The organism is Syntrophomonas wolfei subsp. methylbutyratica, from assembly GCF_001570625.1.
Taxonomy (GTDB): domain Bacteria; phylum Bacillota; class Syntrophomonadia; order Syntrophomonadales; family Syntrophomonadaceae; genus Syntrophomonas; species Syntrophomonas methylbutyratica.
Genome location: NZ_BBQT01000005.1, coordinates 1 through 115,343, shown reverse-complemented (window position 1 = coordinate 115,343; position 115,343 = coordinate 1). Strand labels below are relative to the sequence as shown.

Genomic DNA, 115,343 nt, shown 5'->3' with positions numbered 1-115,343 from the left:
TTTATCCATGGGAGTAACTTGCAGCATGGCTACCGCCAGGGGCTCAATATGCTCCCGGACATAACGGGGTAGCTCCGAGTAGACTATCGAAGAATAATAAACCGCTTTGGTTTTTGCGACCTTGCGATCCGCACCGGACATATGCCAGCTATGCCAGACAAAGGAGTCACCCTCCGGATCGGCCACATTAACCTCGGTTGGATAGGGATTAACACAAGTCCATATTTTAACATCTTTCAGTTCATCTTTGCGTTTTGCTAAGGCCTTGTCCAGGGTTCTGACCTGTCCACAAAAGGAACCAAAATCGATCCAGTCTCCAGATTTCACAATTTTTACTGCCTCATCCGCTGAAACTAGCTTTTTTCTATATTCGTCCGCAAAACTCATTATTATAACTCCTCCTTATATTAATATCTGACAAACCGAACAGAAAATAAGAATGCTTCTGGCATCAACCCCTTTCATACAGATTTAATTGCTTATCTTTAGCTTTATTCGCTAAGCGGGAACAAATTAATGCGGGAAATTTCTAAATATTCAATCCTTTCTGATAATACATGCAAATAGAATGCCAAAAGTTAATAATTGCTCTAAGCTTCGGATTCATATGGCATTCTAATACTTGCATAATATATATTTAATTATTTAGATAAAAATTTTCACCAATATTAATGCATGTATGCCAATTGCATCATGCTAATTTGCATTTATTTCGCGATACAAGAGCATATCATTCACATTGAGCCTTTACCTCTCGGGTTTTGCGGCAATTTTGCTAATTTAGCATTCATGTAATTTTGCATTATAGCTTGTACGATTGCATTATATTGTCGATACGTGTTGAGATATATGTAATAGGATCACTCCCTCTTTAGTCTAAAAAGGACTGTACTAAGCCACTTATTACTCTGCGGCAAAAAACTCGATGCAACAGGATATAGAAACATGAATGCAACACCCGATGACGGCTTGAGAGTTTAAGGTGGCAAGGGAAAGATAATAAGCAGGTGGCATGGAAACCTCAGCTTGGATAATAGGGAAGCTGAAATTAGAAATCCTCTTTAACTTCATCTGTGTTATAATAGGCAAGGAATTTGGAGAATTTCTTTAGTATATTAGTTTTTAGGGGGGAGTGAATTTCTTTGGATAAAGATAAGATAAGACAAGCTTTAATAAAAATGCTGGGTAAGGAAAAGGTTTTGAGCGAAGAGCTGGATTTGATGTATTATTCCTATGACAGTTCCTTTTTGACCAAGCTGGAGCCGGTTAGCCCACTGGCTGTGGTCTTTCCCCGCTCCACGGAAGAAGTGCAGAATATAGCCAGCTTTGCCTTTGAAAATAATATTGATATTGTTCCCCGAGGTGCAGGAACCGGTGAGACGGGTGGCTGTATCGCCCTAAAGGGTGGTATAGTTCTGGATTTGTCTACCTGGGATGAAATCGTGGAAATAGACGCTCCCAACATGCAGGTTATTGTCCGTCCCGGGGTTATTCATGCCCAACTAAACCAGGAACTTTCTAAATATAATCTATTCTTCCCGCCGGATCCCGGAAGCAGTCAGATGTGTACTATAGGAGGCATGGTCGCCAACAATGCCAGTGGCTTGAGGGCGGTAAAATATGGTTGCACCGAACAATATATTTTAGGGCTGGAAGTGGTATTGCCCAACGGAGAGGTAATTACCACCGGCGGGGTCAAGGCCAGGTGCATAAAAAATGTCTCCGGTTTAAACCTTACCAAACTAATGGTAGGCTCAGAAGGGGTACTGGGGATTGTAACCAGGATTCGCCTGCGCTGCTGGCCCAAACCCAAAGCTCGCGGTATTGCCATGGCCGTATTTGATAATTTGGATGAGGCCCCGGCGGCCGTACTCGATATATACCAGGCGGGGATACTGCCTTCAGGTATTGAAATCCTTGACAGTTCTGCTATAGACGCAGTAAATCAGTTTAAACCGGAAATAAATCTCCCCCAGGCAGAAGCAATTCTTTTGTTCGAGGTTGACGGCAATCCCCCCAGCGTGGAATATGAGGGCTCGCTTATAAAAGAAGTGGTGGGAAAGAGGGCCCGCAGCGTGGAATGGGCCACAGAACCCAGGAGAATGGCTGAGTTATGGGAAGGACGCAGCATAACCGCTACTGCTGCTGCCAGAGTAAGAGCTGATGCCAGCCGGGTGTTTGCGGGTGAAGATATAAGTGTTCCCCTGTCGCGTGTAGCCGATACCCTCAGAGCCATCAGAGCCCTGGGAGAAAAATATGGGATAAAGGTAGTAAATTATGGACATATCGGGGATGGTAATGTTCATACCGCTCCGGTAATTAACCCGGAAAATCCCGAAGAAGTAAAAAAAGTTATAGATTTAGTGCATGAAATACACCTCCTGGCTATTGCCATGGAGGGTTCCACCACCGGGGAACATGGGGTGGGCGCTGTCCGCCGGCAATATGCTGAACTGGAGCACGGCCGGGCCGCCCAGCTTATGCGCGATATAAAGAGGGTTTTCGATCCCCGGGGCATAATGAATCCGGGTAAGCTGATCTAAGCAGCACAAGGGGATGGCTACTGCATCTCAGCATTCAAGTGCCGGCTAATTCCCCTTTTCATCGAGGTTTATGTCCCCTGGCCATAGGGGGTTAGTAAGTAAAGAGTTTTTGATGTTGTTTGTCAGCAACCCCGTCCCCATGACATTTGGAGGGTTAGTTTATTGGAAGGAGGAGGTTTTGGTGGAGTTTCATGAATTGCCTCCCGTAAAAGAGCAAATAATGAAATGTGTGCGTTGCGGTAAATGCAGAAGTGTATGCCCGGTTTTTGCTGAAATTAGAAATGAAACCGCCGCCCCCCGCGGACATGTTTTCATGGTGCAGATGCTAAGAGATGGCAAGGTTGAGCCGAATAACGATGTGAGTGAGCGTTTAAGCAATTGCCTTATGTGTGAGAACTGCAGTGTCAATTGTCCCTCGGGAATAGATATACATGAACTGAATGCGGCGGCCCGTTCCTATATATATGACAAGAATCCCAGTCTGAGCAAGGAACTGATATTTGACAGCCTGTGGACCAGACCGGGTTTGCTCAAAGCCTCCAGCAGGTTAATGTGGGGAGCTCAAAAAAGCGGCTTGCAGAGCCTGGCTCGCAATCTGGGATTGACCAGTATTCTACCTGGCGATTTATCTAAAGCGGAGAAAATCTTGACTTCCGTTCCCCGGCAGTCAGCGCGAAGCTTTCTTCCGGAATATAACCCGGCCCGGGGGGAAAAGAAATATCGTATAGCCTATTTCCTGGGTTGTGGTACCGACCTCTTGAATCCCCAGGTGGCACGGGCTACGGTGGATGTACTTACCCACTACGGTTGTGAAGTAATTATTCCCCGGGATATGAAGTGCTGTGGTCTGCCGCACATTGCCAATGGCAAAATGGATACGGCCAGGAAATTGGCCGTCCATAATATAAAGATATTCAACAACGCTGATTATGACTATATTGTTACTGATTGCGCCTCCTGTTCGTCAGCTTTATCCCCCAAGAACATGGAATTCCTGTTGGGAGGTTTGAAGATTGAGGATGAGGCTATGGCTTTTTCTCAAAAGGTAATGGATTTAACCCAATTCCTGATGGAAAAGCTTGAGATCATAATACCCGGCAAAGAAGTTGAGAAAAGAATAAAGGCAACTTATCATGACCCCTGTCACCTGGCCAATGCCCAGGGGATTAAAAAGGCTCCCCGAGAGCTTCTTCAGCAGATACCGGAAGTGGAATATATAGAAATGGGTGAAGCCAATCGCTGTTGTGGCGGTTCCGGAACCTATAGCCTGACCCACTATGACCTGTCAATGAGGATCTTGGACAAGAAGATGGATAGTGCCATGGAAACTGCTGCTGCGGTAATTGCTACCTGCTGTCCCAGCTGTATGATGCAACTAAGACATGGGGTGCAAAGGCACAAGTGGAATGCGCGCGTCATGCACCCGGTAGAACTGCTAAGCCAAAGTCTCAAGCGAACACCGGCCAAGAAATAAGACGGGGTATTAAGGGGAGAAAACCAGCTCCCCTTTTTCAACATTAATTCCGCTGCAAAAAGTAATAATTATGCATTTGCTTGCATAAATATTCCGCTCGCAGTCTACGCATGGGCAACACCTACGGCTTGTCTCGCGGCTCAAGGGGTACCGCGCCAATCTCCCGTCCATGGGAGGTGGCGCTCCCGCGACATCCTGTCGCTCGCCCCCTTTCGCCTGCTCGTCTTCGCCGGGTGTTGCATCCATGCTTCGCCAACGCTCGCTTTGCATATTTATGCAACCCTTATGCAACAAAAAGGGGTTTTTGCAGTAGAACCAACATTAATTAGTAAGAAAAGTGAGGGGTAAGGGGTGAGGGGTGAGGGGTTGCGGTGTCAAAAGGACCGTCCCCTTGACACCCTCTAGGGAAGCAAGTGGATGAGTAAGCGTTTGGAGAAGAAGATTTTTAGAAATATTCGCGATGCCAATCTAAAATACCGGCTGCTGGAGAATGGCGACCGGGTGGCTATAGGAATGTCGGGGGGTAAAGACAGTCTTACCCTGCTCTATTTCTTGCTGTTGCTGTATCGCTATACCCCCCTGGATTTTTTAGTATTTCCGGTTTATCTCGATCTCGGTTGGGAGAATGATATTGAAGTTATGTCGGCATTTTGCGAGGAACTGGGAGCACCCTTAACTGTAGAGAAAAGCCATATTGGTCAAATAGTTTTTGATAATCGCCAGGAGAAAAACCCTTGTTCCCTATGTGCCAACCTGCGACGGGGAGCCCTGAACCGGCTGGCCAAAGGTCTTAATTGCAATAAGGTGGCCCTGGGTCATCATCTGGATGATGCAGTCAATACCATGTTTCTCTCCATGCTTTTCGAGGGTCGATTTAAGGTATTTAAACCCAGCACCTACCTGGACCGCATGGATATCACCATAATCCGGCCTCTGGTTTATGTAGAAGAAGCTGATATAACACGCTTTATCGAAGCCAAAGGTCTCTCTCCTGCCCCCAACCGCTGCCCCGCAGATGGTGTCGGCAAACGCGCTGAAGTCGGAGAATTGCTGAACCTTATTGAATCCCACTTCCCCGGAGCGCGCCAGAAGTTTCTGGCCAGCATTGAAAATGTAGATCAAGAATCTTTCTGGATTTAAAACAAGATGCCACTGCAAAAAACCTGTTCCCGGGTATACTCAACGCTACATATGGTGTTCAAAACCTCACCATTATACTAGATATGGCAGTGTTAATTTTGAAAAATGACTTTTTGCAGTGACATCAAAATAAACATTTGTTTTTTATCCCATCTCTTTGCCGTCCCTGGGACAATCTTATTCCACATTTTAAGCGAACAGTTGTTTTTTCATCCCTAATTCATGTTATAATGTAAAATAAATCCCCGTGGAGGTCAAGAAATGAACCAAGAAATAAAATTGGGTAAAAGGCAAAAACAAATCCTGGATTTTATTAAACAAAGCTATAAAGAGAAGGGTTATCCCCCTTCAGTCAGGGAGATCGGTCAGGCCGTTGGGCTAAAATCCAGTTCCACCGTTCATTCTCACCTGGTCCGTCTTGAGGAAAAGGGTCTTTTACGCCGGGATCCCGCTAAACCAAGGGCCATTATACCATTGGATGATGAGCCTTTACCTCAAAGCGAAGCCCTATCCGTCCCTGTAATTGGCAATGTGGCCGCCGGTTCACCTATACTGGCTGAACAAAATATTGATAATTATCTTTCCATACCGGTGGATTTTCTGGGAAGCGGAAATCATTTCATATTGAAGGTAAAAGGAGATAGCATGATTGAAGCCGGAATTCTGGACGGAGATTATCTTATTGTAAGAGAGCAAGCTGATGCATCTAATGGAGAAATCGTTGTTGCCCTTCTGGATAATGAAGCTACGGTAAAGCGATTTTATAGAAGAGATGATTATGTGGAACTAAGGCCGGAGAATACTTCAATGGATACCATTACAGTTAACGATGTTCAGATTGCCGGCAAGGTCGCAGGTTTACTGCGTAGAATATAGGTATATCTTTAAAACTTCTCCAGGTATTCGGCCAGCTCCCAATCATAAACCCGGGAGCTGTAACTTTCCCACTCTTTCATCTTGGCAAGCACAAAGCGAGAATAAATATGCGCACCCAATGCCTCCTGGATTATCTCATTCCGGCGCAGCTCATCAATAGCCTCATAGAGATTCTCCGGCAAGGATTCTATTCCCTGTTGTTTTCTGGTAGCCAGATCCATTTCGTAAATGTTTTGCTCTACCGGCAGCGGCGGTGCCAGCCGCTTGCGGATTCCATCCAAACCTGCTTTTAAGATTACCGCCAGACCTAGATAAGGATTACAACTGGGGTCAGGATTGCGTATTTCTATTCTGGTTCCGATACCCCGCCGTGCCGGTATCCTGATCAAAGGGCTGCGATTGCGATGAGACCAGGCAATATATACGGGAGCCTCGTAGCCGGGCACCAGTCGCTTGTAGGAATTGACGGTGGGATTAGTTATAGCCGCAATTGCGCGGGCATGCTTCATTACTCCACCGATGAAATAGCGGCAGGTATCACTCAGGCCATCGGACGCGTTGGGATCAAAGAATACATTCTCCCCTCCTCGGAATAACGAAACATGCAGGTGCATCCCTGAACCATTTATTCCGTATATCGGTTTGGGCATAAAAGTAGCATGAAGACCATGACGCCGGGCCACAATCCTGACGGCAATACGAAAGGTCACGATATTATCCGCCGTTCTCAAGGCATCAGTATATTTAAAATCTATTTCATGTTGTCCGGGAGCTACCTCATGATGCGAAGCCTCGATTTCAAAACCCAGGCTTTGCAATACCTCGACCATATCCCGGCGGGCCTCCTCTCCTTTATCAACGGGAGGGAGATCGAAATAACCCGCTTTATCATTGGTTTGCAAGCTGGGAATTCCATTTTCATCGAGGTGAAACATAAAAAACTCGGGTTCAGGCCCAACCTGCATATTAAAGCCCATTTCTCCGGCTTCCTTAATAGCCCGGGATAGAGCAAAGCGAGGACAACCGATAAAAGGCTCTCCGTTGGAATCAAAAATATCACAGATTATCCTGGCGGTTTTCGCTTTTGAGGTGGTACTGTTCCAGGGCAGAACCAAAAATGTCGACGGGTCGGGTTTAAGGTACATATCTGATTCTTCAATACGCACAAATCCTTCAATCGACGACCCATCAAACATGAGTTCCCCATCCAAAGCCTTCTGCAGTTGATCCGCCGTTATGGAAATAGCCTTTAAAACGCCTAAGATATCGGTAAACTGCAAACGAATGAATTTGACATTATCTTCTTTAACTTTTTGGAAAATATAATTACTATCCAAAATTCAACCTCAACCTCCGCCTTATTAAAATTAAAATACCACAATAAGAAAGGATACAAACATCCCGATAGCCAGCACCAGCTTGAACACCATGCCGGAGAACAAGCCCACAACAGTACCCACACCGATTTTAACCGCTTTTTCCACATCCTGTATTTCGATGTATTCTCCTATCATTGCTCCCAGGAATGGCCCTAGCAGAAGACCCAGAGGGGGAAATAGAAATAAGCCGATGAAGGTACCCAACAGGGCTCCCCACATACCTTTCTTGCTGGACCCAAAATATTTAGCCCCCAGAACAGTGGAAAGATAGTCCACAATTAGCGAAATAACGGTCAATGCCGCCAGTATACAAACGTATTTGGGGGTAATAGTATTGAAGCCCTCATACCAGCCATAAGCGGCAATGGATACAAACATTAATGGTATGCCAGGCAATAGAGGCAGAATCGTTCCGCCAATTCCCAGCAAGAGCAGAATCATTACTATTATCAATGCCATGATACTACTTTCCACTTCTAAAACGCCTCCTTCTCATATCTGATTAACAGCTTTCGCTATAAGTATAATACTCCCAATACCCCAAGGATACAAATTAGCTTTTGATTCTTTCAAGCATTGATATACTGCAAAATAATAAACATCTGTATGCATATTTATGCAACCTTTATGCAACAAAAGTGGGTTTTGGAGTAGAATCAAGCATTTGCCAGCAGAAAGTTGTCCAGTAAACGCTGCAGCAGAAAGCGACAATGTTCATAGCTGAGTCCCCCCTGGAGAAATACACAGTGGGGTGAGCGTAAAGGCGCATCACAGGAAAGTTCAATCGAAGAACCTTGCACAAAAGTACCGGCTGCCATTACAATCTTATCCCGGTAGGCTGGCAACTCGCCATACTCCAAAGTAACATCACTATCCACCGGGGATGCGTTCTGTACCTCCTGGCAGAAGCGCAAAACCTCAGCTGCATCCCTCAGTTTTACCGCCTGTACAATATCAGAGCGTTTTTCGTTCCAACGGGGAAAAACCTCATAACCATGCTCTTCAAAAACATAGGCTAGAAGAACAGCACCCTTTAAAGCCTGCAAAACCGTGTGGGGAGCCAGGAATAAACCCTGATACATAATACGCTTGTCCAAAAGGCTGGCACCCAATTCTTTGCCCAATCCAGGCGCAGTAAGATGAAAGGCTAGCTGTTCAATCAAATCCTTGTTACCGGCTATATATCCCCCGGAAGGTATAAGGCCGCCTCCCGGGTTCTTTATTAATGACCCCGCTATAATATCTACTCCGTAGTGTCCGGGTTCTTGCACTGCGGTAAATTCACCGTAGCAATTATCCAGCATAACAATAGTGGTGGGATTTCTGGCTTTAACCAATTTAGTAATAACCGCAATAGTTTCCAAATCCACCGGCGGCCGGGTTTTATAACCACGGGAACGCTGTATTAAAACCATCCTGGTAGTATCTTTTATGGCGGCAGCAATAGCTGTCAGGTCAGGTTTGCCCCGTTCATCCAAATCAACTTCACTGTATTTTATCCCTTTATCTATCAAGGTGCCAGGAGATTTCTCTTCATGGCCGATAATCCGGCAGAGGGTGTCATAGGGGCTGCCAGTAAGAGATATCAGCTCATCGCCCGGTCTTAATAGAGCGAATAGGCAGGCTGATATGGCATGGGTCCCAGACACGACCTGGCTCCTTACCAGTGCGTCTTCAGCGCCAAAGATATCGGCAAATATATCTTCCAGAGCATCCCTGCCACGGTCTCCATAACCATAACCGGTAGAAGGATAAAAATAATACTCTCGGACCCGGTGTTTGTGAAAAGCTTCGATTACCCTAACCTGGTTGGCATAAGCTATTTCCTCCAGCTCGTTAAACAGCATTTGCAGGGAGTGTTCTGCCTCCTTTATTATTGATAAGGCTTTCACCATTTCACCACTTTCGCCAGTCTTCAACTATATCTATCTTATCTCTATAAATGATAACTTCATTCAAGATATGTCGCAACATTTTGTTCTGTACTGCAATGGGTGATTAATTTTTGAATTCGAATGATGGCAAATGGAATATTTTTCAACCGTTACGGATATAATATTGGAAAATACATAGGAGGTTAATTTATGGCAATTTCTTTATCTGATTTTGAAAGTATGTCCGAAAAAGATAAGCAAAAAATTCTTCAGGAACTCAAGAACGAAATAGGAGTAAGCGGCATAGCCAAGGCATGGGAAATGTCCAGAACAAAAGTATACAGTATGCTCCATGATTTTAATGTCCCGGTAGATTCTAAAAGAGGAAGGCAGCGAAAAGAAAACACATCACCAGAAAAAGAATTAAATAAACCTGTTCAGACAATGCGTTCGAGCAACAGCAATATCACGCCAATAGAAGACGCAGACAGGTTTAAGTCTTCACTCGAGCTGGAGGAGGAAAAAGAAGAAACAAAGTTTTCTTTCTATCTGGACACCCAGGGAAGCGGCCGATTCATTAATGAAACACTTCAACTATTGCTTGCATCTGAGAAGTTGTCCAACTCGGAACTTCGTTTAAATATAAGCATTGAACAAATATAAGGGGCGCAAGCCCCTTATTTGCTTTATAATTACTGCCACCCCATAATGTCCAGCAATAGACGGTGTTAAATGTCCAGAAGCTGACCTTTTACCTTAACTGTCAAACTCGGGAAGAATGGGCATAAAAAAAATCAGCATTACTCCGGGGTATAGCTGTTACGGCATGCCGTCAGACTATCACTCTGTCTCAATGCCCTGGAAAGCGGGCTGGTCATTGTTACAGACCCCGTTTTAGAGGCCGGTGGCTCTAATGCTCGTAAGCCCTGAATCGCTAACCCCCTCTCTTGACCCCCTCCGGAGTCAGAATAAGGAGTTTGCCGCCCCATTTTCCGAAGTGGTTTATATCCTCCATGCTTCATTAATCTCACTCAATCTCCCTCATTCTTTAAAATCGCTAACCTCCCATGGACTTTCGGCGTTTGCGGGCTATTGCTCCAAACCGCTCAATCAGTTCCATGTCCATTAAATAGTTTAGATAGTCCCTGAGATTACGTTCCTCAACAAACTCATTATGCTGACTCAAATATTCCAGCAACTCATTTTTGCTGGCTGGGCCTGCTTGCAAATGAACCAGGATCAGAGCCAGGCGAATGCTTTCAGATTCCTTCATGGCTTTGTTGCTATAAAGACAATAAAAGAAGTTTTCCCCACTTTCATAGTAATCATAACGCAAATAATTATGTATATGACGTTTACGAGTTGATACCAGGCAGCTTTCGCAATAGCCACTTTCCTCCAGCAAGGTTTTTACCTGCTGCATAGTCTTATCCAGGCCATCTATTGATATCCCCAGTCTACAGGCTAACTGGGAGCGCTTCATTCCGCCTCCGTCCAGGAATAGCAACCGGAGTAATTCCTGCTCTTTTTTAAATCCTTCCCGAGCCATAAATCAACCTTCTTTGATTTTGTATAATTCCTGCTTATTCTCTTAACGAGGGTAACCGTTGAGGAAACTGTAGTGTTTTTGAATATGATCCCTTCACATTCATATCCTTTTCCCCATCCTCCAGAAACTTACAGGTGAAGTCATAAAACGCCCGGGCTTCATGTGCTTGAACTGGATTAATTCCATGCGCTATTATAGCATTATTTCGTATCTTCAGCAGATTTTCCATCTCCTTCTCCCGCTCCTGAAACAGTCTTCCCAGGGGATGGCCGAGGTCAGCGAGCAAACCATAGGCTTTGAATAAAGGTAATTGCAAACGGCGCTCCGTATCTGCGCCCTTATTGTTAGCTTGCAAATCCAATAGTTTCTGGTACTTATCCTGCAATTTTGACGGCAGAATTTCAACCTCCACACCTGAAGTATTAATGGGCGGGTTTTGATGGAGCAGGCAGAGCTGAGCCATTAATTCGAGTGCCCGGTAAATGCGCCCTACCGCATCCACCTCCTGCTCCTTGAGCAAACAGCGTTCGGCATTGCGTAAGAGATCATATACCAGACTGAGATTTATCTTTACTCCTTGAGGCAGTGGATCACCCTGAGCGCGGGCTGCCAAACTCTGTTTCTCGTAATCCTGCTTACTTTTGATGATGTTGCTAAGAAAGGCATTGAGTTGGGGAACATCACCGGCATAAGGTTTTAAATATTCTGCGGCTTCATAATGCATAAATCGGTTCCAGGCCTGTAAGGCCTTACATAATAACTGATAGAATTGCAGGTATTTATCCTCCGATGTACCACTGCTTACCGTGGGGCTCATCTCGTCAATTATCCGTAAACAACCTTCATAATTAAACTTTCCGAATAATTGCTCCATTTGTTTTTTACTCCGCTGCCAGGATAATGGGGTTTGATCCACTTTTCTTATGTTCTCCATACCTGAAGCTACTTTAATCAAATCCCCCCGTGGCCCACTAACAATGTACATTTCGGCTACGCCGTCATCAATTCCAGCCATGGCCAACCCAACTGACATGGTTTTGGTTCCACCGGTATAATCAATAATTAACTGCGCATGAGGATATTTTTCCCGGGCTATACGAATAGCTTCCCGACCACGGTTATAGCACTCAGCCAAACTATCAGCGTTGGAAGTAATAACTTTTTCATAGCTTTCATATTCCGCACCTAATCCAACCTGTTTCACTATCGAAGGCATGGTTTGGAAATAGCGAGAACCACATTGCCGGCATACTTTTTCAAGTTTCGAGACCTCGGGTGGACGAGTTCCACCTGGTATTTTACAGGGTTCTCCGTTCCCATCTACCATAATGCTGCTTCCCGCCTGGGTGCCAATAGTTTCCGAACAGAAAAATATCACATAGTTGGGGCAATGTTTATTAATAGCAGTTACCAGGGGTTCCGCTGAACCACCCGTACTTAGAATCAATACTTTCTGCCTGGTTTTATTCATAGTGGTCACCTCCTGTTGTTGATAGGTCAACTTACACTCTCAACCTCGGCTAATCAACATTGCTAGCCTGCAATCTGTTTACTGGCTATACCTATCCGAACCGAGCCTATATCCTTCCTTATTAATGCCAGCTTCAGCGCTTGAACAGGCCTGACCGTCAACATACAGGCGATATTGCCCCATGCCAAAGACCGTCCATTTGCCTACATGTATGCTCTGTCCCAGGATAAGGTACGGCAAAAAAGCTTCAAGTTCTCCATTAAAACAAATCGTACCTATAAAGCCAACCATATTAGTCCGGGTTTTGCTGCGCATGGAATAGCGGCTCCAGGCCCGGGTATCTCCACGGCAGTACTCCACCGTAATCTTATCTGCAATCTGCAGCATCTAATAAGTCCTGAAAAGACTCCGTGGGTGTTTGGTTATGGTGGTGAACCGATAACGTCGAATAGCGCCTTAGTAGTGAACGCATCAATCCTGTAAAACTAATGTCCTCTAACCTTATTATTTTCTGCTGGTCAACTTTAAGTTGGGTAGCAGTTTTATAACTAATTTCTATTATGGCAGGCTGGTTGAACGAAGCAGCTAATTGCCTAACCTCCCTCCCGGTCCAGCTCAAGTCATGATTATATATAACCTTCTCATTACCTTCATAAACCACAGCATATTTACCATTGAGATCATTAATAGCCTCTACCCGAAGTAAGTTATAAGGTTTGCGTCCGGCTCCCAGCCCCCAGCTACTACCCCGTTCAAAAGCCAGTAGGAAATAGGGCAGGTATTCCACCGCCCGCCCAAATAATAAAAGGTCAAAGCTGCTTTGTTCCCCCGGTAAAAAGTGTTCTTTATCATCAATCGGCGGCTCAATAACATACGGTCGGGGCACCTCTTTGTACTGGCTGGCTATGCCCGCCGCCTAGTATTTTCCAGCGATAAGCATACTGGCTCTGACTGAGCACTTTAACGCATCCTAACTGTAGTGCTGAAAGGTCTAAGTGACTACTGTCGCTCACCTGCACTACACGTAAGAGGCTACGATTCTGATCTCCCAGGAGACGTTGTTCAGGCTGATTAGAAAAAAAGGCCTTTTTCCGGTTTTTACCCTTGGGGTCCATAGCTTCTACCTGCTCAATTTCTCTCTGTAAATCTGCTTCATATTTTTCCTGATGATCGTTTACCATACCGCGTAAAAGCATACTGCGCAAGGCCCACGAACTACCGGGAACATAGGGCTTACCAGCTTCCCGGATATGTTCCAGGATGCGTTGTGAATCATAACCGGCATTCTGTAATTCCGGCAGGTTACCACTCGTCTTTATACTATACAGTGGACACTTGAGAGCTGCTTGGCGGAAATCACCCTGCAGATTAAAACCAGCCTGTTTTACCTGCGCAGTATATTTCTGTACGGGAAATCCGGGAAGTCGAAAAAACCGAGGTATATCAACTCTGACTACCTGTTCCAGATTTTTATCAGTAACGTATTCAAATGGAAGCAGTGCCTGACCGCTGCCTATATGCAGAGGAGTTAATACCTGCATATGATACTGCCAGTTTCCCCGCATTCTCACATCGCTCCTTTCCCTCCTGCTGCCGCTACAGCGAAGGCCCGACCATCTCGCCAAACTCGATGAGCTGTAAAACCTGGCGGGGTTACATCTACTATCTGCCCGTTTGGGCTTAGCGGTTCATAAATCACGCTACCCTCTGCCAACATCCTTACCGTCTGCCGACGCTGGTTCTGCTCATCAGGAGAGTATATATATCCAGCCCGTTGCATGAGGTTGTAGCTGCTGTCCAGTTTAGCACTTTCCGATACAGTGGGATAATATAGACCTAATAAAACCACAGCCCCAAGCTGTGTGATTTCAGGGAATTCCATCTCCCCCGGAAATTCTACCTGAAATAATCCCTTACCACTGCTGCGGTCTCCTCCTAACCCCTCATCACCCAGTACCCGCCAGCAACCTTGTAATAGCGGCCATAACTCATCCGTACGGCGTACCAGGCAATACAGGCCACTGTTAGGAAAAAACCGCAATTGGTTGAAATAATAGACATTGGAGTTCGAGCTAACACTATCCAGTGCTACCCGTGGTATTTCTTCCTCCTGATATAGCCGGCGCTGCGCATAAGCCAGGGGTAACAAAAAACCAGCGCTGGCTTCAGTGGGATAGCCCTGCAGATCAACTTTCTCCAATTGACCGTTAAGAAGATATTTGCAAAATAGCCCATGTTCGATGTAGCGCAATCTTTTGGCTTTTTTCAGTTCCCAGCCTGGCATATCCAGATCCAGGGGGCGAGGTAGAAAATATATTTGCTCCAAAAAAGGAAAAGCCGACGAAAAAGCAGGTATTGTTTCCACCGATCCGGTTATCAATCCCTCCAAAGCGGTTTTACCATAAAGTAAACGATAAACATTACAAAAAGCAGAAAAAGCATATCAGAGGGTACGTGATTCAGCGTACTCTCCAGAATACCTTCGCGGTTTCCCAGGTGAAGCGGAGCAGTAAAATTCATACGTATAATATGATATTGCATAAAACCGCCCCGTTTCTCAAGCCAGTTGCTGCAGCTGGTCTTTAGTTAAATCTTCGATAATTCCCCCCAGGGTTTCGTTTTGCGCCAATGGGGCTTTGGTAACCTTCCGCCAACCCTGACAATTGTAAGGCGATTTCCAATTGCAGGGCCAAAGAAGCATTGGAATTGCTTGATTTATCTATCAAATCGGCTGCTTCTTCATTTTGTAGATATTTGCGGACAAAATGAGCAGAGGCCTGTCGTGTGTCATTAACGCAACTATTTTCTGCCCGCAGATATATCTTACCAAGGCCGGCAAAAAGAGTAGCATAAACCAGACTCTCCATTTCTGTTTCAATCCATGAACTATTAATAGCAAATCACCTCCTATCTGATAATAACTTGTCACTATTCAAATACTGAAGCGAAAAAGCATACCTTTGGTTTTGTTTTAATCATGTTTTTATTTTCGGATCATTTCTGTGAGCATAAGAAATAGCAGGTGTAATGATAGGTGGCAGAATAATCGGTATGTCTATTGCAAGGTATTCTTTCTTTAATATTCTCGACAAATTTTCATAATCCTGCCAGATTTTTGGAGTTTTCCTCAAAATATAAAACTAATCAGCATCTCAATGCCCTGGAAAGCGGGCTGGTTATTGTTACCCGGTGAATATCCACGGAGGCTTAAGGCTGCAACAGTTGTCTCAATACCCTGGAAAGCGGGCTGGTTTCCTGCCAGAAGCAACTGAACTCAGTTGCCTACTCTGACCCCGGATATTACGGCATTACAGGGTGTATAAATACTGCGTTTATAGTATAATAATATCTATAACAGGCAAAATAATTGGGCTTCGAAATCTGAGCAACTTAACGATATAATCCTCAATGCAAGAACAACAGATTGCTTAAACTTTAATGCCACGGTAAGAACAAAAAATAGGTCTCATTGAAAGGAGGCAGTTCTATGGCTTTAAAAGATTCCAATGTTATGGTGCGTATTCCGGAGGAATTGCTACCGCTACTTAATGACCTGGTTCATGCTAAGTCAGTGGATGAAAATGTACGAATCTCGTTAGCTATAAGTTTTTTTGTCGGTAAGACCGTTTCATTGGCCAAAGCCAGTGAAATAGCCGGCTTATCTCTAAATGATTTTATTTATATACTTAACACCAGAAATATTCCCTGGAGTGAATATACTGAGAGCGATTTCCTCCAAGATAGTGTTGCAATTCAGGAGTTAGTGAGAGAATCGGGAGATTAAAGGATGGCTAAAATAATATGCAATTCAAGCCCGATTATTGGGTTATCAATAATCGGTAAACTTAATTTGTTATGGGAAATTTTCGATGAAGTATATATTCCAGAAGCAGTTTATCAAGAAGTTGTGTCGGGTAATAGAATTAAAAACTATGGAGAAAGGGAACTAAGAGAAGCCGTTAAAAACAACAACATTAAAATTTATAAAGTAAAGAACAAGAAACTGGCAAAACAGATGAGCCCAAGATTACATAGTGGTGAACTGGAGGTAATTATTGCTGCCCAGGAGCTTAGTATTACACTGGTGGTAATTGATGATAAATTGGCAAGGGATTTTGCAGATGTAATGTTATTAAAATCAATTGGCGTAATAGGTATTTTAGAGATAGCAAAAAAGTTTGGCAAGATTGACAAGATTAAGAATTACCTGGATAAGCTCATGGCTGAAGGTTATTGGATATCCAAAAAGCTGTATGCAGAAGCAATGGTGAGAGTTGGGGAGGAATGAACCAGTTCCTTCGGGGTGGTATCAAAATAACTTTGCACATGCCGCCTGGTGATAATCAGCAGATGTCCCGGCGATTACACCAATGTTTCTGCGGGGAGCAGACGGTAGGACACCGGAACTGCGAGCTCCTTCGATAAAAGGAGCATGCGCTACTGGTGGAGAGCTGACTTGGAATCTCTCTGTTTTAAGTGGTGTCCCCGGGAAAAATACTTATCTATTACTTCATAATTAGGTAGTTTTACGCTGAGCTTTGAGAATCTCGGAAAAGAAATCGGTACTGAAACCGTAGTGGCGGGTGAAATTATTCCATCCTTTGCGCCGAACGGATTTCGTTGCTATTTTCGGGGCGTTCCTACTATAATGGCTTCTTTCTAAAAAGACCAATATTGGTCTTTCACCCACTGGTGGAACGGATACCAGGGGTTTTTGCAGTAGCGTCATACTTTAATTAATTTACTTTCATAATATAGACAATCAGGGCAAATATCCTGACCATCTGGCCATTCAACAGATAGTCCAGCAATACGCACAGTATTAAAAATGCAAGGTTGTTTTAACTTATAATACCAATCACCGGTTAAATGGGGCTTAACCTCGAAAACCCTCGTTTCTCCATTATTAAATTGCAATTCCAATAAGTAATTATCCAAAGGTTTAACCTGTACTGCTTTAGGCCTTAGTCATAAGTTTAGTTGCGCCAATATCGCGATCATCAGCTATTGGGCAACCTCTAAAGTCTAATGGGGGATAAATGTTTTTGTAGTGATATCTGATAAAGCTGACTTTTTCCTCATTAATCACAAGGTTTAATGTGCCTTTGCTCATATTTATAGCCTTAATTTCACCTAAACTCTCATTTATTAACAATATAGTTTGTTCGCAATTTAATAACTACTAACTAATTTCTCGGGCAACTTCTCCGTCCAGGTCAGCAGTTTTCAGAACCGCTTTCAAGTGCTGTTTCAACTTTTACCCCTATCCCATGCCAGGGAAGCTCCCGGTAATAAAACATTGATTTCTATTAGTTCTGAAAGAACATCGCGCCGCGGTTGATAATATAAATTTAATCAGCATCTCAATGCCCTGGAAAGCGGGCTGGTCATTGTTACAGACCCCGTTTTGGAAGCCGGTCGCTCTAAGGCCCGTGAGCCCCGAATCGCTACCCCCCCCTCTTGACCCCCTCCGGAGTCAAAATAAGGAGTTTGGAACCCTGTTTTGCGAAGCAGTTTATCTCCTTCGCGCTTCATTATGCTCATTCAATCTCCCTCATTCTCCGCAATCGCTAACCTCCCATGGACTTTCAGCGTTTGTGGGGCTTACCTTAGTGCAATAGATATTGTATTCATAGTACAATATTTTCTACTATTGTCCATGATTTCCTCCTGTTCAGGAGAAACAAGCTAATTTTAAGATTGAGCACGACAACTGTTAAGTCTCGTCTCATAATACCTATCAATCTGCCGCTCACATATATTCAATAATTCCTCCCTATCTTCGGCCGTAAGCCGTTTCCAAAGTGAGGGCACGAAGGCTACCTGGCTCAGGTCTTTGCGGTGTTCCAGAAAGAATTTGCGCTCAAATTTTTCAAAGGGCATGGTCAGCATCAGCCGGGCTATCTCAAAATCGCTCATTTCTTTGACTCGGTTAATGCTGGCATTGGATATCTCTACCTGCAGGCCGGCATCTGCCCGCTGTTCGTAGAAAGCACGGAAGAAGCTTACCAGCGCGGCCAGGTCCACCTGCCCTTTTTCATTAACCAGGGTTAACATGCCTTTGAGCATTACGGGCTTGTGGGAAGTGGTCATGTGCCCGGCTTTAACATATCTGAAGAAGTCCTGCCTGATCTCCTCGGGCTTGCGGGCCGATATATCCAGTTGCTGCCTTATATCCTCCAGGCGCTCACGATGAAAGTAACGGTGGGTAACTCTTCCCATGGGCAATTCAAAATCAGGGCCGGGGGTAATCTTGCCTTCGTCAACCCAGCGGCGGGCAGTGGCATCGTCAACATATAGCTCCAGAGCCAGTTCATGCAGGGACATCATATCTTTGATTTCTTCCTGCCAGTCGAAGAGGTCTACCAGTTCATAATCCTTGATAAATATATTATGGGGCAAAAGCGTTTCAATCTTTTCACCCAGCCGTAAGCGGCGATTTTCTTCCTCTATTTTCCCTTGCGGAGCCAGTGCCAAGGTACCTGGCCGGTATTCCCGCAAGCGTAAGAGGCGATGGAGGTTTACCGCATGATTATGCCGGGCGGTATTGTCAATGAAATCAAATACCAGCAAGGCTTCCTTGCCCGGTGCTTTTCGGGTTCCCCGTCCCAGTTGCTGCAGGTAAATAACCCGGGAGAGTGTGGGCCGTGCCATGAACAGTACTGCCGTTTCCGGGCTGTCCCAGCCTTCATTAAGGATATCGCAGGCGCATAAAACCTTTACCTTACCCTGGTGGTAATTTTCTAAAACCGCCTCTCGGTCTCTCTTTTTCATTCGCCCTTCCACTACCTCGGCCTTAACTCCGCTATCCCGGAAGAGCTCAGCAACTTCCATAGCATGTTGTATGCTGGCACAGAAGACCACAGCCTTTTCTCCGGGCACATGGGACAGATAGGTTTCCACAATTAAGCGGTTGCGTTCAGGCACATGCACACAGCTATCCAGGTCCCGATAATTATAGCGAATTCCGTTAATCCTAACCTGTCTGAAATCTATATTGGTTTTCACCCGCACACAACGAATCGGTACCAGTTCCCCGATTTCCACCGCCGTTTTTAAATCCAGACGATGGGCTTCATTCTGGAATATCTCCATAATGGATTCCTGGTCATGTCGCTCCGGGGTTGCGGTTAAACCCAAGAGGAAACGGGGGTTAAAATAGGATAGTACTTTGCGATAGGTAGTGGCAGCAGCGTGATGGGCCTCATCGATGATTATGTAGCCAAAATGGTCGGGAGCAAACTGAGTCAAGCGATTATGCAAGCCCTGGATACTGGCTACCATTACATCGGCATCAAGGGGGCCAGCATAATTATCGATAATCTTCACCTGGGCCCGGGGCCACAATTCCTTAAAGCGATTGGCTGCCTGCTGTAATAGTTCCAGGGTATGGGCCACAAACAAGGTGCGCAATCCCATACTGCAGGCATCAAGGACGGCAGTGGTGGTCTTGCCCGTACCCTGGGCATCGGCAATAAGAGCCATACTGTGGTACTCACCCCGCAATTCCTGCAAACGCTCCAGTGTTTCCTCCTGGTGAGGCCGTAATTCCAGTACTTTCCCGCGCTGGCGGGGCAAATAATCATCATAAATGCGAAAATGCGGGCTCTGCCCCAGAAACTGCAGCAGCTCCGACTTTACCTTGTCTCGCTCATTAACCAGCTGGCGATATGTCCATACATATACCCTCCAGCCCAGGTAAGTAAGGCTATTGCGCTTGAGCAGGTCATCTAAATATTTATCTTCTGAAACCAGAGCCGGGTTATGCCATTGTTCGCCATCTATCTCGATGGCGAAGGCATCCAGGTCAGTTTTCAGAGCATAATCTATATAGCAATTATCCCCATAGATATTCTGGCAGGGATATTCGTTGATCAGGTATTGTATCTTTTCCAGGCCAAAGGTTTCCTGAAACAGTTCTACAAACAAATCTTCAGCAAAACTGGCCGTATCTACCGCCTGGTAGTGATTCAGATAGTTGCTCGGTGTCATAAGCTCTCCCCCTGAGATTGCCACCCATCTCCAAGACCCCTAATATATCCGTTTATCCGGTATTACTCCCCGTACCCCACCCCGGGGATTATCAATATCCCCCTGGTAGCGCGGTATCAGGTGAATATGCAGGTGCATTATCGTTTGTCCCGCCGCATCACCGCAGTTTACCCCGATGTTGTAGCCATCTGGTCGGTATTCCTTATCCAGAAGCTTTTTAGCTTCTTCCAGTAATTGATTGAGCGCCAGTCGCTCCTTCGGGGTGCTATCAAAATAACTTTGCACATGCCGCCTGGTGATAATCAGCAGATGCCCTGGCGATACCGGGTATTTATCATAACGAGCCCAGGCCAATTCATTTTGCAATAAAGCTTCTTCCTCATGGCAAAAAATACATTTTTGCTCCATCATTTACTCCCTCTTATCTGTCTAAATACCCTTCTCTTTCGCTATGCTATAGCAATGCTATGCTTCAATAGATATGGATACTATTCCACGGCTTTTTGCAACAACATCTGGCTATTCCCGTAAAAAGGTACATCGGCTTTTTCAAAAACACTGGCTGGTAATGTGGTCAATTCATTTATATTGCCAATTGGCACCAAAACCGTTTTGGCTCCATTGTCTGACAAGAGGGTAACCTTGTCGGCAAAATGCAGGGATTGCTCAATAGCACCTCCAATAGAGAGATTACCCAGGACTGCTAATCCAGCTTTCAAGTTTTTATTATAAATAGAGGAAATAATGGCTACATATACCGCCGAGCCAATCCCCTCGCTGATATAGGCACCTAACAGGTTGCTTATCTGGATATTTAAATCATAGCCTTTCAAGGAGCGCTGCTCGGTAAGAATATTCTTTTCGTTAGCTCGCAAGTAATTGTAGGTGTTCTTAATGTTTTCCTTAACCTGGTTATTGTTGGTTCCGGTAATATTTAGCTTGCCGTTGCCTTTCACAGTCACCACTTCAATTTTAACCAGTGCGTTGGTATTCCCGTCACTGGTAGCAGTGTAGCAAACTCCTGGGGGCAAAGGATTTCTTTCAATTAGGTCGCTCCCCCGTTCTTCAGGCAAAGCGACGAAGAACTCTTCCTGAGTTTCCTTATCTATGTATGAAAAATTGGTATCCCAGAATTCCATGCCGCCGATGCGTTTCAACTGTTCCTTAACCCGTCTTCTCATTTCCAGGGCTACCACCAGATATTCCCGGATATCCTCTTTAGTATAATTGCCGTCAGGATGTAATAGTTTAATAAAACCGGAAATGGTTTTACGAACTGACTTGGAATCTCTCTGTTTTAAGTGATGTCCCAGGGAAAAATACTTATCTATTACTTCATAATAGGTAGTTTTACGCTGAGCTTTGAGAATCTCGGAAAAGAAATCGGTACTAAAACCGTAGTGGCGGGTGAAATTATCCGGGCTGAATTTGCTTATTTCCCAACCGGGCAGGTACAGGTTAATCCTGTCCAAAAACGCAGTATCGTGATTAACCTCATCCGATAACGGGCTAAATAAATGGGAAGTTTGTAAAACGGTTTCAACCGGCTGATTGATATTGCCATTATAAATAACCGATGCATGGCCAGCAATTTCACCGGTCTTACCCCCGCGGGAAAATGAGCCCGATTCCATATAATCTTTCATCAAGGGAACGGCATCTCTATCTTTAAATAATTTGTCGGTGCTTTCGTCAAAACAGATAGCATCCCACTCCCCTACTGAGCCAACTCGTCCGGTAGTGTTGTTAACAAAGAGCTGGGCTACTGTCCCCTGACCACCGGAAATCAGCAGGGCATAAGGAGTTATCTCTTTATAGATATAGGATTTACCGGAAGAACGGGGTCCCAATTCCACCATATTAAAGTTGGCTTCCACCAGTGGTATCAATCTCATCAGCAAAAGGCTCTGCTTCCTGTCATCCAGGCCTTCACTGCCCGGTTCATAGCCCGCACTTCTTAAAAGCAGGGTCTTCCATTCATCTTTGCTAAACTCTTTTCTTTTGGCGGCCAGCTTACCGGCATCATAGCTGGATAATTGGATAGGGTTAATATCTTTTACCACAAAAGGATAAACGCTTGAGCCAATGCTTATCATGGGGTCATATTCCATGTCGATAATGGCCCAAATGCCACCTAATAACATTTTTTCATGTTTCTTAACCAGTTCATCAGATATATTAGCCCTTTTTATATTGCTGTTACTGATATTGGCCCAGTAGCGATCGCGCTGCGGGTCAAGATCAACCGATACTTTATCAATAATTTTATAGCGTCCTTTTTCCCTCAGCTTGGATTGAATTAAACTGCTTTCTTCAGGGATTACATAATGGTCGCGCAGAATACTTTTAACATTCTCCATGCCCACATTTATTTTTTGCTCATCTTCCGTACTGCAGGTATTGGCCAGTAAATATTCCAGTACAAAAGTAGGCACGTTGGCACCGCCTTTTATTAAAGGAGCCAAATCTTTTCTGACTACATATCCCCGAAAATGTTCCAAAGCCTTTTTGTCCAAATTATCTATCATAAAATCCTCCCAATTATAGCAATCCGCCCAGATCACGGACGCTGGATTTTTTAATAGTTACAATATCTAATTGCTCCTGGGTTTCAGCATCTAATAAAACTGCTTTTAAGGTCTGGCGGTCATCAAAAGTAAACTCCACCGTTTCAGTTTTGCCGGGTTCCATATTAATTAGATTACTACTGCCACAATTTATATTATCATCATAGAGCAGTATCTTTACCTTGCGTTTAAAAGCAAACAAATCCGTAGCGCCGGCATCAGCCTGCAGCTTAATAACGAATATTTCACCGGCTACCTCCGCTAACTCGGTTTTATTGCTTATGGCTACGCCTAAACTGGAAGTGGCAAAGCCATCTTTACGGAAAACAAAGCGGGGTAAGATGATTTCCTGGGGAGTAAATCCACCGTGGGCAAAGCCATAGGCCCCTTTGGATTTGAATGGCCGGTGACTTTTCGCCGCACATAGATATTTGTATTCGCCATAAGGTTTCTCAAAAATAAGCCAGTCGGGATTATCGGGTTTATCCTGGGTACGGATAAACCGTTCATGGACATCTTTATTTCCATCGGCATCAGGGGCTATTTTATCAGCTTCATCCAATAAGCCGGTCAAAACAAACCCGTGATCAGTCACCAAGTGAACCTCTTTATAACCCATATTCAGGAGTTGGGCAATTTTATCTTGCAGTACCTGTTCAAATTCGGCAAAAAGTTTAAGAGCACCCTGCTGCAGTGTCTCCCCGGCATAATCAATATCTTTGTAGTTAAGTACCAGATAATTAGCTTTTTCGCCATAGCTAACTGCTTCCAGGTTCATATAAGTAATAGCTTTGCCGCTGATTTCGCTAAGCTTTTTTTCCCGGTCTTTATGCGAGGCCAGCAATTCATTATTACCCACATATAACGCGCTCATATTATGTTCCGTTTCCGATGGTAGTCCGGCTAACATAGTCTGTTTGTCTACCTTGAACTTATTTGCCAAAGCAGTTGCTACATAATCGGCAATTTCATAGCGGATACCATCACCTACAATAACGGCTGTTCCAGCTTTAGCATTCTTAAATAAATCAGGTAAATAACCCTGCTGGTCTGACTTATATTGCTGGGCATATTCAAACCACTTCTGTAGCAATTCATAATTCAGGCTCTCATAGTATTCCTGCAGCGGGCGAATAATGCTTTTGTCTGATAAAAAGGCGGTATAAAGATTGCGGATAGCCCGATCCACCTGGGCAAAATAGCTGGTATAAAAATCTACTACCTGTTCAAAACTGGAGCAGGCAGTCAAGGGCTGGTTATCAAATTCCATCAGGATGATAAAATCCTGCCACCAGCCTGGGACAAAACGCTTTATTCTGGTGTTTTTAGCCCGGGCTTTTATCGCATCCAGCTTCCCGGATACATACTCTTTATCTCTTAAATGTACTGTAAGCTGCTGCAGTGCTTTTTGATCCAACGCAGAAAAACAATGGTCGGGATGAGCTGCCCAGGGGTCAACCGAACTATCCAGATTGTAATTAGCAACGTAATTCATTAAAGAGGGACTGTAGGTTTCGCTATCAGCCCAGCGATGGTAGATTGATAAGAGGTCAGTCTTAATATCGTTATAGGCCAGGCCATCCAGCAGTTTACGGGCTACTTCTTCAGCTAATGTTTTAGTAGGCTTGGTCATATAAGGCTGATTTAATAATTGAAATACTTTGGTTTCAAACATGCGGCGGATGTCCTGCTCCAGATCGGCAATATAAGCTTCGGGATCATCCATGAAAGGTATCAACTCATCCTCCAGGTCAATCAAATCCTCCAGGTTTTGCAGAATCTTCTTCCACCAGGCCAGGTCTTTTTCTGCTCCTATTTTACCTGCGGTTAAAAGAGTGGCGTCATCCAGCTGCACCTGCAGCCCGGTATGGGAAAAAAGTTTCTTTCTAAGCCACTTCGCCGGCTCGCTAAAATCCAGACAGCCGTGGGTAAAACAGTAGTCCAGCAAAAAGCTGAGCTTATCCTGTTCCCGGCTGACATAGAATACTACCTTATCTGATTTATGCCGGGTTTCAGCTTCATAACGCAATAACAGTTCTTCCTTGACTGTTTGCCATGGCTCGGTTAAATTGCTATCAGTCCTGAGCAGGGTGTATCCCTGGAACTCCAGTAATGGCAATAAAAAGCCATACTGAGACCTGGGGTCTAATATTACTACCCGCCCCCGTTTTTTTATGAGATTTTTAATATCTTCTAAAAACCATTGATTAGTCATTACCAATCCGCCTTTAAGTATTTGTCCAATTGCCCGGCAGTCAGCACTTCACTGCGCAGTAAGCCTTTCTTTTGCAGGGGAGCAATATTTTTACCCACTCCACCATCCAACTGGGGATCGTATCCTTCAGCTATTAGCTCATCTATCTTGCTGGTAAACTCGGCGATTTCCTGCAACTGCAACCGGATTTTCTCTTTTTCATTTTGGGCCTGGGCAGTGTTGCTATCAGCCAATTGAATCTGGCGAAACTCCAGGCTTTCCACCCGTTTACCAAGGTAGCGGGTTTTGAGTTTAAACAGGCTGTCCCGATTCCATTTATAAATGATTATATAGGCTTCAAAACCCTGCTGGGGACCGCTGCTAAGGTGCCAGATAAAGGGAGTTTTGGGCAGGTACATGAACAGATTGAGGTGATTGCTCAAGTCTCTAAAAAAATGATGCTCCAGGTATTCATTGATAGGTCGACCTAAGAGTTCATCTAATTGGCTGAACTGCGCTGAAGTAAAGCCGTTATTTAGGCAATAATGCTCCAAACGATCTAACAGACCCGATTCACCCGGCAGGCCTACCAGAGGAATGATTCCGTCTTCATCTTCCATGAGAACGCTACGGCAGGTATCAGCCAGAAATTCCAAAGCTATCTCTGCGGCTCTACCCAGAGGTAATACCAAGCTTTCCCGGAACCAGTACCATACATTAATAGAATTGAGTTGGTGGCGGATACAGAATTCTTCCAGGTCATTGTTGCTCTGATAAAGGGCAGTAAACTCATCCTTTACGTTATGTATCTTTTCCTCATCAAAGGTGATAACGGGTAGCTTTGTGATAAATTCCCGGACAGTTTCACTTTCAATAGTAGTTGATGCTAAATATGCATCTCGGGCCTCTGCCAGTACCGGCAATTCTCCCACCGGTTTGCCCATTTGGGTTTCTACCTGCCGGCGGTCTTCGGGGCTGAGGTCATAAACATCGAAAACCAGATGGTTAATGATGGCTTCATTGATTAGTACCAGCGTTAGTTGGGCATTTTCGTAGTTTAAATATGACAATATCCGGTCCCGTAAGGCTGGATCGGAAACGGCAGTAAGGGCTGTTTTATCAAAATTGGTTTCAATAATATGATAAGAGCATAGGTGTTTTTTGATTTCAATGTTTTTGGTTGCAAATATAGAAATACATTCTTCCTGCTCTTTTAAAGGAATAACCACTGGAATCCTTTGCATATCACCAACCTGCGTATTAACAGTAGGATTCAAACAGTTTATTATATATCGAGATAGTGGTGAATTTAAAAACGCAATGAGATAATGCAGGTTTTTGTATTCCTTTTTTAGGAAGACACACGAACCTCCCGTATCAAAAATGCAATTGCTGGGTAAATATCTGTATGAAGCTCCTTTCGAACCACTTGCCGAATATGTTATCCCTTCTTGAAAATAATAACTACTATTTCGAAGAACAGCACCCGCATCAATCAAATCCTGGCCATTATTCTTCCAATCTAACAAAACCCACATATTCCCATACCATTTATTAAAAGGTCCACCCTTTGAATAATAAACCCACCTATGTTTATCAACTTCAAAATTAATTGAAATAGTACTCTTATTTACTTCCCACCAAAATCTTAAAAATCTATGATTGTTTGTTGTTGCAGCACCTTGAACAGGATTAAATAATTCACTGATTGTCTTCTCTTTAAATTGTTCCCTAAACCCATCAGAAATCCAATAAATAAAAGGCCAACCTTCAATGATTTTGAGTTTATACTGATCTATAAAATATATACGGCTGTTATATTTTTTATTAAGTAAATCTTCATAAGCTTCAAATAGAACATCATACCTTTTACCCTCATATAGATCGTTCAATTTAATAAAAACAGCAGAATCTTTATTTCTTTCTTTTTCCAGCACAAACATCGCACTATCTACTCTGGCCAATGGGTTAAACATTCCCAAATAACCCCATTCTACAAATATATTAATCTGCATTTTATCAATAATGAATTTTCGAACATCCTCGAAAGACTTGATATACATAAAAGTAGGTGGATGTACTAAAGCAACTTTGCCTTTTTCATCTACGAATTCACAGCATCTCTTAATAAATGTCGCATAAAGATTGGAGTGGAACTTATACGGCTTCATATAGTTGGCATTTATAAACTTTTTCAATTCCGGGCCAAAGTCGCTGCTATCAGTATAAGGCGGATTGGCTACTGCTACATCGTATTTCTGGGTCAACAATTCTAAAAATCTTATGGCATCACCAGTTTTGCTGTTTAAAAAATTAATGCCCTGCTTTGCGGTATTATGAGCCACTGCATTTTGCAAACCGGTAAAGAAGTTTTCCCGGAACTGTTCATAATTAGCCAGCGTTTGTTCTTTAAACAAGCGGCCTTCATCCCACTGCTGAACCAGTTCCTGCATACGCAGGCTGAATTTCTCTTCCAATCGTATTAAAGAACCAAATTTATAAGCCTGCTGCAGCTCATCCCACATTTCTGTAACAATGTTCTCCAATTCGAGACTGAGTTTTTCCCCATTTTCAAAGAGATGCTTTACCTCGGGATAATCGAGTAAAAAGAAATCTGAGCTGACAATATTGAAATGTTCAATTTTAACCGAGCGATTCTGACGTTTAACTTTTATGTGCAACCCTAATTGAGCCAGTTGTACAGCTCGGTCATCTATATCGATCCCATGCAGGTTGTGCCGAATAATTAGTTCTGGTATTTCGTCGTCATCATAGTCAGCACCATAGTTATTAATCTGGTCAATGTAAAGGTCATATAGTAAATCAAAAGCATAGAGCAAAAAATTGCCCGAGCCGCAAGCGGGGTCAATAAGCCGTATTTCAGTAAGCGGTTTCCTTTCCCGGTTTGGTTTGGCCGGGGCATTGGCAATTTTATATTTTTCTTTGATAGTGGAGTCAGGATACATTTCCAGATATAATTTGCCCAGGCTATTGTCCACCAGAAATTTCACAACCCAACCGGGGGTATAAACCTGACTCTGGATGCTGACTTTGTTATATTCAGTTTTAGCTTTGCTTTCTTTGTGGGCAGCTTTTTTGTAATTGTTGTAGCTTTCATATAACCAACCTAAAACATCATCACTTTTCCAGATATCTGCTTCAACCTGTTCATCCTTTTCCACCGCATTAAAAGCATCTATAATATCCCTTAATTCAATAGCAGTAGGTAGGAGATGATAAGGATACTGGGGGCTGAATAAGGGAATATCAGCCGACAAGGTATTCAGCTGTTCTTCTATAAAAGGCAGCAGACCTTCCTGCTCTTCATTGCGCCCTTCGGGATTTTGTTCCAGCCAGAGAAAATGAGCAAAAGAACGATCCCCATGCTGGCTGCTGCGAGTAAGTATCGGGCTATTCAGGCCATGGGCTTCCATTACCTTGAGCGCTGCCAGGCGATTAAAAAGGGTAAAGGTAAGTTCTTCTACCAGTTTCTCGTAGGCATCAGCAACAGAACCAGTTTCAGCAGCAAAGTTTTCAAAAACATCTTCTATCCGTATCCTGTCAAGATGAAATTGCTGCGATAAATTTTCCAGCGGTTGCAGGACAGTGGCAGTTATGCCCATGCGCCCCAGAGTATTACGAAATGCCTGATCTATTATCTGCCGAATATGTTCAACATGTTCAGCTAGTTTCATGATTATCCCTTCCTGATCTCTATTTCATCGTTATCACTTACAGCAGCCATTTTATGCATTTCCTGCTGCAGCCATTTTTTGTATCTACCTACTTTTAGCCGTAAACCGGGCAGCCTGGTAGTATGGGTTATCGTTTCCGGAACCGAACCACCCGGTTTCGGTTCCGGCGGGGCTTCTTTTATCAAACCTGCTCTAATAATTTCTAGTTCAGTTTTCTTTGTATTATACAGTTCAATAAACGAGAGCATTTCCGAATAAGTAAAATGGGAATGCTTGTCCTGCACCTCAAAATCAATCTCTACATTGGCCAGCATTCTCTGCTCGGCATAGTGTAACAGGGTCTCCGCTTTAACCAAAGCTTCATCATTCAACCCGGTCGGGAGGCGATTGATTTCTTCAATAACTGCTTCGGCGGCAGTCTTTAACTGGCTGTATTTACCGGCCATATCACCGGCGGCACTGCTTAAGAGGGCATAGTATTCATCCTTTATTTTTTGGGCAGTCTCTTGTAAAGCAGCAAAGTTTTTCACTACTTCCTGCCCGTATAAATTATGGAATTCCCATATAAGGCGGGTAAGGGTTTCATTACTGCGGGCTGATTTATTTAATTCATCCTTTACTCCATCAGCAAAAGCATACCACTGCCGAAGCTTGGGCAGTTTGCTGTGAATAAATTTTTCCGCCTTTTCGATGGCTTTAACCGCGCTGGTAAAGGTATCTTTACGGGTGAGAAAGTTCTCCGCTCTTTCGATATAGTTGGCTTCACTAACGACCCCGGTAAATTCCCCCAGGGTTTTCTTTTGCTCATTTATATCGGCAAAGAGCAAATCAAAATCCGGGTTTTGCTTGCGCATTTCATCCGCTTTGTTGCAGAACATTTTGGCCAGTTCTTTGCTAGCATTGGCTAAATCAAAATCATTAGTGTTCCAGTCAATCTTTTTATCGATTCTTTGCTCACATTTCGACTCCTGCAGAATAGTAACCACATCGTTTTTTTGCTGGGCTGATAAAGATTTTGCTATGGCTTTGAAGGAGGCTTTACGAAATTCACGGGCGGTTGTGAAAATAGTGCTTACTCCTTCATCACGCCAGGAAAACTTCTCCATCCCATTGTATTTAGCTATTATTTTACCGCCACGCATCAAGGCGGCCACCGTTGAAATAACCGTGCCAAAAGCAAAACCGGTAGGAGGTTTTCCCAATTCTTTTGCCAGGGTATCCCCATCTGCAAAAGTATTTTTAATTTTAAACAGTATCTCCTCGGCAGCTTTTAAGTTTTCACCAATGAAATTTCCCTGGGCATCAAAAAACTGAAATTCTGAACCGGCAAAGTAAGTCCTTAAACGCGTATTGTTCGCTTCTTTAATTACCCTGCCTGCTACTTCATCATTTAATTGGGCAGTCAGTCGTTTGAAATAGACGTTCTGTATGACATTGCGCTGCAGGTTTTGCAGGGTAGTCTGCCAGTTATCCTGATCCAATTGATAGGTGTTATATAGATATATGGCGGTAGCATTATGTAATGACCGCTCTATCAGTTCCTTAACCCGATTTTCTTTTTCGCCTTTGGCAGTTGAAAAATTCCTTATGATGCCGGCTTCCTCGGACTGCGGGTTATTATAGTTTTCTTCCAGATAGGTAATTCGTTGAATTTCATCAATGAGACGATCCAGTTCAGGAAATGAACTATTATCCGGTAAGAGCCAGATGAGATCTTTATCATTTTGGCTTTGTGCTTTCAATGTCTCTATGTCAGCACTGCGGTTATCACCCTGGTTATATACACTTTTTACTTTGATTTTGAGTTCTTTCAAGGCGGGATTAGTTAATTCATCATCATTGTCGGTGCTGATGTAAAAATCATAAGGCAGATTGCTGTCGGTAATGCGGGCCAATGTTTTTATAAAAGAGCTGTCTTTATAAGCAGTAACAGCATTCTTCTTCTTCACAAAGCCTTGAACGATAAAGCGGTTCATTTCCTCCAATAAACGCTGTTCCAGATCGGAAGTAATACGATAGGTGTTATTAGTTGATAAGAGTATTTTGGCTTCTACTAAATCATCCAATGCTTTGACAATATGCTCGTACACTTTATGGTAGTCTTCCGGATCATCTATGTAGGACTTAATAATATTGGATATGGTAGTCGTGGGGCCAACTTCCGCTTCATTCAAAAAATTAATAGTTTCCAATAATCTGCGACCGGAAATAGTGGAGCTGCGTTCTTTTAGTATGCGTTCAGCATTATCGTAGCGGTTAACCAGGTGTGCCGGAGGTTGGGGCTGAGCCTGTTTGTTTATTTGCCATCCGGTAGCAGTGGCAAACAGTTCTTTTTCGGCTAACTCCCGCTTTAAAATATCATAGGTAGTTATGATCATGCCCCGGGCAGCTACTTTACTTGAAGCATAGCCTTTGGTTCCAAACAAGAAATTTTGCAGCAGGTTGAATTGATATTGATAAAAAGGATAATATGTTAAATAAGAATCCAGCGTATCTGTTTTAATTATTCCTATACCGGTTAAAGCAGCATGATCGCTGATTTTTCCGGAGTTCTTATTATAATGAACCCTTAATTTATCTTCTGCGGCAGTCTTTTTGTTTAATAAGCGATTGCGGATTATTATATCTACCTCGGTAGCTTCCAGGTGGATTTTGGTCTTGAAGCGGTCGGTTACTTTGGTAAGCTGAGCTTTGTTTATGTTGGAATTATTAATGACATCATCTAATTTTTCCTGGGCAATAGCAATAGTCCATACTTTTGCCCCCAATGATGATAAGGCTTCGCTGATACCTTCCAGATCCAGCAGGTTAAATTTTTGCTGGGTAATGGCTTCACTGGCTTCATCAAAGAGAAAAATTATTTTCTCATCAGTATTTATCTGTAAATAATTACTTAATTCATCTTTTAAACGGGATGCACTAAATTGGTCCATATCGCGGCGAATGGTAGTCATTAAGTTTTCATAATCACTCCCGCTGTTTCCCGCATTGATATAGATTGATTTGGCTGCTTTGGTGTACTCCAGCATTCTGGTTTGAATCTTACTCCAGTCTTTATCCATTCTTTTATCAATGTAATCATGAATGTTAGTCTGATTATCATTTATCATTAATTGATATAAAAAAATACCATGTTCATTCTCCGGTAGATCCAATGATTTTAAAAACACTCTAAAGAGAGTAAAGGCTAAACCTTTTGATGTATCCTGCTTGGCTACATCCATAAATACTACCCGACAATTCTCCGGACCAAGCCTGGCAATAGAGTTTTTAATTAAGGCTTCATCCCTTATACCGGTAAATCTTTGCAGGATTCTATCCCGGGCAGGAGTGCCGGCAATGCTGCGATTACTGAGCAGGTAGCCCAGCAGTTTGCCGAAATACGATTTACCCGAACCATAAAATCCAGAAATCCAAACTCCGGTTTCTACAATATCAGAAGTAAATGTAGCTACAAAATCTTCGTAATCACGGGCCAGGCCATCAGTAACTATGTAATTTTCGATTTCAGCCTGAATTTCTGCTTCGGAATGATCTTCCAGGTCGATAACATTTTTTATATCCTCAGTTAAATCAATGGTCAGACTATCCTTTATCTTCATTGCTAACCCCACCAACCTCCCCTATATTCTACTTAACCACCATGCATCTGTATTTGGATGCCGGTCTTTTCCCTAAAAACATAAGCATATCCTGAACCCAGGTGGCCGGATATAAAATAATTAAAGGTGATTTGGCCCGCATTACTGAATCGTTCTCTACAATATGTATGCTCCCAATTCCGCTGCCGTACAAAGTACCGGTGTTAATCAATACCGGGATCTTATCTGCTTTTAAGCTACTATCGATAGCCTGCAGAATTAACCCTAAATAATCGCTGCCTTCTTCTCCGGCCGGGGTTTTAAATATTTGATGCAGCGACCCTTGCAGCAGGTTAAACATTTCTTCCAGGTTGGATTTGTTCTGCTCGACAAATTGACAGAGCAAATCGCTTAAATCAATGATCTGGTATTTATCCTCAGGCATTAATTTCCTTATGGCTCGGATATAATCTATTTCCCGGTCGGGCTTACATACCAGTAATATGGAATTACCGCCATTGGCACTTAAACGAATATGTGATTTTTCATCGGATTCAACCAGCCGCATGGTGTTCAAAACCATGTTTTCAGGATTAACCAAGTTCATGATACAGCTCCTTGTATGAAAAGGTCGGTTCGATTTTCAGGTTATTTACCGAATATTGAAGGTTATAAAACTTCATATACCTTTTCTGCAAAATCTGCTGAATAAATAATTCTTTTTCTAAAAAGCAGTATGGCAGCCACCCGCTTTCCAGTAAATTAGTATTGGGTTCAACGCTTAATAGCCAATAAATAAATAGTATTATTTCTTTATCACCCATACCTGGGGGAACTATGCTTTTATTAACCCTACCTTCCATCAGGTTAAATTTTTTTAGAAATGTCAGGTACTTGGAGGCAGTAGTTTCAATAGTTGAATCAGTCCACTTCTGCATAGCTGTTTCGCTCTGCTTTAATTCCTGCAAGCAAGCCACAACTTCATCTTTCTTAAGTGCCGCCCGCCCGCTGTATAAAGCCGGAAAATAGACTTTTTGATTTAGATAATCGAGTAGTTCATTATTTACGCAGGCATTCCAGAAAAGCAAAAGCAAGCAGTGAGCAGAAAGCCCCTCATGCTTAAATACGTCCCGAATTAAATATTCCATATTGGGGTCGGTAAATTTAATAAGGGTGTTCGTTATGGCGCTGGCAAATCTCTTATAGGATCTATTGGTCTTTATATTGGAATAGGCCTGGTAATTTGCATTATTTTTGCCTTCAACCAACAAAGCCGATATCAGCCTGAAATCTGACAAGCTGCCCAGGACATTTATATCCGAATTAATATTCATGTTTGTTGCATTCACCCCAGTAAATAATTCCATTCCAATTGGTTACTTAATAAACATTCTGCAAAAATTACTAATTCCAGTACTTAAAGTATACACCAATATCTGGTTGAACCCAACAGATACTACTCGTGTGCCATTATTACATCATAAAGAAAAGGCGCCAGAGCGCCTATGTTAATCAACGGTATAAAAGTATTAGATTAATCCGGTCAAGATAAACCCCCATCCCACGCCAGGGAACCTCCCGGTAATAAAACATTGATTTCTAAAAGAACATCGCTCCGCGGTTAATATAGTACACTACTGGCTCTATTGAATCGCAGCAAAAACTTATCGGATTTCACCATTTATAGGTTTATGATACAATAAATTTGAAATGAACATTACTAGCACGAAATTAGAGTATGCCTTTAAATCTGGTGAAAGGAATGACTTTTATCATGAGTATTGATACAAATGATTTAATATCTATGATTGAATCTTTGCCAATAGATGTTAAAACAACCATTATTGAAAAAATTCTTTCCAGTTTGCAACCCATACAAGAAGATATAGATAAATTGTGGGTTAAAGAAGTCGAAGATAGAATTAGTGATATCAAATCTGGTAAAGTCCAAATGATATCCGGGAAAGAGGTTTTTAAAGAAATAGAAGAGAGATTTGTCAGGTGATATTTTTTTTCATCCCAAAGCAAAGATAGAGTTTTTTGAAGCAATAGAATATTATGAAGATTGTAGTCCCGGTCTTGGTTTGGAATTCTCAGAGGAAATCCTCTCAACAATTTAACGAATAATTTATTTCCCAAACGCATGGGGCAAATTTTCAAAAGATACGAGAAGATGTTTAACAAAACGGTTTCCATCTGGTATTATCTACCAAGTTTCAGAAAATAAAAATGAGGTTTTAATAATTGCTGTTATGCAATTAAATCGAACTCCGAATTATTGGAAGGACAGAATTAAATAACTGCAATTGGAATATCTGTAATTACGAATACAGCAGTTGCTCAATTATCGAAGCCCAATTATCTTGCCGGTTATAGTATGGTATTTATTCACCCTGAAATGCCATAATATCCGGGCTTAGAGCTGTTTTGTTATTACCCCATGCGACCTTCAATTCCTTTATTTTGCCGGCTTTAAATATCCCATCTTAGTTATTCTTTTAGCAGCCAATCCACAACATTGCGCTTTTGGATACCATCATAATCTGCTGTTCCAAACGGCTCATCCAGTGTGAGCAGGTATTTGGGATAATTATCCGCTATTTTTTTAAAAGGAGCTAGTTCTCTTTTCAGCGTTTCTTCTTCCAGCGTTGTTGCTGCTACCTGATAATAGGCAAAATCGTCAGGGCTGATCGCTACAAAATCAACCTCGCCGCCGTCAGCGAGCTGACCGACATACACCTCGTAGCCGCGCCTTCTCAGCTCCAGAAAAACGATGTTCTCAAGGATGTGTCCCACATCGCTTTCCTTTCCTCTGACAAGCACATTCCGCAGTCCAACATCAACGGCATAGTACTTACTCTGGGTGGTGAGAAACTGCTTGCCTTTGATGTTGTAGCGAGTCGCTTCATATAGTATCAGACTGTCAGTCAACCCACGGATATACCGATCCACTGTCTTCTGGTCAACGCCCTTGCCTTCGGATTTCAGAGTGTTTGCAATCTTTGTCGGTGAGACCTTGTTTCCAATATTATGGAGCATGAACCTGGTTACATTCTCCAGCATGTTCACATCCTTTATTTTTAGCCGGGCGACGATATCATTCAGTAAAACAGTGTTGTAGATATCCCGCAGGTATTCCCGCGCTTCCTTTTCCCCGTGACCATATTTCAGAATGTAGGGAAAGGAACCATTTTCCACATACAGATTAAATTTCTCGTTTTTGGATAGTTCGTGCTGATTAGCGCCAAGACCAGAGCAGAATTCCCTGAAGGACAGCGGCAGCATTTTCAGTTCAACATATCTGCCGGAGAGTAGCGTAGCAAGCTCACCAGACATGAAGTAGGCATTGGAGCCAGTAATATAAATATCGCAGTTTTCTTTCAGGAACAGGCTGTCCACTGCTTTTTCAAACTGCTCTACATGCTGTATCTCATCCAAAAAGATATAGTTCATCCTGCCAGGCAGAAGCATAGGCTTGATATAATCATATAAAAGCCGATAATTACTCAGGTGCTCCAGGTCAATATCCTCAAAATTGAGCATGATGATTTGGCTTTGTTCCACTCCGTTTTCCAGCAGGTAATTGCAGAAAATATCGAACATGGTTGATTTTCCACACCTGCGGGCACCAGATACAACCTTTATGATTTGCTTTTCCTTCCAGCGAATCAGCCAGTCGAGATATTCTTTTCGTTCGATTATACTTTGCATATAAACCTCCGTTTCGCAGCACACAGCGATACAAATAGCAATGAAAAAGTATTTTTCACGCTATCACCTCTATGGTTTATTATACGTATTATACTCCGGTTATATCCGAAACTCAAATTAATTAGGAATATACTCCTATCTTATTCTGATCATGATTATTTCCACGATTGGAAAATTTTAACGACCCAGCTCTACCTTTAGCACACTATGATGCCAGTTACACACAGAATAAGTCCGGGGACATTCCCCGGGCTTATTTGCCTTCTTTTCTACACTTTCGCCCAGCTTTAAGCCTGAATACTGCGAGGATCAGGCAGATCCACTTCTTCAATTGTTACTAAATCACGGCGGACAGGGGCATCTTTATCCACTATGCGCAAGGCCTGCAGTCTTATGGATTTCTCCGCTAGGTTCCTCACATACCTGGCATTACCACTGTGAGAATGACGGTTTTTGACAAATTCATTGAGTTGTTGTTTTAGTTTCCACCGGCATCTACTGGTTAATTCATACTCTCTTTCCTGATATATCTGCAGGGCAATTTGAAATAATTCCTCCGCATTGTAGTCGCAGAAGTCAATATGAATGGGAAAACGGGATCTGAGCCCGGGGTTGGACTTTAAAAAACGGTCGATTTCCTGGGAATAACCCGCCAGGATTACCACCAGGTTATCCCGGTAGTCCTCCATAGCTTTGACTAAAGTGCTAATTGCTTCCTTCCCAAAATCTCTTTCTCCTCCCTGGGCCAGAGAATAGGCTTCATCAATGAATACTATACCACCCATGGCTCTTTTTAAAATCTCCCTGGTTTTTTGGGCGGTGTGTCCGATATACTCCCCGACCAGGTCAGCCCTTTCTACTTCCAAGAGGTGTCCCTTACTTAATATTCCAATTTCATTGAATATTCTACCGAGAATTCTCGCTACGGTGGTTTTGCCTGTACCGGGATTACCCTTGAAAACCATATGCAGAGCGGTGGGGTCTGATTTAAGCCGCAGTTCTGAGCGTCTGTTTTGGATTAAGGTAAAAGCCGCCACCTCGGCCAGGGTTCTTTTTACTTCCCGCAAGCCAATTAGTCTTTCTAGTTCCAAAAAAGAATCTTTACGGGGGAAATAACCTGGCACCGGGCATGAGAGGATTCGTTCCCGTTCCTGGTTTATATCCGTAAAGCGCATCGATATTTCCATTCCTTCACCACTTTTCCAGAAAGCTGTTTAAGCATCGGAAGAAACTACGGAGCAGTCTCAACGAGAGCGCTGCAACGAACCGGGGATTAGAACCCGCCTGCTGTTTTATCAATAGGAACCCGGCTGCTTAAAAGCGAGAAACATATTTCGTTATATTATATGAGAAACAGATAAAAGTGGTGCCATGGAGTGATTCTAAAACCATCTTTTGATTAGATTCCGCCAGTATGTGAGTCAGGATGCTCTTCGTCCTTGGGTTCACCCAGTTCTGCTCTGGACAATACCGCCCAGTTTTACATATGGCCGTAATTTTACAGCTCCTTTCATATAGTAGGCTCCAGGAAGGCTTGCGGGTTGCTGGTAAGTTCCTGGATGGATATAGTAACATCAGCCCCGCTTAACATATTCTTTAAGCTTATTATACCAGTTTCTACCTCCTGGCTCCCCAAAACGATAACAAAAGGGATTAAGCTTTTATTGGCATAATCCAAAGACTTCTTTAGCCTGCGTTCCTTCATCTCAACCAGCACCCGAACCCGCTTTTTCCGCAGGGCTTGGGCCAGTTTTAGGGCCTCTACTCCGGTATCCAATGGTATTATGAATACATCTATATTGGTCTGCCCTGCTGTTCCCTGTTCCAGCAAAGCCTGGAAAATTACATCCAGTCCGAAGGACATGCCTACTGCAGGATATTCTGCCCCATCGCCCAGGAATTTGCCGATAATGCGGTCATACCTGCCCCCACTGGCAATGCTGGAAGTTATGCTGCTGTTTTCAAGGAAAACTTCGAAAACTGTCCCAGTGTAAATATCCAATCCCCGAGCTAAACCGGGGTTAAATTGTGTTTTCTCCTCAATTCCCAGGGCCTTAAGGTAGTTTTGCAATTCCTGCAGTTCCTCACTCCCCACTATTTCTTCCTTGCTGTCTAATACAACCTGATTTAACCGGGCAAAAATATTTTCTATCAGCGGGTAAGCAAAGCCTTTCTGGTTCAGTTCTTTGGCAACTGCTATCTGTCCGATTTTATCCAGTTTATCTAAACTTAGAATAACCTCGGAATAGCGGTCTGCCCGGATACCGGCTCCTTTCAGGATATTCTCCAGTAGTTGGCGATGATTGTAGCTGATAACAACATCCAAATCCAGGCGCTGAAATATATCTACTGCCATCGCCATCAATTCCGCCTCGGCCAAAATGGAATTAACCCCTACCATATCCACATCGCATTGGGTGAATTCGCGCAACCGTCCGGTTTTAACCGGGCCATCCCGAAAAACTTTGCCGATTTCATAGCGACGGTAAAAAGAAGATAATTGCGGATTTGTCCCTACCAGGCGAGCAAAAGGCACCGTAAGATCATAGCGCAAGGCCAACTTCCTACCTCCCTGGTCACTTAGCCGGTACACTTCCTTTAGTATCTCGGCGCCGCCGGCATATTTCTGAGCCAGGGTTTCATAGTAGTTTAAGACCGGGGTTTCCGCTTCTTCGAAAACATATTCTGCGAATACTTTCTCCAGGGTTTGGCGGATATATTGGCGTAGTTGCTGCTCCTTACCGTAATAATCCCGGGTTCCCCGGGGGTTCCTTAATTGTTCTGCCATTTAAAAACACCTCCAGAAAAATAAGAAGGGCTACCAGGAAAGATACCCCGCAGCCCTATATATCCCAATACAGGGCACAAGCTATGCCTGCGCCCTGTCTAAAATCAGCCCAAGCACCGGTATTTACCTACACGAAGTCTATACTCTCCTGCTCTGCCTTCCAATGGAATTATATCCTGGCTGTCATTCTTCGGATTTATTGCCAGCAAACGCAAGGCGTTAATAATTCTTTGATCAAAGGGGCTATTGACGCGGGAAAGATATGTTGATGCTTTGCGGGACAGTTTGACTTTATAATTGTTTTTGTTGGCAGAACTCATCTAAGCTCACCCATTCCCCGCGTTCTATTTCTGTCTTACCTGCCTCAATATCTGCAATATCTTCTGGTGAAAGCTCTTCATTTTCAATATCCCTTGCTATTTCAAGCAAGATTTCAAGTTTCTCAACCGGTAGCCGCTGAATTATTTCTTCAATTTGTTTTATGGAAGTAGTCATACCACCCTCTCCTTCCATGTTGTCTTAGTCCTATTTTATGACTGCTATCATAATTTTATCTTAATTATTTTCAAAAAACAAACAATGATGAAACGGGATAATATTAAAACCAGATTGTTACAGCCAGCCTAAACCGTCCAAAAGCACGATGTCTTATACCACTGGTGGCACCGGTGGACTTGACATAGTATTCAGTTTTCTAATATCCAATTCACCATGGGTATCACCGGTGACATACAACATATTGCTATTCCTCTCTTTACCCAACATATTGCAAACTGCCTTCTTCTTTCGTTTACCGCCCCTAAACCCCTATCCCTGGCCCGCTCTGGCAGGCCTTGGGTAGTCAGATTTAGCCATAGTAGCAATTTAAAAGGCCAGTATATTGGCTGTTAGGAGGAATGGTATCCTCAAGTTTTAGCATATCCACTGTAAGACTGAACGGCGTTTTTTACAATAATAAAATAATCATAGGAGTCAGGCTCATCTCCCAACTCATCAGTTCTTCGAGTTTGAATACTTATTGATGCATGTCCTGCCTTTTTTGCTGTAAAAACCTTATTATCTTGACTAAGAATTTGACTATCACAAAACAGATCATCAATTACTCTTGATAAGTCCTCTCTGACCATAAAAACACGTTGGCCTTCAGTAAGAATTATATATTCTTCATTACCCGGGTTACCATTAATGCGTCCATGGGAATCAATTGTGTATTTAATAATTATGTCATCTTTTTTGGCTGTATTAAATTATAAATATGTTTATGGACGATTTTGCCAAATTATAGCATAGGATGAGTGATGCGGACATCGAAATAATTGTTTTGGAGTAAATAGATTGCCCTTGAAAACCATGTGCAAAACGGTGGGGTCTGATTTAAGCCGCAGTTCTGAGCGTCTGTTTTGGATTAAGGTAAAAGCCGCCACTTCGGCCAGGGTTCTTTTTACTTCCCGCAGGCCAATTAGTCTTTCTAGTTCCAAAAAAGAATCTTTGCGGGGAAAATAACCAGGCACCGGGCATGAGAGGATTCGTTCCCGTTCCTGAACACCAGGAAGGAGTGTGGGTCGCCGGTCAGTTCCTGGATGGATATAGTAACATCAGCCCCGCTTAACATGTTCTTTAAGTTTATTATACCAGTTTCTACCTCCTGGCTCCCCAAAACGATAACAAAAGGGATTAAACTTTTATTGGCATAATCCAAAGATTTCTTCAGCCTGCGTTCTTTCATCTCAACCAGCACCCGGACTTGCTTTTTCCGCAGGGCTTGAGCCAGTTTCAAGGCCTCCATCCCGGTATCCAACGGGATTATAAATACATCTATATTGGTCTGCCCTGCTGTTCCTGCAAAGCCTGGAAAATTACATCCAGTCCGAAGGACATGCCTAATGCAGGATATTCTGCCCCATCGCCCAGGAAATTGCCGATAATGCGATCATACCTGCCCCCACTGGCAATGCTGGAGGTTATGCTGCTGTTCTCAAGGAATACTTCAAAAACGGTGCCGGTATAAATATCCAATCCCCGAGCTAAACCGGGGTTAAATTGTGTTTTCTCCTTGATTCCCAGGGCCTTAAGGTAGTTTTGCAATTCCTGCAGTTCCTCACTCCCCACTATTTCTTCCTTGCTGTCTAATACAACCTGATTTAACCGGGCAAAAATATTTTCTATCAGCGGATAAGCAAAACCCTTCTGGTTCAATTCTTTGGCAACTGCTGTCTGTCCGGCTTTATCCAGTTTATCTAAACTTAAAATAACCTCGGAATAGCGGTCTGCCCGGATACCAGCTCCTTTCAGGATATTCTCCAGCAGTTGGCGATGATTGTAGCTGATAACAACATCCAAATCCAGGCGCTGAAATATATCTACTGCCATCGCCATCAATTCCGCCTCGGCCAAAATTGACTTGACCCCTACCATATCTACATCGCATTGGTTGAATTCGCGCAACCGCCCGGTTTTCACCGGGCCATCGCGAAATACTTTGCCGATTTCATAGCGGCGGTAAAAAGAAGATAGTTGCGGATTGGTCCCCACCAGGCGGGCAAAAGGCACCGTAAGGTCATAGCGCAAGGCTAACTGCCGGCCCCCCTGGTCACTTAGCCGGTACACTTCCTTTAGTATCTCGGCGCCGCCGGCATATTTCTGCGCCAGGGTTTCATAGTAGTTTAAGACCGGGGTTTCCGCTTCTTCGAAAACATATTCTGCGAATACTTTCTCCAGGGTTTGGCGGATATATTGGCGCAGCTGCTGCTCCTTACCGTAATAATCCCGGGTTCCCCGGGGGTTCCTCAATTGTTCTGCCATCAAAATACACCTCCAGAAAAATAAGAAGGGCTACCAGGAATAATACCTCGCAGCCCTATATATCCCAATACAGGGCACAAGCTATGCCTGCGCCCTGCCTATAATCAGCCCAAGCATAACTCTAAGTATGATGATGCAGATGTATAAAAATGTTAGTCATAGTGCTAAGCCTTTCGGTTTTTTTATAATTTAGCATAAGTGATGTCAGTAGTAAAGGAGTGCCAAATCAAGAATAAGTGATAGCAGTACAGAACAATCAAATCTCGTGTTCATTTCCTTTTTTGCTCGTTTCTATCAATCAATAAGCCATAACCAGGCTATGTCTTAAACCTCAATCCGGATAGCCGTATGGCGGTAATCCTTTTCCGTATCAATAATCCAACCTCTTAATTTGCTGATACGCGGATTACAAGCACAGTTGAATACGCTGGTATCATACATTCTTTTAGCTCCAAAAGATTCGTGGATATGGCCGCAGAACCATATCGGCGGGCATTTGTCTCTTAAGAATTGACGTATAGCTGTACTGCCTACCCGCATACCTCCATGTATCTGGTCCAAACATCCATGAGGCACATCATGGGCAACTATAATAGTATCTGGCTGCACCTGGATTTTACTTAGCTCATACCTCTGCTTATTAATGTTTACCTCGCGGTTAGTAGAGAAAGGGGAAACTGATACAAAATCGAACGGTATAAATACTCCTTGTTGAGAGCTTAGATAACATTTATCAGTCTTATCTCCGTCTACCCAATCATCGTTTCCCAGAATATATAAAACCTGACTGTTTAGGCTATTAACATATTCTTTGAATTCCTGGTAATTACGGTTCTGATGTTCAATGTACTCATCAAACCCCGATACATGTGGGTTTTCCAGAACATCGCCGCAGATTATCACCGCATCCAATTGATGCTTTTGTATAATCGATTCCATCTTCTGCATAATAATCTTATTGCCGTGAATGTCTGACGTAGCAAATATTTTCATAACCTTTCCCCCAATCCAGGTATCGCTAACCTCTTTTCCTATTGTGGGCCTAACAGTTTGCTTAAATGGAGCAGCTTCAAGGGTTCTACTATGCATTCTGAAAGCGGGTCTTAAAGGCATTAAAGTTCGATTTGCTACTGGACTTATCAAAAACAGCAAAGACCACGCGGGCAAAGGTATTGTAGAATAAACCTCCCGCCAAAAGGTGTCCGGCGAAGTATTCGGCTACATCATGGGGATCATTGCCAAATACTCCGCAGCCATAGGCCCCCAAAACAAGTGCATCATGTTTTTTCATCTTCCTTTAAATCAACCTGCAGGCCTCTTCTGTTCTTATAGCCCCAGGCCTGTAAAATGTTTAATGTTTCTTTGGCCATCTCCGCTCTTTTAATTCTTGGTGACTGTTTATTCATAAATATGTCCATTCCTTTCTTGAGGCACAAAACGTCATGAAAGATTTCTTTCAAACTTGCTGCCTCCTTTTTTGTACATCTGCGTTTTTACATTATTTTTTTCCCCGGGGTAAGTAGGTGACCGGGCCATCACCTATGCGGGGCCGGCAGCTCCAGGCACAATTCTTATATCTTCCCCCATTTAAATGGTGGAAATGACCAAAATACCATAGCTCGGGCTGGAATTTGTGTAAAACCTGAGAAAGCATGGCCCGGCAGGGGTCACTGGCAAATATACCGGCATATATATCAGGTACAATCTGAAACTCCAGGGGGCAGCTATGGGATATTACTATATCCACCTTCGTATCTTCGCTGGGAAGATTTGATAAATCCTCGGGAAGAATCAGTTCCTGCTGGAACCAATCATATCCTGCTGTACGTTGTCTTTTATCAACTGACTCGGCCCCGCCTATGAATAAGACCTTACGACCGTCCGGCAAAGTTAAGATACTGCCCCGCGGCATGTAAAATATATTGGGGCCTACTGCTATGGGAGCGGATGAACCGTGCTGTTTGCAAAGTTTGCGCAGGTTTTTATGGTCTTCATGATTACCGTCACAAAAATAAAGCGGTACCTGGTTCTTGCACATTTGCCGGGAGTATTTATATTCCGGCCTATCCGGCCAGTAACCGAAATCCCCCACCTGTAAAACCATATCCGGTTGGTCTTCATTGATTATCTCCATCATGGTTTTCCAGTCACCTTCTACATCGCCCATAATGCAAATTGCCTGGCCCATCGTCTTTTTTCTCCCTTCCCCCTTGTTTAAAACCGGCTGCTGCCAAAAACCTTATTCACCATTCCCATGGGAGTCCTGCTTATTAATCTCCCGAAAATACTCATTGTTTGCTACCAGTTGGTGATAGGTTACCGGGCAATAATGGTTAATGTCTACACCTGCATTTAGCATGTTTTCGTGTTTTAAGTAATAATTAAACCCGTCGCCCGCAGTCCGATTATGGATATGGCCGAACACCAGCACACTGTTATGGTGAGAACGGGGCCACTCTACCATGGGAAAATGGCATAATACTATGTGTCTGCCAGCGTCAGTTATCTCCTTAATCTGGCTCACACTTTCAAAGTATTTATCCAGTTCTACGTGTTTCGACCATTTATCATGATTACCCAGAATTAAATGCTTTTTGCCGGTTAGTCTATCCAAGTAGTGTTCCGGCGGATTTTTAGCCCGAAAGATTAAATCTCCCACTATATAAACCTCGTCATCTGGTCTGACAATGCTGCGCCAGTTGGACAGCATAGTATTATCCATTTCTTCCACCGCCTCAAACGGCCGGTTGTTTAGCCTTATAATAGCGTTGTGACCAAAGTGAGGATCTGCTATATAGTAAACAGCCATAAATAAAATCTCCTTATATACAGGAATGCCTGTTACCACGCATCCCCTGTTATTCTATTTCTCCTTCGCTTTATAGCAAAACTCCTTAACAGTTCGGGAGAAACATCCGGGAACTCTCCGGATGTTTCTCCCAAATACTGCTGAGCAGCTCTCACCGAGGAACTATCTAAAACCAATAGGGCCGTTGTCCGGGCCTCTTAGAAAGCTATTCAAGGTGATAACAATGAATTGCTAAAACGAATTGCGGGAAGATTATTCGGGGGCAGGCTTCAGATAGGTTTTAACAATAGCTGGCACTAATAATCCGGTAGCGGTTTTATGGCTGTACCGGTATCACATCAATATACAACAGCCGGTAATTGTCTTTTACCTGTTCATCTGCATGAAAATGACCAAAGTACCAGTGCCTGAATGTAAGCTCTTCCTCGATCAGGTCAAAGAAAGTGTTTAATTCCGATTCTTCTTTTTCGTAGCGCATAAACTTCATAATATTATTAGAAATGGTATGGGTAAAAACGTAATCAACCTTCCAATTATGTTGGTCCAGGTTCCTTAAGGCTTCCTCATATTCCTCATAGGTAGGCAACTCATCCGGCCACCAGCTTTTGCCGGGCTTCCTGAATTCTTTATCTATGGAAGTGCCGCCCCCCATGGTAAATATTGTTTTCCCATCTATCTCATAAACTTGACCCCTCATTAGATGAATAATACTGTCATTTATGAACTGTACCTTACCGCCGTGCCATTCCACCACCTCATGCCGTTTTAACAAATCAAAGTTTTCATGGTTGCCATCTATGAATAAGGTGGTAAAATTGCGGTCTGCGAGCCACTTTCTCCAGTACAAATCCTCTTTGCCGTCATTCCAAACCAGCCCAAAATCCCCCATTATTGCTACATAGTCTTCCTTGGTCATGCTATATTGTTCCGGGAAATTAGTAGTATTCAGTTTTCTAATATCCAATTCACCATGGGTATCACCGGTGACATACAACATATTGCCATCCCTCTCTTTACCCAGCATATTGCCAACTGCCTTCTTCTTTCGTTTACCGCCCCTAAACCCCTATCCCTGGCCCGCTCTGGCAGGCCTTGGGTAGTCGGATTTAGCCATAGTAGCTATTTAAAAGGCTAGGATATTGGCTGTTAGGAGGAATGGTATCCTCAAGTTGTAGCATATCCACTGTAAGACTGAACGGCGTTTTTTACAATAAAAAAATAATCATAGGAGTCAGGCTCATCTCCCAACTCATCAGTTCTTCGAGTTTGAATACTTATTGATGCATGTCCTGCCTTTTTTGCTGTAAAAACCTTATTATCTTGACTAAGAATTTGACTATCACAGAACAGATCATCAATTACTCTTGATAAGTCCTCTCTGACCATAAAAACACGTTGGCCTTCAGTAAGAATTATATATTCTTCATTGCCCGGGTTACCATTAATGCGTCCATGGGAATCAATTGTGTATTTAATAATTATGTCATCTTTTTTGGCTGTATTAATATCCGGATTATTTCTAAGATCTTTGTTGACGAGCTTTCTATTAAACCCTGTACTACTTAACTTTAAATAAGTTTTGTTCATTAGTGTTTCAACCACAATTTGATTACCTTCAATACTTAAAATACCGCCAGCCCAATCAACCGGATCTTCGGAGACTATATCAACTGTTCGTATTTTGCCATTGTTTTCGCCAACAATCACAAAACCAAATAATCTTCCTCGGGGTCCTCCATGACCAACCACTACACCTTGTTCACGCTTATCCCCAAGTAGTTTTGCAACTTGTTCAAGAGAAGTAAACTCCCCATCAGTTGTTTCCTGGTATAATGATTTCCAAGAATGTGTTTTCTGATCGAAAGATAAGACAATAATACCAACCTTAAATAATTCATCCGGGATACTGTGAATAATTATACGCTCGGGATTTAATGATCCTGTTAAGTATATTGAGGCATTAGAAATTACTTCACTATTCTCTGGTATAAACTGGGCTGGATTTGCTTGAGGAATATTAATTCTATGTTGATCCAATTCTTGACTATTTGCTTTAGAGGAATCATTTGTTTGGGGATCAATACTTGATTTTTTCAAGGATTCCAGTGATGTTATATAGACAATAATTAATAATATTATTAATAGCACAATAAACCCGTAATTTTTATATTTTTCTTTAATTTCTATCATCCTTTCTAGTCCTTAAACTTAATTTTTGAGGTTAAACAGGGAACTAAAACTTCTAAGATACGATTTCAAGTTTATCGAAAGGAATAACCTGTCCTAATACAAAATTGTTCTGCTGAGAAAATATTTCAAACGCCAGTTCGGAACAATACATGGCTTTCCTTAATTTATCTAATACTTCTAATACTGGCTGTCCATTTTCTCCTTCTAATAATGCTGAAATATGTAGTTGTGGAATCTTCAAGACCAGTGGGCGTGGTTCAGGTGTTTCTCGAAGAAAGTGAAACAGTGGATGGTTGTCGTTAAAAACATCATCGTTATTATTATTTGGATACTTAGTGAATAAGTCAACAAGATGAGATATGATTTCCGAACCATATAAGTTTTTTTTATATCTTTTGGCAGTATCTAGCGAAGGAGTCAGATATACCTGCCCATGACGGAAATTATAACCGGCCTCAGTTACCCTTTGATTTAATATCAATTTAATCAAGTAATCAGGTTCCGATATGTAGTTTCCACTACGGGCTAAATTGTAAGTATATTCCAAAAAATCAAGTACCTTATATTCTTCAATTATATTCCTTCCTCCCAAACCGTACTCTTTAATCGATTCCAGCATACAGGTTGAGGTGCCGTGATAGAGTGGGATACATAACCTTTCCTCATTGTCTATTAGTTTCAACTCAACATCCCCTTCAGTTTATTTTTTGAAGTACCCGGATAACTTTCGTCTTTTACTCTAAACCGCAAACCCTGCCCGGCGCATTTGCATTTGTTCCACTTCTTCCAGGTCTCTTAAGGCTTGACCAATATGATTGCTGTATATCTCAATTTGGCTGGATTTACTTTCTTTTAAGGCATATTTGATGATCAAGGTAGCCAGCTCACAGGTCATAGCGCCGGTTAAAACCAGATTTTCGGGAAGAACCTTCGATAGCCTGGAGAAATCTTTCCAATGAAAATATTTCAGTTTTCTCTCTAAAAGCTCTATGACCTTATCGCGGCACAGTTTGCCTATAAGTATCCGCTCATCAATCCGCCCCGGTCTTTCTACAATGGCTTTTTCCAGAACATCGAGGCGATTAGTCGTCATAACCACCATGATTCCATCATTTTCTTCCAAGCCATCCAATTCAGCCATCAGATTTGCCACCGCTTTGGTAGTATCATAATATCTGTCCCGGTCAGAGAGGAAGAAATCCACATCTTCGAAAATAATCACCGATGGTTTACCCAGGCGGGCCAGGCGAAATATCTGGGTAATCTGCTCGACGCAGCTGATATCCCCGGTTTTAACCCATATGATAGTCTGTTGCATGGTACTGACCATAACTTTTACCAGGCTGGTTTTACCCGTCCCTGGAGGGCCATGCAATACTATACCCCGCTTGAAGGGCAGGTTGGCCTGCCGGTACAAGGGTTCCATCGAAAAGAAGCTTAACAAATCATTCTCTATTTTATGTTCGACCTCATCATCCAGCACCAAATCATTAAGCCCCAGCGGTTTGATAAGCTTAATAACCCTTTGGTCGCCGGTAAACTTGCCTCCCTTCAGATTAGCTGTCTCTTGTAAAAGTTCTTCAAAAGGCTTGCCAAACAAGCTATTAATCTGATCCGAGGGGATTTCCCCGGTGAAGACCACCAGGGTATAAGACTTTCCCCAGTGATGCTGTTCCATACTTATGCCAACCGCAAGCAGCCGCTTATCCTTTTCATAAACCCGGTAGCTATTGACTTCGATATATGTGACGCTTCCGTCAACATTATCAGTTTTTATCTTCTCTGCCCGTTCTTCACGATTGTTAAGAAAACTTATCGTGCCCCGGTTAGGACAGGATTCAAATACCTGATCTATCACAGCCATAGCTGGCTTGAGCAGGATGAGCGATAGCTCGTACAATGAAATCCTGGAGTAGCCGCCTATATAGTTCAAAAAATGCTCCATAGAGAGGAAGCGGGTCGGCAACATTTGCTTCAACAATGTCTCCAGATCAGTGATTAAGGATTTGACCATAGCCCAGTCCCTTGATGCACAGGAAAACACCAAGCGGTGTGAGGCATTGTAAACTCGGGCCTCATCCGCCCGGCATTGCTTCAGGCACAGTCCTATCCGGTGCTCAACCTGATCCGGTGTTTCCCACAGGAATTCCATATCCATCTCATTGGGTATGGTGAACTCCTGCTGCAAGCGGTAAGCCCAGCTTGCCTTATCTCCGGAGACCAGGAGTCTGGCCTGGTATTGCTCAGCCAGGCTGCCAAGCACCTGTTCCAGGTTGATCAGGTCAAAAAGCGAGAGCCTTACCAGAAGTTTGTCAAATTCCATCTCTATCATAGCAACCCCTTCCCAGTGATGAATTTGGTATACTATTATGAAACCACCGGGCTCGGACAACTGTATGTCCGGTCGCTGGAAATCGCAGAAAATATTTCGTCAATTAGAGAATAGTAAGAGGTATTACCGGTATTTTAGTTCCTGTTCTGCCATCATGCAAAATTTTACTACAAATAATACCAATCTTGTTCAATAAGTGCTAAAATGGTAGTATGTAATGCATAATTCTCAAATTGAACAATCAAATGAAAATAGATAGAGCTTTTGATGGAGGGCGCAAATGGGCAAGAAAAGAAACCAAGCGGAAAAGAGCAGCAATTCATCACAACATCTCAAGGAAAACTCCAAGGAAAACTCCCATGATAAAAAATCCAATCCCAGGGTAGAGCGAGTGATCTTTCTATATAAGCAATTGCACCGCCGCATATTTGTAGGCGGTTTAACCATGCAGGAGATAATAGATATATATAAAAATACAACGGATATTGACATTGGTTTGCAGGTTGATAATCTGGAGAGCCTAAAAAAGTCCATTCGCAGAGATTTAAACACTCTCAGTTTTTCAGGCATACAGATTAATAAAAACGGAAAATATTATTCCCTGAACGAAGAACCTTTTCCCAAGATTAACAAGGACAATGCCGCACTTCTATATTCTACCCTGCTGCTTTATAAGAATACGGTTCTGGACAATGCAGCAGAAAAGACCAAAGATGATATGGGCAACATATTTAAAAATAAACCCCAACTGCCAGATATTATTCGGAAGCGGGTTTATGTAACCGGAAACACCTTGATGTCGCCAGGCGATTTCCATTTATCAATGGAAAACCTGTTAAGAGCAGTTATCGAATCCTATCAAATCAAGGCAGTATATGTTAATAACCGCAACCAGACCAATGAGCATCTTTTGAACCCGCTGGGCCTGGTTTTCAAGCGCAATGTATGGTATTTGGTCGCCGCTCTAAATACTGATGCTGATGACAAGCCGATTAGGGTCTTGCGGGTGGAGCAAATCCAATCGCTGCGCGTTGAAGCAAATAAATTTGCTTACCCGAAAGATTTCTCGCTGGACAGCTATATGGATGGCAAGTGGGGCATACTTACGGATGCAAACGAACAACCCGGCAGGGTGCGCCTGAAGTTCTCCCCGGATGTGGCGGCGCGGGTAAGCCGGCTTTGCTATCACCCCTCCCAGAAATTGATCGATACTCTGGAAAACGGAGCGCTTATCCTGGAATTCGAGGTCAGCGGCATGCTCGAACTCCAGAGCTGGATTCTGCAATGGGGAACAAGGGTCGAAGTCCTGGAACCGGACCATCTGCGGCAGATGCTGAAGGATACGATTCAAGGCATGGCGGCGGTTTACGAGGAATAGAACGAGTTAATAACGGAGGACACAGATGGGTTTAAATGATTGGCAGAAGAAGATAGATGAATACATGAGAGAAACAGCGGGTTATTACCAGCCCCTGGTTTGCCTGGCCGCATTAAGCGAGGAAGTTGGCGAACTGGCCCGCGAGATCAACCATAAACACGGCATCAAGAAAAAGCGTACTGAAGAGCAGGACTATATCGCTGAGGAAATGGGCGATGTCCTGTTCACCCTCATTTGCCTGGCCAATCAACTGGATGTTGATCTCAACAGCCAATTGGAAACCACCGTCACAAAGTGGTGGAGCCGGCAGCAGCATGGCAAGTGAGACAGGAATACCGCGACACAGGATATTTATGCACAAGGATTGACCCTGTATCCTTAGAGCACATGGGCTGTTTATTTAGGGAAAGTGCCGGAGAAGCTTGTAAATGTTTAAGAGTTAGCAACAATGTTTGAGACAAGGAGCATTTATTTTTATGAGTTATCTTAGAAAAGATAGTATTAATGAAAGTGAAATCCAAAAGGAATTAATTAATAAGGAATTAATTAATAATGAAGCTGATATTAAATATAAAAACGGTAATGTTTTGTTTAAATTAAAAGCTAGGCAAAAGAGAAGTAAAAACTCCAAAGGGGATAGTTTTCATATATACAACAATAGTGAAGGCACAGATGCACTTCATCGGCTTTGCCATATTAAAGTAAATAAAAATGCACTCGAAGTCAAAGAACATAATGATAAAATAACGAAATACAGCAGCCTTTATGATGCGTTATTGAACGAAGTTAAAAAAAAAGGATTCGCAATAAACCCCAATAACAATACATATATATTTAATATAGATTCTAATAAGCTTAATGATTTTAAAGATGCGGCTCAAACGGTACTGGATAATATGGCTGCCGGCAAATATGTCCTGTACAAAGGGAAAAAAGAAAACTCATATTACTGGGGCGAACCCCCGAGAAATGTTTTAAAGGATGCGTTTAAGGCATTGCTTTCATCCAGAACCCTTATCCTTTCAGGTCCTCCTGGTACGGGAAAAACCCGTCTGGCAAAGCGGCTTGCAGCCAAATTGATGGGGATGGATATAGAAGAGAATACCCCCGATAACGACGAAGTAAAAAAATATCTTGCAGGTAAACGATTCTCTTATGATAACGGCAGTGCAAAGGGTAACTGGGACATCATCCAGTTCCACCCCGCCTACCAGAACGAAGACCTGGTGCGGGGGATAATGGTGGATACTTCAGGCGGCAACGCGCAATACCAGACTCAGGAAAAAATCCTGGCATCCATGGCCAAGGCAGCGATGGCGGAGACATTATCATTGTTCAGAATTAGCAGATTGCTTTATGATTATCTGCAGCAGTTTATGTATATAGATATAGATTTCGATGTATATGTAGAGGATTGCTTTGCATGGTTGAAATGTACTGACAATAATTCGAAAGAAATATATAACTGCAAGCTGAGTGAATTGATAAAAGAATATCAGAAAATACCGAAAAATATCCGCAAACAGGCTCCGCCCTATATCCTCATCATCGACGAGATTAACCGCGCCCCCCTGGCTGCCGTCCTGGGAGAACTTATCTACGGCCTGGAGTACCGGGGGGAAAGCATAAAAAGCCCCTATGCCATTGACGGGGATTATGATTTCATGATACCTGACAACCTCTATATCATCGGCACCATGAACACTGCCGACCGCACCATCGGTTCCATCGACTACGCCGTACGCCGCCGCTTTGCTTTCTTCCCCTGTCCTTCGCGGGCAGACGACCTGCCTATGCCTACAGATAACAAAGGTAAAAAAGATAAAAACGGTAGAGATCTTTATAATTTAATCGAAGATCATTTTTTTACGGATAAAACCCTGCCTGCTTGGGTGAAGAAGGATGATATCATGCCCGGTCCTGCCTATTTCAGGGCTGATAGCGAAGAACTGTATTTTAAGATGAAGTACCAGTTGCTGCCGCTGTTGTTGGAATATATGAAGGACGGCCTCCTGCGCCGTAGTAATAAGGTGGAGGAGAAGCTGAACCTGATGCGGGTAACAGATCCTTCAAAATGGGAAGATAAACTTAAGGAAATAAAATAAAATAATTAAGGGAGAGAAGAAGAGATGGCAAATACTCTGCTGGCAAAAGAACTGGAAGCAGCCGAAATGCTCCTGCGCGGTTGGTCGCGGCAAATCATACTGACAGGACCCCCAGGGACCAGTAAGACCTACTCCGCCAAACGCATCGTAGCCTGGCTAATGGGACTGGATGTTTACTCCAAAAGCATTGACGATTTGAAGACGAAGACGGATAATGCAAGGTTTCAAAGAACAGAGAAAGATAAAAATCAAAGTGAAAATGAATCACCGGTCTGCTGGGATATAGTGCAGTTCCACCCTTCGTACAACTATGAGGATTTTGTGCGCGGGATTGTCGTAAAACCCGGCGGCCAAGTTTCTTATGAACTCAATTATAACAATAAACAAGGAACCATAACAGGTAATACATCAGGAATCAGCTATAAAACAGATGATAAAATCCTGGGCGAGATGGCAAAGGAAGCCAAGGAGAAATTATATGCCGGGACGGAGGACAATGATAAAGTTAAACAGGAACAGAACCAGAAACAACGGGAAAAACAACATCGGAGTTGTAATGAGTTAATGGCCGACTTTTTCCTTATAATAATGGGATTAGTTCTTTTACAACAGCAAAAGAAGCCTATTGACAGCTGTTGTTCGAGATTGGCAAACTTATTGGTTGCTGATTGTAAGACTGTATGCAAATGGAAAGATAAAATTAACCAAAATGATGATGGTAATGGCAGAAAACTACCCTCGCTTTTGGAGGAATTGCGAAATAAAATTGCGAGTTATCAAAAGATGGAAGAACTAAAAAAACAGGCGGAAGATGTTCAGGAAAGCCCAGATAATGGCAATGCAAAACTGAACGAAGCGGTGGATTATATTAACCAGATGCTGAGTATTAATTCGTCTAATGATCTTGTAAAAAAAGATACATTCAGAGAACACTATAATAGTGTGAAAGATTATATAGATAAACAATTTGAAAATACTAAGGAAGCTCTAAAGGAAGCTCTAAAAAAAATTACAGAAAACAACGGTGCGGAAGAAACAATAGCTGACAACGGTGCGGAAGAAACGATAACGATAGCTAAGCTGATTAATAAATTTAGTGAAAAATATAAGGAATGCAAGACCTGCATCCCGCTTTATGTCCTCATCATCGACGAAATAAACCGCGCCCCGCTGGCAAGTGTCCTGGGAGAGCTGATTTATGCCCTGGAGTACCGGGGGGAGGAGGTGGCTACTCCCTACATTATAGATAGTTCCAACAAGCTGGAGATCCCTCCTAACCTCTTCATTATCGGCACCATGAACACCGCCGACCGCTCCATCGGTTCCATCGACTATGCGGTGCGCCGTCGCTTTGCCTTTATCAACTTACCCCCAGATAAGACAATTATAAAGGAATTCTATGATAAGATTAAAGACGACTTATCTAGTACTAATAGCCAGCAGGATAATAAGAAGATAGAGAAGATAGAGAAGATAGAAGAATTGGCAAATAAAGCGCTGGCCCTTTTCAATTCCGTAGAAAAAATATTTAACCCGGAAAAACATAACCCGGAAGAATCCTACTTGGATCCGGAATTCTACGCCGAAGATGTGCAGATAGGCCATACCTATTTCCTGGCCAAAGATGATGCTGAATTGAAACACAAATTCATCTATCAGGTCATACCCGTTCTCAAGGAATACCTGAAAGACGGCATTCTAAAGAATAATACAACTCTTAAGTTTAATAGTACAGGAATTAAGCTTTCTAATTCTTTCACGGAAATAAAGAGTGAGATTGAAAGTACATGGAGCCAAATAAAATGAGCGAAAAACAGGGAAAAGAAGTTATGGAAAAAGAAGGGTTAAGTGATTGGAGTGAATTTAATTTAGCGTCTTTTCCGCTATCGAACAATGATGAGGAGAAATCTAAGTCTAAGGGATTGACAAGGAAAGAACTGAACGATTTATTAGGTGACGGAATTGAGATTTACTGCTCGAACTGGAACAACTGGCATGCTGATAAAAACCTCGGCTTGTGGGAGAATTATTACTGGGGGGAAAAGGGAAAACTGTGGGCTGCGGGCTATGTGGGTGCCCAATGGTTAAGAGACAAAGATAATAAATATATAAAACACAATGAGCAGTACCTGCCATTGATAGTAGGCCCTCGTTTTGGTGATAGCAAGATAATCGCCCGTATGCTGGAGACCGTTTTGGATGATGATGAGTTTCACCTGTATGATGAGGCCCGGGAAAAAACAGAGCAGGATGAGGATAATGATAATAATCGTAATAATAAAAAAGAAAGCAATAATACTCCGCAAAACAAGTTGTTTGAGGTTTTTGAAACAGACCCCCTTATTCCGCTGGATTCAAAACAATCAGAGGACTTTCTCTTTTTTCAGATCGTTTTATTCCTGCGAAGCCTTTATGATCTTTGCCGCAAAACCATTCGCTATCAGCCGATTACCATACAGGAGAATCTGCTGGGTCGGGTAAAGGGTAAGATATTAATCAACCAGCATATCAGGCGCAATATTGTTCAGGGACGGGAAGACCGGGTTTATTGCCAGTACCAGAAGTTCAGTATGGATTGCAGGGAAAACCGGATTCTTAAAGCAGCCATGGAAAAATCCATGCGATATCTTGATTCAAGGGGCTTGACGCTTGAACGGGCGGTTGAATGGTATCATTATTGTGCTTCCATTCTTGCTCCGGTGGCATTATGTGAGATCGGCAGGCAAGATTTTATAGGTTTGAAGTTTAACGGGGTATTCAAGCATTATAAATCGCCCATCAAGCATGCCGAAAGGGTTCTTAAGGGAGTCAGCCTGATACTCCAAGATACTGAGAGTAAGAGCAGGGAAGCAATTCCTCCTTACTACATAAACATGAATATGCTTTTTGAGTTCTATGTCCGCTCACTGTTTCGCAAGGCGATAAAAGAGAAGAAATTGAATGCTGAACTCCATCCGTATATTAGCTTTGAACAGATGAAAAAAGACGAAAAAAATCCAAATAAAGATGAACTACAGACATTTAAAGGGAAAAAACCACAGAAGGGGCTTCTTTCCCCCTTTCTTATCCCCGATATTTGGATAAGGAGAGACGACGATAACAAAGACAACGATAACAAAAATATTGTTATTGATGTCAAGTATAAAAATACTGAATCAAATAATTATAATGCCCGGGCAGATACCCATCAAATACTGGCTTACGGCAAGAAGTTTGACGCCTGCGTCATGGGGATGGTGTATCCGTGTTCTGGAAACAAATGCTCGGAAACTTGCTCTAAAAACAAATGCTTGGAACCTTTTATAATTAATAACAAACTCAAGAAGGACAAGTTGGTTATTATACGCCTTCCCATGAATGAAGATAAGAAGAATTGGCATTATTGTACAATCAAAGCTGCAATATGTGAAAACATCTTACGGTAGGGATCACTAGCAGAAATATCTCTGATTCTCCCGGTACAATCTGAAATTCCAGCAGGCAGGTTAATACTTAAAATAAGTTGCTCGGCTTTATTAGATCTCCTGCTTTCACCCGGATTACAAATCTTTAGAATATCAATTTTTTGACAAAAACACGGACAGACAGTTGTCCTTAGCTTGTGGGATAATCCAGGGAAGGCCAACGCAATTAATGTTGGCAGTAGTTGTGGGGGTAATGATTCATGACCGGACAACGCGACAATACTGACGGAAAACAAGAGCTTATCAATGAATGCTTTGAGTGTTTGCTCGATAAAGAGGCTGAGCTGGACAAACAGCGGGAGGCCATTTTTCACTTGGGATCATTGATAGATACACCAGCATACTCGGAACAACTGCTGGAGGTATTTTGCAAAAGCAATATCTGTTCCATTGGCGAAGAATGCATCGATATTTTAATCAAGACCGGGGCCAGGGAGCATTTGGCGAAGGCTTTGGAGCATATCCTCGACTGCTTGAACAGGCAGGAGCACGAATACCAGCTATATGCCTGCCAAGTACTGTGCTTGATAACAAATATTCACCAGGCCAACCTTCCTGTCGCATTCCTTTCGCCCTTATTAAGCATATCCCAGGCGCGGGATGACGGTTTTCATCATAACCCGGCATACTATGCCAATATGATATTGAACCACTGGGGCCGCCGGGAACAAGCAGTGCGCGATGCGCTTTTTGAAATAATCAGCAGCGGAGCGGATGATATTGATTGGGAGAACTTTGTTCCTCCGCTGGTTTTGGCCGGAGATGAACGGATTTTTCGCTTGTTGCGTTCATTTCTTTCCGATGAGAGTGCTCCTTATCGCAATGGAGCAGCCTATGGCTTGTCATTGTCGGGCAATCCTGGAGATATCCCGCTCATAGCAGCATATATCCGCAGCTATATCGATGCCGATCCCCAGGATATGGCCGAAGTTGATGTTTTGGTAGCAGCCCTGGGACACTGTGCTCCGCATCCGGAGGCCATGGAACTTCTGCTGCGGATTAATGAGCAGCCGCTGCGTTCCGATTATGATTCATGGGATTATGTGCCGAGTTTGCTGCAAAGCCTGGCCGAATACCTGCCGGACAGCAGAGTTAAAGAACTTTTCGAGGCGATTCTTAAAGATCCTGATAGCCAATATGCAGACCTGGTTAAAGATCTTCTTTCCCGAATTAAATGACTTTTTGACCTGATAGAAGAAAACTTCAATTCAAGGACTGGTATTTGGGGCATTTCCATGATGAACAGGATATTGAAGGCAAATACACGCTATTATATGACCGAATCGTAGCTCTGTAATAAAGCACTACAACTTAGTACAATAAACTTAAAACCAGAGGAGGTTAGAATATGAGAAAAAGAAAACCAAGCGCAGAACAAATGATCGATGTATTTGACGCATCTTTTACTAAGCGATTTTTATTTAATAGCAATTTAGACGCTAAAGAACATACAAAACTAGTAAAATATGCTTTAAATTACATGAAAAACGAAGCCTTAATCCTGCATTACAATAATATAAAAAATAATTATTTTATCAGCATTAACAGGAGTCTTTGTTTGCTTGATGCGGAATTTAACGCCTTAAAAACCACTATGGATTATGACCAAATATACGAAATTATAAATATGTTTATGGACGATTTTGCTAAATTATGGCATAGGACGAGTAGTGCGGACATCGAAATAATTGTTTTGGGGTAAATAGGTTACGGGCCGCTCCCATTTTTCCTCCATAGGCGGGTGCTTATTACTGTGCTAATGGCTTCCTTGTGCCAAAATCCCTTTCTCCTCCCTGGGCCAGAGAATAGGCTTCATCAATGAATACTATGCCACCCATGGCCGCATCTTTAATAGCGACCGCAGGAAGCATCAGTAGTACCCGCAGGGTGGGGGCTACAACCACCGAGGGAAAGTGAGTTTAGTCGTCATCGCTTCTGGCTTCCAGATTCATCATGGATATAGGCCGGAGCGGGGCCACGGTTGAAATCGCATGTTTGTATACCAGCTGCTGTTTTTGGTCTACTTCAATAATTACGGTGAAATTATCAAAACCTCTTACCATTCCCTTTATCTGAAACCCGTTAACCAAAAAGACGGTTACGGGGATTTTGTCTTTCCTCACTTGATTTAAAAAGGCATCCTGCAAGTTTATCTGGCTTTTACTCATTAGTTTATGTCCTCCATTCTAATTCTCTCTATATTGCCTGCTCTGTACCGACTCAGAGTTATTGGGCCAGGGTTTTAGTGCCGGCACCGCGAAGCTGTCCTCTCTATCTTCTACACTATTGCGAATTGTCCTTCCATAAAGGTACAAATTTTTTTAACCAAAAGCTCCTCATCACTAAAATCGCCTACATTAAACCACTTTATACGCTGGTCTTTTTTGAACCAGGTCAACTGCCTTTTGGCATATCGCCGGGTTTCCCTCTTTATTTCATTTAGCATCTCTTCCCGATTAATAAAACCTTCCAGGAAATAAAATACCTGTTTGTATCCCAGGGCCTGCATGGAGTTATTCGAAAGGTCTATCCCCTTTTCCCGCAGCGCTGCAACCTCCTCAATCAACCCCTTCTTTATCATTTCATCGACCCGTCTTTCAATTCTGGCATATAATTCTCTTCTTTCCAAGTATAATCCCACCGCTGCCAAATAATATGTGTTCTCTGCCCTATCCTGCAAGGTGGAGAATGCTTTTCCCGTGAGCTCATAAACCTCCAGAGCGCGTACCACCCTTTTCTGGTCATTGGGGCTGATTATTTGGGCATATGCAGGGTCTATCTGCTCCAACCAGCGATAGGCATGATGCAATCCTTTTTCTTGAATAATATTATTCCATTTGTCGCGTATGCTTTGCCGGACTTCCATAGGAAAAAAGCTATAATCATCAACCACTGACTGGTAGTAAAGTCCGGTTCCCCCTACTAGAATGGGAATCTTTCCCCGAGCGTTGATGGCGGAGATAAGGTCTTTTACCAGGGATTGATAGCGGGCAACAGTGAAATTTTCGTGGGGATCTGCTATATCAACAAGGTGATGTGCAACTAGGCTTTGCTCTTCCTGGCTGGCCTTGGCGGTGCCTATGTCCATGCCCCGGTAAAGCTGCATGGAATCACAGGAAATAATCTCCCCGTTTATTTGCCGGGCTGCTTCCAGTGATATATTGGTTTTGCCAACTGCTGTCGGACCTACAATAGCCGCCAATTTATGCATGAGCCTCACCTCACTTTTGAAAACTGGCAAACGACTCCTTAGCTAATCAGACTTGTATAACCCCAAAGGCTATGGGATTATTGGGGTTTTCCATAAGCTGCTCTATCCCCAGCCGTTCAAACTCGCGGCTTACCGGCATCTCTTTTACAACTACCCGCTTTCTGGCCACCCGGCAGGCTTCGGCTATAACTTCCCGGCTCAAGGCTTGATGGTTGGCCAGCAGCCTTAAAGGAGCCAGGGCGGTGCTTTTATACCGCGGTTTACGGAACATGGGGTCGAAATAAACAATGTCAAAGGAATTATCCTCAAGTTTCCGGAGATAATCATAATGCTCCGCATTTACTGCCTGAATGGAATGTATAGCCTGATTCAGCCAGCTCATTTTCGAATGATATACTTTCATCCCCCACTTGACTATGGCGGCGATTAACGGGGAAGATTCCAAGCCTACTACCCTGCCTTCATGGGCATAATAAGCGGCTACTATAGAATCAGCTCCCAGGCCGAGGGTGCAATCCAAAAAGCTGCTGTCCGCTTCTAAAGCACAGGCTTTAATCAAGGGATCAATAGTACCCAGCTGGCGATATGAAGCTATGCGGTTTTTGGCCATACTGGGATGGAAAAAGAAGCGTTCAAGACCCATATGAAGTATTGGTCCGCTGGCCTGCCAAACCAGTACGGCCTGGGCCTCTTGTTCCCGGGCGATAGCCTCTAGGCTTCTTCGTTCCCGGGGAATAAAAGGCAGGCCGGTTTCCTCCAGAAACTGCTTATATTCAGGGCATAATGTAGTCTGTGATTGGGTGGTGGTCGCTATTATCTTCACACTTACCTCTTGAACATCCGTTCCAGGTCGGCCTGCTTCCAGGCGATTATGGTGGGACGCCCGTGGGGACAGTTCTTATAATCATCGGTGACAAAAAGCTCTTGTATTATTTTCCTCATCTCCCGGTAGTCCAGTCGGGTTCCGGCCTTGACCGCCTTCTTGCAAGCCATTTTTATTATGGCCTCATTTTTAAGATTAATCCCTTGTCCCCCGGCCAGGAGTTCTAATATTTCAAATAGAACCTCCCTTTCCTGCCCGGCTATGAGGGCCGGAGTTCCCCGGAGAAAAATGGACCTGGGACCGGCTTGCTGCAGGTCGAAGCCCAGCTCGCCAAGGATCTCCTGGTTTTTCTCCAGCAATTCCATATCCCGCAGCGACAAGTCCATAAGCAATGGAAAAGCCAGCATTTGCATCTCTCCCCGGGAACCGGCATAAAACTGCTGCAGCCGGGAATAGATAATCCTCTCGTGGGCGGCGTGCTGGTCTACGATATAGAAGGTTTGCTCCTTTTCCAGCAGTATATAGGAATCCCAAAGCTGCCCCAGTATTTTAAATTCATCATAGGCCGGACTACGGCTGCTCAAGGCCTGTTCCTCAGGGGATAAGGGAAGCCAGGCTTCTCCTCCCGTCTCCTCCACCCGCTTATAGGCCTTGCTATCGTGCATAAAAGGAATCACGGGCTGTTCTTCTACCTTCTGCCCGGCTGTTTTCCGCCCGGCAGCAGGATAGAATGATGGGGGACGGTTCTGGGGCAGGCTGTCCTGCAAACGATAATCTCCGGCATTCAGGGTATCGCGTAAAAGCCCGCGGAGCGAACGAAAGATGCTTTGCTCATCCCGGAAACGAACTTCGCTTTTTTGCGGGTGAACATTCACATCTATACTATCCGGCGCTAGCGATATCTGCAGTATGACCAGCGGCTGCTCCCGGGCCAGCAGCAAACCACGGTAGCCTTCATCCAGAGCCCGGTAAAGCAGAGGACTTCTAACCGGTCTTTGATTGACGAAGATCAGCTGCCTTTTCCGGTTCATTCTGGCTACCCCCGGCGGGGAAATCAAACCAGAGATGCCAAGGCTCAAACCTTCCCATTTTACCGGGATAAGTGGTTCCAGGAAATCCCGGCCGAATATAGCTATTACCGCATCATTTAAACTGCCATTGCCCGGAGTACGAAACAGCTGTCTTTTTTCATTGCTGAAGGATATGGCAATATCGGGCCGGGCCAGGGCGTACTTTATAACCAGCTCGTAGGCATTATTCCCCTCCGTTGCCGGGCTGCGCAGGAACTTTTTGCGGGCGGGTGTATTAAAGAATAGATCAGATACGATTATCTTGGAGCCTTCGGGGCAGGGAAAATACTCTAAGTCCAGGATCTTCCCGCCTTCAATGAAGCAGTGAATGCCGTCCTGTTTTTCCTTTTTACTGTATATATCCATGCGCGCAACTGATGCTATGCTGGGAAGAGCTTCCCCCCGGAATCCCATACTCATAATCCGCAAGAGGTCGCCCTCATTCTCTATTTTACTGGTGGCATGCCGCAAAAAAGCCAGGGGAAGTTCCTCCATGGAAATCCCTTCCCCGTCATCGGCCACCTCAATACTATCCAGCCCGGCCCCGGAAATCTTTACGGCGATGTTCCGGGAAGCAGCATCAATAGCATTTTCCAGGAGTTCTTTGACCACCGAGGCCGGTCTTTCAATCACTTCCCCAGCCGCAATTTTATTTATTACATTATCATCCAATAATTTTATGGCCATCTTACAAAACCGTTTCTGTGTCCTTATGCACTTTGTAAATCCTTAAATCATCTTTTACCCGATCCTGCAGGTATAGCAGGTCAAAGGGACGCTTCTTGATCATATCCTGGTAAGCGGCGCGGCCTTCCTCCTGACACTGCTGACAGGCATTGGCGGGAATGCTTATGCAGAACACATGAAAATGCTCGCCGGTCCGCTGGTGGGCCCGGGACTCAATCATACGAAAACCACCGCAATTCTGGCAAATACGCAAATGGTTAATCTGATCCTCATAAATATATTCGGTATCATAAAAGATGCTTTTATTGTAATTTACGAAATTGCCCGATTTCTTACGGTTATCAGCTATAGTTTCTTCGCGGTTTTTATAGGCGTTCCATTGCTGGGCTACCATTTTTTTAATATATTCCATATTGCGGGGGGATTCCTTAAATCGACTCGGGTTGTAATCCGGTTCCCGCAGGTTGGAATAGTCAATTCCGGCCATGGCCATTATCAGACCCATATTGACATAGGGCAGAGCCGTTTCCACGGAATAACCACCCTCAAGTACCGCAATATCTGGTGCCAGTCGCGAATTCAATTCGGCATAGCCCCGGGCCGAAAAAGCCATGTTGGCCAGGGGATCGCTGTAATGGTTATCCTGACCGGCCGAGTTTATCACTATATCCGGTTTGAAGTCCTCCAGCATGGGCAGGATGAGTTCATCGATAGCATAGAGGATTCCAGCATCGGTAGTTTTCGGGGCCAGAGGGAGATTTATGGTGGTTCCATGGGCCAAGGGTCCTCCCAGTTCTTCCACGAAGCCGGAGCCCGGATAGAGGGTGCGTCCGTCCTGGTGAAAAGAAATGAAGAGCACATCCGGGTCATGCCAATAAATTTCCTGGGTTCCATCGCCGTGATGAACATCAGTATCTACAATGGCTACCCGTTTTATCCCATACTTCTGCCGCAGGTATTCAATCATTATGGCTTCATTGTTGATATTGCAGAACCCCCGGTTGCCGTGGCTTACGGTCATAGCATGGTGCCCCGGCGGGCGGATTATGGCAAAGGCATTTTTTATTTCTCCTTGCATGAAAGCATCGGCCATTACCAGGGCGGAACCAGCCGATACCAGGTGGGCTTCGATAATCTGTGCTTCCACCGAAGGAATACAGAAATGCAGCCGGGCTACATCGCGGATTTCGGCCAGGCGCGGGTGGTATTCCTTAATCTGGGGCAAATCCATTATCCCCTCTTCAAAGATCTGATCGCGGGTGTAGAGAAGCCTTTCTTCTCTTTCCGGATGGGTAGGTGATATGGCCCAGTCAAAGGCAGGGAAAAACAGAATTCCGGTCGGTTTCATGAGCTCACCCCCTTGTATTCGGATATAAATCCTGGTGCTATCTGTATCCCCACATCAAAGATCTTGCCGGAACGACTCCAGCCGCTTATGATGTTGAACTGTTCTTCCATATAGAAGCTGGATTCACTGGCATAGGACTCCATTCCCTGCTCCCGGCACATATCCAGCAGGTATTGCCGGGCCATATTTTTAGCCTCTCCCAATTGCATTCCCCCCCGGTCATTAAGGCTTCCTCTTATCCCTCCCGGACCAACAGAGAAGAAATTATTGGGGGTATCTACATGCAATTCCACGGCCAGAGTGGGTCTAACCACAGCTGCTCCCAGGGCATTGGCTACTGGAGAATAGTCATGCAGGAATGAGTCTACCTCCATTCTGGCGGCTACCTGAGGAACAATAGCGGTGGCCGCCGCTCCTATACCGATTATTTGATCTAACTTGAACTTGCGCCGGTTCACCACTTCCCAAACCTTGTAGGCCGGCTCGTTTTCCCATTCCCGGAACATAGCTTCTATACTGCTTACCAATCGTTCTATGACTATATTGACTACCTGACGGCAAAGCTCGGAAGATTTCATTCCCGCTTTGCTCGCCAGTTGCTGCAGTTTTTCCGCGGATTGGCCAGCGTTGCCTATTCCCAAATCCATCTTGCAGTTAAAGGCATCCGTAACGGTGGGATAATCCCCCCCGAAGCAGGCGGCTGCTCCCCGGCGGAAGTTTTGTACTTTTATTTCCCCATCATAGTCCAGGCAGCTATCCCCTCCCAGGGCTACTGAATTTACCGCGAAAGCGTTTATATGGGTATATTGCTTGCCCAGTCGTGCTCCCTTGGAAGCATAAAGGGGAGCACCGTCTATTATCAATGCGATATCCGAAGTAGTACCGCCAATATCTAAAACCACTGAATTAAGATGGGGCTGGCTTAAAGCCAACCCGCCCATGGTGCTGGCAGCGGGGCCGGAAAAAACGGTTTCACAGGGTCTCCGGGACGAGGTATCCAGGCTAAAGGTACCTCCATCAGCTTTCAGTATATGTAGCTCACTGTCCAGACCCCTCTCCGTTATCGCCTGATCGATTTCCGCCGCAAATTGCATCCATTCCTTTACCGTCATAGCGGTAAAATAGGTGGTTGCTGCCCGGCGGGGGAAATTCAGCTTGTTGGATATTTCGGAACTAATGGAAACGGATATATCAGGATAGCTGGCAGCCAATTTACTCTGAATCTCTCTTTCCAGGATGTCATTGCGATTGGCAAACTTGGCCGCTACGGCCACCCGCTTGATTCCCGCAGCAGCAATCCGGGCCAGGATATCATCGATTTCCTTCTGATCCAGTTTTTCAATAACATTGCCTCGAAAGTCCACGGTACCACGGGCAAAAAAGATATCCGGGCAGATATCATAGGCATCATGAGGTAAACCATGACCCGGCAGCATAATGAGAGCCGTTCTTTCCCCCTGGCCGGTGGCCAGGAGATTGGTTACCAGGGTGGTACTGAAAACTATCCGTTCTATCTTCTGCCCTTCAGCACTGGGCAGCAGTTCATCCAGCACCTCGAGCAAGGTGCTTTTCAGATTCATATCATCAGTAGGTTTTTTTACCGTAGCTATAATGGCACCTTGCTTAAAGAGAACTCCGTCAGTGTATGTGCCACCAACATCGATCCCAATCAACATTTGCCTCACCTCCTCATTTATTTATCATCAAGCATTTTCTGCCATTGATACAAGAGGTTTAAGGCCTCCCGCGGGCTCAAGTCATCGATATGCAGCTGTTTAAGCTCGTCCACCACGGGATGGCTGTCACTAAAGAGCAGGGGTTGCAGCAGAGTGGGTGCGGGCCGGCTTTCCTTACTCTTTTCCAAATCCTGCAGAATATCCTCTGCTCTAATAATAAGCTTTTCCGGCAGGCCGGCCAAACGCGCCACATGCAATCCATAACTTTTATCCGCCTTACCCGGTAAAACCTTTTTCAAAAAAACCACCGTATTGCCGGTCTCTTTAACGGAGACAGAGAGATTGACTATCCCCGGCAACTTTTCCGCCAGGCGGGTAAGTTCATGATAATGGGTGGCAAAAAGAACCTTGCTCCGGCTATGCTCCAAAAGATACTCACTTACGGCCTGGGCAATGCTCAACCCGTCATAAGTGCTGGTTCCCCGTCCTATTTCATCCAAAATTACCAGGCTGTTGTCGCTGGCGTTATTTAAGATATTGGCTACCTCTATCATTTCCACCATAAAGGTGCTTTGACCGGCGGCCAGGTCATCGGAAGCCCCCACCCGGGTGAAGATTTTGTCCACCAGGCCGATTTGGGCTTCTTCCGCCGGAATAAAGCTGCCCATCTGGGCCATGAGTACCAACAGGGCGGCCTGGCGCATAAAGGTGCTCTTGCCTCCCATATTGGGACCGGTAATAATGGCAAAACGAGCCTTATCCCGGTCAAGCTGCAGGTCATTGGGAACGAAACGGGCTTCGCGCAAGGCCTTTTCCACCACCGGATGCCGTCCCGCCCTTATTCTTATCTTACCACTATTATCTATTTCCGGTCGAATGTAGTTGTTTTGGTAGGCCACTTCCGCCAGTCCCTGTAAAACATCCAGAATCGCTATGGCATGGGCGGTCTCCATTACCTGGGGCAAATAGGGAATAATAGCTTCTCTTATTTTTATAAACTCCTGGTATTCCAGGGAATAGAGCCTTTCCCGGGACCCCAGGATTCTTTCTTCGTATTGTTTTAATTCATCGGAAATGAAACGCTCGCTGTTGACCAGGGTTTGTTTGCGGTGGTAGTCCGCCGGTGCCAGGGAGAGGTTGGATTTAGTGATTTCTATATAGTAGCCGAAAACTTTATTGAAGCCGACTTTGAGGTTTTTTATCCCAGTTCGCTGCTTTTCCCGGTTTTCAAATTCCACCAGCCAATTCGTACCCTCTTGGGATAGTTCTCGCAACTCGTCAATTTCCTGCTTGTAACCAGTTTTGATCAATTCGCCTTCTTTTATCCCCAGCGGGGCCTCGTCATTTATAGAGGCGTCAATTAAGGCAAATACCTCTTCCAGCGCATCCATAGCTGCGAGCCTTTGCAGGATTTCACTCCGGCATGGCTGTAAGGCCTTTTTTATATCATTGATTACCGCCAGCGATGACTTTAAACCCAGGAGGTCACGCGGGCTGGCTACGCTGGCACCGATCTTTCCCCCCAATCTTTCCAGGTCATTTATACGGGATAAAAGGGGGCTAAGTTCCGTTCTCAGCGAGAGGGTGTTTTTCAGTTCGTCTACCGCATCCAGCCGTTCTTCGATCTCCCCGGCTTCCCGCAGCGGCTGTTCAATCCAGCGGCGCAGCAGGCGCTTGCCCATAGCGGTGCGAGATTCATCGAGTATGGAGAGCAGAGAACCCTCTCTTTTGCCTTCCCGCAAGGTAGCCGTCAGTTCCAGATTGCGCCGGCTGTAAAAATCCATCTCCAGATAATTATCGCTGCTATAACAACGCAGGCTCTTGATGTGTTGGAGACTGGTTTTTTGCGTCTCTTCCAGGAAAGCAATTATCCTGGCGGCAGCTTTGATGCCGGCCGAGTAGGATTTCAGGCCGAAAGACTCCAGGGAGGCAACTTGCAACTGACGCAACAAGAGATTTTCTGCTCGTTCCAGGCTTAATGGCGGTTCATCCAAAACGCTTAAGGTAATATTCTGCCGGAGCAGCCATTCCTCTTCCCAACTGCCGGTCAGGCTGCCGCTGCCGGCCAGCAGGCATTCCGCCGGGGAAATACGGAGTATTTCGCTTTCCACCCGGGACCTGGCATTTTCCCCGGCTATTTCACTTAGCCAGAACTCGCCAGTGGAAATATCTATGTAGGCGATACCTGTACAAGCCGGCTCTTCTTCCACCGCCGCCAAAAAATTATTCTTCGCCTGATCCAGCAAATGCTCTTCGATAATAGTACCAGGGGTAACAATACGAGTTACTTCGCGCTTGACTATGCCTTTGGCCTCTCGGGGGTCCTCCACCTGTTCGCAGATAGCCACTTTATATCCCCGGTTGATAAGACGCGCCAGGTAGTTGTCCACGGAATGGTAGGGGACTCCACACATGGGGATTTTGCTTCCGGCTCCGCCATCTCGTGCCGTAAGTACGATTTCCAGCTCCCGGGAAGCTATCCGGGCATCTTCAAAAAACATTTCGTAAAAGTCACCCAGGCGAAAAAAGAGAATGGCATCCTGCTGTTCCTCTTTTATTTGCAGGTATTGCTGCATCATCGGGGTATAGTCAGCCAATAAGATGGATACCTCCTAAAAAGAAAGACTCAGCAAAACCAAGTCTTTTTCATTAAATACTATTCAACATTGTGATTCTACTGTAAAAAGTTATTAATATTCATGGGCTTGTATAAATATACCGCTCAGCTACATTAAAAGCGAGCGAAGAGTGTGCAGGGAACGACCCCCGTGTCGTTCCGTTCCGAATCAGGCTTCGTATATTTATGCAACCTTATGCAACAGAAGGGGTTTTCGCAGTGGAGTCAACCTGGTTGATATTACATATTGCAGCTGCCGCCGCAGGAGTCGCAACCACTGGAACAACCGCCGGAGAGGGCTTGATTCATAGCGAAGTATACCGCCTGCATGAGGTTGTCAAATTTCTCCTGGGCTGCCATCAACTCATTAATGATACTATTGCTTTTTAGTTCCTGTTCCAAGTTTTTTAAATTAGCTTGTTCGGCTTGTCCAATAGATAGGCCATCCTGGAGCTTATTTTCCATTTTACTCTTGGCATCCTGATAACTCATGATAAGATCATAAGCCATATGATCCTGGGATACCCTGACCTGGCTGGCCTTAAGCCCCTCGATCTCTTCTGATTGCGCCACGGCATTACCCAGTTCGAACGCCATTTTTATAATTTCTTCGCTGGTCAAAAAAGTTCCCTCCCTAGATCTTATTCGTTAAAAATTTCTCCAAACAAGGAAAAGGTTTTGGCTTCTGTTATTTTAACATTAATCAAGCGACCGATTAAGTCTTTTTCGCCGGAAAAAATAACAATACGATTACTCCGGGTTCTGGAGGTCAGTTTTTGCGGGTTGGTTTTACTGGGTCCTTCAACCAGTACCTCCTGAATGCTGCCCTGAAGTTCCTGGTTTATTTCTGTGGCAATCTGGTATTGCAGGCGGTTCAAACGCTCCAAACGCTGTTTTTTCTCTTCCAGGGGAATCTGCTCGGCAAATTCTGCCGCCCGGGTTCCACTGCGCTGCGAGTACATAAAAGTAAACGCCGCGTCAAATCTAACCCTTTCCACCATATCCAGGGTTTCTAGAAAATCCTCTTCCGTTTCTCCTGGAAAACCTACTATTAAGTCGCTGGTAATGCTTACCCCCGGAACATAGTGGCGCATTCTCTCAACCAACTTCAGGTAATGTTCCCGGCTATAGTTGCGGTTCATCCTTTGCAATATCCGGTTGCTGCCTGCCTGCAAAGGAGCGTGAATATGCTCGCAAAGCTTTTCGCATTCAGCTATCGCCTGCAACAAGCGGTCGGATACATCTTTGGGATGGGAAGTGGTAAAGCGGATGCGCTCAATGCCGGCAACAGAATTAGCCCGGTACAAGAGGTCGGCAAATTCCATTTTTTCCTCCAGGCCACAGCCATAAGAGTTCACATTTTGTCCCAGGAGGGTTACTTCTTTATATCCGGCAGCCGCCAACTCTTCCAATTCCCGTATTATATCATCCGCCTTACGGCTTCTCTCCCGCCCCCGGGTATAGGGAACAATACAGTAGCTGCAGAAATTATTGCAGCCAAACATTATGTTGACAAAAGCGCTTAGCCCGGGCTTGCGGCAAGAAGGCAAAGGTTCGACAATTCTACCTTCCTTTTCCCAGACTTCAAAAACCGGGCTCCTTTCCTCTTGCGCCCGGGCAATCAAGTAAGGAAGCTCGTGGATGTTATGTGTGCCGAAGACCACATCTACTCCGCGTTTTTTAAGCTTTTGCCTGACCTCGGGCAATTGAGCCATACAACCGCCAAAAGCAATTAGGATTTCCGGTCGCTTTTTCTTTAATGAGGCAATTTCCCCGAGTTTGCCATACACTTTGTTCTCAGCGGAATGGCGAACACTACAGGTATTAAATACTATGAGGTCAGCTTCGCTGAGATCTTCCGCCTGATTAAAACCGCTGCTTTCCAGCAATCCGGCAATGGTTTCCGAGTCGCGAACATTCATTTGGCAACCGTAGGTCAATATTCGATACTTTAAAGGCTTTTTCTCTTTATCGCCCATTAGAGCAACTCCTTTGTGCTAGTATTATTCCCTTGTAAGATCCCTCATAGTACTGAATATGTTCCAGCAATAAGTCCGGGGACAGCGAAGTATACCCGGACTTGTCACCTTAGTTGCCTTCATCCTCTGACTTAGTTCCCCTCATTACTTTCAAAAGCAATCAATTGCTCCAAGGCGGCAATGATTTTATCTGAAGCAGCAATCATTGCCTGTATGCGTGCTCTGGCTTCGTCCTTATGGCCTTGATTATTAGCTTGAATAGCCTCCCGGGCCAGAGTATGAATCTGTTCATGGGGATTAGCCGCCAGCCGTTGATAGAGTTCCAGCGTTTCCTTATCCTGGACCGACTGGAGCCAGCGGGCTAAACGGCATTGCATGTGGGTAGGCACACTATCTGGCTCAGCGAAAAGGTTATGTTCTACAATAAATTGATATTTGCGGACAAAGCCGTGATGATCATCAATTACCTGCCTCAGCACTACTTTATTGGGCAAACGATATTGTTCCAAAATATCCCGTAAGGCTTGGGAAATATCGTTAGTTTCTCCAGCAATATTTACAATAGCGGAGAAATTATCCATCTGTTGGTTTATATCCTCGATTATCTGGTCTAAATTGCTGATAAGTAATAGCATGTTATCATTCACAGTACTAACCACTGCCGAGATTTCCTGGGAGGCGGCGCTTTGTTCCTGCATGGCTGATGAAATATCCATAACTGCATCCTGTATGTTGACGATTTGCCTAATAATATGCTCCATCCTGGCGATAACCCGGCTGGTAGTCTGGTTTTCTTCCTCAATAGCTGTCCCCATAGATTCAATTTCCACCACAAAATTACCGATATTTCCCTGGACTCCGCTAATCAGGCTGCTTATTTGCCGGGTATAACCCGCAGTTTGTTCGGCCAGCTTACGGATTTCCTCTGCAACTACAGCAAAGCCACGACCGTGTTCACCAGCCCGGGCTGACTCTATGGCTGCATTCAAGGCTAATAGATTAGTCTGTTCGGAAACACTCATAATAGTTGAAGTTATTTCACCAATATCGCGGGATATCTTCTCCAGTTCCCGCGCTGAATAGACCGTACTCTCCCCCCGTTCCTTTAACAACTGTCCCACTTCCTCAAAGCGTTTCATCTCTTCTTTACCTTCTTGGGCAGCCTGGGATAGTTTCATATAAGTCTCCTGCAGGTTTTGGGCCTGTTCCGCTACCATGGATGAAGCTCCAGCTATCTCTTCTACTCCAGTATCAGCTTCGCGCAGGTTTTGCCCGGCACCTTGGAGCTGACCACCTACATAATCCAACTGTTCCGCAGTCTGTCCCAGCTTCACTACTGATGAGCTGGCAACATCATTCAGGAAATAGGCGTTAGTAGTCAGATTCGAGCTCTTGGTGAAAAGTGCATACATGACCTCCCGAAAGCGTTCCAGTAAATCGGAGAATCCATGAGCCAGCTTACCGATTTCATCCTTGCTGCTGAGGTCTATCACCGCAGTAAGATCGCCCTCACCAACCCGAACCATACTGTCTCTCAGGGGTTGCAAGTGCCTTAAAGCGCGGTTCAATACCAGATAGGCTATAACACATACTAAAAGTAAAGAAACTATTACTATAAGCAACGAACGGCTTTTAGCCCGGTTCTCTGCTTGAATAAAAGTATCCCGAGGAATCTCTCCCTGTACAAAAGCTATTGTATTGCCTTCTACATCTTTAATCGGTACCAAAGTTAATATCACCCGGTTATCACTGGTTTTTCGGGAAAGGCTATCCCCCTGCTCCAATTTCTCCAGGTCTGTTGCCTCCGGGTTTACGCCCAGGACAGAGCTCTGCCACAATACACTGCTCTCTTGCTTCTCCAGCGCCAAGATGCCGTACTTACCCTGCTGCAATTCACTCAGGGCCTCACCTGCAGCTTCTTCCAGAGATATCCCAACCTCATATATACCTACTAACCTATCTTCAACCACCAGGGGATTCAAACAACGAATGCCAAAACCAGTGATCCCTTTCTCAGCAGCTAAAACTTGTTGCCTGCTTTGAATGGCTCTGGCCAGTGCCTTGCGGTAACTAACATTATCCCCATATTGTTCAGGTTTTTGGGCTCTCAATAATACTGTACCATCAGCAGCTAAGAAATTTAACTGAGATATGTGATGATCTTTTTGCCATTGCTCGTATACCGGGAGAACCAGTCTAAGCAATTCTGCTCGGTCCTGCTGTATAAAGGCCTCTTTAATAGCAGCGTTGGCAAAAAGAGAATTGGATAATATCCGGGCTTCTTTTTCAGCATCTCTGACACATTCAGCAACAGTATCAGAGGTCTGAGCAATATATTCCTTTTCAAAATCTTTTACCAGCATATGTTGCAGCATCAAGCTGTTCCAGTAGAAAAATCCGAATACTAATAGATTAAATATAACCAGCATTAGAATAATCCGGGTTTTTAAACTACGCTGAACCACTATTGCTACCCCCTTCATTGGTGCGTATTTATCAAGGATTTTACCACATCCAAGCAGGAGGGTACAGGTGTAATATTCCAGACGCTTATGGACCTGGCTATCAATTCACATACCGGGGCAGGCATAAAAAAACAGGGGACTTCCCCTGTTTTAGCCGATACTCCTATTTAATCAGCTCATCAACAATGTTGTTTATTTCCCTCTCCATTATCCCGCCAGCAAATTTCGGTTCACCATTTATAAGGGTTATGGGAAAAGTATAACCCATCTGAAGAACCCGGCGAACCAGGGGATAATTATCAAAGCCGGTTTTATCCGTATCTACATATTTGACTTCAACCTTGTCCCCATAAGTACCTTTCATTGCTTCAGCAAGTTTCCTGCTTTGCTCCTCATAATCAATAGCTGATCCACAGCTACTCGCGGAATCGCAACCACTGCAGCTTCAGCCGCCGCTAAGAACTTGGGTTCCCTGGATTATTTCCACCAGAACTCTTCCGCTATTTTCACTCATATTACCATTCCTTTCTTAAGGCATAAATATCAGGGGAAAAGTTTCTTTAAAGACCTATCCTCCCTGCATATTCAATTATTAATAATCACAGCCCTTCTGTTTAACTGGATAATACCAGCAAAATAAAGTAAATACAATATCTTCTCCATATATTATACCCGCTCCGTCCAATAAGTTGTTTCTTTGAGGGATGGCAGGGCTATTTATTTTTGGCATTCACCATTATGATGATGGTGTTCTTTACCACAATTACATCCGGGCGGGTGAGCGGATACAGCCTCTAATTGGCTTTTCACCTGTTGCCTGATACCGTTAAGGTATACATCGTAGAGCTTCTTCTGTTCCTGTAATTCCTCGGGATTTAAGCCCTGTTCCCTTTTCTTTTTGGCCAGTTCATTAATCCGTTTAATTATTCCTTCGGTCAAAAATGTCCCTCGCTTTCGTTTTTCAAAGGATGGCTCAATTATAGCTTAATGTTCCACACAGTTGGAAAAATATTTTCGGAATTGAAAAAATACTAGTATTGCATACTATTTTTGAAGGGAACAAATCAATCCAGGAAAATGGGAGGTGAATAAAGTGGATAGCGAGAAAAAAGAGTCCCCTGATCCCGGCAACAAGAAAAATACGGCTAAACGAAGTAAAATAGATGACTCTGATGATTCAGTCCTAAAAAGTGCCGGTCGAGAAGGAATTTTAACTGAGGATAAAGGATGGAAGAAGGGGATCTAAAAAGGCACTCGTTTCATAGCAGCCTCCCAATAATGAGGTTGCTTTTTTATTCTTGAGATGTTGATTCTATTGCAAAAACCCTTTTGTTGCATAAGGCTTGCATAAATATACAAAGCGAGCGTTGGCGAAGCATGGATGCAGCACCCGGCGAAGGCGAGCAGGCGAAAGGGGGCGAGCGACAGGATGTCGCGAGAGCGCTATCACCCTGCGGGTACTCCTGGTGTTCCACCCTGCGGGTGTCACTATTAAGGTTGTGACCAGGACGGGAGATTAGCGCGGTACCCCTTGAGCCGCGAGACAAGCCGCAGGTGATGCCCATGCGAAGACTGCGAGTGGTATATTTATACAAGCCAATGAATATTATTTAGTTTTTGCAGGGTATTCGCTTTAGAAAATCTTCCTTACCAGGCGGCAGAGTTGAAAGGTCTTGAGCGCGTTGGGGCCAGATGCTGCCAGTAGTTGCCGGGCGGCAGCCTGCAACCGTCTTTGGGCAATTTTCTGATCGCTTAAATACATGGCGAGAAGTCCCTCCACCACTACGCGGGAAAAATCATAGTCATTAAGCCTTGCACTCTGCGCGTGGGACTGGGAAATAAAATCCTCCAGCCGCGAAATGCATTCCCGATTATCCGCATAATAAAAAGTGAAATTGAGGTCTCCTCCCTCGCGGTCTTCTTCTTGATCAATGAAGTAATCCAGCAAGATATGCAGGCCGCATATCCAGGGGAAATAGTTTTCCACCACTTTCCGGCTCTCTGCTGGCGGTAAGTCCTGGATAGAGGCCAGGCCAAAAAGGGCGAAAACTGCCAGGGTGGAACCTGCGGCTGCAGCAAATTCCTGCCAACAAAGCCCCGGGTAGGCGTAGAGCTGTTTCTTCGCCCATTCCCTTAATTCCTCTTCCCTTTGCCACGGGTCGATGTGTTTTATTACCTGCAGGTCTATGTACAGGCGGACCAAATGAATGAGATCCGGATAAACCGCTGGATAAGACGGGAGTTGCCTAACACAGGACTGGCAAACTCTTACCAGTTTTTCTATATACCCCCCATCGTCCTGGCTGGGATAGTAGGAATAATAGTCCGGTAGAATACTTGGTTCTGCCATACTGAGAGCATCTTCCAACGAGCGGTGCAGTTGGCGGAAGGCTTTGCCATCGCTGCAACCGGCCCGATCACAGAGATTATCCAGGTAATCGCACAAGGTCTGGTAGGCAATAATCAAGCGCAACAATAGAATCTCCTTTTCCCGGTAAGGAACGGCAAAAAATGCCCCTCCCTGGCAATGAAATCCTTTATCTTGGATACTGCTTAAGGCCTGCTTCCTCAGCTCTTCGTTAGGGCAAAGACGGGCCTCTTGCTCCCATTCCTTTAGTTGGCTTTTTACCTGATTCAAGGTAAAAAGAATATAATGAGAGAGCAAATTCACGCGACCGCCCCGCAGCCCTTGCTGCTTTAGTAAATGAGCAGGTTCCTGGATTTTTCTGACCAAACCGGGCATCAATTAACCACCTTTACCAATTCGCCTTCGTTGACGTAGCTGAGGCGAGCATAGTATTCCTCCATTATAAATAGCGCAATATTCTTCATTTCTTTAATGGCGGGGCCGACGGGAAACAATTCGAGACTGGCCAGGGCTTTTTGCAAAAATTGCCGGGAAATGGACCGGGCATATTCGATTGCCCCGCTGTCAAGCAGTATAGTCTTGAGTTCCCGGGTATCAAGCTGGCTGTAATCTGCAGCCAGTATCTTTCTTAATAAGCTCCCGTATTCCTTGGTTTTCAGGGCATATATCAAGGGCAAGGTGATATTGCCTTCCTTAAGGTCATTTCCAGCTGGTTTACCCAAAGCCTGGCTATCTGACACCAGATCCAGTATGTCATCAATAATCTGGTAGGCATAACCTAGATAGAGACCATAGTCTTCCAACAATGAAGCATTTTTTTCCGGCATGCTGCTGATCCAGGCCCCTACCCGGCAACTGCAGGCAAAAAGACAGGCGGTTTTGCTGTAGCTTTTTTCGTAATAGTCCTCTTCACTGATATCTAGATCAAAGGCGAGGGACAACTGCTTTATTTCGCCCTGGCACATCAACTGGATGGTCCGGGTTATCTGATCCATAACCCGGGGAAATGGGTGCTGGTTGATCAAGTTGAAGGCTGTGGCAAAAAGCAAATCCCCGGTGAGGACGCTGGTTTTATTATTATAGCGGCTGTTGATGCTCTCCTGTCCCCGGCGGGTGAGAGCCTGGTCAATCACATCATCATGCACCAGCGAAGCCAGGTGGATCAACTCAACCGCTACACACATATCCCTAACCATCAACGGGTCATGGGGATAGGGTGAGGCAGCCAGGTAAAGCAGTCGAGGCCGCAGCATCTTACCGCTGCTTTCCAGAAGATAATCAATTATAGGTTCCACCTGGGGGTTTCCCGTACTCAATACTTCCCTCATCCGTTTTCTAACACTATCGGCGGGGAATGGGTAAAGTTTCAAAGCTGTGTCCAGGTTGATAGCTCAACACCTCTTTTTATGCTTATTATTTACTGGTATTGTGCCCCAAGCTGTACAAAATATTCTGTTCTATCCCATAAGTTTCCTTTTTACTTGTTCATGGGCATAGTTTTCCAGGCTATCATCCAGAATACGCTCTATCTTAAGGCCCTTTCTCTCAGCCATGGCCTTAATGAAGAAATCAGCCACCTTTGGATTTTTAGGCAGTAGAGGTCCATGCAGGTAGCTGCCCAGCAGGTTTTTGTATCTTATTCCTTCCTGCTTGTCCTCTCCGTTGTTGCCAAATCCTCTTATAACGCTGCCAAAAGCTTGCAGCCGCTTATCAATGAAATAAGTCCTACCCCCATGATTCTCAAAACCGACCACACTTTCTTCCGCTCCATTTAAAGTGGTTTGGATAAGAATATTGCCTGTAAGCCGTTCCTTAAGTCCCTGGGTAAAGAAAGAAAAGAGCCCCAGGCCCTGCATCTCTTTGCCCTCATGGGAACGGTAGTATTCACCCAAGAGCTGGTAAGCTCCACATATAAACAGTATGGGCAAGCCCTCCTCAATAGCCTTCATCAGAGAATCCGTCTTGTCGGCCAGGTCCTGCAGCACCAGTTCCTGCTCCCGCTCTGAGCCTCCACCCATAAAAAGCAGGTCTATGTGCTTGAAATCAAGGTTATCACCAGGATTTATATTTTCTATGCTGGAATCATGTCCGTACCATTCCAGCCGTTTTTGCAGGCAGAGAAGATTACCTCTGTCGCCATAAAGGTTCATTAAATTAGGATAAAGTTGCGCCAAATGAAAATGTGCCATATACACCTCCAGATTAGTAAAAAAGGCGTCGGGAGACGGAACAGTAATTTAGCGATTGTTCAACTATTGTTAAACTATGACTCCACTGCAAAAACCTCTTTTGTTGCATAAGGCTTGCATAAATATACAAAGCGAGCGTTGGCGAAGCATGGATGCAGCACCCGGCGGGTACTCCTGATGTTCCATCCTGCGGATGTCACTATTAAGGTTGCACCGGCGAAGGCTAGCAGGCGACAGGGGGCGAGCGACAGGAGGTCGCGAGAGCGCTTCACCCTTCGGGTACGCCTGGTGTTCCACCCTGAGGGTGTCACTATTAAGGTTGCCTCCCATGGACGGGAGATTAGCGCGGTACCCCTTGAGCCGCGAGACAAGCCGCAGGTGTTGCCCATGCGAAGCGCCCTGTCGGGCACAACTGATGCTCCCTTCGGTCGCTATTAAGGACGCTGGAGCGGTATATTTATGCAAGCTAATGAATATTTATAACTTTTTGCAGTAGAATCAACTATTGTTAAACTATCGTTTAACCATTGATAAGCTTGGCTTATGATTGGGCTTGGTAAGCCTTTTCCGCTTCTTCCCCGGTCCCGCTTCTCTTTTGCATCTCCCTCAGAATGCGCTGGCAACCAAAGAGAGCGGTATAGCTGCAAAGTATATAACTGCTCTCCGCGCTGCCCTGCACTGCCAGTTCAATGGCCCTCGGCAGTTCTTCTTCAATTCTAATCCTTTCCTGAGGGAATCCAGCATATTTGAAGCGTAAAGCTATGTCGCCGCTTCTCTGTCCGGAACAAACAATCTGTTCAACCATCACATTCTCGTACTCCAATAATTCCACATCTGCATCCCAAATCCAGGAGATGTCACGACCATCAGCAGCATTATCGTTTAAAGCAAAGAAAAGGTTTTTTCGACCCGGGTCATAAATCAAGCTGGCCAGGGTCTGGTTTAAAGCAGCCGGGTTCTTAACCAGGGCCAGTACTACCCTTTTACCGTTTATGAAGAAAGCCTCCATCCGTCCAGCCTGGGGTTGGAAACTGGCAATGGCCTTCTTAATATTTTCGTCCTCCACCCCCAACAAGCGGGCCAGGGAAACTGCCGCCAGTATGTTATAGGCATTGTGGAATCCCTGGTAGGGACTTTTGAGGGCTATTCCGTCCACTTTCAATTCTATGTCCGGACTCATTTCCAGTTCCTGTCCGGTAAAATCCCTTTCCGGGTTGCGGCTATGGCATCGAGGACAGCTATATTGACCCAGTTGAGCATAGTGATATTTCTCATATTCCAGCTGATGACCACAAAAGGCACAGTATCTTGCTTCTCTACTATCCATGCTCCGGCTATCATCATAGGAACTGTCATCAAAGCCATAATACCAGCATTTAAGCCCGGTTTCAGCCTGGAAGTTAGCGGTCAGCGGGTCATCAGCATTGAGCAACATTTCGATTTCCTGTTCCTTTACCGCCTCTTGAATCAATTTTATGGTATGATCCATTTCGCCATAGCGATCCAACTGATCCTGAAAGAAATTGGTGATTAGAACCAGGCGAGGCCGAGTTTCCCGCAAGAGCAATGGGACTGTGGCTTCATCGGTCTCCAGCAAGGCATAATCGAATTTCCTGCTGCCGTGAATATCGCTCTTTTCAATAAAAGCAGTAGTAATTCCGGAAAGCATATTAGCTCCAAGCCGGTTGTGCACCAGGCTGTAGCCTTGCTGCTTTAGAATTTCCGCCAACATGTTGCTGGTGGTAGTCTTACCATTGGTTCCGGTTATTACTACAATCTCCCGGCGGATGTTGGGGGACAGGGTTCGCAATATCCGGGGATAAATCTTACGGGCTATCCGGCCGGGGAAAGAAGTTCCCTGGTGGCCCAGCAGGCGGCTTATATAGATTAATATCTTCCCGGCTATAATGGCCAGGGTGAGTCGCAGGTTTTTCATCTCGCTCCAACTCCTAAAGAAGTCTTTATTTAATAATCTAACACAAGATAATAGCAAGGGGCAAAGCAAAAGGCGGGCTTTGTTCGCCCCATAAAAAAAGGCCTGTCAATAACAGGCCCTCAAATTCGGCTTCTAGGAACCCAGCCACCTGCCCAGGTCGAACCCCCGATAATAACGAGGAGGGGACTGATCATACAGGGTTTGATAAAGCTGCTCCAATTTTAAGGCCATTTTGCCGGCGGAAAGGCTTTCCGCCTTTTGGCGGGCATTGAGCTGGTATTGACGATAGCGTCGATTATCCAGCAGCAGGCTAGATATAGCATCGCTAAAGACCTCTATATCCAAAGGGGTTAGAAGGCCGTTTATCTCATGATCCACCATATCCTGGACTCCGTAAGCTCCCACCGCTACCACCGGAAGCCCGGCAGCCATGGCCTCAATTAGAACCAATCCCTGGGTTTCGGTTACGGAAGAAAAAACAAAGAGATCAGCGGAGTAATAAACATTTACCAGGGTGTCAAAGGGCAGGGCTCCCGTAAAAACAACATCCCTTTCCAGCGAAAGACCTAATTCCGGCACCAGCTTTTTGAGCTCGCTCTCCAGGGGTCCCTGGGCGGTTAAAACCAAAGTGCTGTTTGCTACCCGCTCTTTTACCTGCCGGAAGGCCTTTATGAGAAACTCCAGATTTTTTTCCCGGCTTAGTCGCCCCACGAAAAGCAGCACCCGGTTTTCGGCGGGGATATTATAATTCCTCCGCAGCCACTCCTTATCTCCTGATTCAAATTTATCCAGAGGTACTCCGGTAGGGATTACGCTAAGCGGAGTCTTAACCTCGTTTTGTTTAAGTATGGTCTCTACCTCACTGCTCGGTACTACCACATGGCTGCAATGGTTGCAGAAGCTTACGCTGTATTTGATGGCCATTTCCCGGGCCAGATCCTGAGCAATGGGCACATAATGAACATATTGGTCATAAAGGGTATGATAGGTAAAGACTACGGGAATGTGATACTTGCGGCCATAGTGAAGACCTACCCGCCCCATGGTAAATGGTGATTGAACATGGATAATATCCAGGTCAAGCCTCCGGACCAGCATATTCATGCCGGGATAAATAGGAATGGCCAGAGAAAAATCAGGGTTGGTGGGCGCCGGTAGAGAAAAGAACCGGTATACCTGTTCTTCCTCCTGCTGGAAGTTAGGATAGCTAGGGGCAAAGATATGGATATCGTGTCCGAGGCGGCTCAATTCTTTCTGGAAAGTTAAAATCGAGGTAACCACGCCGCTGGTGTAGGGAATAAAGCTGTCAGTGAAAATGCCGATTCTCAATATACCTGTCCTCCTTCATTCCTATGATTGCTCCCAAATCCCCATCCCCTAATGTTCCTCTACCAATCAATATATACTCTTTCCTGTTTTTTAGCAAGATATGGAAAACACCCAGGCTCTCCAAAATCCACCGTTAACTAAAGTGCCAGCTAGCAGAACCAGTATGTCCGAGTCTATTAACATTCCAACCCTACTCATAAAGCTCATAACCGGCGACCTGTATTCCTTCGCCCAGGTCTGACATCTGACCGGCCGCTACGACTTCTTCCTCAGCGGGCCGTTTGAAGCCCTTCTGCTGGCTCCGGGCACAGTTGGCACAGAGAGTGGTATTTACCAGGCGCTCCAGGCGAGCCGGCTCGATTTGCTGCCCGCAAGCTTCGCAAACCCCATACTGGCCATTTTGCAGGCGGGACAGGGCATCATTTACTTTCTCCAGTTCATATTCCAACATTTCCAATATACCCAGATTGGTTTCCCTTTGGGTTACCTCACTGGCAATATCAGCCGGGTGCTGGTCATAAAGGGATAGTTCATCACTCCACTCACCCAGGGGAATAATCAGCTCATCCCGTTTTTGTTTAATAACCTGCTCTATTTCAGCTTTGCGCTGCTTTAAATTATTCTGGTAGTCCATCTTATCACCTCAATTTATGTAAACTGCCTCCCGTGCCGCGAGGGCACAAGCATTGATGAGAGTTACTGCACCCTTAGCTGGTTTTGTACTATTGCTACCAGGTCGGCGATAAAATCCCCAATAAGCGGTACATTTAGTATGATTAATTTTTGTAAAAAATATATTACAATAGCTGCCAGAATAGTAAAACCTATAGCCATTCCAAAGCCACGGGATAAACCGGCCCAAAAGTTTATAAAGAAGAGACGGCGCGGGTTTCTAAGCATTTCCAGATACTCGGCAATGCCTAATTTCTCCATATTCAGAGACAGTTCGTCCATCTTCCGGTTTAATTCCTGAAGGTAATGGCTTTCATCCCGACCCGGTTCCCTTTCCGGCATAACTCCCCCTCCACTCTCTAATTATTATTCCAGATTACAGGGTTTAAATACATTTTCAGCCCCACAGTCCCGGATATTGATACCCATAGTAATAGTTTGAATATCTTCCCCTCATTGAATAAAGGGGAAAGCAAGCCCTCCCCTTTTCCTCTTCCTTCTCTTTTTTTCTATAGCGCTTTTATGAATTTTCAGCATCCTATCCTTGCAGTTGGGCTATAACCTCGGCACAACGTTGGCATAATGTGGGATGTTTTAAATCTTCGCCGACTGAATTCTCAATTATCCAGCAGCGCTCACACTTGCTGCCCTCAGCGGCTTGAACCATAACACGGATACCCTCAACCCCCTCCAGAGCCAGGGCCTCTGTCGGCGCTTCCGCTTCCGGCTTCAATTCCGCCCGGGAGACAATGAATATTTTTTCCAGGCCAGCGGTAGCTTCTAAGATTTCCATCCATCCGGGACCAGCATAGATGGTAATCCATGCTCCCAGGGAGTGCCCTATCACCTTCTTGCTCCGGGCTTCTTCCAGGGCTTTGGTAACCACTTCCCGCAATTCCAGAACCCGTGACATACGGGTTTCGATAGCCTGGTTGAGATATAGCTCATTAGCCTGCGGCCATTCCAGCAATTGGACGCTTTCCGCCTGCCCTTCCTTCTTGAGATGGCTCCAGATTTCCTCACTGCTGAAGGCCAGTATGGGAGCAAGCATTACCACCAGGGCGTTAATTATATCGTAGAGTACGGTCTGGGCTGCTTTCCTTTCCGCATCCTGCGGGTGTGAGCAATATAGTTTATCCTTCAAAATGTCAAAGTAGATATTGCTTAAGTCAACCGTACAGAAATTGTGAATGGAATGAAATACCACATGGAATTCATAATCCTCATAGGCTTTGGTGACCCGGCGGATTAATTTATCCAGCTTGAGCAAGGCCCATTGATCCAGTTCACTCAGCTTGTCATAACTTACCCGCTCTTTCCCGGGGTCAAAATCAAAAATATTGCCCAGGATAAAGCGGCAGGTATTGCGAATCTTGCGATAAGCCTCCGCACTCTGCTTTATTATATTGGGCGAAACTGAAACATCATTGCGATAATCGGCGGATGATACCCACAGACGCAGTATATCTGCTCCCATTTCCCGGGTCATCCGCAGTGGGTCCACCACATTGCCCAGGGACTTGGACATCTTGCGGCCCTGCTCATCCACCACAAAGCCATGAGTCAAAACCTCTCTATAGGGGGCGGCACCCCTGATTGCCACTGCTGTCGAAAGGGAGGAATTAAACCAACCGCGGTGCTGGTCGCTGCCTTCCAGATACATATCAGACGGCCAGCGCAGTTCTTTGCGCGGCTCTAAAACGGCCATGTGGCTGGAACCGGAATCAAACCATACATCCATAATATCGCTCTCTTTGCGGAAAGTACTGCCGCCGCAGTGCTCACAGCTGCAGCCTGGCGGCATAAGTTCCGCCGCCGTTTTCGCAAACCAGATATCAGAACCATTCGCAGCAAAGAGCTCGCTCACCCGCTGGATGGTTTCATCGTTTATCAGGGCTTCCCCGCAGGATTCACAGTAGAATATGGGTATGGGTACTCCCCAGGTGCGCTGCCGGGAGATACACCAATCCCCCCGATCTCTAATCATATTGAAAATGCGGTCACGGCCCCAGGATGGAATCCACTTAACCGTATCAATAGCATCCAGGGCGTCCTGGCGAAAACCGTCAATGGATGCAAACCATTGTTCCGTAGCCCGGTAGATTATAGGCTGCTTGCAACGCCAGCAATAGGGATACTGGTGTTCAATCCTAGCCGCCTTCAGCAGCATATTCCGTTTTTCCAGCTCTTCTACAACCGCTTTATTGGCATCATGAACATAGAGCCCCTGGAACTTTTCGGCTTCTGCGGTGAATCGACCCCGGTCGTCCACCGGAGAAATCACGGCCAATCCGTATTCCTGGCCTACACGAAAGTCGTCTTCACCGTGTCCGGGAGCGGTATGTACGCAGCCGGTACCGGCTTCGAGGGTGACATGTTCACCTAATACCAATAGAGAATCGCGGGCAAAGAAAGGATGGCGGCATAAAACCCGTTCCAGCTCTTCCCCTTTGAATTGGTCCAGAATCTGATAGTTATCCCAGCCCAGCTCTCCGGCCACTGCTTCCAGCAATCCCTGGGCCAGGAGGTATTTTTCTCCCTTTACTTCCAGCAAAACATAGTCAAAGCCCGGGTGCAGGCAAATCCCGGTGTTGGCCGGCAGGGTCCAGGGGGTGGTAGTCCAGATGATAACAAAGGCATCTTCGGCTAAAACTCCCTTTCCATCCTTTACCGGGAACTTGACATAAATGGAGGGGGAGACCTTTTCATTGTATTCCACTTCCGCCTCGGCCAGGGCCGTTTCACAGTCCCCGCACCAGTATACGGGCTTCAATCCTTTGTAAATGAAACCTTTCTTGGCCATTTCTCCAAAAACCTTGATTTGTATGGCTTCAAAACCCGGACTCAGGGTAAGGTAAGGATCTTCCCAGTCTCCGCGCACCCCCAGCCGTTTAAATTGTTCTTTCTGTATTTCCACATATTTAAGGGCATAGTCACGGCAGTGTTCGCGGAACTCCACCACATCAGTCTTATGCCGGTCAATACCCAGGTTCTTTATGGCCTGCTGCTCAATAGGCAGGCCATGCGTATCCCATCCCGGGATATAGGGGGAATCGTAACCACTCATGGAGCGGTATTTGACAATAATATCTTTTAAAACTTTATTAAGGGTATGTCCCAGGTGAATGTCCCCATTGGCATACGGCGGGCCGTCATGCAGAATAAACTGGGGCCGGTCAGCGTTTTTCTCCTGTATACGCCGGTATATGTCAATTTCATCCCAGAACTTCAGTATCTCCGGCTCTCTCTGGGGCAGGTTGGCCCTCATGGGAAAACCGGTTTGGGGAAGATTCAAGGTTCCGTCATACTTACCTTTAGCCATCCGAATTACCACCTTACTGTTTGAATTTTATAACGAGGTAAAATATGTTCCCCGCTAAGCGGCCGGGTTCTACCCCGCCTCGTTGCAGCGCTGTGTTGAAATTGCTCCGCAGTTTCTTCCGCTACTTAAACAAAATACCTCTCTCCCGGGGGGTGAAAGGTATCCCAAAGTGCAAATTGCCAGTTATCCCTAAAAATCTTATTAATTTTAGCACATAGCTGCAAGCAAGACAACTTCTGCCGGGTTTTTTCAGCTCTCCCCCTGTTCTTTGCCTTACTTCCCGAACCTTTTCTCGCAGAGCCCCTCTATTAGGCAATTATTGCACTGCGGCTTGCGGGCCTGGCAAATCCGACGCCCGTGGAAAATCAATAGATGATGGGCTTCGCTCCAGCATTCCTCCGGTATTTGCTCTTTCAAAGCTTTTTCCGTCTGCTCAGGGAGCTTGCTGTTCACCAACCCCAGGCGGTTGGCCACCCGGTGGACATGGGTATCCACACCCAAACCGGGTTTCTTAAACGCTACCGACCTTATCACATTAGCACTCTTGCGTCCCACACCCGGAAGGCTCAATAATTTATCAAATTCGGAAGGCACTTCTCCCTGATGCTGCTCCACTATTATTTGCGCCAGCTTTTTGAGATGACGGGCTTTGTTGCGGTACAACCCTACTCCCCGGATTTTCTCTTCTAATAGAGACAAGTCGATTGCCGCTAGAGCTTCAGGGGTTCCGTAATCGGCAAACAGCTCCGCCGTAACCCGATTTACCTGTTCATCGGTACTCTGTGCTGAAAGAACCACCGCCACCATAAATTGAAAGGGACTGCTATGCCGGAGCAGAGTACCGGCCTCAGGATATTCCTTTTTTAAACACTTGATTATCTCAACACTACGCTGCAATTCTACCCTCCTAACCTTTCAACCCTTCATTTTATTATACAGCGTAGAGCCCTGCTGACAAGATATATCACGGAGACGGGTCTTTTGATATATTACGGGTATATCAGGAGTAGCGTCCCCATATATGAAGAAGGTTCTTTGACTCATTTAGGCTTATTGGTTAAAATGTGGTGATAGAGCCAGTGTGGGGCAGGCATAGCGGGTTCATACTAACCCGCTTTTCATCGGTGGTTGTGGCCTCACCCTGCGGGTACTCCTGGTGTTCCACCCTGCGGGTGTCACTATTAAGGTTGCGGCCATGGGGGGTTAGTAAGTAAAGTGAGGAGTAAGGGGCAAGGTGTAGGGGTTACGGTGTCCGGTGTCAAAAGTACCGTCCCCTTGACACCGCAGTAAGTAAAAAAGTTAGGCGGGTATTGGATTATGTCAGCAGCAAAGAAGCGTATGCAGGCGGAAGTGAGTATGCTGTTAGTAGCAGCTATCTGGGGCAGCACTTTTGTGGTAGTAAAAAACGCCTTGCAGGAAATCGGCCCTTTTCTCTTCCTGGGCCTGCGTTTTTTGCTGGCTTTTTTAGTTCTGCTCTTTTTGTCTTTTCCCTGTATAAAAAAAACCAATCGCCACACCTTGCTGGCCGGGGGTATTTTAGGCCTGTTTCTCTTTATTGGTTATGTCTTTCAAACTATTGGCTTAAAATATACGACCTCAACCAACGCTGGTTTTATCACCGGAATCAGTGTGGTTCTGGTTCCTATAATTTTTTCTCTGCTTTACCGTCAACGGCCTACTGTCAGTACTACAGTTACCGTAATCCTGGCGGCCACCGGCCTTTTTTTCTTGTCCTTCCCCCGCAACTCTTTTTCGCTGGCTTATGGTGATTTCCTGGTGCTCATCTGTGCTTTCGGCTTTGCTTTTCACATAATCTTTGTTGACCGCTATTCGCACCGGCATAATGCCATTGCCATAACCGCAGTGCAAATCTTCTTTGTGGGTATCGTATCCCTGCTTATTGGGCTCATTAGTGAACCATGGCCCGAGCATTTTTCCGCCAACCTTTTGACTGCTTTTTTTATTACTGCCGTTTTCGCAACATCACTGGCCTTCCTGCTGCAAAACGCCCTGCAAAAATACAGTACTCCTACCCGTATTGCTATAGTTTTGACTACTGAGCCAGTTTTCGCAGCTCTGGCCGGTTACTTGTGGGCGCAGGAAATTCTATCCCAGCGGGCGATGTTCGGCGCCGGATTAATTTTAGTCTCTATGCTAATCTCAATTCTTACCCGAAAAAGCAAAAACGTGGTGGAAGCCAATGTTTGACCCCTCACCCCTCACTTTGTTATCGGGGGAATAAAAGCAAGCAGGTTTTCGGCTTCAATTCCTCGAATTTCTACAATTTTATGGCGGGAGGTCTCACCCCGGACGATGCGGATATCCTTTTTGGGCAACTTGAACAACTCAGCCAGAAACTTCTGCAGAGCCTGGTTGGCCGCGCCCTCTACCGGCGGAGCCATTACTTTGATTTTTATATCGCCTTCCTGTTCGCCCACAATTTGATTGCGGGACGAGCGCGGCTGCACCTTGACTCCAAAGCGGAGCCAGTCGCCATTTCTTTCCGTTCTTATTAAAGGCTTGTTCATAGGCCTATTCCTTCAGGTTTACCTTTTCCAGACTCTCCATTACTTCTTTGAAATCCTTGCTATAAAAAAAATTAGACAGCTCTTCAATCTTCTTCTGGTTCTTTTCCAGAAGTTCTAATTCAGCACTTACCTGGGATTTTAACTCCACATTGAATATGTTCATTCGTTTTATTATTTCCTGATATACCATCATTACTTCAATTATGCGTTTTTTAGATTCCTCCAGCATCAGATCGGCTTCTTTGCGGGCGCTGGATTTCAAGTCTTCGGCGGTCTGCTGGGCCAGTATTAGACTGTTGTTCATGGTTTCTTCCAGCTTGCGGTATTTTTTCAGTTCATATTCCAGGTTTTGAATCTTTTCTTTAAGGCTGGCGTTCTCGCTGTACAGGCTTTCATAATCCTGAGCCAGGTTCAAAAGATATTTTTTTACTTCATCCTGCTTAAAGCCTCGCAGCGACTTGGGGAATTGCTGATTGCGTATTTCCATAGCGGTAATCATAAGCAAGCCTCCCTGATTCAAATTACTGTAAAATAATAAAGTTTGCCTTCACTGCATAAATCCCAATCTTGCATAAGGGTTGTACTTCAACCTTTTTCAGCAAACAAAGGCGAACTGCCGAGTCCGGCGGGAAAGAGTTTGAGCAAGCTATTGGCTCGTTCAGGGCTCCATTTCCCTGCCGGCAAGTCCTGAGCTGTTTCCATATAGAGCCCTAGTGTTTGCTTGAGCAATTCGGCTGGATAATATTGTCCGTCAATCCGCCAATATTTAAGTCCGGCTGTAAGCAGTTCCGGAAGCCGCCGGATAAGAGCCAGGTCATAGGGATAAAATATCTGGTTCCGGCAACTGCCATCAGCCCGCACCCGGTATTTTTGCCCCCACTCATCCATAAGATAATAATCCTCTTGCAAGCAGTAGAGCGGACAGTCCTTGCCAGCATTCCCAACAGCGGCCGGCTGTACCGCCCGGGGGAGACAAAAATCAGTAATTATTCCGGCAAGAGGACCATGAACCAGCAGTTCCGTTTCCTCAACCTGGCTGAGCAGGGATTTAACCCTGCTCCACTCCAATTCCAGGGAGGCAGTAACGCCGCTCATTCCTTGTTCCCGCCAGAAACGCGCTGCCCGGTAATTACTGGTGTTGAGACCATGACCACCCCAGACAGCCTGTCCCAGGCTCCGGAGCAGGCGAAAGCTTCCCGGCTCGTTCACAATAAAGCCAACCCGGTCGGGAAGCTGACTTATGCTTCGCAAGTCCTCTTCCAGCTTACCTAATTCATTTTGACTAACTATCCGGGGAGTCTCCACCCATATTTCTATATCACTGCCAGCCACCATGGATAAAGCCGTCTTTATCTCCTCCGCTCCCCAGCCTGAGGGGCAGCGATTACCGGCTGCATATTCCAGTATGAGCCGTTTTATTCCCAGAGCTGCCATTGCTTCCAGACTCTTAAAATCGCCGATTTTAACGCTCCAGCAAGGCTGCTGCTCCGGCCAGCCAATTCCCGGACCTTCCGGGACTTCGGAGGTTTCATTGGCAGCCAGTTTTTTCAATTTCACGGGCCGGGTAGGAAAGAGGGGTTCCCTTTCTCCACTCAGTCCAATGGATTCAATTCCCGGCCGGCTAAAAAGATTGCCGCTGCAAAAATCCCGCACGCGTTTTTCCGTTAGCTTCCGGTAGTCCTCTTCATTCATCTCATAGGTTTCAGGGGCTTCGCTTATCTTGTCGAGGGCCTGGCGATATATCCCAATAATATGAGCCAGGTATTCTGCACTGCGCATGCGTCCTTCTATTTTCAGGGAAGTAACCCCGGCTGCCAGTAAAGCTGAGAGCTGCGGATAAAGACATAGATCATTGTGGGCCAGGTAATGGGCCATAATCTTACTCTGACCCGCCCCCTCCAGGCGGTAGGGCCAGCGACAGGGCTTCAAACAGCGCCCTCGATTACCGCTTTCACCAGCAACCAGGCTGCTCATATAGCACTGCCCGGCATGGGCAATACAAAGATCACCAAAAGCGAAGAATTCCAGGGCCAGTTTCGAGCCGTCATGAATTTCTTGGATTTCCTCCCAAGAAAGATTCTTGGATAATATAGCCCGGCTGAAACCCTGATCCTCCAAAAAACGAGCCGCTTGCAGATTGGCTATCCCCATCTGTACACTGGCATGCAAGGGCAAGTCCAGCTTCAGTTCCCGGCATAGGGCTAACACGGCCATGTCCTGGATTATTAAGGCGTCAGCTGCGATATCCTGCAGGAAGAATAAATAATCCTTGAGTTCGTTTAGCTCCACATCATAATAAAGATTGTTTAAAGTTATATAGATTTTTTTTTCTTGCTGGTGTAAAAAATCAACTGCATCCCGCAGTTCCTGATCGGAAAAATTATAATCTTGCCTCAACATGCGCATATTGAAGCGTTTGCCCCCCAGGTAAACCGCATCTGCACCTGCTGCCGCTACCTGCTCCAGGACATCCCACCTGCCCGCCGGAGCCAGCAGTTCTACATAATTATCAGGCATCAAAAATCTCCTTTACACTAAAGCATAAAGTAATTCAACCACTATTTTTTGTATCAAAGTAACCGCCAGGACAGCGATAATGGGAGAAAAGTCCAGCCCGCCAGCAGCCGGAATAAGCCTGCGGAAAGGAGCCATAATCGGCTCTGTAACATCATAAACAAACTTAATTAAAGGTTGGTAGGGATTGTGCCTAACAAACGATAAAATGCACCGCGCGATTATCAACCATACCAGCACATTGAAAGCCATATTGACAATCTGTATAATCTGATAAATAGCCAATGCTCAGATTCCTCCCTGTCTTAATACCTTACTAATCTTTACCCAACTCGATTGATCTCTCATAAGCCTTTTCAACCGCTTGAAAAAATGCTCGGCGCAATCCGTTTTCTTCCAGTTGGCGTATGCCCGCTATAGTTGTGCCCCCGGGTGAACAAACCTGTTCCCGTAAGATCGCGGGATGTTCCCCACTTTGCTCCATCATCTCCATGCTGCCTTTAACGGTATTCACTAGCAGTTGACGCGCCAGTTTCAAATCCAATCCCACCTGGAGAGCAGCATTCATGAGAGACTCAACCACCAAAAAGACATAGGCGGGACCGCTTCCCGATATAGCAGTAACGGCATCCATATGTTTTTCTTCCACCATAACACAAGTACCGAGTTGCTCAAACATTTTTGCAACCAGCTGAAGATCCTTATCTGCAGCGTAGCGCCCGGCTGAGATGGCTGATACTCCCTGTCCCACCAGGCAGGGGGTATTGGGCATTACTCTTACCACCGGCAAATGGAGGCCTATTTCATTCTCATAGCTCCCGGTTTTAATACCGGCAGCCAGTGATATCAAGAGATGCTCCGTAGTCCACCAGGCCCGGTTGGCATCCAGGACCATCCTAACCTGCTGTGGTTTTACTGCCAGGATTATTACGCGACTGGAGTGCAAAACTTCACCGGCTTCTGTTGGAATGGCATTAAACTCCTCTTGAAACAGCACTCCCCTTTCCGGGTCGATATCATTTACCAGCAAAGAATCAAAACCCAGAAACTCAGCACCCCCTATCCCCTTCATCAGGGCATAGGCCATTTTCCCACATCCAATCAGCCCCAGGCTTCGCGACACTATTTCTCACCCCCAAAAGGATTGGCGAATCCATGCTTGCGCATTAGGGAGCGGTGGTCTTTAGCTATTTCCACATTGCTGGGGGTGAAGATAAATATATTCTTCCCCAATTGCTGGCTATGACCTTCCAGTGAATAGGTAGTCCCACTGATAAAATCAATAATCCGCTGGGAAACCTCAGGAGGGGTATTGTCAAAGTTCAAAATCAATTGTTTCCTGCTTTTCAAGTGGTCTGCCAATACCTGCACCTCATCGAAGCTTTCGGGTTCGCATACCACCACTTTAAAAGTCTTGTTGCTATGTATGCTGACAACATTGGTCGGACCCCGCTGGTTTTCTTCACTATAAGCCGGCAATTCGATGATTTCCTCTCTTACCTCTTCTCTTTCCACTCCCAACCATCTCCACAGTCCATCCATTACACCCATTTTTAAGCCTCCTTTACATATGAAACCGTACCTCTTTAGTGAAACAGGGCACTGCCAATCCGGACCAAATTAGCACCTTCCTCAATAGCCACAGCATAATCCTGGGACATCCCCATGGATAAATACTTCAGATTCACATTTTTATAACTCCTATCGATAAATTTTTGCCGCAGTTGAAATAATTCTCTAAACACCGGCCGGGCGCTTTCCGGGTCAGGATCCAGCGGGGCCATGGTCATCAAGCCATAAATGCTTAGAGCCTTGAACTGTTCGGCAGCGGCCAGCACTTCTCCCAGTTCTGCCGGCTTAAAACCAGCCTTTTGCTCTTCGCCGGATATATTGAGCTGAATTAAAACCGGCACCTCTTGCTCCAACGCCAATCCCCTCTTGTCCAATTCCTGAGCCAGCCTCCAGCGGTCCAGCGAGTGAATCAAAGTGGTTTTTCCCACAATATCCTTAACTTTATTAGTTTGTAAGCGCCCAATCAAGTGCCAGTTAATACCGGGCAGGCTCTCCCTTTTGCTCAATAACTCGTTTACCCGGTTTTCTCCAAAATCATTTATTCCCAGACTATGTGCCCGCCTAACTGTCTCGACATCCACGGTTTTACTGACCGCTACCAAGGTAACTTCACTGGCTTTCCGGCCGCTCTTAAGCGCTGCCTGCTCTATCTTGTTCTTTATGCTTTCCCAATTATTTTTTATCTTTTCCATAAACATCACCCTCTGGGGGCAAATCACCTTCCCTAACTCGGCCTAAAATAGTATATAGGACCTTATGTGATAATAGCATATTTTAGGCCTTGCTGTCATGCTGGAGGATGGAAAAGCTAGATTACCAGGAAGCTTACCCCAAAAGTGGAGCCCTTGCCTATTTCGCTATCCACAAACACCTCTCCTCCATGGGATTCCACAATATGTTTAACTATGGACAACCCCAAACCGGTTCCCCCTTGCTGTCTGGAGCGGGCTTTGTCTACACGGTAGAATCGTTCGAAAACCCGGGGCAAACTCTCGTGAGGAATCCCCATGCCGCTGTCCTTTACGGTGGTGATAATACGGCTGTCCCGCCGCCGGCATTGGATTATGATTTTCCCCTGTCGGGGAGTATATTTTATAGCATTATCCAGAAGATTGATAAATACCTGGCCCAGCAAGTCTTCATCAGCTTGAATTAAGGGCATAGGATACGGGTGAATGAATTCAACATGCAGGCTTTTTTCACTGATCTGCGGTCCAAACATATTCATTACATTGCGAATAGAACGCAAAAGGCAAGCCGGTTTCAAATATACTATGCGTTCCTGGGATTCAATCGAGGATAAGGTTAAGAGATCCTCAATCAGACGGGTCAAGCGGTTGGTTTCGGTATCGATAATAGACAGAAAACGCCTGCAGGTATCGCTGTTTTCCATGGCACCATCCAAAAGCGTTTCCACAAATCCTTTAATAGAAGTTAAAGGAGTTCTGAGCTCGTGGGACACATTGCCCACAAAAGCCGATCTAATCTGGTCAAAATTGCGGGCATCGGTAACGTCATGAAATACTACGATAGCACCTTCAATTCTGTCATGGTGATCCTTCCTGGGAACAGCATGCACCCGAAAAATTAAAGTACTGGGGCTGATAGTAGTTTCAGTAAAGCTTTCATTCCCGGTTGACAGTACTTCGTCAATCATGTCGCTGATTTCCCGGTTTTCGCTTATCTGGGTTAAACGCTTCCCCAACAGTACACCCTCACGAACCAGAAACAGGCTTTCCGCTGCCTTGTTGGCATGAATAATGCACCCATAAATATCGAGTACCAGTACCCCATCAACCATACAACTCAAAATGGACTGCATCATCCTCTTTTCCTGGGCAATGTCCATTTCAACTCACCTTTCTAGCTTTTGGCCTGTCCTTCTACAAAACGGTATCCTACACCTCTGACCGTCTCAATATAGTCCGGATAAGTAGAATCATCCCCCAGCTTCTGCCTTAAATGGCGGATATGGACATCAACCGTTCGGGTATCTCCCGAGAATTCATAGCCCCAAACTTTCTCCAGCAATACTTCCCGGGTGAAAACTTTACCCTGATTCGATGCCATTAGGCGTAAAAGCTCAAATTCCTTGGGAGTCAGCTCCAGCTTTTCTTCACCAATAAAAGCTTCATATTTTTCGGGAACAACGGTCAACTCCTTAAAAACATAGGCTATTTTGCCCATGGCCTTTTCCGCCTTGAGGATACGCAAGGCCCGGAGCCGGGCTTTGACCCGGGCCACCATTTCCCTGGGGCTGAACGGTTTTTTAATATAATCATCAGCCCCCATTTCCAGACCTAAAATAGTGTCTATTTCCTCCCCTTTGGCAGTAAGCATTATTATCGGAATAGTCTTGTATTCTGAATGCTGTTTTAAAGTTCGGCAAACCTCCAGACCATCCATCTGGGGCAGCATTATATCCAGCAATATTAGATCAGGCGGAGCATCGTTAACCATTTCCAGAGCACACTGTCCATCATAGGCCACCGCCACCCTAAACCCTTCTTTTTCCAGGTTAAATTTCACTAATTCAACGATATGGGTTTCATCATCTACTACCAGGATTTTGGCATTCTGCACCCTTGACACCTCCATCCCAAACATAAGAATTTTCCCGTCAGCTCTGTTTGTTGATTTTTTAATTTTAGCATAGAATAATAACAGGAGGTGCATTAATGATGGATTCTCCCAACAACAACAGCCATGAGAAAGGTCTTGGACCCCTGCAGCGCCTATCCGACAAGCAGGTAAAATCCTGGATTACCATCAGCAAAGTCTATCCTCCCGATGATATAGTGATTGAAAGCATGCTCAAGTTCTATGGTATCCCGGTTAGAATATCACGGCGCGAAATACCTCAGTTCCCTTTTACTACCGGACCACTGGCCGAAGTGATTATTGCAGTGCCTGAAGAGATGGTAGACGAGGCCCGTGATCTTCTGGAGTCGGAAAATGCAGGAAAATAATATCCTGCATTTTCTTTTTCTACCTTTGTTTAAGTTGGTCAATGGTCTTGATAAAACTATTCAGATCAGTGAATTGCCGGTATACCGAGGCAAAACGAACATAAGCTACTTCATCCCTGCGTTGCAGCCTGTCCATAACCATTTCACCGATAGCCTTGCTGCTGACCTCATGCTCATAAAGATCCCTTAATTCTCTTTCGATGCTGGCAACCATATTTTCCATTTCTTCCATGCTGACAGGTCGCTTTTCGCAAGCCCGGGCAATACCGTCAAGTATTTTTTTCCGGTTAAATGCTTCCCGGTTGCCGCCTTTTTTTATTACCAACAGGCCTCTCTCTTCCAGCCTTTCATAGGTGGTAAACCTTCTTTTGCAAGCATTGCACTCACGCCGCCTGCGGATAAAGGAACCATCATCACCGGAACGGGAATCAACCACCCGGCTTTCGAATTCCTGGCAATAAGGACAGCGCACTTATTCATCACCCCTTGAAGACCAAGTCCCTGCCTGCCCTTATTATGAACAAAAGCAAGATAGAATTCAAGCTTTAAGCGTGCAGTTGCCGGGTCTTTACAGATGTTCTTCATCCAACAGGTAATCTCTCCGGTAGGGATCAATCTCGTTAGCTACCGGCATTTCCACCAGGATTACATCTCGGCCTATTCTGATGATCTTATTCCAGGGTACCGCTAGTTCTTCCCGGCGCGAAAAGAAACTATAGCGGCGATTGCGTCCGGGTAAAATCAAGGAAGTAACCTTACCGTTGTCCAGATCCAGGTCTATATCAATAATATTGCCCAACTTCTTGCCATCCAGGATGTTTACCACATCCCGGGCTCTTAAATCCGACACTTTAATCATTTTTGCAACCATTCCTTTCTTGAAGCACAAAAGATTATGAAGGAATTTCCTTCAGACTTTTTACTTCTCCACATAATGCTAATTCCCCAGAAAAACCCGGCTGGCTTATTCGATTTAGCAAATATACTTCTGCAACCACCTGAGCAGACTTTTCACCAGCAGATTCTAACGGCAACTGCTCAAGCAATTTGCCAACTGTGTACAATTCTAATATATGAAATACAGCCAGAAATGTTTCCGTTGCTCTCTCCTGTCTTGTGACATAGTCAGCCGAAATGTGCAAATAAATTTTAGAAAACTGCTCAAGGTTTTCTCCCTGCTCTTCGATAACATTAATGATAACCTAATTTTCATACGGGCTGGACTCACCTGGAGAGGCCCGTCACAGCACAGAACGATTGATGTGCTGTCGTTTCCTAATTTTATTTTTGGGAGGAATAGCGCTTATGATGCGGTCTCTTTATACTGCCAGCACAGGCATGTACGCCCAGCAACTCAACATCGACACCCTATCCCATAATATGGCCAATGTAAACACCATAGGTTTTAAAAAGCAGCGGCTTGAATTCCAGGACCTGCTTTATCAAACCATCCGGCGCCCGGCGGCGGATGAGGACCGGAATGAACCGGTAGGTTTGCTGGTGGGGCTCGGGGTAAGACCTGCCGCCATCAACACCATTTTCAATACCGGCAACCTGCAGGCAACCGAGAATCCGCTGGATGTAGCCATCAATGGAACGGCCTTTTTCGGGGTGAAGGTGGAAGGAAATGACGAACTTCTCTATACCCGGGATGGTGCTTTTAAAATCGACGCTAATGGGCAACTGGTAACTGCCGATGGCCATCTCCTGGAAGGAGCCGGGACTTTTGATGAGGGGGCCTATGATATTAAGATTGCCAGTAATGGCAAGATTAGCTATATGAAGCCCGGGCAAGAGAACCCGGAGGAAGCGGGACAGCTTAAGCTTTTTAAGTTTATCAATCCCGCGGGCCTGCAGAAAATGGGTAAAAACCTCTACCAGGCCACGCCCAACTCGGGCGAAGCGGAAGAATGGCAGCCCGATAGTGACAACAGCGTATCCCTGGAAGCGGGTTACCTGGAAATGTCCAATGTGCAGATTGTCGAGGAAATGGTGAACTTGATTACCGCCCAGCGAGCCTATGAAATTAATTCCAAGGTAATAATATCCTCGGATGAGATGTTGCAGACAGCAGCCAATTTGCGCCGCTAATACGGCAGGCGAGGGCTTTAGAAAGGGAATTTTAAAGTGCGCATAGACCATACAGCTGCTTCCTCACCCGCCAGCATGGGCCTGGGGCAGAATCAAATAAATATAAACAAAGAACAAAGCCAGACCGGAAAATTTGCCCGGGAGTTGGAGAATGCCCAGAACAAAAAGGACCAGGCCAAACTTTATAAGGCCTGCCAGGAACTGGAGTCGGTTTTTTTAAACCAGATACTGCAGTCCATGCGCAACACCATCCCCAAATCAGATTTTACCGGGCACAGCTATGCCACTGAATTATGGGAATCCCTGCTCTTTGAAGAATATGCCAAAGAAATAAGTAAAAGCAACTCTACCGGCCTGGCGGATATAATCTTCCGCCAGCTCAGTCAAAAGCTTTAGAAGCTGCTTCCTACCAGCAAGTTCTAAATTCAGATAAGGGATTATTAGGGGAAATTTTCCAAAGCTTACAACCGCTCAATCTCGTTTTTACCTGAAAAATTAGAGTCAGGGGTATTTATCCCGGGCGATTTAAGCTACTGGTTCCGGCCCCGGTATTTATCCTCTTTTTTATCCTTATCTTTATCTTTTGCCTCATCTTTATCTTTTGCCTCATCTTTAGCTTTGTCCTTGTTTTTGTCCTTTTCCTTATCCTCAGTCTTCTCCTCAGCCTTGTCTTTGTCCTTAATTTCTGTACCTTCACTATCAGCTGAATTATCTTTGTTAAAACCTGACTCGGTTGTTACCTCGGGCTTTATGTTCTTTTCTTTATCTGTAAAAGAGGGAACTCCTTCTTCTCTCTTTTCCGGCTCGGAATACTTTTTCTCCTCCGGCTTATTTCCGCGGTCTTTTGCTTGACCTTTTATCTCATCGCTTATTTCATCTTTTTTAATGTCATTATTGGCATTATCTTCAAACCCACTTTGCGCCCTGCCCTTTGCCTCACTTTTTGCCGAACCATTATTTTCAATTATGCCCCTGGCTCTTGGCTCTGATTGCGGGGGTTTGCCTGTGAGCCTATGGGACTTCACTGATAATACTTTTGTTTGAGGTACAAGCAGTTTTTTATTTTTCCCCACCGTTTTCCAACTATATTCCTGTCCCTCCTGTTGTTCTATGGCTTTATTTACTCCTCTATCCATCTTCTGCCAGAGCCTGGCTCTAACTTCATCCTGGAGCTTTCCCTCCAGTTCCAGGGAATAAGTGGCGGCAGCCTGGCCGTCCCTCAAAGCTTTATTGTCCTGGAGCGATTTTTTGAATACCTCGGCCACAGCTGTCTCCGCTGTTGCCCCCTTCAAATCCAGACCGGCTACTATTGCTTGGGCGTTTTCATCCTGGGCTTTTACTTTAACTACCCGATCCCAACGGTTGAAACCCAATTCTACCCCAGTTGATAGGCGGGCATAGGTAAGCACGGTGAAAAAGTCCAGAGTAGCCAGGAATACCAGCAAAAACACGGCGGCTACGGCCAGCATCTTGATCGGGGTCTTCCTGTGGTAGATCTGCCCTACTTCCCAATCTTCCCGGGTATAAAACTGGTCGTATTCTCCGCTATCCAACAAGACAATAACCCAACCTTCACCCTTTTCCATTACTATACCTTTCTTTCCAGACATCCTATTCTTCCTTTCCCTAAAGCATTTTCCAAGAGCTAATTTTAAGCATCGGAAGAAACCGTGAAGCAGTTTCAACACAGCGCTGCAACGAGGTGGGTGGATTGGGAGGAGCCGCCTGTTTTGTTTATAGAAAACCACCGCTTAGCGGAGGAGATATTTCACCTCATTATAGTTTCAGTGAAGAAGGAGGCTCTTCCATCCCTTCCCGGGATAATACAAAGGTTTGAAGATGGGGAAAATCGCCGGCTAATATAATGGCACTGGCGATGATATATTTTCGATAGCGTTCCAATGTCTTCCGCTTGAATCGGCCCAATTCTATAAGTTGCTTTACAGGCAACATCTTTTTTTCACGCAAGTCTTGCTTTAACTCCTCTGTTTGAGCCAACAATAGCGCAATTCTCCTGGTTTCCTCTCTAGTTTTACGATGTTTGGGACTATTTGTTACCAGGTCAGCAAAACTTATTTCATAATCTGCCAGGATAAGCTGCAAGTTCTCTATCTCTTGCTTTCGGTCCATATCATTCAATATCTCCAGCAGATCTTCATCGGCTTGTCGATCCACCGGGTTTTCCACCTGCTTTAGTAAGGAAAACGGAAGCGAGTACCATCTTTTTTCACGGCGCTTATGGTCCAACACCCGTGATTTAACCACCTGGGCCAGAAATAGCAGAATACTCCCTCTGTCCGGTTCATATCTGGCCATGGCCTCCAGAATAGCCAGGCGAGCTATGCTTGCTTCATCATCATAAGGGTTTACGAATTTACCTGATACTCGGGAGCAAACTTTCAGGCAAAATGGCATTATATCATCATATATCTCATCTACAGCTGTTTTCTGCCCGGCCGCATATTTCTCCCATACTAGTCCCAAGCGTTTATCCAGTTCTGATACTCCGGTTCCCAGTTCCATTTTCAAGAACTACCTTTTCCCATTTCTGTTTTCCTGTATTCCTTTTTCTATTATATATACGCCGGGGCAAAAAGGGAAAGTGGGGTCAAATAAAAAACCCGCCTATGGCGGGCTAATAAAACTAGCATTTAATTTATGTCTGTATCTTTTTCCTTATTCTGTCCTGATGGCCTCCAGAGCACTCAATTTCATGGCCCGCCGGGCCGGCGAATAACCGGAAATGATACCTACCATGGTGGCGAAGACAACGGCAGCCAAACCCAGTTCCCAGGTAATTACGGAGATGCCGACATCACCTCCCATACTGCCCATAAAACCAGCTGTAACCCGGTTCAATATATAAGAAACCAGATAGCTGAAGAGCAAGCCGATGCAACCACCTCCCAATCCTATCATCGCAGCTTCCAGCAGGAAAAGGTCCCTGATATCGCCAAGCCTGGCTCCCAGAACTTTCATTACCCCTATTTCCCGGGTTCTTTCGTAAATACTCATTATCATGGTATTGGTTATACCGATAGCGGCCACCAGCAGGCTTACGGCCCCGATACCTCCCAGTATGGCCTGCATCTTGCGTGATGTTTCCTTCATGGATTTAACCATATCCGACAGGCTGTGAGCTTGAAAACCCAGGGCTTTAATCCTTTCCTGTACGCTTTCCACCTGCTGGATATCGCTCACCTTGACCTTTATATTCTGGTATTTATCTTCCTTTCTTTGTTTGCTCTTGTCCACATGCCGGGCCTTATTCTCTTCTTCCAGCAATTCCTCCAGGGTATTCAGGTTGATATAGGCGCTGTAGGCCTTTTCACTAAAACCTCCTTCCAGGATACCCACTCCCTTTACCTTGCGCGGCGGGGGCGGGGTATAGTCGCTGTCTGTGTCGGGTTTATTACTTCGCCTTTCCCCGTAGCTCATATCCCAGGTTAACAGCATCTTGTCGTTTATTAAATCCAGGGGAGGTTCCTCCGGCATATCCGGGCCCGGGCCGAACATTATATGTACTTCCTGATTCCGGGACCTGGGATTACGGAAATTAAAGGCCACTCGCTGGCCAAATACTATGGCATCCTTGTCCGAACTGCTCAACAATCTCCCTTTCTGCACTTTAAAGTCAAAGGCTTCCATCAATTCCGGGTTAATACCGATAAGACTCACATCACCCACCATTTTACCGGCGCTGATGCGCATATAGGCATTTTTACTGGGCATAACCGCCTCTACCCCGGGGATCTGTTCCAAGGTTCTGACCGCCTGGTCATCCAGCTTTATTCCCTCACTCCTTCGTGAACCCATCGATGGCATCATATCATAAGAAGGATATACCTCGATCACATTCAGGCTCCCCATTTGTTTCAGGCTTTCTTTAAAACTGAGATCCATAGCTATTCCCAGGGAAATCATTACTACAATGGAGCTGGTTCCAATCACCACCCCGAGTAATGTAAGAATGGTTCTGAGTTTTCTGCGCAAGAGGCTGCCGGCACTCATCTTGAACAAATCTAAATTATTCATCCAGGCTCACTTCCTCTTTCTTTCTAAGCTGCCGGCGGCGAAGAATAAAAGCGGCTATACCCGCCACAAGTATGCCTGAACCGATTATTGCCGGCTTCTTCCACTTGGCAGCGCCGGCTTCCTCCATACCCGGAGGAGGTATATCAGCCGGTGGGGGAGCAGCTTTCATCACTTCCAACTCGAAGCTTTTTTCGACTTTATAGTGCTTGCCGGTATCATCGTCATAGTCGAATAGCACTTTCCCGGTTAATTTGCCTTCTTTATTGGGGGTTACGGTGATATCGTAATAATCACTTTTCCCCGCTTCCAGATTCCCCACGAAAACATTGCCATCCTGGATAGTGAAATCCCCCTCGGTACTTATTATCAGATTTCTTATTAAGGCTCGACCGGTATTATAAAAGTCGAGCGAAATCCCCACCGGTGTACCGGCAAAAACCTCGGGTGGCATTTCTATATCGGAGAAAACAAGTTTTACCGGTTGAGCTACTGGTATGCCGATTAATTCCTTGGCCGTATATTTATTGCCTTTTTCATCTTCATATTCGATGTCAACGGTAATATTATAGGTCTTGTTGGCTACATCCACTTTGGGTTTAAGCTCTATGCTTTGGGTTATACTACCGGCTGCGGGAATACTGTCAATAAAAATGGAGTTGCTGCTGTTTACCGGAGAAAAGATATTTTCCTCCGAACTCAAGCTCAATTTGATGTTATTTAGCATCTTAACCTGGCTGGTATTAAGCAAAGACATGGACAGGGAAAAGACTTCTCCCGCTACAGCATATTCGCCACCATAGAAGTAGTTGTTGATTATAAGCCGAGGGGTGGCCTTTTTGTTTTTGCCTTCCGGTCCACTGCCTTCCACCGTCAAATAAAGCTTCTCTTCCTTGCTGTAATCCTTATTGAACTCGTCTTTATATTTCATTACGAGATCAAGGGGATAGGTTCCACTCTCCATACTGGGATCGGCGTATATCTTAAAGGGTATGTATTTAAATTCCTGGCCCTTGAACTCCTTGAGGTGGAAGGTATCGAGGGGCTGGTCCAACCGTAGACCGTTGGCGGTAAACCCGGCCAGTTTTATGTCAATATCCCGGGCGGTGAGATGCCCGTCATTTTTTATCTTCAGCTCTATGGTCTGGCTTTCCCCGCTGTCTATCTGCTCATTTTCCATTTGGATTCCGGCCAGTATAAGCCCGGGGGTTTTCTGCTCATTTTCAATTTTTACATATATAGTACCGGAAGACTGACCTTCATTACCATTTTGACTGGTATAATCAATTTTAACCCCAATGGGATAGACTTTGGATTCAGCTGCCTTTGCTACCTTTATTCCAAAAAAAATGGCACTTTCCGTACGATAGCCGCCAATAGAACTCATTCCGGTTTGCAGCGACATCTTCTCCAATTCAAAGGGGAACTTGGCGACATCATCAATAAGGAGGGAAACATTTATGTTTCGCGCTTCACCATCACGGCTGTTTTGTATCGGAATTATCAAATTTCCTTCCTCTCCGGCTTTAAACACCGGCATGGAGTTGCTGCGCCCAATCACCAGTTTGGGTTCTTCCAGGGAGAGGTTGTCGGCCGCCTCCAGCGACTGCGGCTTATACCAGCCCAGCAAATAACAGCTAATAATCATACTCAAGAAAACAATAAAAAAAACACTCCTATGTTTCATCTCTTCTCTCCCCTACATTTGTATTATTTATTATGACTTCCGCTATCTTTCCATCCCGAATAAATACGGTTTTATCAGCAAAACCAGCCACTTCGCTATCATGAGTTACAATTACCAGGGTCTGCTGTTTTTCCCGGGCCAGCTTCAACATAAGCTGAATTACCTCCAGGCTGGTCTTGGAATCCAGATTCCCGGTGGGCTCATCGGCCAGGATAATAGGGGGACTGCCGACAAAAGCCCGGGCGATTCCCACCCGTTGTTGTTGTCCCCCGCTCATCTCCGCCGGTTTATGCTTAAGATGGGTTTTGAGACCAACATCCTGTAAAAGGGCCCGGGCCAATTGCTCTCTTTTTTCTTTTTTAATACCCCGGAAAACTAAAGGCAGGCTCACGTTTTCCAGGGCTGAAAGGGATGGCAAAAGGTTATACGATTGAAAAACAAAGCCGATGTTTTTTTGCCTGAAAAGGGCCAGTTGCCGTTCATTCATTTTTCCAATGTTTTTTCCCCGGATTAGAATACTTCCTCTGCTTGCCTTCTCCAAACCGGCCAGAAGATTCAGGAGGGTGGACTTGCCTGAGCCAGAGGTTCCCAGGATGCAACATATTTCTCCTGACAATATGTCCAAAGACAGATCATCCAGAGCTACCACCTTTTCCTTCCCCAGTTTATAAACCTTTCTTAGATTACGAATCTCAATATTGTTTTTTATGCTCTTCCCTCCTTTTTTTTAGCAGTTCTATAAGATATACAATAATGGACAAATTTTCTTGCACTAGTCCCATTATATGATTTTCCCGCCTATCTTTAAATAAAAAACTCACATTCCTTTTCTACTGCATGTATACAATCTACTCTCTTTACTCTTATTGCAATTCTGTTTTAGATTGTATACGCTACAATGTAATAGATTCATGAAAGGAATGCAGTTATGAACGAAAAAATCAAAGCAGCGGTAATCGGCTACGGAAATGTTGGCAGGATGGCAGTGGAGGCTCTGCAATCTTCAATAGATATGGAATTGCTTGGCGTAGTTCAACAGCCGTATTGCTCAGATAGCGCCAGGATACTAGCCGCAATGGATATAAAGATGGTGCAATCCCTTGATCAATTAAGCGGGGTGCAGGTGGCCTTATTATGCATCCCTACTCGCGCTGTGCCTTCTATGGCACGGGAAATACTAAGTCTGGGGATTAATAGTATAGACTGCTATGACATTCACGGGCAACTGGCTGATTTGCGCCTGGAATTGGATGAAATCGCTGTGGCTAACCATTCGGTGGCAGTTATTTCCGCAGGATGGGATCCCGGGACAGATTCCATGCTTAGATGCATGTATGAGTTTATGGTTCCCCAAGGCTTGACCTATACGAATTTTGGCCCTGGAATGAGTATGGGTCACACAGCAGCAGTGCGAGCCCTGGATGGTGTTGAGGATGCTTTATCTATGACCATCCCCCTGGGTACCGGCATCCATCGCCGTATTGTTTATGTCCAGTTGCAAAGCGGGGCTAATTTGGCAGAAGTTAAAAAAGCCATCAAAACAGACCCCTATTTCATCAAAGACGAAACTCATGTTATCCCGGTAGCGGATGTCAAACAGCTAATTGATATGGGACACGGGGTTGATATGGTAAGAAAAGGGGTTTCGGGCTCGACCCATAATCAAATACTGCGCTTTTCCATGCAGGTCAACAACCCGGCTTTAACCGCACAGATTATGGTAGCTGCTGCCCGGGCCAGCATCAAACAGAAGCCCGGTGCCTATACCCTTATAGAAATTCCCATCATTGACTTTATGTACGGCCAGCGTGACGATATTATCCGAAAATTGCTATAAAGTATAAGCACAGGCACTTTCTTTACGAGAGTAAGGGGTGAGCGGTTATAGTCGTTGCTTATCAGACTTCAGAAAGGGAGAGGGTGTTATTCCAACCCCATCTGATTGTAGTACTTGCCAAGGTTATATAGGCCTCAGCCATTTGGGAACGGCATGAATTATGAACACATATGAATGCTGCCTTGTATCTGTCCGGCACAACTTAAGTCCCCTCGTAAAGTTTTGGCAAACCTTTATCATCAAAGTATTTTCTCTTAAAAAACAAAGCTGAATTTACTAAGCTTATCATAACCGGTACTTCAACTAATGGACCTATAACAGCAGTAAACGCCACATCAGAGGCAATTCCGAAAACCGCGACAGCGACGGCAATAGCTAACTCAAAATTGTTACTTGCAGCGGTAAATGCTAATGTCACGGTCTGATCATATCTAAATCCCCACCGATAGGCTGCAAAAAAGCTGGCAAAGAACATAACTGCAAAATAGATAAGAAGCGGAATAGCAATATTTATGACATCAAACGGATTCTGAATAATCTGCTCACCCTTAGTTATAAACATAATCACGATCGTATACAGCAAAGCAATGAGTGCCAAAGGTGAAATCTTGGGGATAAATACTTTTTCATACCATTCTTTGGTTTTAATTCTGATTAAGCTAAATCTGGTGAGGAATCCGGCGGCGAAGGGAATACCTAAATAAATAAGCACACTCTTGGCCACGTCTATCATAGATACATCGACAACCTGCCCTCCCCAAGAAAGTCCCAGCCATTTTGGAATAAGCGTAACGAAGATATAGATATACACCGTATACAAAAGTATCTGAAAGATTGAGTTCAGCGCCACTAAGGCGGCACAATATTCATTGTCTCCTTTGGCGAGAGTGTTCCAAACAATGACCATGGCGATGCAACGGGCCAAACCAATTATGATAAGCCCTATGGCAAAACCAGGTTTATTACTAAAGAAAATTATGGCCAAAATAAACATTAAAATAGGTCCTACAACCCAGTTCTGCAACAAAGAGAATGAGAATACCTTTTTATTCTGGGCTACTTTCCCTATTTCTTCGTACTTTACCTTGGCTAAAGGAGGGTACATCATAATGATCAAGCCGATGGCGATCGGCCAGGATATGGTGCCGGTACTGAATTGACTCAGCGATTGGGCTAAATTTGGAAATAGATATCCGCCTAAGACACCAATACCCATTGCTATGAAGATCCATAAGGTTAAATACTTATCAAGGAAAGATAACCGCGCTTCATTTTCCAACGTATCACCTTCTCTATTCGAGTTATTTTAAGGCATATTGTATTCGTATTTATCAGCTTCGATTATATAGGATGCCACAAGTTCCTCTATGTTTTTACCGGGAACCCAGCTTTTGATTATCTCTTTACTGTTATCTTTAGGAATCATGCGAATGTTTTCAAAACCAGCGTTTTTGAGCATATTTTCGATATTGCCCACATACTCAGCTCCGGCAATACAGCCAACCAAACTGACCAGATCATTTTTCATATACTCAGGTATTTGTGCCGTGGCTACTATATCAGATATGGATAGCCGCCCTCCAGGTTTAAGCACCCTATAAGCTTCATTAAAAACCTGCTGTTTTTCCAAGGCCAAATTAATAACACAATTTGATATTATGACATCAACTGATCCATCTGCTACCGGCAGGTGTTCAATCTCTCCCAGCCTGAATTCAATATTTTTATAACCGCTTTGTTCAGCATTCTGCCTGGCGAGTTTGACCATTTCCGGGGTCATATCTATACCGATAACATAACCACTTTCCCCTACCTGCTTTCGAGCCAGGAAGCAGTCAAAGCCGCCACCGCTTCCCAGATCAAGTACAATTTCACCCTTTTTAAGTGCCGCCATAGCTATTGGATTTCCGCATCCTAAACCCATATTGGATTCAATTGGGATATCCTCAAAGTCGCTTTCCGAATAACCTATATTAATAGATGCATCCTTAATGTTTATCTGTGGGCCACTGCAGCTGCAGCCACTACTGCAACATCCCCCTGCTGAACCTTGCAATGCTACCTCAGAATAATTCTTTCTGATAAATTCTCTGATCTCTTCTTTATTATTCATAATGCATTATCCCCTTATTATTGTTAAACTGTCTCCGGAACTGTATATTCCGTTTTGAAGCCTATGATATGCTTTTCCTCTATAAACAGCCTTTAGACCAGCGTTAATCATCATAAACTTCACCCCTAATCTTTAAAGTTGCCGATATTCTTGATGGAGGGATCCTGTAACCAGGGAATAACCACGAAGTTATCATCACTAATTTGTTGCACTTTCTCGATCCAGGTTCTTTCAGCCTCAGCCCGCGCAGCAAGCATGGGATTATTTGTATCTGCTACGGAAAGAGACTGATTGACCACCCACCATTTGTTATTAATACCAGCTCGGCTTAAATCTTCGCGCAATCGTATCGCTTCAAACACAGGGGTAGCTTCCGGCAATGTAACGATGACCACCTCAGTCTGTTTTTCGTCCCGCAGTCTTGGTAATAATCTCTGTACCGATACAGGAGTTTCGCCTTTGGTCCTTTGCACCTCCCGGTGATAACTGAGGGTTGAGTCCAGAAGCAATAAGGTATGGCCGGTTGGGGCTGTATCTATAATAACAACCTCATTTTCCGCTTTATCTACTATTTCTGCAAATGCTCTAAATACGGCAATCTCCTGGGTGCAGGGTGATCTCAAATCTTCCTCAATATAGGCAACATCGTCCTCGCTCATGGTTTCGCGGGCCTTAGCCAGTACTTCATTTTGATAGTCTTTCAGTTCCTTCTTTTCATCAATATGGCTAACGCTTATATTCTCCGCCCCAGAAAAAACATAGCTCAGATGATCGGCTGGGTCGGTTGATGTTAAATGCACTTTAACGCCCTTCTTAGAAAGCGCCACGGCAATCGTAGCTGCTACAGATGTCTTGCCTACGCCGCCCTTGCCCATCGTAAAAATGACCTTTTTACCGGCTGCGTATATATCCTCAACCAGATCATTTATAGGTTTCAAATCCGTTAATTTATTTTTTGCATCTGCACTTATATAAGCATCGCTATTCAAGAACGCCCTTATTTTATCCAAGCCTAATATGTTATAGGAGCGCAAGGGGATCGTATAGGCCTTAAATCCTCTTAATCCGGGCGGCAAGTTTTTAAGGGCATGCTGTTGCTTGGATAATATTTTTTGTGACAGATCATCTGATGCTTCACCCAGCACCCCGTTGATAATGAGAAGCTGATTGTTAATTCCTAAATTGCTCAATTCCTGGCTGGACCGTTCAGCTTCCAGCAGAGGTGTTTCTTCCGGCCTGGAAACCAGGATAAGTGTAGTCTTAGCTTTATCGGCAAGGTTTATTACCGCATTTTTATACATATCTTTTTTATCCTGCAACCCTGCAAGCTGGCCTAAACATGAGGCTCCATGAGTACTTTCCGCAATAAAATTACTCCAGGCTGAAGGCAGCTGCAGCATCCGCAGAGTGTGCCCGGTCGGGGCGGTATCAAAAATGATATAATCAAATTCATTTTCGCTTGTATTGTCGGTGATAAAGTGTGAAAACTGGTCAAAGGCCGCAATCTCAATGGTACAAGAACCTGAAAGCTGTTCCTCCATATTATTAATTACGCTGTCGGGCAGTTTTCCCCTATATGGAGATATAACCGATTCCCGGTATTCTCTGGCTGCTTCTTCCGGATCAAGGTTGGCAACTACCAGTCCGGGAACACCCTCAATCTGTACGCCCTTGCCGTTTAATTCGGTATTAAAAACATCCTGCAAATTTGAAGCCGGGTCAGTGCTTATAAGCAGCACTTTTTTGCCGCTGTCTGCCAAATTTACTGCTACAGCACATGCTGCAGATGTCTTTCCCACCCCGCCTTTGCCGGTAAAAAACAAGTATTGGGTAAGATTAATTTTATTTATATCAAATGATTTGGTATTCATAATTAACAGCACCCCTTTGGGCCACAGCTACTGTTTATGATGACTGCCGGTTTCGACTCTATTTCTATTTCCAGCCATTTTTCAATTTCCTCATTAGTTGGGTATTCTTTGGTTTTTGCCACCGCACCATCTACCAGCGTTACGGGTAGTATTTCTGCTCCCTCTTTCTGCAGAAGGTCGCTGATTACTTTATTCGCAATAAAGTCCTGCGGTTCATTAGACAAGCCATGTCTCTTAATGATTATTCCTTTATCTTTTAAGGAATTAATTACTGTAGCAATCCTCATCAGCTCCGGATCAATTGACGGGCCGCACACCCCGGTGCTACAGCACATGGCCGGATCAAAAATCTCAATTTTTCTCATGTTAGGATTCCTCCTCATTTTTCTTCAGCGCATACTTTGCAGCTAGCCTGCTTACAGATACAATCGTCCTTTTCATTAGTTATATAGTTGATAAAATTAATAGCATCCTCTGTTCTTTCACTTTTAAGCGTATATCTCATCCACGCCCCATCGCGAACACCATTAACCAGGCCGCTTTCAGTCAGTATTTTCATATGGTAGCTGAGCGTTGACTGAGAAATACTGAACTTTTCCAATATGTCACATGCGCACATCTCACCACATGACAGCATATCAATTATCTTTAAACGCGTCTCATCTGATAACGCTTTAAATACTGGAACATAATCGGCATAAGAGTTCATCAAACCTCACTCCCGTCATATTTATATGTCTCGATTACATTCAAACATCTCGATATGTTTATAGTGTATCAAGCATATCGACATCTGTCAATGTCATGATAATTAATTCATAAAAAATACCCGCAGGACCGGAATTGTAGCCAGCCCGCGGTTAGTAGTTTATAATTATTAAAACTATAATTACCATACCATCTCTGAAAGTAAAATGGATATCATCAGCATCATGGATTATTACTTTATCAATGACTGCCAACCACAAGCTCTCGTCAAACTCATTGATCACAAGCGGTTTCTGGAAACAATGTATTGTAAAAATGATAGTAAGAGGGTGGGACTATGACACTTCAACAATTAAGATACATTATCAAAATAGTTGAATGCGGCTCAATTACCGAAGCCGCCAAGCAGCTTTTCATCTCACAGCCAAGCCTTTCAAATGCTGTCAAAGAGCTTGAAAGCGAACTAGGAATAGAGATATTTCACCGCACAACGAAAGGTATATCATTATCCATTGACGGTACGGAATTTCTTTCTTACGCGCGACAGGTTGTAGAGCAGACCGAACTTCTGGAACAGCGTTATCTGGGCAAAAAGCCCTCAAAACAGCTATGCTCCGTTTCAACTCAACATTACGCTTTCGCTGTCAACGCCTTTGTGAATCTTCTTCTGGCATTAGATGTGGATGAGTATGAATTTACACTTCGTGAAACGAGGACCTATGAAATCATTAAAGATGTCAAGAATCTCCGCAGCGAGCTGGGCATAATATATTTAAGCGACTTTAATGAAAAAGTACTTAATAAGCTTTTAAAAGAGAATCACTTGACCTTTAACCCTCTTTTTAAAGCTGACCCACATGTTTTTATCAGTTCGCTTCACCCGCTTGCCTATAAAAATTCGGTCACTCTTGAAGATCTGGATGATTTTCCTTTCCTGGCCTTTGAGCAAGGTGAATATAATTCATTCTATTTCTCAGAGGAGATCTTGAGCACCGCTCCACATAAGAAAACCATCCATGTCAGCGACCGCGCAACGCTATTCAATCTGCTGATCGGGCTGAATGGATACACTATTTGCACAGGCGTTCTAAACAGCGATCTAAACGGTGATAATATTATTTCCGTGCCGCTGGAAACGGAAGAAAAAATGCTGGTGGGTTGGATAGCCAATGAGAAGGCCCATCTGAGTGCGATCGCATCTGAATATATCACCGAATTAAAGCGGCTGATTTCTGAATACGGTTATACTGTATTATCATAACCCCGCTTTATGCCACCAGCAGAGTGCTTATGGCTGCATAGATTTTCTTGGCAATATATGAGTTATTCATCGTATATAAGTGTATTCCATCTACCCCTTGCGCTATAAGATCGACAATTTGATCAACGGCATAAGCAATCCCTGCATCACGCATGGCTTCAGGATTATTCTCATATCTCTCCATCATGGTTACAAACTTTTTCGGAAGCTTTACGCCGCACAGCGATACCATTCTTTCAATCTGTCTTTTATTTACCACCGGCATAATTCCAGCTTCAATCGGTACATTTATTCCTGCAACACTGGCTCGTTCCCGAAATGAATAAAAGTAACTGTTGTCAAAAAACAACTGGGTGATCAGCTGGTCCGTCCCGGCATCCACCTTGATTTTAAGATTGCGTATATCGTCAAGCAGGCTGGAGCTCTCACTGTGCCCCTCCGGGTAACATGCTCCGATAATATTAAAATCGCCGTTTTCCTTGATGAACGAAACCAGGTCGCTGGCATAGCGAAAATCCTGTTTTGGCACCAAGGCAGGATTCACATCACCGCGCAAAGCCAAAACATTTTCAACTCCTGCTTGTTTAAAGCCTTCCAGCATATTCAGCACTTCATCTTTGTTAAGATTGATGCATGGAAGATGCGCCACGCTCTCAATTCCGTAATTGTTTTTGATTGCTGAAGCAATTTCCAAGGTTGCGGTGTTGGTTTCACTTCCGCCGGCACCATAAGTTACGCTGATAAAGTCCGGGTTTAATCCTTGCAACTCTTCAAGCGTTTTGTATATGATTCCAATTGAGGCTGTGCGCCGGGGAGGAAAAATTTCCAGCGACAGCACGGTTTTATTATTAAAGATTTCTGATGTTCTCATAGCTGTAAGCTCCTTCTTACTTCCTGGGCAGCATCAACCAGGTTTTTCAGGCTCGGAATTGTTTCCGCATTTCCTCTCGTTTTGAGTCCGCAATCGGGATTTACCCAGAGCTTTTCCTGGGGTATTTTTTTAAGCATCTTAAAAACTGCTTCCTTGATTTCCTCAGTACCGGGGATTCTAGGTGAGTGGATATCATAAACCCCCGGACCGACTGCCGTCTTAAATCCGCACCGGTTCAATACATCGATAATTGCCAGGTCGGAACGGGAAGCCTCGAAGGTGATAACATCCGCATCCATCTCGTCAATATCTTTTATAATATCGCTGAATTCGCTGTAACACATATGGGTATGAATCTGCGTCTCGGCTTTAACCCCGCTGTGTACCAGCCTGAATGCAGTAATCGCCCAGTCCAGGTATTCGCAGTGCCAATCACTTTTTCTTAGCGGGAGCTTTTCACGAAGAGCAGCTTCATCAATCTGAATAATTTTTATACCGTTAGCTTCAAGCTCAAGCACTTCTTGTCTGATGGCCAGAGCGATCTGAAAGGCGCATTCTTGCAATGAAATATCCTCGCGGGGAAACGACCAGTTCAAAACCGTGACCGGACCGGTAAGCATCCCTTTCATGTATTTCTTGGTAAGCGATTGCGCGTATACGATATAATCGACCGTCATTGCTTGGGAACGGGAAATATCACCCCATATAATAGGTGGTTTAACGCATCTAGTACCGTAAGACTGTACCCATGCTTTTTGTGTGAAAAGGAACCCGTTAAGGCATTCACCGAAATATTCAACCATATCGTTGCGCTCAAATTCGCCGTGAACCAGCACATCAAGCCCGATTTTTTCCTGCAGCGCAACACATTCCGCAATTTTCTTTTTATTAAATTCGATGTAGTGCTTTGATGTAATTTTACCGTTTTTAAAAGCGGAGCGGTTCGCTTTGACCTCTGCCGTCTGCGGGAATGAACCGATGGTTGTGGTTGGCAACAAGGGCAGATTATATACCGCCTTCTGTATCTTTTCACGTTCATGAAATGCAGGATGTCTGATGAAATCCTCCGGTGTAAGTGAGGAAACCGCAGCTTGCACCGATGCGTCCGTGCAGAATCTGCTTTCTTTGAAAAGCCTGGTGTTTTTAATATATTCAGTAATTTCAGCCGGGGTATTGCTTGCGGTAATTTTCTTCAGGTCGGCCAGTTCCCCCATTTTTTCCTCCGCAAAGGCAAAATGTTTTTTAAACTCATCAGTTAGTGACTCTTCATTTTTTATGGTGTACGGAACGTGCAAGAGCGAACAGGAGGTATTCAAAACAATAGTCGCGCGGGTTTTCTTTAATTCATCAAGGATAAGCAGGGTTTGGCTATAGTTGTTGCGCCAGATATTTTTGCCGTTTACAACACCGGCAAAAAGGGTTTTATCTGCGGGGAAACCAAAGTGTTTGACCAGTTCCAGCGAATGATTACCCTCGATAAAATCGAGTCCTATCCCATCAAACGGCAGCGTGGTGACCTCCTGGTAGCAGTCGCGCAGATCGCCGAAATAGCTTTGTAAAAGCACCTTTGTACTGTCCTTTGCTAAAAGGATCTCACCGTAGATTTTCTTTAAAAGAGCAACGTCATCTGCGCTTAAGTCCATAACCAGCGCAGGCTCGTCAAACTGTATCCATTCAGCGCCTAAATCATTAAACTTCTTAAGAATCTTCGAGTATGCCACGATAATATCTTTGGTAAAATCAATCGCTGTTTTATTGCCGGTAAATCTTGCGAGCTTTAAAAAGGTAAAAGCTCCGATGATAACAGGTTTGGTTACGATCCCCCAATTTGTGGCTTCCAAGAATTCATCAAACGGCTTGGTTCCAGTCAGTGAAATTTCTGTGTCATCCTCGATCTCAGGCACAATATAATGGTAATTGGTATTGAACCATTTCTTCATTGCCAGGGCCTTAACATCGCCATTAAGTCCCTGATAACCTCTAGCCATGGCAAAATACTCTTCCAAGGAATCTAGCTGTAAAGAGCTGTAGCGTTTGGGAACCACATTAAGCAAAACTGCCGTATCCAGCATATTATCATAAAAAGAAAAATCATTGGATGGGATAAAATCAATGCCATTATTAATATGCATTTGCCAATGTGTTTTCCTGAGAAGAGCAGCAGTGTCTTGAAGCTCCGCTTTTGATAAAACGCCTTCAAAATACTTCTCGGTTGCAAATTTTAGTTCCCGTAAAGTCCCTACTCTCGGGTAACCGATGGTTGCTGTTTTCATGATATCTCTCACCTTCCAACTATAGTGGCAATAATATACCATGCGGCTTTAGACATAGCGTAATACTTGATTTGTATGCTTTGTCATAGCTTTAAACTATAGATGGAGGCAGGCAAGGGGGCAGGCAAGGGGACGGTTCGGCAGGCAAGGGGACGGTTCTGTTGCCTGCTTGTTTATAATTTCACTTTCTCCACAATGCTTTTGTCTATCCCCAGTAAGATAGCAATTTTTCGCTGAGACAATTGCGTATTGGCCCGCAGAAAAACGATGGCCTTCTGCCTCAATTCCTGGTTCTCCTTGATTTCTTTAATGGTGATTGGCAAACCCTCTTGCTTCAGGTACTCCCTCAGAATACAACCTCCTTCGTCAAGTGTTTTAATCCCTGACTTTTCCTCGATGTCAATAAATGTTTCCTCGACCACATCTTTAGAAAATCGTATAAACTCCTCGATCGCACTCTTTCTGTCCAGTGCAATAATGCCAAGAATAGACGCGCTGTCTATCCATTCTTCCCCGAAGAGCTCTGGTTGGATGTAAGCCCAATAACTGCTCCACCGGTAGTCTTCCGGATTTGAAACCATTCCTGCTTTCACCGGATTGTTATGAATATATCGAACAGCGGCCAAAAGGTATCTTTCATCCTCTATCGGTTCGCTTTTAAACCGGTCCTGGAATACATGGCCAACTCTATTGTGTCTATTATTATAGAAAAAGGCATAGCGTGTCGCTATGCCTTTCATGATAGATGCCAATTCATTATCTTGTATGTTAATAAGCAGGTGAACGTGATTGTCCATCAGACAGTAGGCATATAACGAGAAATTAGTTTCATTCTGCTTGCCTCTTATACAGTCCAGAAAGAATTGTTTCTCCCCATCACTAGCGAGAATCGACTTTCTCTCATTGCCGCGCAGCATGATATGATAAACGCCAGTCTCGGCCATTTCCCTTGCTCTTCTCGTCACTTCGCTCACCTTCCCACACAACTATATTATACCAGGCGATGTTCCGGCAGGCAACAGAACCGTCCCCTTGCCTGCCCTCACCCTCTTGATTCCAAAACCGTCCCCCTGTGTCATCACCCCTTGTGTTATTCCGGATATTCTCTTTTAAAAAAGAAGTCCCGTTCCTTTATTACAAGGACAATCGTCAATACGAGTAAAAGTAAGGTTTGTATGATTTTGCTGTCAGGATGCGTCAAGAAAATTTCATTAAAAAATCCTGCTGTAATATGAAATACAATTGCCACTAAGATGTTCCGGTTTGTTTTGTAGTACAGCCAGTTCATCAATACCACATAAGGGATAAGGCTAACCGCAAAATTCAGAGAATATATCCAGCCCGTTTCAACTAAATTAGCATTATAATAATCCTTAATAAATGAAAGCGGAAAATGCCATAAAGCCCAATAAATCCCAAACATCAGCGATGTGCTTATCAAGCTGAAACGTTTGCGTAAACAGTCAGTGCCATAGGTATGCCAGGCCAGTTCTTCTAATACCGGGGCTAATAAAAGCATGAACCATGCCGGGAATATACCAGCTGAAAATGAGAAGACACCTGCTAGTTTGAATTGTTCCGGGCTGTAACCAAAAAGCAAAGAAACAGCTTGGGCTAAAAGAATACTGGCAAGCATAAGAAAGCACGTTGCAAGGATATAAACAGGCTTTATTCCCCTGAAACCAAAAAACCTCTTTAAAGTATCTTCCCGAAGCTCAGGATCTGGTAAAATCATGGAGAAAGAGATTATCATGGGGGTTATTAATCCGATAACCCCCAGTATACTCGCTACTGTAATATAAATGTGCGAACCAGGTGTAATGTGACTTAAATACGCTGCAGCAAGCCAAAATGACCATGGAATTAATGTTGCCAAAGTATAAAAGAGTACTGGATGCCGATATTTTTCAATCATAATAAATACAGCCTCCTTACAAGAGGAACATAATAACACTACAGCGTGAAATATTTTTAATCAGTAAGAAACCCTTTTAATTTCTTTAAGCTATGTGACTTATACGCACAATAGTTTCGGCGGAGGTGATAATCCAGCTTTTTAAGGGCCTTCATTATCACACTTTTATTACCCGACAGAGCTGAAACAACGAGCAGTTGAGCCATGGGAAGAGTTAAGATTGGACTTTTTTTTTATCCGTCACAAGCAATCTTATTTCAAGGAGAAAGGCACTTGCTATAAACACCGAAAGCATGGGCAGGCAAGGGGACGGTTCTGTTGCCTGCTTGTTTATAATTTCACTTTCTCCACAATGCTTTTGTCTATCCCCAGTAAGATAGCAATTTTTCGCTGAGACAATTGCGTATTGGCCCGCAGAAAAACGATGGCCTTCTGCCTCAATTCCTGGTTCTCCTTGATTTCTTTAATGGTGATTGGCAAACCCTCTTGCTTCAGGTACTCCCTCAGAATACAACCTCCTTCGTCAAGTGTTTTAATCCCTGACTTTTCCTCGATGTCAATAAATGTTTCCTCGACCACATCTTTAGAAAATCGTATAAACTCCTCGATCGCACTCTTTCTGTCCAGTGCAATAATGCCAAGAATAGACGCGCTGTCTATCCATTCTTCCCCGAAGAGCTCTGGTTGGATGTAAGCCCAATAACTGCTCCACCGGTAGTCTTCCGGATTTGAAACCATTCCTGCTTTCACCGGATTGTTATGAATATATCGAACAGCGGCCAAAAGGTATCTTTCATCCTCTATCGGTTCGCTTTTAAACCGGTCCTGGAATACATGGCCAACTCTATTGTGTCTATTATTATAGAAAAAGGCATAGCGTGTCGCTATGCCTTTCATGATAGATGCCAATTCATTATCTTGTATGTTAATAAGCAGATGAACGTGATTGTCCATCAGACAGTAGGCATGTAACGAGAAATTAGTTTCATTCTGCTTGCCTCTTATACAGTCCAGAAAGAATTGTTTCTCCCCATCACTAGCGAGAATCGACTTTCTCTCATTGCCGCGCAGCATGATATGATAAACGCCAGTCTCGGCCATTTCCCTTGCTCTTCTCGTCACTTCGCTCACCTTCCCACACAACTATATTATACCAGGCGATGTTCCGGCAGGCAACAGAACCGTCCCCTTGCCTGCCTATTATACCAGGCGATGTTCCGGCAGGCAACAGAACCGTCCCCTTGCCTGCCGCAGAAAATAATTAATTCCTGGCAACGACCTACTCTTCCACGGAAAAACCGCAGTACCATCGGCGCTGGAGAGCTTAACTGCCGTGTTCGGGATGGGAACGGGTGTGGCCTCTCCGCTATTGTCACCAGGAAATTTTATTGCTTTATCAAATTCTTTGGAAACTGCCGGGGAAAGAAAGTTCTTAAGGTCAAGACCTCGATCTATTAGTACCGGTCAGCTTAATGCATCACTACACTTACACACC

The 115,343-nt window shown here is 44.7% G+C and carries 105 protein-coding genes, 1 rRNA gene and 3 pseudogenes (1 of these 109 running past the window's edge); 22 read left to right on the top strand and 87 right to left on the bottom strand.

The genetic code is table 11. The features are described 5' to 3' along the window. Positions 1 to 387, bottom strand: partial view of an acetyl-CoA hydrolase/transferase C-terminal domain-containing protein gene (locus AWB54_RS06010; RefSeq protein WP_061213707.1) — the 5' portion only. The gene continues 957 nt to the left of window position 1, outside the view; the window shows 387 of its 1,344 coding nt (coding positions 1-387); the start codon lies at positions 385 to 387; its stop codon lies off the left edge, out of view. 755 nt (positions 388 to 1,142) lie between these two features. On the opposite strand from AWB54_RS06010, the gene AWB54_RS06005 reads away from it, so the two are divergent. The 4 genes from AWB54_RS06005 (at position 1,143) to lexA (ending at position 6,033) form a co-directional block, all read left to right on the top strand. Further along, the gene (locus tag AWB54_RS06005; RefSeq protein WP_082736049.1) at positions 1,143 to 2,543 is read left to right on the top strand and encodes an FAD-binding oxidoreductase; all 1,401 of its coding nucleotides are present in this window, start codon (positions 1,143 to 1,145) and stop codon (positions 2,541 to 2,543) included. A 181-nt stretch (positions 2,544 to 2,724) separates the two neighbouring features. Then, entirely contained in the window at positions 2,725 to 4,017 is a 1,293-nt protein-coding gene (locus AWB54_RS06000; protein ID WP_061213706.1) for a (Fe-S)-binding protein, read from the top strand. A gap of 417 nt (positions 4,018 to 4,434) precedes the next feature. Then, complete coding sequence (locus AWB54_RS05995) at positions 4,435 to 5,157, top strand: tRNA 2-thiocytidine biosynthesis TtcA family protein (protein ID WP_061213705.1); 723 nt, start codon at positions 4,435 to 4,437, stop codon at positions 5,155 to 5,157. A 261-nt stretch (positions 5,158 to 5,418) separates the two neighbouring features. Beyond that, complete coding sequence (gene lexA / locus AWB54_RS05990; RefSeq protein WP_061213704.1) at positions 5,419 to 6,033, top strand: transcriptional repressor LexA; 615 nt, start codon at positions 5,419 to 5,421, stop codon at positions 6,031 to 6,033. A gap of 8 nt (positions 6,034 to 6,041) precedes the next feature. Here the strand turns inward: lexA and glnA are convergent, their stop codons facing one another. From glnA to AWB54_RS05975, 3 genes are all read right to left on the bottom strand, one after another. Continuing rightward, on the bottom strand, positions 6,042 to 7,370 hold the full coding sequence (gene glnA / locus AWB54_RS05985; protein ID WP_061213703.1) for a type I glutamate--ammonia ligase: 1,329 nt from the start codon (positions 7,368 to 7,370) through the stop codon (positions 6,042 to 6,044). A 30-nt stretch (positions 7,371 to 7,400) separates the two neighbouring features. After that, entirely contained in the window at positions 7,401 to 7,886 is a 486-nt protein-coding gene (locus AWB54_RS05980) for a DUF456 domain-containing protein (protein WP_061213702.1), read from the bottom strand. Positions 7,887 to 8,068: 182 nt separating this feature from the next. After that, complete coding sequence (locus AWB54_RS05975; protein ID WP_235811107.1) at positions 8,069 to 9,331, bottom strand: methionine gamma-lyase family protein; 1,263 nt, start codon at positions 9,329 to 9,331, stop codon at positions 8,069 to 8,071. A gap of 165 nt (positions 9,332 to 9,496) precedes the next feature. On the opposite strand from AWB54_RS05975, the gene AWB54_RS05970 reads away from it, so the two are divergent. After that, positions 9,497 to 9,949, top strand: coding sequence for a hypothetical protein (locus tag AWB54_RS05970; RefSeq protein WP_061213700.1), 453 nt, complete (start codon positions 9,497 to 9,499; stop codon positions 9,947 to 9,949). A gap of 394 nt (positions 9,950 to 10,343) precedes the next feature. Here the strand turns inward: AWB54_RS05970 and AWB54_RS05965 are convergent, their stop codons facing one another. The 7 genes and pseudogenes from AWB54_RS05965 to AWB54_RS05935 all read right to left on the bottom strand — a co-directional run bounded on the left by AWB54_RS05965 (position 10,344) and on the right by AWB54_RS05935 (position 15,173). After that, positions 10,344 to 10,835, bottom strand: coding sequence for a hypothetical protein (locus AWB54_RS05965; RefSeq protein ID WP_061213699.1), 492 nt, complete (start codon positions 10,833 to 10,835; stop codon positions 10,344 to 10,346). A gap of 34 nt (positions 10,836 to 10,869) precedes the next feature. After that, the gene (locus tag AWB54_RS05960; protein ID WP_061213698.1) at positions 10,870 to 12,306 is read right to left on the bottom strand and encodes a TIGR02710 family CRISPR-associated CARF protein; all 1,437 of its coding nucleotides are present in this window, start codon (positions 12,304 to 12,306) and stop codon (positions 10,870 to 10,872) included. Positions 12,307 to 12,384: 78 nt separating this feature from the next. Next, a complete protein-coding gene (cas6, locus tag AWB54_RS05955) occupies positions 12,385 to 12,693 on the bottom strand; it encodes a CRISPR system precrRNA processing endoribonuclease RAMP protein Cas6 (RefSeq protein ID WP_061213697.1) in 309 nt (102 codons plus the stop codon). Continuing rightward, entirely contained in the window at positions 12,674 to 13,192 is a 519-nt protein-coding gene (locus tag AWB54_RS05950; protein WP_061213696.1) for a hypothetical protein, read from the bottom strand. Before AWB54_RS05950 ends, cas6 begins: the two co-directional genes overlap by 20 nt. After that, positions 13,170 to 13,871, bottom strand: a complete 702-nt coding sequence (csm5, locus tag AWB54_RS05945) for a type III-A CRISPR-associated RAMP protein Csm5 (RefSeq protein WP_061213695.1) — start codon at positions 13,869 to 13,871, stop codon at positions 13,170 to 13,172. The genes AWB54_RS05950 and csm5 overlap by 23 nt, the downstream gene beginning before the upstream one ends. Positions 13,872 to 13,873: 2 nt before the next feature. Then, positions 13,874 to 14,731 (bottom strand): annotated as a pseudogene (gene csm4, locus AWB54_RS05940) (type III-A CRISPR-associated RAMP protein Csm4); the annotation flags it as partial. 157 nt (positions 14,732 to 14,888) lie between these two features. Next, the gene (locus AWB54_RS05935; protein WP_061213693.1) at positions 14,889 to 15,173 is read right to left on the bottom strand and encodes a hypothetical protein; all 285 of its coding nucleotides are present in this window, start codon (positions 15,171 to 15,173) and stop codon (positions 14,889 to 14,891) included. Between the two features lie 620 nt (positions 15,174 to 15,793). On the opposite strand from AWB54_RS05935, the gene AWB54_RS05930 reads away from it, so the two are divergent. Further along, the gene (locus tag AWB54_RS05930; RefSeq protein ID WP_153014672.1) at positions 15,794 to 16,090 is read left to right on the top strand and encodes a UPF0175 family protein; all 297 of its coding nucleotides are present in this window, start codon (positions 15,794 to 15,796) and stop codon (positions 16,088 to 16,090) included. Between the two features lie 3 nt (positions 16,091 to 16,093). Next, positions 16,094 to 16,594: a DUF3368 domain-containing protein gene (locus tag AWB54_RS05925; RefSeq protein ID WP_061213692.1), complete on the top strand. Its 501-nt coding sequence runs from the start codon at positions 16,094 to 16,096 to the stop codon at positions 16,592 to 16,594. Between the two features lie 437 nt (positions 16,595 to 17,031). Here the strand turns inward: AWB54_RS05925 and AWB54_RS15260 are convergent. The 9 genes and pseudogenes from AWB54_RS15260 to AWB54_RS05880 all read right to left on the bottom strand — a co-directional run. Then, positions 17,032 to 17,250: pseudogene (locus AWB54_RS15260) on the bottom strand (DUF2442 domain-containing protein); the annotation flags it as partial. 750 nt (positions 17,251 to 18,000) lie between these two features. Then, entirely contained in the window at positions 18,001 to 20,298 is a 2,298-nt protein-coding gene (locus tag AWB54_RS05915) for a DEAD/DEAH box helicase (RefSeq protein WP_061213690.1), read from the bottom strand. 39 nt (positions 20,299 to 20,337) lie between these two features. After that, positions 20,338 to 20,706, bottom strand: a complete 369-nt coding sequence (locus AWB54_RS05910; protein WP_061213751.1) for an HIT family protein — start codon at positions 20,704 to 20,706, stop codon at positions 20,338 to 20,340. 80 nt (positions 20,707 to 20,786) lie between these two features. After that, positions 20,787 to 22,826 carry a protease Lon-related BREX system protein BrxL gene (gene brxL / locus AWB54_RS05905; RefSeq protein WP_061213689.1) on the bottom strand — a complete coding sequence of 680 codons (2,040 nt, stop codon included), beginning with the start codon at positions 22,824 to 22,826 and terminating at the stop codon, positions 20,787 to 20,789. Between the two features lie 13 nt (positions 22,827 to 22,839). Then, positions 22,840 to 25,080: a PglZ domain-containing protein gene (locus tag AWB54_RS05900; RefSeq protein ID WP_061213688.1), complete on the bottom strand. Its 2,241-nt coding sequence runs from the start codon at positions 25,078 to 25,080 to the stop codon at positions 22,840 to 22,842. Further along, positions 25,080 to 28,754, bottom strand: coding sequence for a BREX-1 system adenine-specific DNA-methyltransferase PglX (gene pglX / locus AWB54_RS05895; protein ID WP_061213687.1), 3,675 nt, complete (start codon positions 28,752 to 28,754; stop codon positions 25,080 to 25,082). The genes AWB54_RS05900 and pglX overlap by 1 nt, the downstream gene beginning before the upstream one ends. A gap of 2 nt (positions 28,755 to 28,756) precedes the next feature. Beyond that, positions 28,757 to 32,356: a BREX system P-loop protein BrxC gene (gene brxC / locus AWB54_RS05890; RefSeq protein WP_061213686.1), complete on the bottom strand. Its 3,600-nt coding sequence runs from the start codon at positions 32,354 to 32,356 to the stop codon at positions 28,757 to 28,759. Between the two features lie 28 nt (positions 32,357 to 32,384). After that, complete coding sequence (locus tag AWB54_RS05885) at positions 32,385 to 32,942, bottom strand: hypothetical protein (RefSeq protein ID WP_061213685.1); 558 nt, start codon at positions 32,940 to 32,942, stop codon at positions 32,385 to 32,387. Continuing rightward, complete coding sequence (locus tag AWB54_RS05880; RefSeq protein WP_061213684.1) at positions 32,929 to 33,669, bottom strand: BrxA family protein; 741 nt, start codon at positions 33,667 to 33,669, stop codon at positions 32,929 to 32,931. Before AWB54_RS05880 ends, AWB54_RS05885 begins: the two co-directional genes overlap by 14 nt. A 440-nt stretch (positions 33,670 to 34,109) precedes the next feature. On the opposite strand from AWB54_RS05880, the gene AWB54_RS05875 reads away from it, so the two are divergent. Next, a complete protein-coding gene (locus tag AWB54_RS05875) occupies positions 34,110 to 34,340 on the top strand; it encodes an addiction module protein (protein ID WP_160328913.1) in 231 nt (76 codons plus the stop codon). A 485-nt stretch (positions 34,341 to 34,825) separates the two neighbouring features. On the opposite strand, the gene AWB54_RS05870 is transcribed toward AWB54_RS05875, so the two are convergent. From AWB54_RS05870 to AWB54_RS05795, 17 genes are all read right to left on the bottom strand, one after another. Further along, complete coding sequence (locus AWB54_RS05870) at positions 34,826 to 36,046, bottom strand: ATP-binding protein (protein ID WP_061213682.1); 1,221 nt, start codon at positions 36,044 to 36,046, stop codon at positions 34,826 to 34,828. A gap of 287 nt (positions 36,047 to 36,333) precedes the next feature. Beyond that, positions 36,334 to 37,233, bottom strand: coding sequence for an AAA family ATPase (locus AWB54_RS05865; RefSeq protein ID WP_061213681.1), 900 nt, complete (start codon positions 37,231 to 37,233; stop codon positions 36,334 to 36,336). Positions 37,234 to 37,556: 323 nt separating this feature from the next. Further along, a complete protein-coding gene (locus tag AWB54_RS05860; protein WP_061213680.1) occupies positions 37,557 to 38,834 on the bottom strand; it encodes a histidine--tRNA ligase in 1,278 nt (425 codons plus the stop codon). A gap of 104 nt (positions 38,835 to 38,938) precedes the next feature. After that, a complete protein-coding gene (locus AWB54_RS05855) occupies positions 38,939 to 39,154 on the bottom strand; it encodes a type II toxin-antitoxin system RelE family toxin (protein WP_061213679.1) in 216 nt (71 codons plus the stop codon). Then, on the bottom strand, positions 39,126 to 39,329 hold the full coding sequence (locus tag AWB54_RS05850) for a hypothetical protein (RefSeq protein ID WP_061213678.1): 204 nt from the start codon (positions 39,327 to 39,329) through the stop codon (positions 39,126 to 39,128). The genes AWB54_RS05855 and AWB54_RS05850 overlap by 29 nt, the downstream gene beginning before the upstream one ends. A gap of 410 nt (positions 39,330 to 39,739) precedes the next feature. Next, on the bottom strand, positions 39,740 to 39,961 hold the full coding sequence (locus AWB54_RS05845) for a hypothetical protein (protein WP_061213677.1): 222 nt from the start codon (positions 39,959 to 39,961) through the stop codon (positions 39,740 to 39,742). Positions 39,962 to 40,302: 341 nt separating this feature from the next. Continuing rightward, positions 40,303 to 40,638, bottom strand: coding sequence for a His/Gly/Thr/Pro-type tRNA ligase C-terminal domain-containing protein (locus tag AWB54_RS16250; protein ID WP_368664463.1), 336 nt, complete (start codon positions 40,636 to 40,638; stop codon positions 40,303 to 40,305). Positions 40,639 to 40,649: 11 nt separating this feature from the next. After that, the gene (locus tag AWB54_RS05840; protein ID WP_235811105.1) at positions 40,650 to 41,636 is read right to left on the bottom strand and encodes an ATP phosphoribosyltransferase regulatory subunit; all 987 of its coding nucleotides are present in this window, start codon (positions 41,634 to 41,636) and stop codon (positions 40,650 to 40,652) included. A 324-nt stretch (positions 41,637 to 41,960) separates the two neighbouring features. Continuing rightward, a complete protein-coding gene (locus AWB54_RS05835) occupies positions 41,961 to 42,629 on the bottom strand; it encodes a metallophosphoesterase family protein (RefSeq protein ID WP_061213676.1) in 669 nt (222 codons plus the stop codon). Positions 42,630 to 42,717: 88 nt separating this feature from the next. Continuing rightward, positions 42,718 to 42,927 carry a TIGR02452 family protein gene (locus AWB54_RS05830; RefSeq protein WP_061213675.1) on the bottom strand — a complete coding sequence of 70 codons (210 nt, stop codon included), beginning with the start codon at positions 42,925 to 42,927 and terminating at the stop codon, positions 42,718 to 42,720. Next, complete coding sequence (locus tag AWB54_RS05825) at positions 42,914 to 43,096, bottom strand: hypothetical protein (protein WP_061213674.1); 183 nt, start codon at positions 43,094 to 43,096, stop codon at positions 42,914 to 42,916. The genes AWB54_RS05830 and AWB54_RS05825 overlap by 14 nt, the downstream gene beginning before the upstream one ends. Positions 43,097 to 43,134: 38 nt before the next feature. Next, on the bottom strand, positions 43,135 to 43,824 hold the full coding sequence (locus AWB54_RS05820; protein WP_061213673.1) for a metallophosphoesterase family protein: 690 nt from the start codon (positions 43,822 to 43,824) through the stop codon (positions 43,135 to 43,137). A 51-nt stretch (positions 43,825 to 43,875) separates the two neighbouring features. Next, positions 43,876 to 44,445, bottom strand: coding sequence for a metallophosphoesterase family protein (locus AWB54_RS05815; RefSeq protein ID WP_174520058.1), 570 nt, complete (start codon positions 44,443 to 44,445; stop codon positions 43,876 to 43,878). 316 nt (positions 44,446 to 44,761) lie between these two features. Further along, positions 44,762 to 45,469: a metallophosphoesterase gene (locus AWB54_RS05810; protein WP_235811104.1), complete on the bottom strand. Its 708-nt coding sequence runs from the start codon at positions 45,467 to 45,469 to the stop codon at positions 44,762 to 44,764. Between the two features lie 140 nt (positions 45,470 to 45,609). Then, positions 45,610 to 46,635 carry a hypothetical protein gene (locus AWB54_RS05805; RefSeq protein WP_061213672.1) on the bottom strand — a complete coding sequence of 342 codons (1,026 nt, stop codon included), beginning with the start codon at positions 46,633 to 46,635 and terminating at the stop codon, positions 45,610 to 45,612. 52 nt (positions 46,636 to 46,687) lie between these two features. Further along, the gene (locus tag AWB54_RS05800) at positions 46,688 to 47,317 is read right to left on the bottom strand and encodes a hypothetical protein (protein WP_061213671.1); all 630 of its coding nucleotides are present in this window, start codon (positions 47,315 to 47,317) and stop codon (positions 46,688 to 46,690) included. A gap of 57 nt (positions 47,318 to 47,374) precedes the next feature. Beyond that, complete coding sequence (locus AWB54_RS05795; protein ID WP_061213670.1) at positions 47,375 to 48,967, bottom strand: AAA family ATPase; 1,593 nt, start codon at positions 48,965 to 48,967, stop codon at positions 47,375 to 47,377. Positions 48,968 to 49,247: 280 nt separating this feature from the next. Here AWB54_RS05795 and AWB54_RS05790 point away from each other — a divergent pair, with 280 nt between their 5' ends. The 7 genes from AWB54_RS05790 to AWB54_RS05760 all read left to right on the top strand — a co-directional run bounded on the left by AWB54_RS05790 (position 49,248) and on the right by AWB54_RS05760 (position 57,616). After that, complete coding sequence (locus AWB54_RS05790) at positions 49,248 to 50,345, top strand: helix-turn-helix transcriptional regulator (protein ID WP_061213669.1); 1,098 nt, start codon at positions 49,248 to 49,250, stop codon at positions 50,343 to 50,345. Between the two features lie 25 nt (positions 50,346 to 50,370). Continuing rightward, positions 50,371 to 50,670, top strand: a complete 300-nt coding sequence (locus AWB54_RS05785; RefSeq protein ID WP_061213668.1) for a nucleotide pyrophosphohydrolase — start codon at positions 50,371 to 50,373, stop codon at positions 50,668 to 50,670. Between the two features lie 151 nt (positions 50,671 to 50,821). Further along, on the top strand, positions 50,822 to 52,450 hold the full coding sequence (locus AWB54_RS05780; protein WP_061213667.1) for an AAA family ATPase: 1,629 nt from the start codon (positions 50,822 to 50,824) through the stop codon (positions 52,448 to 52,450). Between the two features lie 24 nt (positions 52,451 to 52,474). Further along, on the top strand, positions 52,475 to 54,256 hold the full coding sequence (locus AWB54_RS05775) for an AAA family ATPase (RefSeq protein ID WP_061213666.1): 1,782 nt from the start codon (positions 52,475 to 52,477) through the stop codon (positions 54,254 to 54,256). Then, positions 54,253 to 55,875: a 5-methylcytosine restriction system specificity protein McrC gene (locus AWB54_RS05770; RefSeq protein WP_061213665.1), complete on the top strand. Its 1,623-nt coding sequence runs from the start codon at positions 54,253 to 54,255 to the stop codon at positions 55,873 to 55,875. The genes AWB54_RS05775 and AWB54_RS05770 overlap by 4 nt, the downstream gene beginning before the upstream one ends. Before the next feature lie 239 nt (positions 55,876 to 56,114). Beyond that, positions 56,115 to 57,092 carry a hypothetical protein gene (locus AWB54_RS05765; protein WP_061213664.1) on the top strand — a complete coding sequence of 326 codons (978 nt, stop codon included), beginning with the start codon at positions 56,115 to 56,117 and terminating at the stop codon, positions 57,090 to 57,092. A gap of 170 nt (positions 57,093 to 57,262) precedes the next feature. After that, a complete protein-coding gene (locus tag AWB54_RS05760) occupies positions 57,263 to 57,616 on the top strand; it encodes a hypothetical protein (RefSeq protein ID WP_061213663.1) in 354 nt (117 codons plus the stop codon). Between the two features lie 38 nt (positions 57,617 to 57,654). Here the strand turns inward: AWB54_RS05760 and AWB54_RS16245 are convergent. The 13 genes and pseudogenes from AWB54_RS16245 to AWB54_RS05700 all read right to left on the bottom strand — a co-directional run. After that, positions 57,655 to 57,755: pseudogene (locus AWB54_RS16245) on the bottom strand (stage V sporulation protein K); the annotation flags it as partial. Between the two features lie 78 nt (positions 57,756 to 57,833). After that, the gene (hfq, locus tag AWB54_RS05755; protein WP_061213662.1) at positions 57,834 to 58,082 is read right to left on the bottom strand and encodes an RNA chaperone Hfq; all 249 of its coding nucleotides are present in this window, start codon (positions 58,080 to 58,082) and stop codon (positions 57,834 to 57,836) included. 110 nt (positions 58,083 to 58,192) lie between these two features. After that, positions 58,193 to 59,125 (bottom strand): tRNA (adenosine(37)-N6)-dimethylallyltransferase MiaA, encoded by a 933-nt coding sequence (gene miaA, locus AWB54_RS05750; protein WP_061213661.1) that lies wholly within the window; start codon positions 59,123 to 59,125, stop codon positions 58,193 to 58,195. A 46-nt stretch (positions 59,126 to 59,171) separates the two neighbouring features. Beyond that, positions 59,172 to 59,948 carry a class I SAM-dependent methyltransferase gene (locus AWB54_RS05745; protein ID WP_082736042.1) on the bottom strand — a complete coding sequence of 259 codons (777 nt, stop codon included), beginning with the start codon at positions 59,946 to 59,948 and terminating at the stop codon, positions 59,172 to 59,174. A 2-nt stretch (positions 59,949 to 59,950) separates the two neighbouring features. Then, positions 59,951 to 61,705 carry a DNA mismatch repair endonuclease MutL gene (gene mutL, locus AWB54_RS05740; RefSeq protein WP_061213659.1) on the bottom strand — a complete coding sequence of 585 codons (1,755 nt, stop codon included), beginning with the start codon at positions 61,703 to 61,705 and terminating at the stop codon, positions 59,951 to 59,953. 1 nt (position 61,706) lies between these two features. Continuing rightward, a complete protein-coding gene (locus AWB54_RS05735) occupies positions 61,707 to 63,053 on the bottom strand; it encodes a histone deacetylase family protein (protein ID WP_061213658.1) in 1,347 nt (448 codons plus the stop codon). Continuing rightward, positions 63,050 to 64,729: a hydantoinase/oxoprolinase family protein gene (locus tag AWB54_RS05730; protein WP_061213657.1), complete on the bottom strand. Its 1,680-nt coding sequence runs from the start codon at positions 64,727 to 64,729 to the stop codon at positions 63,050 to 63,052. The genes AWB54_RS05735 and AWB54_RS05730 overlap by 4 nt, the downstream gene beginning before the upstream one ends. A gap of 17 nt (positions 64,730 to 64,746) precedes the next feature. Further along, complete coding sequence (gene mutS, locus AWB54_RS05725; RefSeq protein ID WP_061213656.1) at positions 64,747 to 67,326, bottom strand: DNA mismatch repair protein MutS; 2,580 nt, start codon at positions 67,324 to 67,326, stop codon at positions 64,747 to 64,749. 260 nt (positions 67,327 to 67,586) lie between these two features. After that, complete coding sequence (locus AWB54_RS05720) at positions 67,587 to 67,967, bottom strand: YlbF family regulator (protein ID WP_061213655.1); 381 nt, start codon at positions 67,965 to 67,967, stop codon at positions 67,587 to 67,589. 20 nt (positions 67,968 to 67,987) lie between these two features. Beyond that, on the bottom strand, positions 67,988 to 69,325 hold the full coding sequence (miaB, locus tag AWB54_RS05715; RefSeq protein WP_061213654.1) for a tRNA (N6-isopentenyl adenosine(37)-C2)-methylthiotransferase MiaB: 1,338 nt from the start codon (positions 69,323 to 69,325) through the stop codon (positions 67,988 to 67,990). A 131-nt stretch (positions 69,326 to 69,456) separates the two neighbouring features. Further along, positions 69,457 to 71,790 (bottom strand): methyl-accepting chemotaxis protein, encoded by a 2,334-nt coding sequence (locus tag AWB54_RS05710; RefSeq protein ID WP_061213653.1) that lies wholly within the window; start codon positions 71,788 to 71,790, stop codon positions 69,457 to 69,459. A gap of 163 nt (positions 71,791 to 71,953) precedes the next feature. Then, positions 71,954 to 72,154: a hypothetical protein gene (locus tag AWB54_RS05705; RefSeq protein WP_061213652.1), complete on the bottom strand. Its 201-nt coding sequence runs from the start codon at positions 72,152 to 72,154 to the stop codon at positions 71,954 to 71,956. A 353-nt stretch (positions 72,155 to 72,507) separates the two neighbouring features. Continuing rightward, positions 72,508 to 72,729, bottom strand: a complete 222-nt coding sequence (locus AWB54_RS05700) for a DUF896 domain-containing protein (RefSeq protein ID WP_061213651.1) — start codon at positions 72,727 to 72,729, stop codon at positions 72,508 to 72,510. A gap of 154 nt (positions 72,730 to 72,883) precedes the next feature. Between AWB54_RS05700 and AWB54_RS15880 the strand changes: the two genes are divergently transcribed. Continuing rightward, positions 72,884 to 73,036, top strand: a complete 153-nt coding sequence (locus tag AWB54_RS15880; protein WP_160328912.1) for a hypothetical protein — start codon at positions 72,884 to 72,886, stop codon at positions 73,034 to 73,036. Between the two features lie 387 nt (positions 73,037 to 73,423). On the opposite strand, the gene AWB54_RS05695 is transcribed toward AWB54_RS15880, so the two are convergent. The 9 genes from AWB54_RS05695 to nth form a co-directional block, all read right to left on the bottom strand. After that, positions 73,424 to 74,533 carry a tetraprenyl-beta-curcumene synthase family protein gene (locus tag AWB54_RS05695; RefSeq protein WP_061213650.1) on the bottom strand — a complete coding sequence of 370 codons (1,110 nt, stop codon included), beginning with the start codon at positions 74,531 to 74,533 and terminating at the stop codon, positions 73,424 to 73,426. Continuing rightward, complete coding sequence (locus AWB54_RS05690) at positions 74,533 to 75,474, bottom strand: polyprenyl synthetase family protein (protein ID WP_061213649.1); 942 nt, start codon at positions 75,472 to 75,474, stop codon at positions 74,533 to 74,535. The genes AWB54_RS05695 and AWB54_RS05690 overlap by 1 nt, the downstream gene beginning before the upstream one ends. Positions 75,475 to 75,615: 141 nt before the next feature. After that, complete coding sequence (locus AWB54_RS05685; protein WP_061213648.1) at positions 75,616 to 76,347, bottom strand: type 1 glutamine amidotransferase; 732 nt, start codon at positions 76,345 to 76,347, stop codon at positions 75,616 to 75,618. 541 nt (positions 76,348 to 76,888) lie between these two features. After that, a complete protein-coding gene (locus AWB54_RS05675; protein WP_061213646.1) occupies positions 76,889 to 78,283 on the bottom strand; it encodes a Mur ligase family protein in 1,395 nt (464 codons plus the stop codon). A 132-nt stretch (positions 78,284 to 78,415) separates the two neighbouring features. Continuing rightward, positions 78,416 to 79,612 (bottom strand): glycosyltransferase family 4 protein, encoded by a 1,197-nt coding sequence (locus AWB54_RS05670; protein ID WP_061213645.1) that lies wholly within the window; start codon positions 79,610 to 79,612, stop codon positions 78,416 to 78,418. 190 nt (positions 79,613 to 79,802) lie between these two features. Continuing rightward, entirely contained in the window at positions 79,803 to 80,246 is a 444-nt protein-coding gene (locus AWB54_RS05665) for a TraR/DksA C4-type zinc finger protein (RefSeq protein ID WP_061213644.1), read from the bottom strand. Between the two features lie 62 nt (positions 80,247 to 80,308). Then, the gene (locus tag AWB54_RS05660; RefSeq protein WP_061213643.1) at positions 80,309 to 80,626 is read right to left on the bottom strand and encodes a DUF5665 domain-containing protein; all 318 of its coding nucleotides are present in this window, start codon (positions 80,624 to 80,626) and stop codon (positions 80,309 to 80,311) included. 196 nt (positions 80,627 to 80,822) lie between these two features. Next, positions 80,823 to 83,606: an isoleucine--tRNA ligase gene (gene ileS, locus AWB54_RS05655; protein ID WP_061213642.1), complete on the bottom strand. Its 2,784-nt coding sequence runs from the start codon at positions 83,604 to 83,606 to the stop codon at positions 80,823 to 80,825. A 273-nt stretch (positions 83,607 to 83,879) separates the two neighbouring features. Next, positions 83,880 to 84,503, bottom strand: coding sequence for an endonuclease III (nth, locus tag AWB54_RS05650; RefSeq protein WP_061213641.1), 624 nt, complete (start codon positions 84,501 to 84,503; stop codon positions 83,880 to 83,882). A gap of 420 nt (positions 84,504 to 84,923) precedes the next feature. On the opposite strand from nth, the gene AWB54_RS05645 reads away from it, so the two are divergent. Then, positions 84,924 to 85,814: a DMT family transporter gene (locus AWB54_RS05645; protein WP_061213640.1), complete on the top strand. Its 891-nt coding sequence runs from the start codon at positions 84,924 to 84,926 to the stop codon at positions 85,812 to 85,814. An 11-nt stretch (positions 85,815 to 85,825) separates the two neighbouring features. Here the strand turns inward: AWB54_RS05645 and AWB54_RS05640 are convergent, their stop codons facing one another. From AWB54_RS05640 to AWB54_RS05600, 9 genes are all read right to left on the bottom strand, one after another. Next, on the bottom strand, positions 85,826 to 86,134 hold the full coding sequence (locus AWB54_RS05640; RefSeq protein ID WP_061213639.1) for a DUF167 domain-containing protein: 309 nt from the start codon (positions 86,132 to 86,134) through the stop codon (positions 85,826 to 85,828). A gap of 4 nt (positions 86,135 to 86,138) precedes the next feature. Continuing rightward, the gene (locus tag AWB54_RS05635; RefSeq protein WP_061213638.1) at positions 86,139 to 86,633 is read right to left on the bottom strand and encodes a DivIVA domain-containing protein; all 495 of its coding nucleotides are present in this window, start codon (positions 86,631 to 86,633) and stop codon (positions 86,139 to 86,141) included. 86 nt (positions 86,634 to 86,719) lie between these two features. Next, positions 86,720 to 88,651 (bottom strand): peptidase U32 family protein, encoded by a 1,932-nt coding sequence (locus AWB54_RS05630; RefSeq protein WP_061213637.1) that lies wholly within the window; start codon positions 88,649 to 88,651, stop codon positions 86,720 to 86,722. A 12-nt stretch (positions 88,652 to 88,663) separates the two neighbouring features. Further along, positions 88,664 to 88,933, bottom strand: a complete 270-nt coding sequence (locus AWB54_RS05625) for a YggT family protein (protein ID WP_082736039.1) — start codon at positions 88,931 to 88,933, stop codon at positions 88,664 to 88,666. A gap of 31 nt (positions 88,934 to 88,964) precedes the next feature. Next, entirely contained in the window at positions 88,965 to 89,771 is an 807-nt protein-coding gene (gene proC, locus AWB54_RS05620) for a pyrroline-5-carboxylate reductase (protein WP_061213636.1), read from the bottom strand. Continuing rightward, positions 89,771 to 90,199 carry a cell division protein SepF gene (locus AWB54_RS05615; RefSeq protein WP_011640374.1) on the bottom strand — a complete coding sequence of 143 codons (429 nt, stop codon included), beginning with the start codon at positions 90,197 to 90,199 and terminating at the stop codon, positions 89,771 to 89,773. Before AWB54_RS05615 ends, proC begins: the two co-directional genes overlap by 1 nt. A 35-nt stretch (positions 90,200 to 90,234) precedes the next feature. Next, positions 90,235 to 90,912 (bottom strand): YggS family pyridoxal phosphate-dependent enzyme, encoded by a 678-nt coding sequence (locus tag AWB54_RS05610; protein WP_082736038.1) that lies wholly within the window; start codon positions 90,910 to 90,912, stop codon positions 90,235 to 90,237. Positions 90,913 to 91,028: 116 nt separating this feature from the next. Then, the gene (locus AWB54_RS05605; RefSeq protein WP_061213634.1) at positions 91,029 to 92,069 is read right to left on the bottom strand and encodes an ATP-binding protein; all 1,041 of its coding nucleotides are present in this window, start codon (positions 92,067 to 92,069) and stop codon (positions 91,029 to 91,031) included. 14 nt (positions 92,070 to 92,083) lie between these two features. Continuing rightward, positions 92,084 to 92,803 (bottom strand): response regulator, encoded by a 720-nt coding sequence (locus tag AWB54_RS05600; protein ID WP_276620698.1) that lies wholly within the window; start codon positions 92,801 to 92,803, stop codon positions 92,084 to 92,086. Between the two features lie 95 nt (positions 92,804 to 92,898). Here AWB54_RS05600 and AWB54_RS05595 point away from each other — a divergent pair, with 95 nt between their 5' ends. Beyond that, positions 92,899 to 93,189, top strand: a complete 291-nt coding sequence (locus tag AWB54_RS05595; protein WP_061213633.1) for a hypothetical protein — start codon at positions 92,899 to 92,901, stop codon at positions 93,187 to 93,189. A 19-nt stretch (positions 93,190 to 93,208) separates the two neighbouring features. On the opposite strand, the gene nrdR is transcribed toward AWB54_RS05595, so the two are convergent. Next, a complete protein-coding gene (nrdR, locus tag AWB54_RS05590) occupies positions 93,209 to 93,661 on the bottom strand; it encodes a transcriptional regulator NrdR (RefSeq protein WP_061213632.1) in 453 nt (150 codons plus the stop codon). A gap of 96 nt (positions 93,662 to 93,757) precedes the next feature. Then, the gene (locus AWB54_RS05585; protein ID WP_061213631.1) at positions 93,758 to 94,048 is read right to left on the bottom strand and encodes a YlmC/YmxH family sporulation protein; all 291 of its coding nucleotides are present in this window, start codon (positions 94,046 to 94,048) and stop codon (positions 93,758 to 93,760) included. A 446-nt stretch (positions 94,049 to 94,494) separates the two neighbouring features. Here AWB54_RS05585 and flgG point away from each other — a divergent pair, with 446 nt between their 5' ends. Both flgG and AWB54_RS05570 read left to right on the top strand, forming a co-directional pair. Next, the gene (gene flgG / locus AWB54_RS05575) at positions 94,495 to 95,280 is read left to right on the top strand and encodes a flagellar basal-body rod protein FlgG (protein ID WP_061213629.1); all 786 of its coding nucleotides are present in this window, start codon (positions 94,495 to 94,497) and stop codon (positions 95,278 to 95,280) included. A 36-nt stretch (positions 95,281 to 95,316) separates the two neighbouring features. Further along, complete coding sequence (locus AWB54_RS05570) at positions 95,317 to 95,676, top strand: rod-binding protein (RefSeq protein WP_061213628.1); 360 nt, start codon at positions 95,317 to 95,319, stop codon at positions 95,674 to 95,676. A 134-nt stretch (positions 95,677 to 95,810) separates the two neighbouring features. Here AWB54_RS05570 and AWB54_RS05565 read toward each other — a convergent pair whose 3' ends face one another. The 5 genes from AWB54_RS05565 to AWB54_RS05545 all read right to left on the bottom strand — a co-directional run bounded on the left by AWB54_RS05565 (position 95,811) and on the right by AWB54_RS05545 (position 101,648). Continuing rightward, entirely contained in the window at positions 95,811 to 96,890 is a 1,080-nt protein-coding gene (locus tag AWB54_RS05565) for an anti-sigma-I factor RsgI family protein (RefSeq protein WP_061213627.1), read from the bottom strand. 166 nt (positions 96,891 to 97,056) lie between these two features. Next, entirely contained in the window at positions 97,057 to 97,803 is a 747-nt protein-coding gene (gene sigI / locus AWB54_RS05560) for an RNA polymerase sigma factor SigI (RefSeq protein ID WP_235811109.1), read from the bottom strand. 153 nt (positions 97,804 to 97,956) lie between these two features. Continuing rightward, the gene (locus AWB54_RS05555; protein WP_061213625.1) at positions 97,957 to 99,315 is read right to left on the bottom strand and encodes an ABC transporter permease; all 1,359 of its coding nucleotides are present in this window, start codon (positions 99,313 to 99,315) and stop codon (positions 97,957 to 97,959) included. Beyond that, a complete protein-coding gene (locus AWB54_RS05550; RefSeq protein ID WP_061213624.1) occupies positions 99,308 to 100,999 on the bottom strand; it encodes a COG1361 S-layer family protein in 1,692 nt (563 codons plus the stop codon). Before AWB54_RS05550 ends, AWB54_RS05555 begins: the two co-directional genes overlap by 8 nt. After that, positions 100,989 to 101,648, bottom strand: a complete 660-nt coding sequence (locus AWB54_RS05545) for an ABC transporter ATP-binding protein (protein ID WP_235811103.1) — start codon at positions 101,646 to 101,648, stop codon at positions 100,989 to 100,991. The genes AWB54_RS05550 and AWB54_RS05545 overlap by 11 nt, the downstream gene beginning before the upstream one ends. A 279-nt stretch (positions 101,649 to 101,927) precedes the next feature. Between AWB54_RS05545 and AWB54_RS05540 the strand changes: the two genes are divergently transcribed. After that, positions 101,928 to 102,836 carry a diaminopimelate dehydrogenase gene (locus AWB54_RS05540; protein WP_061213622.1) on the top strand — a complete coding sequence of 303 codons (909 nt, stop codon included), beginning with the start codon at positions 101,928 to 101,930 and terminating at the stop codon, positions 102,834 to 102,836. A gap of 61 nt (positions 102,837 to 102,897) precedes the next feature. On the opposite strand, the gene AWB54_RS16660 is transcribed toward AWB54_RS05540, so the two are convergent. From AWB54_RS16660 to AWB54_RS05515, 6 genes are all read right to left on the bottom strand, one after another. Beyond that, positions 102,898 to 103,035, bottom strand: coding sequence for an arsenate reductase/protein-tyrosine-phosphatase family protein (locus AWB54_RS16660; RefSeq protein WP_153014670.1), 138 nt, complete (start codon positions 103,033 to 103,035; stop codon positions 102,898 to 102,900). 3 nt (positions 103,036 to 103,038) lie between these two features. Then, positions 103,039 to 104,115: an ACR3 family arsenite efflux transporter gene (gene arsB, locus AWB54_RS05535; RefSeq protein ID WP_061213621.1), complete on the bottom strand. Its 1,077-nt coding sequence runs from the start codon at positions 104,113 to 104,115 to the stop codon at positions 103,039 to 103,041. Positions 104,116 to 104,142: 27 nt separating this feature from the next. Then, the gene (locus AWB54_RS05530; RefSeq protein WP_061213620.1) at positions 104,143 to 104,949 is read right to left on the bottom strand and encodes an arsenite methyltransferase; all 807 of its coding nucleotides are present in this window, start codon (positions 104,947 to 104,949) and stop codon (positions 104,143 to 104,145) included. Between the two features lie 125 nt (positions 104,950 to 105,074). Further along, positions 105,075 to 106,820: an arsenical pump-driving ATPase gene (gene arsA, locus AWB54_RS05525; protein ID WP_061213619.1), complete on the bottom strand. Its 1,746-nt coding sequence runs from the start codon at positions 106,818 to 106,820 to the stop codon at positions 105,075 to 105,077. A 2-nt stretch (positions 106,821 to 106,822) separates the two neighbouring features. Next, positions 106,823 to 107,185 (bottom strand): arsenite efflux transporter metallochaperone ArsD, encoded by a 363-nt coding sequence (arsD, locus tag AWB54_RS05520; protein WP_061213618.1) that lies wholly within the window; start codon positions 107,183 to 107,185, stop codon positions 106,823 to 106,825. 14 nt (positions 107,186 to 107,199) lie between these two features. Beyond that, on the bottom strand, positions 107,200 to 107,529 hold the full coding sequence (locus AWB54_RS05515; protein WP_455431852.1) for an ArsR/SmtB family transcription factor: 330 nt from the start codon (positions 107,527 to 107,529) through the stop codon (positions 107,200 to 107,202). Between the two features lie 336 nt (positions 107,530 to 107,865). Here AWB54_RS05515 and AWB54_RS05510 point away from each other — a divergent pair, with 336 nt between their 5' ends. Next, a complete protein-coding gene (locus AWB54_RS05510) occupies positions 107,866 to 108,789 on the top strand; it encodes a LysR family transcriptional regulator (RefSeq protein ID WP_061213616.1) in 924 nt (307 codons plus the stop codon). Between the two features lie 7 nt (positions 108,790 to 108,796). Here the strand turns inward: AWB54_RS05510 and metF are convergent, their stop codons facing one another. The 6 genes from metF to rrf all read right to left on the bottom strand — a co-directional run bounded on the left by metF (position 108,797) and on the right by rrf (position 115,228). After that, the gene (gene metF / locus AWB54_RS05505) at positions 108,797 to 109,660 is read right to left on the bottom strand and encodes a methylenetetrahydrofolate reductase [NAD(P)H] (protein ID WP_061213615.1); all 864 of its coding nucleotides are present in this window, start codon (positions 109,658 to 109,660) and stop codon (positions 108,797 to 108,799) included. Then, the gene (gene metE, locus AWB54_RS05500; RefSeq protein ID WP_061213614.1) at positions 109,657 to 111,933 is read right to left on the bottom strand and encodes a 5-methyltetrahydropteroyltriglutamate--homocysteine S-methyltransferase; all 2,277 of its coding nucleotides are present in this window, start codon (positions 111,931 to 111,933) and stop codon (positions 109,657 to 109,659) included. Before metE ends, metF begins: the two co-directional genes overlap by 4 nt. Before the next feature lie 173 nt (positions 111,934 to 112,106). Continuing rightward, the gene (locus AWB54_RS05495; protein WP_061213613.1) at positions 112,107 to 112,898 is read right to left on the bottom strand and encodes an REP-associated tyrosine transposase; all 792 of its coding nucleotides are present in this window, start codon (positions 112,896 to 112,898) and stop codon (positions 112,107 to 112,109) included. A 125-nt stretch (positions 112,899 to 113,023) separates the two neighbouring features. Continuing rightward, positions 113,024 to 113,848: a CPBP family intramembrane glutamic endopeptidase gene (locus AWB54_RS05490; protein WP_061213612.1), complete on the bottom strand. Its 825-nt coding sequence runs from the start codon at positions 113,846 to 113,848 to the stop codon at positions 113,024 to 113,026. Positions 113,849 to 114,178: 330 nt separating this feature from the next. Further along, the gene (locus tag AWB54_RS05485; RefSeq protein ID WP_061213611.1) at positions 114,179 to 114,970 is read right to left on the bottom strand and encodes an REP-associated tyrosine transposase; all 792 of its coding nucleotides are present in this window, start codon (positions 114,968 to 114,970) and stop codon (positions 114,179 to 114,181) included. A gap of 144 nt (positions 114,971 to 115,114) precedes the next feature. Further along, positions 115,115 to 115,228: ribosomal RNA gene (gene rrf / locus AWB54_RS05480) — 5S ribosomal RNA — on the bottom strand. Positions 115,229 to 115,343: the final 115 nt, after the last annotated feature.

Bases quoted from the DNA above. Each gene is read 5' to 3' on its own strand.
- AWB54_RS05805 (WP_061213672.1), bottom strand. From the start codon at position 46,635: ATGATAGAAATTAAAGAAAAATATAAAAATTACGGGTTTATTGTGCTA.
- AWB54_RS05630 (WP_061213637.1), bottom strand. From the start codon at position 88,651: ATGCCTGATAATTATGTAGAACTGCTGGCTCCGGCGGGCAGGTGGGAT.
- AWB54_RS05780 (WP_061213667.1), top strand. From the start codon at position 50,822: ATGAGTTATCTTAGAAAAGATAGTATTAATGAAAGTGAAATCCAAAAG.
- cas6 (WP_061213697.1), bottom strand. From the start codon at position 12,693: ATGCTGCAGATTGCAGATAAGATTACGGTGGAGTACTGCCGTGGAGAT.
- mutL (WP_061213659.1), bottom strand. From the start codon at position 61,705: ATGGCCATAAAATTATTGGATGATAATGTAATAAATAAAATTGCGGCT.
- AWB54_RS05605 (WP_061213634.1), bottom strand. From the start codon at position 92,069: ATGGACATTGCCCAGGAAAAGAGGATGATGCAGTCCATTTTGAGTTGT.
- miaA (WP_061213661.1), bottom strand. From the start codon at position 59,125: ATGCATAAATTGGCGGCTATTGTAGGTCCGACAGCAGTTGGCAAAACC.
- metF (WP_061213615.1), bottom strand. From the start codon at position 109,660: ATGAGAACATCAGAAATCTTTAATAATAAAACCGTGCTGTCGCTGGAA.
- pglX (WP_061213687.1), bottom strand. From the start codon at position 28,754: ATGAAACTAGCTGAACATGTTGAACATATTCGGCAGATAATAGATCAG.
- AWB54_RS05870 (WP_061213682.1), bottom strand. From the start codon at position 36,046: ATGCAAAGTATAATCGAACGAAAAGAATATCTCGACTGGCTGATTCGC.
- AWB54_RS05685 (WP_061213648.1), bottom strand. From the start codon at position 76,347: ATGGCACATTTTCATTTGGCGCAACTTTATCCTAATTTAATGAACCTT.
- AWB54_RS05965 (WP_061213699.1), bottom strand. From the start codon at position 10,835: ATGGCTCGGGAAGGATTTAAAAAAGAGCAGGAATTACTCCGGTTGCTA.
- AWB54_RS05915 (WP_061213690.1), bottom strand. From the start codon at position 20,298: ATGACACCGAGCAACTATCTGAATCACTACCAGGCGGTAGATACGGCC.
- AWB54_RS05840 (WP_235811105.1), bottom strand. From the start codon at position 41,636: ATGGCAGAACAATTGAGGAACCCCCGGGGAACCCGGGATTATTACGGT.
- AWB54_RS05970 (WP_061213700.1), top strand. From the start codon at position 9,497: ATGGCAATTTCTTTATCTGATTTTGAAAGTATGTCCGAAAAAGATAAG.
- AWB54_RS05995 (WP_061213705.1), top strand. From the start codon at position 4,435: ATGAGTAAGCGTTTGGAGAAGAAGATTTTTAGAAATATTCGCGATGCC.
- AWB54_RS05860 (WP_061213680.1), bottom strand. From the start codon at position 38,834: ATGGCAGAACAATTAAGGAACCCCCGGGGAACCCGGGATTATTACGGT.
- hfq (WP_061213662.1), bottom strand. From the start codon at position 58,082: ATGAGTAAAAGCCAGATAAACTTGCAGGATGCCTTTTTAAATCAAGTG.
- AWB54_RS05640 (WP_061213639.1), bottom strand. From the start codon at position 86,134: ATGAACAAGCCTTTAATAAGAACGGAAAGAAATGGCGACTGGCTCCGC.
- AWB54_RS05855 (WP_061213679.1), bottom strand. From the start codon at position 39,154: ATGAGTTCTGCCAACAAAAACAATTATAAAGTCAAACTGTCCCGCAAA.
- AWB54_RS05935 (WP_061213693.1), bottom strand. From the start codon at position 15,173: ATGGAGAGTCTGGTTTATGCTACTCTTTTTGCCGGCCTTGGTAAGATA.
- AWB54_RS05735 (WP_061213658.1), bottom strand. From the start codon at position 63,053: ATGAAACCGACCGGAATTCTGTTTTTCCCTGCCTTTGACTGGGCCATA.
- AWB54_RS05540 (WP_061213622.1), top strand. From the start codon at position 101,928: ATGAACGAAAAAATCAAAGCAGCGGTAATCGGCTACGGAAATGTTGGC.
- AWB54_RS05595 (WP_061213633.1), top strand. From the start codon at position 92,899: ATGATGGATTCTCCCAACAACAACAGCCATGAGAAAGGTCTTGGACCC.
- AWB54_RS05960 (WP_061213698.1), bottom strand. From the start codon at position 12,306: ATGAATAAAACCAGGCAGAAAGTATTGATTCTAAGTACGGGTGGTTCA.
- AWB54_RS05845 (WP_061213677.1), bottom strand. From the start codon at position 39,961: ATGGTCAGAGAGGACTTATCAAGAGTAATTGATGATCTGTTTTGTGAT.
- brxL (WP_061213689.1), bottom strand. From the start codon at position 22,826: ATGATAGATAATTTGGACAAAAAGGCTTTGGAACATTTTCGGGGATAT.
- AWB54_RS05815 (WP_174520058.1), bottom strand. From the start codon at position 44,445: ATGGCTGTTTACTATATAGCAGATCCTCACTTTGGTCACAACGCTATT.
- arsD (WP_061213618.1), bottom strand. From the start codon at position 107,185: ATGAGAAAAATTGAGATTTTTGATCCGGCCATGTGCTGTAGCACCGGG.
- AWB54_RS05615 (WP_011640374.1), bottom strand. From the start codon at position 90,199: ATGGGTGTAATGGATGGACTGTGGAGATGGTTGGGAGTGGAAAGAGAA.
- AWB54_RS05705 (WP_061213652.1), bottom strand. From the start codon at position 72,154: ATGAAAGGTACTTATGGGGACAAGGTTGAAGTCAAATATGTAGATACG.
- AWB54_RS05660 (WP_061213643.1), bottom strand. From the start codon at position 80,626: ATGCCGGAAAGGGAACCGGGTCGGGATGAAAGCCATTACCTTCAGGAA.
- AWB54_RS05875 (WP_160328913.1), top strand. From the start codon at position 34,110: ATGAGTATTGATACAAATGATTTAATATCTATGATTGAATCTTTGCCA.
- lexA (WP_061213704.1), top strand. From the start codon at position 5,419: ATGAACCAAGAAATAAAATTGGGTAAAAGGCAAAAACAAATCCTGGAT.
- AWB54_RS05555 (WP_061213625.1), bottom strand. From the start codon at position 99,315: ATGAATAATTTAGATTTGTTCAAGATGAGTGCCGGCAGCCTCTTGCGC.
- AWB54_RS05760 (WP_061213663.1), top strand. From the start codon at position 57,263: ATGAGAAAAAGAAAACCAAGCGCAGAACAAATGATCGATGTATTTGAC.
- AWB54_RS05910 (WP_061213751.1), bottom strand. From the start codon at position 20,706: ATGGAGCAAAAATGTATTTTTTGCCATGAGGAAGAAGCTTTATTGCAA.
- metE (WP_061213614.1), bottom strand. From the start codon at position 111,933: ATGAAAACAGCAACCATCGGTTACCCGAGAGTAGGGACTTTACGGGAA.
- AWB54_RS05810 (WP_235811104.1), bottom strand. From the start codon at position 45,469: ATGCTGGGTAAAGAGAGGGATGGCAATATGTTGTATGTCACCGGTGAT.
- AWB54_RS05585 (WP_061213631.1), bottom strand. From the start codon at position 94,048: ATGATTAAAGTGTCGGATTTAAGAGCCCGGGATGTGGTAAACATCCTG.
- AWB54_RS05930 (WP_153014672.1), top strand. From the start codon at position 15,794: ATGGCTTTAAAAGATTCCAATGTTATGGTGCGTATTCCGGAGGAATTG.
- AWB54_RS05835 (WP_061213676.1), bottom strand. From the start codon at position 42,629: ATGAAAATATTTGCTACGTCAGACATTCACGGCAATAAGATTATTATG.
- AWB54_RS05795 (WP_061213670.1), bottom strand. From the start codon at position 48,967: ATGATAGAGATGGAATTTGACAAACTTCTGGTAAGGCTCTCGCTTTTT.
- brxC (WP_061213686.1), bottom strand. From the start codon at position 32,356: ATGAAGATAAAGGATAGTCTGACCATTGATTTAACTGAGGATATAAAA.
- miaB (WP_061213654.1), bottom strand. From the start codon at position 69,325: ATGGGCGATAAAGAGAAAAAGCCTTTAAAGTATCGAATATTGACCTAC.
- AWB54_RS05610 (WP_082736038.1), bottom strand. From the start codon at position 90,912: ATGGAAAAGATAAAAAATAATTGGGAAAGCATAAAGAACAAGATAGAG.
- AWB54_RS05635 (WP_061213638.1), bottom strand. From the start codon at position 86,633: ATGATTACCGCTATGGAAATACGCAATCAGCAATTCCCCAAGTCGCTG.
- AWB54_RS05565 (WP_061213627.1), bottom strand. From the start codon at position 96,890: ATGTCTGGAAAGAAAGGTATAGTAATGGAAAAGGGTGAAGGTTGGGTT.
- AWB54_RS05730 (WP_061213657.1), bottom strand. From the start codon at position 64,729: ATGTTGATTGGGATCGATGTTGGTGGCACATACACTGACGGAGTTCTC.
- AWB54_RS05775 (WP_061213666.1), top strand. From the start codon at position 52,475: ATGGCAAATACTCTGCTGGCAAAAGAACTGGAAGCAGCCGAAATGCTC.
- csm5 (WP_061213695.1), bottom strand. From the start codon at position 13,871: ATGCGGGGAAACTGGCAGTATCATATGCAGGTATTAACTCCTCTGCAT.
- ileS (WP_061213642.1), bottom strand. From the start codon at position 83,606: ATGGCTAAAGGTAAGTATGACGGAACCTTGAATCTTCCCCAAACCGGT.
- AWB54_RS05530 (WP_061213620.1), bottom strand. From the start codon at position 104,949: ATGAATAATAAAGAAGAGATCAGAGAATTTATCAGAAAGAATTATTCT.
- AWB54_RS05490 (WP_061213612.1), bottom strand. From the start codon at position 113,848: ATGATTGAAAAATATCGGCATCCAGTACTCTTTTATACTTTGGCAACA.
- AWB54_RS05770 (WP_061213665.1), top strand. From the start codon at position 54,253: ATGAGCGAAAAACAGGGAAAAGAAGTTATGGAAAAAGAAGGGTTAAGT.
- sigI (WP_235811109.1), bottom strand. From the start codon at position 97,803: ATGGAACTGGGAACCGGAGTATCAGAACTGGATAAACGCTTGGGACTA.
- AWB54_RS05925 (WP_061213692.1), top strand. From the start codon at position 16,094: ATGGCTAAAATAATATGCAATTCAAGCCCGATTATTGGGTTATCAATA.
- AWB54_RS05785 (WP_061213668.1), top strand. From the start codon at position 50,371: ATGGGTTTAAATGATTGGCAGAAGAAGATAGATGAATACATGAGAGAA.
- AWB54_RS05850 (WP_061213678.1), bottom strand. From the start codon at position 39,329: ATGACTACTTCCATAAAACAAATTGAAGAAATAATTCAGCGGCTACCG.
- AWB54_RS05900 (WP_061213688.1), bottom strand. From the start codon at position 25,080: ATGACTAATCAATGGTTTTTAGAAGATATTAAAAATCTCATAAAAAAA.
- AWB54_RS05510 (WP_061213616.1), top strand. From the start codon at position 107,866: ATGACACTTCAACAATTAAGATACATTATCAAAATAGTTGAATGCGGC.
- AWB54_RS05550 (WP_061213624.1), bottom strand. From the start codon at position 100,999: ATGAAACATAGGAGTGTTTTTTTTATTGTTTTCTTGAGTATGATTATT.
- AWB54_RS05820 (WP_061213673.1), bottom strand. From the start codon at position 43,824: ATGGGCCAGGCAATTTGCATTATGGGCGATGTAGAAGGTGACTGGAAA.
- AWB54_RS05675 (WP_061213646.1), bottom strand. From the start codon at position 78,283: ATGAAAAACCTGCGACTCACCCTGGCCATTATAGCCGGGAAGATATTA.
- AWB54_RS05765 (WP_061213664.1), top strand. From the start codon at position 56,115: ATGACCGGACAACGCGACAATACTGACGGAAAACAAGAGCTTATCAAT.
- AWB54_RS05830 (WP_061213675.1), bottom strand. From the start codon at position 42,927: ATGAAAAAACATGATGCACTTGTTTTGGGGGCCTATGGCTGCGGAGTA.
- flgG (WP_061213629.1), top strand. From the start codon at position 94,495: ATGATGCGGTCTCTTTATACTGCCAGCACAGGCATGTACGCCCAGCAA.
- AWB54_RS05865 (WP_061213681.1), bottom strand. From the start codon at position 37,233: ATGGAAATATCGATGCGCTTTACGGATATAAACCAGGAACGGGAACGA.
- AWB54_RS05880 (WP_061213684.1), bottom strand. From the start codon at position 33,669: ATGAATATTAATTCGGATATAAATGTCCTGGGCAGCTTGTCAGATTTC.
- AWB54_RS05695 (WP_061213650.1), bottom strand. From the start codon at position 74,533: ATGCCCGGTTTGGTCAGAAAAATCCAGGAACCTGCTCATTTACTAAAG.
- AWB54_RS05515 (WP_455431852.1), bottom strand. From the start codon at position 107,529: ATGAACTCTTATGCCGATTATGTTCCAGTATTTAAAGCGTTATCAGAT.
- AWB54_RS05790 (WP_061213669.1), top strand. From the start codon at position 49,248: ATGGGCAAGAAAAGAAACCAAGCGGAAAAGAGCAGCAATTCATCACAA.
- AWB54_RS05665 (WP_061213644.1), bottom strand. From the start codon at position 80,246: ATGGACTACCAGAATAATTTAAAGCAGCGCAAAGCTGAAATAGAGCAG.
- AWB54_RS05645 (WP_061213640.1), top strand. From the start codon at position 84,924: ATGTCAGCAGCAAAGAAGCGTATGCAGGCGGAAGTGAGTATGCTGTTA.
- arsA (WP_061213619.1), bottom strand. From the start codon at position 106,820: ATGAATACCAAATCATTTGATATAAATAAAATTAATCTTACCCAATAC.
- AWB54_RS05885 (WP_061213685.1), bottom strand. From the start codon at position 32,942: ATGAACTTGGTTAATCCTGAAAACATGGTTTTGAACACCATGCGGCTG.